Raw genomic sequence first — 112,574 nt, 5'->3', positions numbered from 1 at the left:
ACCACGCCACCGCGAGGCGGGTCGCGAAGAGCACGGCGGCGGTCGCCTTGAACGACGTGGCGCCGGGCAGGGCCGCGTCGGCCGGGACGAACACACCGTCCAGCTCGATGTGGGCCTGCCAGATCGCGCGCAGCGCCATCTTGCCCTCGATCGTGGTGCCGGTGTACCCGGGGGCGTCCTGGGGCACGATGAAGCCGTGCACCTGGCCGTGGCGCTCGCCCGCGTCCGGGTCGTCGAGCCGGGCCCAGACCACGGTGATGTCGCCGCAGGAGCCGAACCCGATCCACTTCTTCTCGCCGTCGATCACGTAGCCCTCGACGCCGTCGCGCACGGTGCGCCGCGCCGTCGTCTCCAGCGACACGGAGTCCGAGCCGTGGGTGGGCTCGGTGAGGGCGAACGCGCCGAGGATCTCTCCGCGCGCCATGGGCTCGGCGTACCGCTCGACCTGCTCGGGCGAGCCGTGCATGACGATGGAGCGCAGGGCGAGGCCACCCTGGACGCCGCAGATCGTGGCGACGGAGCCGTCGCCGCGGGACATCTCCATGCTGGCCAGGCCCGCGCCCATGAGGGTGACCTCCGGGCGGCCGGGGACGTCGACGCCGTCGCGCAGGAAGTCGCGCTCGGCGAGCTTCTTGACGAGGTCGAAGGGGACCTCGGCCCGCTCCCAGTAGCCGTCGATGACCGGCAGCACCTCGTCCTGGACGAACTTCCGCACGGCGAGCTGACGCTCGCGCTCCGCCGGCGTGATGTCGGCGAACGCGGCCGCGTAGTCGACGTCGAGCGGCTGGGAGACGTCGTAGTCGGGTGCGGTGACGCCGGGCTGGGCTGGGCGGCTCATGCGGGTCTCACTTTCCACGGGGGCGACCGCGCCGCCGCAGAGGCTGGTTGACGACGGCGTCGGTCTCCCCCCATCATGCGTCGCGACTGAGTCTCAGTCAAGCGATACGCGGTATCAGCCGGTAACGACGTGACTCGTCGGCACTCCGCGTTCTACGCGGCAGTCCGGACTGCCGCGTAGAACACGGAGTGCCGCGCAGATCTGGATCCGACGGTGCCGGGCTTCTGGCACGATGTGCCCCGTGCCCGACGATGCGGACCGCCGCCACCCCGCCACGACCCGCGACCGCGGCGGCAGCCTCCTGCAGTCCCCCTGGCTGCTGGCGCTCGCCTTCGTCGTCGTGCACGCCCGGCTGGTGCACGAGGCGATCAACTGGCAGTACACGATCTACGGCGACGTCACCCTGTACGAGTGGTGGGCGCGCCACGGGATCGACACCGGGCAGTGGCCCGTCCTGGACTACGCCTGGGTCTACCCCGCCGGTGCGCTGGCCCCCGTGGTCGCGCCGTCCCTCGTCACCGACGACCTGCTCGGGTACGAGATCCTCTGGACGGCCATGATCGTGGCGCTCAACGCCGCCGCCGTCGTCCTGCTCGTGCGCTCCACGCCCCGCGGGACCCTCGGTGCCTGGTGGTGGCTGCTCTTCCTGCTGGGGCTCGGCCCGATCTTCCTCGGCCGGCTCGACGGCGTCGTCGCGCCGATGATCCTCGCCGCCCTGGTCCTGGCCCGACGGCACCCACGCATCGCCACCGCCGTCGCCACCGCCGGCGCCTGGATCAAGATCGCACCGGGCGCCGTCGTCGTCGCGATCGCCGCCACCCGCCGCAGCTGGCGTGACCTGTCGCGTGCCGTCGTCGTCCCCGGGGCGATCGTCTCCGCCGTCGTCGTCGGGCTGGCGCTGGCCGGTGGTGCCGGGACCCGGGCACTGAGCGTGTTCGGCGAGCAGGGCGCCCGCACGTTGCAGGCCGAGTCCGTGGCCGGGAGCTGGTTCTCCGTGGCCCGGTGGTGGGACCCGGGCGTCGCCATCGACTACAACAACGAGATCTTCACCTACGAGTTCCAGGGTGACGCCGCCCGGACCGTCGCCGACGCGCTCGACTGGCTGCTGCCGCTGGTGGTGGTCGCCCTGGCGGTGCTCACGCTGTGGGCCGCCCGCCGACACCCGGAGCGCGCGTACGAGATCCTGCTGCTCTCGGCCGCCGCCCAGCTCGTGGCCCTCATCGTGTTCAACAAGGTGGGCTCGCCGCAGTTCGTCGCGTGGATCGGGCCGCCCGTCGCGGTCGCCCTGGCGACCCTCCCGGCCGGGCGGGCACTGCGGGCCTGGTGGCCGCCCGCGCTGGGCATCGTGCTCGTCGCGTACGGCACCTACCTCGTCTACCCCGTGGCCTACGGCCCCTTCCTGGAGGGCGCCACCTGGATGATCGTCGTCGAGGCGCTGCGCAACCTCGCCCTCGTGGTGCTCATGGCGGGTGCGGTGTGGCGGGTCGCGCGCCTGGGTGCCGCCCGCATCGCGTAGTTCCGCCCCAACGTTCGCCCGGCGTTCGGCCCCCCGACCCCGACACGTCGCCCGGCGCACCCCCGCCCGTCACCCGGGGCCGCGACAGTTCGAGTCGTGAGGGTAGCGATCGTCGCAGAGTCCTTCCTCCCGCAGGTCAACGGGGTCACGAACTCCGTGCTGCGGGTCCTCGAACACCTCCAGCGGTGCGGGCACGAGGCCCTGGTCCTCGCCCCCGACTCCGACGACGGTGACGTCCCGCCGTTCGTGCACGGCGCACCCGTCGTCGAGGTCCCCTCGGTGGGGCTGCCGGGCTATGCCGACGTGCGGCTCGTCGTCGGGCAGCGTGCCCGCATCGAGCGCACGCTCGCGGCGTTCGGGCCCGACGTCGTGCACCTCGCCTCGCCGTTCACCCTCGGCTGGCGCGGCATGCAGGCCGCCGAGGCCCTCGGGATCCCCACCGTCGCGGTCTACCAGACCGAGGTCCCGAGCTACGCCGCGCGGTACGGCATGCGCCACCTGGAGCCGCTGCTGTGGCGGCGGGTGCGCAACCTGCACGAGCGCGCCACCGTCACGCTCGCGCCGTCCACCCCCACCATCGACCACCTGCGCGCCCGCGGGGTGCCGCGCCTGCACCGGTGGGGCCGCGGGGTGGACACCGTGCAGTTCCGGCCCGGGGCCCGCGACGACGCCTGGCGCCGCGCGGTGGGCGCGGGCCGGCCGCTGCTCGTCGGGTACGTGGGGCGGCTCGCCGCGGAGAAGCAGGTCGAGGCGCTGCAGGTGCTGTCCGGGCGCGACGACGTCCGGCTCGTGATCGTCGGCGCAGGCCCCGAGCGCGCCCTGCTGGAGCACCTGATGCCGGACGCGCACTTCACCGGGCTGCTGCGCGGCGAGGAGCTGGCGCGCGCGATGGCGAGCCTCGACGTGTTCGTCCACCCCGGCGAGCTGGAGACGTTCGGCCAGACGCTGCAGGAGGCGAACGCCTCCGGGGTGCCCGTCGTCGCGCCCGCCGCGGGCGGGCCCCTCGACGTGGTCGCGCACTCGCACACCGGCTGGCTGTACCCGCCGGGCGACCACGCGGCGATGCGCTCGCACGTCGACGACCTGCTCGGCGACGACCGCAAGCGCCGCGCCTTCGGGGCCGCCGCGCGGGAGAGAGCGCTCGGCCGCACGTGGGCCAAGGTCTGTCACGAGCTGATGGAGCACTACGAGGCCGCGGTCACCGTCGCAGCGGAGGTGTGAACCCGTGCGGATCGTCCACGTCGCCAACGCCTACGCGCCGCGGTCGGGCGGGATCCGCACCGCGATGCACGCGCTGGCCCGCGAGTACCTGGCCCGCGGCCACGAGCCGGTGCTCGTCGTCCCGGGCCCGACGGCGGCCGATCGGTGGGAGGGCGAGGTGCGGGTGGTGCAGGTCGCGGCACCCCGTGTCCCCGGGGTGGCGGGCTACCGGGCGGTGGTGCGGCCCGACGCGGTGCGCTCCGTGCTGGACGCGCTGGCCCCGGACCGGCTCGAGGTCTCCGACCGCGCCACCCTCACCGGCGTCGGCCTGTGGGCGCGCGAGGCCGAGGTGCCGTCGCTGCTGATGCTGCACGAACGCCTCGACGGCGTGCTCTCGGCCTTCTGGCCGGGGGCGGGTAGCGGCGCGAGCCCCGGCGCCGTGGGGCGACGGCTCGCCCCGGTGGTGGCCGACCGCTGGAACCTCGCGACGCTCGGACGGTTCGACCGGCTCGTGGCCACCACGGCGTACGCCGCCGGCGAGGTGGAGCGCCTGGCCCCGCGGCCCGGCGGCGCGCTGCCTCGCGGGATGCCCGACGGCGGCACGCGGCCCGGGCGGGCACGCTCCGGCGCGCTGCCCCCGCTGCACCAGGTGCCGCTCGGCGTCGACCTCGACCGGTTCACGCCCGACCGGCTCGACCCAGAGCTGCGGCGGCGGATCGCTCCGCGCGGTGAGGCGATCGTGCTGGTGATGAGCCGGCTCTCCCGCGAGAAGCGGGTCGACCTGGCCGTCGAGGCGGTGGGACGGCTCGTCGCCGACGGCGTGCCGGTGCGGCTGGTCGTGGCGGGCAGCGGGCCGCGGTTCACGGCGCTGCGGGCGCGCGCCGAGCAGCTCGGCATCGACCACCGGTTCCTCGGGTTCGTGCCGGACCGCGACCAGGTGGCGGCGCTGCTGGCGAGCGCCGACGTCGTCGTCGCCCCCGGGCCGATCGAGACGTTCGGGCTCGCGGCCCTCGAGGCGCTGGCGTCGGGGACGCCAGTGGTGTGCTCGGCGACCAGCGCGCTGCCCGAGGTGGTGGGGGCGGCCGGGGCGAGCGCGGACCCGGACCCCGCGGCGCTGGCCGTCGCGGTGCGCGAGGTGCTCGCCCGACCGGTCGCGGCACGGCGGGCAGCAGTGCGGGCGCGGGCCGAGCTGTTCCCGTGGTCGGCCACGGGCGAGGCGATGCTGGCGCTGCACGGCGCCCAGCCGGTCCTGGCCGGTGCGCGGTGAGCGGCGGTCCGGCCGTCGTCGCGCTCGGCGACTCCATCACAGCGGGGGTCGGTGACGCCGTCGGGCCCGACGCCGCGCACGGCCCCGGCTGGGCGGCGCACCTGGCCCTGCTCGCGGAGACCGCGCGGTTCGAGAACCTGGCCAGCAACGGCGCTCGCACGCAGACCGTCATCGACGAGCAGCTCGACCGGGCGCTGGCCGCGCAGGCCGACCTCGCCACGCTCGTGATCGGTGGCAACGACGCGCTGCGCAGCGACTTCTCCCCCGCCGACGTGGCCCGCCGGCTCACCACCTGCGTCGGCGCGCTGCGCGGGCGGGGCACCGCCGTCGTCCTCGCGACCCTGCCGCCCATCGGGCTGTTCGAGCTGTGCGGCGGCCGGGTCCGGTCCGTCATGCGGGCGCGGATCGACGCCGTCAACGCGGCAGTCCGGTCGGTGGCCGCGCGGCACGCGGGCGGGACGGGGACCACGCCCGGCGTCGTGGTGTTCGACATCGCCGAGGCCGTGCGCCCCCTCGGGCTCGGCGCCTGGTACGTCGACCGCGTGCACCCCTCCCCGCTGGGCCACCGGCACCTGGCGGTGACCGCGGGCCGCGCCGTGCGGCTCTCGGTCCCGGAGCTCGCGCGCCTGCCGGCTCCGCCACCCCCGCCGCCGGCGTGGGAACGGGCGGCGTGGCTGACGCTCGCAGGCGTGCCGTGGGCGCTGCGCCGCGGCCGGGACTTCCTGCCCGGGCTGGTGCGCGCCGTCGTCGACGACGTGCGCGGCGGCGGGCTCGGGGCGCTCGACGTGGACCTGGAGCTGTCGGACCTCGGGTCCTGCAGGCTGGGCTCTCGCGGGCTGGTCGGGCCGGACGGGGCCGACGTCGACTCGCTCGCCCGGGCGACGTAGCGGCGGGGCCGGCGCGCACCGAACAACAGCAAAGAGGATTACGGTCAAGCCGTCTACTGTTGTCCGCACGCCACCTGCGCGCTCGTGCGGGGTGGCCTCATGCGAGGGCTCGAGTGCTTCCTGCGCGGCGCAAGGCACGCACGCTCGGCGAGGTGTACCGGCGCTTCGGCGAGGTCGATGCCGCCGAGACCTCGCCGCTGTCCGCGCGGGTCGCCGTCGCGCTGAGCGAGTCCCCCGAGGCCCTGCGTGCTGTCGAGGAAGCACCGGCGCGCAAGCGTCACCCGGCGTTGATCCTCGCGGTGCTGCACGACCTCGCCCTGGCCGGTCGGGCGCCGGCGCTCGCCGCGGCCCATGCCGCTGGGGACGGTGACGCTGCGGCGGCGGCCGCGGTCGAGACGCTCCGGCAGCGTCCCGACGCGGTCGGGGAGATCGCTGCCTGCCGGCGGCTCCTGACCGACGAGACCGGACGAGGCGCCGTCCTGTCTCCGGCCGTCAGCGAGGCAGCACGGCGGATCGGTGCCCGGTCGGTGGGGCTGATCGACGTGGGCCGACCGGCCGGGTTCAACCTCCAGGTGGACCGCGTGGGCATCACGTACAGCAACGGGCAGTCGTGGGGTGATCCGATGTCGCCCGTGCAGCTCTCGCCGTCGATCGTGGGTGACCGGTCCGTCCCGACGCGGGCGATGCCCGACGTCGTCACCCGGGTCCTCGTCGATCCCGACGCTCTCGATGTCACCGACCACGACGACGCCCGCTGGTTGCGCGCGTGCCTGCCGCCCGACCAGATGAAGCGCGCCGAGCAGCTCGACGCGGAGATCGAGCTGGCGTCGTCGGCCCCGCCGGTGCTGCTGCGTGACGACCTGGTGGGCGTGCTGCCGGAGGCGATCGCGAGCGTGCCGTCGAAGGCTCTGCCCGTCGTCACGACGACGTGGGCGCTGTCGCGGCTCTCCCCAGAGAAGCGGCTGCGCTTCGTGCAGCGCCTCACCGACGCGGCGGCCGACCGGACGGTGGCGTGGGTGTCCGCGGAGGGGGTGGGCGTCGCGCCGACTGTCCCGACGCTCGGTGATCGCCCCGCCTCCGGCCACAGCATCGTCGGACTGACAGTGATCGACCCGTCGGGGCGGCGCTCCGAAGCGGTGGGGCGCTGCTGGTCGCGGGGTCGGATGCTGGCGTGGCTGGCAGGGTCGTGACCCGTGAGATATCTGGGTCGCCCTCAAGAATCCGACACACTGCGGAGGGAGCCGCGAACCGTGAACTTTGGCGCGTCGGGTGGGAGACCACTCCCGGACGGCGACGTCATCTACCGGACATCGCCCGCGCTGCGCCGTGGCTCGGTGGCCACCACTTCCTGATGACGCAGCTGTGGGTTCCGTAGTCTGACATCCGGCGGATCGAGGCCACGTCCAGGGTGGTACTCATCCGCGAGGATGGCCGGGCATGGTCGTGCTGGGCGGTGCAGCGGGCGAACATCACCAGGATGCTCGGCAGGACGTCGCGCGTCGACCGTGTCGTCGCCGAGCTCGAAAGCCGGCGCCCCGCGAGGAAACCTGACCCGGACCCGCACGGCCGGCGAGCACGCCGAACGATCGTGCGTCTGGCCCGCTGGGAGTGGACCGTCGTGTGCGCGTTCCTGGCGACGTTGGCCATCGCCGCTACCGGATAGGCATCAGCCACGCAGCACCACCACCCAAATATGACAAAGGCCCGAACCCACGTTTCGTGGGTTCGGGCCTCGCCGATGTCCTGAGACATCACCTTGGTAGCGGGGGCAGGATTTGAACCTGCGACCTCTGGGTTATGAGCCCAGCGAGCTACCGAACTGCTCCACCCCGCGGCGAAGTATGAACACTACGGCATCCGGGAGGTGGGTCGCGACCAGCCGTCCGACGGAGTACGTCGTGGACGGGAGTCGCCCGCTGTTCGCGGACCGATGAGTTCGGTGACGGCCTGCGGTCTGGAGGTCGACAGGTGTCGAAACAACCCGGAGGACTCCCATGCCGAACCCGAGCACCGACCTCGACCGCACGTTCACCGCACCGATCGGCGTCGACGTCAAAGGAGAGATCTGGCCCTGCGTCGAGCTCACCGGCGCCACCGAGCTGCTGGGGACGGGCCGGTCGGTCCGGGTCGACGCCACGGTGGACGACGTGCCCGTCGAGAACGTCGGCCTCATGCCGACCGGACGCGGCGAGCTGATGCTGTCCCTCAACGCGAAGCTGCGCAAGCGGCTCGGCAAGGACGTCGGCGACACCGTCGCGGTGCACCTGACCCGCCGACTGAGCTGAGCGGTCCGGACTACCCGGTCGCCGCCTCGCCAGGCGGAACCACGCGGTAGCGCAGGCAGGTCCGCACACCGACCTCCCCGACGCGCGCGGTGCCGGTGACGTGGCTAGCGTCGTCGGCGTCGACCCACGAGGAGGACACGATGACGATGAACGGCAAGGTCGCGCTGGTCACGGGTGCAGGTTCAGGCATCGGGCGCGCCACGGCGGTGCGGCTCGCACGCGAGGGCGCCACGGTGGTCCCGCTCGGGCACCGCCAGGAGAGCGCCGACGACGTCGCCGAGGAGATCCGGCGCCACGGCGGTACGGCGCTGCCGGTGGCGGCGAACGTCGAGGACGCCGCCATGGTGCGCGACGTGATCGACCGGATCGAGCAGGAGCTCGGCCGGCTCGACGTGGTCGTCGCGAACGCCGGCATCAACGGTGTCTGGGCCCCGCTGGAGGAGCTGGAGCCCGAGGAGTGGGCGACCACGATCGACACCAACCTCACCGGCACGTTCCACACCGTGCGGTACGGGGTGCCGCTGCTCGTACGGCAAGGCGGCGCCGTCGTCGTGGTCTCGTCGATCAACGGCACCCGCACGTTCAGCAACTCCGGCGCGTCGGCCTACGCGACGAGCAAGGCGGGCCAGGTAGCGTTCGCGCGCATGGCCGCCGTCGAGCTCGGACCCCGCGGCGTGCGGGTCAACTCCGTGTGCCCCGGGGCGATCGACACCGAGATCGACGACAACACCGAGCAGCGGAACACCGAGGACCTCGGTGTCCAGGCCGAGTACCCGGAGGGGCAGATCCCCGTGACAGGTCAGGAGCCGGGCGAGGCTGCGCAGGTCGCGGACGCCATCGCCTTCCTCGTGTCCGCCGCGGCGAGCCACGTGACCGGCACCGAGGTGTTCGTCGACGGAGGCCAGTCGCTCATCGCATGACGACGTACCGGCACGCTGACCCGTCGAGCAAGTTCAACGACTCGCGGCGGGGGGGCTCACGAGGCGTCGGGAAGTGACGAACCTCGGTAAGACGATGCACCTGCGCGAGTTTCGAGGAGATCAACGCGCAGAGGAACGCTAGCGGTGGCGCTGATCTCCGCTACCGCCTGGAGCCATCCCAGCTCCTCGAACATCTCCGCCGTGACGGGTGGGTGCCTCCGAGACGGACCTGGCGGCAGGCTTGACCGTGTTCGGACAACATGGTTTCTACTGCCGCCATGCACACAACGTCCGGCATGACAGCCTTGCGCGTCCGTCCTCGGGTCTGGCTGGGCCTCGCTGTCTTCGTGACCTACCTGGCAGTCTTCTACGCCATCTGGATAGTCAACGGCATCGACTATGCCCGCGTCGGGGAGAGCGAAGAGACGCTGCTGGGGTGGTACGTGGCACCTCTCAGCGGTGGCCTCGTCGTGATCCTGGTCGGCCTCTCGGTCTTCGGGTGGTGGCGGCCGTCTCTGCGCGACACGAAGCGGCTCCCGAGAAGTGGCGCCGTCGTCCCGGTGATCATGGCCGTGGTCGCGATCCTCAACCTGGTGTTCGGTGAGTTCTCCAGGGTGACGATGACGATGTGGATCCTCCTCGTGATCGGCAGCATCTTGGTGGGGTTCAACGAGGAGGTCGTCGCGCGCGGTCAGCTCTTCGTCGCGCTGCGCAGTCGGTTTGGCGAGGTGGGTGTCTGGTTCCTCTCCACAGCCCTGTTCTCGCTGCTGCACCTGCCCAACTTCTTCTTCGGCATCGGATCGCTCGCGTTCCTCCAGGTCGTCATCCAATTCGGACTCGGATCCGTGTACTACCTGGCGTTCCGCTCGACGGGGTCACTGGTCCCCGCCATGCTCCTTCACGGCCTGTGGGACTTCTCGACGTTCTCGTCGAGCCTCCCCTACGCCGGACTCACCGCCCCGTTTCTCGGGATCGCAGGCGTCGTCGTGGCCGTCGTCCTTTTGGTGAAGGAACGACGGCGGGACGCGGACGCGAGGAGTCAGCCGATCCGCTGAACAGCGCTCAGGCACGCACGGCGCGGCCAAGCTCGTCGTGCCGGAACACCTCGGGCCAGGAGATCCTCAGAGGTGTTCGTCGACGGAGGCCAGTCGCTCATCGCCTGACGACGGCACGCCCCCAGTCAGGCTTCTCGAACGATCCCGAAAGGGTCGTCGTCGAACTCCTCGTCGTCGCCGCCGTCGTCGTGGAGGACGAACTCGAACGCGGCTCGCACGGGCGTCAGTCCGTCCGCCGCCTCCAGCGCCTCGGGTCCGCCGCGGTGAGCTACCTCGGACGCCGCGGCGACGAGCGACTCGACGCGGAGCTCGGCGTCCTCCCGCTCCTGGTCGGGCCACGCTTCGAGATAGGCCACTCGTCCCGCCTCGATGAGTGCGTCCTCGTCCGTGACCTGGAAGTCCCAGCGCCCGACCATCGTCATCACCGGGGTGCTGGGGCGCTCCGGCTCCTCGTCGTCGTCCAGATCGTCGTCCTCCTCCGTCGAGACGAGGGCGAGCGGGAACGAGCCGCACCACTCGAACTCCGCGTCGTTGAATGCCGGCAGCAGCGCTCTCGAGGGTCGTCGTGGAGTCCAAGTGTGTCCGGTCGTGGCGTGCGCGGAAGCGTAGCGGGCAAACGGAGGGCCCACGCAATGGGCAACGACGAGGAATCCCGCGTCAGCAGGAACGTGCGAACGAGGCCCGTCGCGTCGGCGCGGGGCCGGCGTCAGCCGACCAGGCTCGGGTCTTCGTCGTCGAGCATGAGCCACTGGGGCCAGTACCCGTAGACGGCGACCAGGGCCGCCACGAGGTGGAGTACGAACAATGCGGCGACGGCACACAGCACGCCCATGCGCCATCCTGATCGCCGCACAGGCGTCAGGAGCGCAACGATCGGGCCCACGATCGGCAGGCCCGGGACGAACGCTGCCGGCAGCAGCATGAAGCAGAGGATCCCGATGAACCAGGCGTTCACCTGTCGGGTGCTCGCCCGGAAGTTCCCCGAGTCTGCAGCGATCGTCATGTGCTCCTCGATCAGGTCCTGCGCGGCGACGACCGCCGCGGCCAGATGCTCGGTGGTCGCTGCGGGGCCGGGCTGTGAGGCAATGCAGGTCAGGTGAGGCAGAACTCGTTGCCCTCGACGTCCTGCATCACGATGCAGGACTCGTTCTGCTCGTCGGCGTACAGGGTGTACGCATGTGTCGCGCCCTGTGCTTCCAGTCGTGCGCGCTCGGCCTCCAGCACAGCCAGCCGCTCCTCACCCTTGAGCCCGGTGCCGACCCGACTGTCGAGGTGGACCCGGTTCTTGACGACCTTGCTCTCGGGCACACGCTGGAAGTACAGCCGCGGGCCCGCGCCCGAGGGGTCGACGCAGGCGCACCAGGAGTCCTGTTCCTCGGGCGGCAGGGTGCGCCGATAGTCCTCCCAGGTGGCGAACTCCCCCGACGGTGAGGGAATGACATATCCCAGGGCTTCGCACCAGAACCGGGCGACACGCTCGGGTTGGATGCAGTCGAAAGTCACCTGGAAACGCTTCACCGCTGGCATGCGAAGAGATCGTAGCGGCAAACCGACGCCGCGGCCCGTATCGGTGCAAACCTAAGGACGCGACCACCGATGACCTCGCAGCCGAGGTGGCTGCCGATACGGTTCAGCCCAGCCCGGCCCCGGACGAGTATCTTCCTGCGGGAACTGTCTTGGACGGGCTGAAGCTGCTTCCACTACCAGAGCGCACGACTCCGAGTGGTGTGCTGGCCTTCGTCAAGCTCGAGGAGCCTGATGGCGGTGTCGGATGGTCGGTGCGCGTCACCGAGGCATGAGTGACGAGGAGAACCTCGGGCTGCTCGCCGGCTACGCCGAGCGCTTGAAACAGGCGGATGCTGCGTCCTGGGACGGCTCCGACCCGACGTGACCTGACCGCGGCAGTTCGCCGACACCGAGTGCAGCGGAGCCGTGCGCTTGATACCTGCGGGGAGAGTCCTCTCGCCACCCAGCGAACTACGGCAAGCCTCCGGTGACCAGGGAACGACGAAGGGCCCCACATCCGCATGATCCTGCGGTTGGAGCCCTTCGGGTGGCGGTAGCGGTGGGCTTTGCTGGAGCCTTCGGACACGGCCGCCTCTGAGACCATGAAACCCCATCTGACCTGGGCTTTCATGACGGGGCTGGTCGGACGGTGTTGCACGCGATCAGCCGAACCTCCACCGCAAAACGGAGGGAATCTGGTGACCTCACGCAAGGAGCTGGTCGCAGCTGTCGACTATCACCGTCGGCGTCGCCCTCGACTGACTCGATCGGAGACGATCAGATTGCTTGCGAGCGACCAGACGACTGCTCCCCAGACCAGGTACGCGATCGCCCCGAGCGGCAGAAGGCCGGCAGCGTACAACCCCGTCTTGAGACCGAGGTACTCCAGGTCGTGGCCCGACCCCGAGACCGCGCCGATCGCCGCGCCGACAGCGAGCCCCGCGAGGCCGAGAACGAACCCGAGCACCAGCCAAACGACCATCAGCACGAAAGCACCGAGGAGAACGAGGTTGCCGTGGCTCAGGTGACTGAACCGATCGAGGAACCACCCGAAGCCCTTGCGCTCGTTCCAGGCAGCGAACTCGGCCGGGTAGTCCAGCAGAAGTCGAAGAACCCACCACCGGCGTCTCGGAGGGCGCGGCTCGACTGCATCCGACCGAGAGGGCTCCGACATGCCGGCGAGAGTACCGTGCACCGCTTGCGCGAGGCCGACCGGCTGGGACACACCGAGGCGCTGTGCCGATAGCGGAGCACTGGAGGTCGGCGGAGGTCCGGGTCAAGGGTGGCCGAAGGCCATCGCGCAGCGACGCCGCAGGCGCCCTTGACGCGGGCCGGAGCCGGCCGGATGCTCGGCTGTCGGTACGGGGCCGGCACGCGAGAGAGCAGCGCCACCCGACGACGGCGCCACCTACTTCCGAGCTGATCAGTACTCACGACGTGCGTACAGTGGACGTACTCAGCCAGATCGAGGAGTCATCATGCCTACGGCCAACGCGCGGTCCGAGCGTCTGAACATGCGCCTGTCGCCCGATGCCCTCGCGACCATCCGCGAGGCCGCTGCGGCGCAGCAGCAGGACGTGTCCGCGTTCGTGCTCGGGGCTGCGATGGAGCACGCCCGCGAGGTCCTGCTTCGCGACCGGGTCCTCCAGCTCACCCCGCGCGAGCTCGACCAGGTCGACAGCGCACTCGACGCCGAGCCTCGCGTGGTCCCGGAGCTCGCCGCACTGATCGCTGCGGTCCGACGGGACACGCCGCAGCACGGCACGCAGGAGCTGACCTCGCACTGAGCGCTCAGCCCGAGCACGCACAGAGGGCGGCCCCGGAACTGATCCGGGGCCGCCCTTCGTCGTCTCGGGACGGGATGTCGGGTGGGGTGCGCCCAGCGAGCGGAGCGAGCGAAGCGCGGGGCCCCGCCCGCCATGCCGGCCAGCGCGGCGGAGCCGCGCCTTGAGCCAGTAGGGAAAGTCCTCACCATCCGGGTTGGGTAACAGACCTAGAAGCGGATCACTATGTTGCTCCAGCACTTCATGCGAACTATAATCCGCCAACAGTGGATACCGATCTAAACGCCGACCGAGGGACACATTAAATGCAGGCACCTAACCAACTCATACTCGCAGATCTACGGGAGAAGTATGAGCAAAGAGCGGCAGCACCCGCATTCGAGAGACTATATGGTGACCGAGACCATGGACACATGTTTGCAGTTCTCCACAGGGCACTCAATCAGCACTTCGAAGCCATCAATGGTCGTGCGCGTACCACAAAACACTACTGGGCTGACCACAGTCGGGAACTTCTGAACTTAATAGAAGAAATTAACCAAGATTTGCACGATCTCAAGCGCGCCGGCGACGACATCGATTTTGATCCCAGGTATGAACAAGCCCTCGAGAGATGTGAACCATGGCTTACCCCAAGCGGTGGAAGCACGGTGCCCGACGATTTCGAGTCTATTGAAATCGTCAAATACGAGCCCGTCTTCGCCAAACGGGACGGGTCCGTCTCTCTGACCAAGAGCGAATGGAAGCCGGATCTGAAACTCGTTGGCGAGGGATCCTATGCGAACGTATTCTCATATATCGATCCCGACTATGATACCAAGTTTGCATTGAAGCGCGCCAAACGCGGTATCGACCAGCGTGACCTCATCAGGTTTCGCCAAGAGTTTGAGGTCCTGAAGCGACTGAGCTTTCCGTACATCGTCGAAGTATACAAGTATGGCGAAGAGCGAGACGAATACCGTCTCGAATACTGTGACGATACGCTTCGAAGCTACATACGAAGGAAGAACTCAGAACTGAAGTTCTCTTCCAGGCGCCGCATAGCGCTTCAGTTTCTCTACGGCTTGAACTATCTACATTCGCAGAATGTGCTTCATCGCGATATCAGCCTTCAGAACATTATGCTTAAGGTCTACGACAGCGGCGCCGTGATCGTCAAACTCTCGGACTTTGGGCTGGTCAAAGAGGGCTCGTCAACATACACTCGATCCGGCACCGAAGTGCGCGGGACTATAGTTGACCCTGCACTGGACAGCTTCAAGGATTACTCGGTAGCAAACGAAATATACTCAATAGGATGGGTTCTTGCGTTCATATTCTCAGGTAGAGAATCACTTACGCCGAGAGCCGACAAGGTCGGTGAAGTTGTCGCTAGATGCACTGATCCCCACCCCGAAGATCGATTCTCGACGGTACTTGAAATTATAGCCTGCGTGGAGAACATGAGCGTCTCCGGGGCTCTATCGCCCACGACCGACTAGCAGTCACCTTCGATCTGCTCGTGAACGGTGCATGCAGACGAGTCCAATCCATGGCAACAGGTCCGGGCCAGGTACGCTAAACTTCCAAATGGCCACAGCGACAGCGCAGAGATTTACCCATACTCTCCACCCACTGACCGCAACTGGAGCACCGAACCTTCTCCAGCAGCACAAGAACCGCCAAACCAAAATTCTCGGCATCCGACCAAGCAGCTCCAGTCGCCCACGAGTTGTAGTGCGCTCCAACCATATTCCGCAGGTGTCGCCACGTATCGACTTCCCTAACAGTTTCATGCAGAGCAGTCTTAGACAACGCCTTACGGACACCTGGCCACAGGTCCTCTAAAGTGTATCGATCGCCTCTCCGTCGCTGGACACTAATAGCAAGCGTCCAACTAAGCGTGTCTGCGATCTGTTCAAGCACCCGACCTGCGACTCCACAGACCGTGGCAGCATCGCCGCCAGTAAGCGCGTTCTCTAGTTCGGTAGCAATATTCGGATCGACTGCGTCGTATGACACCTTTGGCAACGCGCCAAATGACCACCCGCGAATTTCTACGTGTTTAACCATGTGACCAGATAGCTGGAAGATCGAGTGCAACTGTTCTCGCCACAGGCGGTCGTGTACCGTTACAATCAGTTGCCAATCCGAGAACTCTTCAAGAACCAGTTGCATTAGCCGTACCCGGATGCCAGCGTCGACCGACTGGAGTACATCGTCGAGGATCAGCACCTTCGCCTGTCCGTGGGCGCCCGCTGCTCGTGCCACGGCGAGAAAATACAGAAGCGCAATGAGGTCCTGGTAGCCCTCACTGAGCATACGTTGGGGCGGGCCCTGCAGGTCTCGGCTTACCCTTACTTCAATCTCCAGGCTCATTGGCCCCAGCCTGCCCGCCTCGGCAACGACTTCCTCGACGTGGCCTGCACCTGTGACTGTGCGAAATGAAAGTGTCAGCCAGTCGCTCACATTGCCCAGAATCTCATGAGTCCGCCGTGCTCGTTGCGTTGCCCTGTTAGAAAGCTGGCTCACTTGGCGGTGACGGCGTTTGGCGGCGTCTAGAGCTTCGAGGGACTCGACTAGTTCATTAGCGGGTTCTTGAAGCTTTCGCGGAAGGTTCGCGTGGCCACGATGACGCGGAGCCAGGCCTCTATAGACGTCGTTGTTCAGCATAAGTCGGACTTGACCCATATCGTGTGGGGGTTCGACTTCAACGAGAGCCGCCACCACAGTTGCGGCCCTGCGTACTCGGGTTTTGGCCGCGATTACGACGTCGGCGGATTCACTTTCATGCTCTGAAATCGTAGCGGGTCGACCATCCTCGCCTGGGAAATGGTGGTTCATGAAGATGGCGCCTCGGCGCTCCGGTGCCGCGTCAAGGAAACTCAGGATGTCGGCACGCTTTAGAGACATCGGAGAGTGGCTGAACTCTGGGCGGTTCTGCGCGGCGGTGATGTCCAAGCCGCCTTCCTCGTTGCGCAGGGCATTTCGGCTCACTGTCGTGCCGTCGGTTAATGCAACCTCCACTGAACAGCTTTCACGACTCGAAGCCGCGTTGATGAGCCAGGGCCTGGATCTAGCGTCGAATTTTGCAGACCGTCCCACGCTGCCCTGGCATGCCCACTCCACCGCATCGACGGCACTCGATTTGCCGGTGCCGTTCTCCCCGTAGATGATCGTTGATACAGGCCCCTGTTTGGGCTTAACAAAAGACATCTCGAGGCTCCCTGTCACGCCTCGAAAGTCGGTCAGTTTCACCCGTTCCACCCGAGTTTCGGAGTTTCCCGGTGATCGCGTCTTCGACATCGCGCCCTCCTGGCTTCCAACGTACCAAATTTGAACTCGGTCGACGCACTATTTTGTTACCCGCAGCCGCTCCTGCACTTTCGTGCGCTATCAGCAACTTGCGACACCGCCAAGCCATTCCGTCAATTCGTGTAGCTAGTTTCGCCCGAATGGTGAGCTGCCACTGTCGCTTCAAGACTGGTGGCGACTGCGTGTCGCAGATTGTCAAGAATCCACCTTGGATCCCTGCGCGCTGATCGGGGATTCAACGGGCACTCCCGGCACTAGTCGGCCCGTGTAGCCCATATCAACAAGTCGAGTGTACGCTTCAGTTGTTTCTCCATCGACTGCCTGAGGTTGCGCGTACCCCGAATTGGCATATATCCAGATTCGCTGAGTGTCGCCCACCAACATTTCAATCACTCGGCGGCGATCGCCTATGGTGGCGATATATCCTTCGAGCGACTGTTCTCGTGACGACGAAATTGCGTCCAGTTCTGGCCAGAGCTTGCGGACAGTCGCGTATGCACGGCGCTGCTGGTACGGCCGGCTGATGATCGTGGCCGAAGAGGGGTGGAGCCCGAGGCCGTCCAGCAGCTCATGCGTGAACGCGAAGTTCTCGCCCGTATTGCTGGCCCGCGTTTCGGTCATGATCGCGTCAGCGGGTACGCCGAGCTCCTGAGCGCGCTCGGCGTAGTGCACAGCCTCCCCGCGGGGGAAGACGTCGACCGTCGTCGGCGCGTTCGCCCCGGTGAAGACGATCAGCGGGAAGCGACCCTCGTGCCACAGGGCGGCCGCGTGTTCCGCGACACCGATGTCGTGGCTCCCGAGCCCGATGGCGATGTCGGTGTTCCTGGGCTCGTGGTGCAACTGGTGGTAGTCCCAGAGGATCTGGGCGTCGTCCATCACGCTCATGGGGTCTCCGTTCGTCAGTCGGGCATGTCGAAGGTGTAGGTCCACGCGAACCGTGAAGCAGCGTGCACGCCCTCGGCGTACTCGACCACTCTGCCTTCCTTCGTCCGCGTGGTGCGTTGCAGCACCATGACCGGCTCGCCGCCGGGCAGTTCGAGCATCGCGGCCTCGTCAGGCCTCGGCATCCGGGCCGTCAGCGTCTCGGTGATCTGGTCAGGCTCCAGCCCCTGCAGCGTGAGCACGGCGAATCCGCCTCCACGCCCGGCCGGTCCCGGCGTCGCGTCGACCAGAGGCGTGCCGTCGACGTCCTCCACCCGGTAGTAGCTCATCAGCGTGTGCGTGGGCGTCCCGTCGTGGCGCACGGTTCTCGCGCGGGCGTACACCTCAGCATCGGGCTCGATGCTCAGTGCCTTCGCGACGTGGCTCGGAGCGGGGACGCGCTCGACCGTCTGGGTCTGGTCCGCCGGCTCCCATGACTGCCCGTTGGCCTCACGATCGGCAGCGAACGCGACCCGGTCGCCGTACTTCCAGTTGCTCTTGGCGTACCGCTCGATGCCGAGCCGGCGCATCGGTGGGCGTGACCGCACGACCGTCCCGCGACGTCGGACAGGTGTGACGAGGCCTTCGGACTCGAGCAGCGCGACAGCATTGCGCACCGTCTTGATGTTGACCCCGTACTCAGCGGCCAGGTCGGCTTGCTTCGGCAGCGTCGTGTCCGGCGGGTAGTCACCGCGCTGGATGCCGTCACGCAGGACTGCCGCCAGCTCCTTGTAGCCGTGCGTCATGGCCCACCTCCTCTTCGGTTAACGGTAGCGGTATGCGGCCACCTGATCGATGTGAGGGCATTAGGGGTGGTTCTATCTTCGCTGAAGTGCTACGTTTTGGTTAGAACCACCTCTATCCAGGAGGGGTCAGTCCGGTCGAACCGGGCAGACAGCGAAGGAGCTAGGACATGGCACTGAAGCAGCGCTTCCAGATCGAGCACACCACGGCGTTCCCGAAGGGCGCGTTCCTGCGCGGGGAGGTCGAGCCCGTGGCGGACTTCAACGCGGCAGCCGGCCCCGACGGTTCCCGCCCGCAGCAGCTCGACAAGGAGACCGGTCTGCCGATGTGGCAGTGCGTGGTCATCGACGGCGACGAGGACGCCGGCCGCAAGGACATCGGCGTCACGGTGAAGTTCGTCGCCAAGCACCAGCCGGTCCCGCCGGAGAACAAGTCCGGCCTTCCGTGGACGCCCGTGGAGTTCGTCGGCCTGCTGGCCCTGCCGTACGTCGACGACAACGGCATGCGCCCGCGCATCGCCATGTCGTTCCGCGCGTCGGAGATGGTGACTCCCGGTCAGACGGGCCAGGGCGCCAAGACCACCGCGAAGGCCGCGGCGTGATCATCGCTCGTGCGTGGCAGGCGGTCCGCCGGGTGTTCTCAGCCCTGTGGCTGGCACTGCGGTGGACCGCCCGCGGGTTGTGGTGGCTCACCGCGTCGGTGTTCTTCTACGGCGTGGTGAGCCTCATGGGACACGACCTCCTGAGCGTCGTGATCCTCTTCTCCGTCCCGGCGTGGAACCTCACCCGAGCATTCTGGGCCGTGTTCAGCCCGATGACGTACGAGCCACTGCTCGGTGGTCCGCTGCGCCGGTTCGCCTGGCGTCGCCACGTCCGCCGCAACTGGCTCGACCTCGCCATCGCCTGCGGCCTGGCCAGCGCCGTCGTGCGGGACCGTCGGGTCGTTCCCCGGCTGGTGCGAGTCCGTGCACGGGGCAACACGCTGCGGATCCGGGTGCGGGCTCGCGCCGGGCAGACGCTCGACGACCTCCGCAAGGCCGTCCCCGCGATCGAGACGGCGTTGGAGGCCGAAAGCACGACCAGTCAGCGGGTGCGGCCCCGCGTGCTCGACATCATGCTGACGATGGCCGACCTGCTCGACCAGCCGCTCTACGCGAGCATTCCCCAGGTTGTCGACCCGCAGGGCGTGGACCTCGGCCGGAACCAGGATGGGTCGCGGTGGCGGCTCACGCTGCGGGGGCGGCAAACGCTCGTGGTCGGCTGTTCCGGGTCCGGCAAGGGCTCGGTGTTCTGGGGCATCGCCGGCAACCTCGCCCCGGCAGTGGAGGCGCGACTCGTCCGGCTGTGGGGCATCGATCTCAAGGGAGGGATCGAGATCGGCATGGGTGACGGCGTCTTCCACCGGGTCGCCACCGACGAGTACCAGGCCGTCGAGGCCCTGCGCGACCTGCTCGCCGTCGTCGACCACCGCCAGCGGCAGATGTATGGCCGCACGCGAGACTTCGAGCCCACACCGGGCGACCCGGTGCACGTGCTGATGATCAACGAGCTCGCGGTGCTGACGGCCTACGCCTCCAAGAAGGTCCAGAGCGAGGCGTCGGACCTGCTGCGGCGCATCCTCACCCAGGGGCGTGCGCTCGGCGTGGTCGTGGCCGCGTTCGTGCAGGATCCCCGCAAGGAGACGGTGGGCATGCGTGGGCTGTTCACGCAGACGGTTGCGCTGCGGCTGCGGTCGGCGTCCGAGACGACGATGGTGCTCGGCGAGGGGATGGCCGATGTCGCGCCGGCCCACCAGATCAGCCCGGCCCACCCGGGCACCGGGTACGTGGTGGCGGACGACGGTCACGTGCAGCGGGTGCGGGCGGACTTCTGGGAGGACACCTTCATCCGGATGGTGGTCGACACCTACCCGGCGCCCGACCGGTACCAGCCCGAGCTGGCACCACCGCAGGTGGACGAGGCTCCGACCTCTGCCCCGGCAGACGACGAGAACGTGGCTCCGGTCGAGGTCTCGTCCGGTGCGGCGTCCGCCAACACTGGAGCTGCACGGCCTGCGGGGAACGAACCCGCGCCGCGCCCGCGGAAGCCGCGCAAGCCCCGCGCTGCTCGCCAGCCCGCCGCGTCGGGGGCTCGCGGTGAGTGACGTGCACGCCGTCACGGGACGGTTCCCGGGGTTCGGGCAGGATGCGCCGCTCGACCTCGGGGACCTCTCCCCCGCCACCGTCGCCGGCATCACCGCCCGGCTGCGTGACCGCACCGTCGGTGCCTTCTCCGATGCCGCGGCTCGCGTGGGGTTCTGCTCCCACCCGGTCCGGCTCAAGGGCTCGTCGACCACCATCGACGCCGCCACGGGCGAGGTCCTGGCCGAGTTCAGCTCCGCCGACGCTCCGCTCGGCGTCCTCTACCGGGCGTGCGGCAACCGGCGGGAGTCCGTCTGCCCGGCGTGCTCCCGGGTCTACGCCCGCGACACCTTCGAGATGATCCGCGCCGGGCTCCTGGGCGGCAAGACCGTCCCGGCCGAGATCGCGGACAACCCGCTCGTCTTCGCGACGCTGACCGCGCCGTCGTTCGGGCACGTGCACGGCACCCGCTCCAAGAACGGCGGTGCCGGGCGCTGCCGTCCTCATGGCCGAGGTACCTGCCCGCACGGCGTCCCGCGGTCCTGCACCGCGCAGCACTCCGAGCACGACCTGGCCGTCGGCGGACCGCTGTGCGACGCCTGCTACGACTGGAAGTCCGCCGTCGTGTGGCAGTGGCACGCCCCCGAGCTGTGGCGGCGGTTCACCATCGCGATGCGCCGCCAGGTCACCGAGGCCATGGGCGTGCGCGAGTCGGCGCTGCGGGACATCGCCTCGGTGCAGTTCGCCAAGGTCGCCGAGTATCAGGTGCGCGGGCTCGTGCACTTCCACGCACTCATCCGCCTCGACGGACCTGACGGCCCGGGCTCGCCGGCTCCGCTCCCCGGCGCGATGCTCGCCGAGGCAGTCCGGGACGCTGCGCGGGCGGTCTCGGTCACGGCCCCTCCGGTCGACGGTGCGGACGTCCCGCGCGTGCTGCGCTTCGGTCAGCAGCTCGACGTGCGGTGCGTGCGCTCTGGCGTGCCGGAGAACGACGAGGGCTCGGACGACCTGCGCCCCGAACAGGTGGCCGGCTACCTGGCGAAGTACTCGACGAAGGGCACCGGCACCGACCCGTCGGCCCCGCGACCGCACCACCGTCGTCTCATCCGCACCTGCCGATGGCTCGCCGAGCGCGCCCGCACCGCGTGCCGCGGCCTCGCCGGCCCGGACCCCGAGGACGACGACGGCTGCGACTGCGGGCAGTGCGGCGACGGCCCGTACCGCCTCCTGGCGAAGTGGGCCCACATGCTTGGCTTCCGCGGCCACTTCTCGAGCAAGTCACGCCGCTACTCGATCCCGCTGGGACGCCTGCGCCGGGCTCGGATGCGGTTCCAGCGGCTCAAGGCCGACGCCGACCGCGACGGCACGCCGATGGACGTCGCCGACCTCGAGAACCGGCTGCTGGCCGACGAGGAAGAGACCACGCTCGTCGTCGGCTCGTGGACCTACCAGGGCACCGGCTGGACCAACCCCGGCGACAAGGCCCTGGCCGACGCCGCGGCCGCGCGTGCCCGCGAGTACGCGCAGTGGAAGGCGCACGAGCGCATGAGTAGAGCGAGCCGCTAGGCCGCCCTAGATGCCAGCGACCACACGACGACCATCGCCATCGTCGCCATGGAGACCATCCGAACCGGGTGCCACCGGCGCAGCGCCAAGACGACGAACTGCGCCGCGAAGATCCCGAAGAAGACCAGGAGCGTCACGGCGCTCAGCACCAACGGACCTCCCGCGGGAGCTACCAGCCGCTCGCCGAGATGCGTCAGCCAGTCCGACGCGAAGAAGAACGTGACGACGGCCTGCGCCAGGAAGGCGACGCCCATCATCGCGTTCCTGGCGGGGCCGGGGCCGGGCGGGTCGGACGATCTCGCCGGTGGCGCGCTCGGCTCGTCGGTTCGGGGGGCCGCGTCCATGCGTTCGTCTCCTGGGTCGGTAGCGAGCCTCACCCTACCGACGGCATCGCAGCACGTCACAGAACAGATCAGCAGCCACACCACAACGATGTAGGAGGAACCACGATGAGCAACCAGATCGCACCGACCACCACCCGCCGTCGGCGCCTGATGACGCCGGACGAGCTGGCCGAATACCTGGGGGTGACCCTGCACTGCGTGTACGCGTGGTCGAGCCGGGGCGGCGGGCCGAAGGTGCTGCGGGTGGGCGCCCGGCTGCGCTACCGTCCCGAGGACGTCGAGGCCTGGCTGGACCGGGTCACCGACAGCCGCGTGGTGGGCTGAGCCGTGGCGCGCAAGCCGATCGAGCCGGGGCGTTGGGGGAACATCAGCCGGACCGAGATCGCACCGGGCTCCTGGCCGGCCACGAGGTCGTTGCGACCCGGATGCGCGCCGACGTCAGCCAGGCCAAGCCCGCGACCGAAGCCCTCGCCGCCAGCGACCAGAAGACGAGGGCCCCAAAGCCCGCCGCACCCGCGGCCGCGCCGCCACGGTCCAGCGCGCCGGACTCGACCGCTAGCGCTCTGGCTTTTACTCTTTGCCCGGCGCCTCTGGTGGGCTGCCTCGCCACACTATGGCCTGGTTCAGAAGTGCTGGTCACGAGCGCTGGCGGAGCCAGAGGGTGAGGTCCGCCCGGGCGGCGACCACAGGCGGCGCTGGCCCCTAGTGTGCGATCGCGCGGCGCGCTGCGGAGCAAACTCGCAGGCCAGAGCGTCACGGTGTGTTGACCGAAGCAACCAATCGATGCCACCCTGGGCGAGTCCGAGGCCTTGGGTCATCCCCCGGGCCTTCCTCCAATGAAGGAGATCGAGTAGATGCTTGGAACGACCACTCGACAGGTAAGGGTGCCCGTAGTGGCAACGGTGATCGCTGCGCTCGGCCTGGTCGCACCCACCTCGGCATCGGCAACCGCCGCCGACGCCGCGGATGTCGTGCAAGAGGTCGAGCACAGCGTCGCTGTGCACATGACCGACGTGGCGATGGACGCCGTTGCTGCGGGCGATGTGATCGTTCACGCGCCAGCCGTGGACCTTGAAGAGTCGAAGGCAGCGGTGCTCGCGCTCTCGGGCGACGATGAGACTTTTACGTCAGTCTCCGTTCCGGTTGGCGGCGAGCACAGCCTTACCAGCAACGTGACGATTGTCTTCGACGAGGACGAAAACGTCGTGCAGTACTCGGAGAGCCTCCTCGAGCGAAACGGCTCGGACAACTTCCGTATCACGGCGTACACGGACGGCGAGCTGACCAAGAGCCAGGATACGGACATCCCGTTCGTGCCCGACAGTGAACTGATGAAGGATCTGCACTTTTCGGGACCCATCTCGGCTCTTGATTCGACGTCTGCGTCGACTCTCGCCACGAGCAAGAGCACCTCTGCATGCCTTTCCGCCACGCTGGGGATCACGGGTACGCTCGGCATCGCCATCGCGCTGGCCTGCGGTGGTTCGTGCGCCGGGGGGGCCGTTCCGATCTGCGCGGCTTGCATCGGCGCCTACGCAGTAGTTCATGGGGCCGGGATCACAGCAGTTGCAGCCTGCTTCTGATCCAGACCGATCCGCGACATGAATCCGCAGCGCTCCCACCTTCCGTTCCTGGTTTGGCTCCTTGGGTTGACCCTAACGGGATCGGCACTAATCCTTTTGGTGCCCACACTGTTCGAGCCCCATGACTCGGGAATTACGTGGTTCGTGGTGATAATTGGCACCTTATGTGCAGTGTTTGCCGTGGGTATAATTGTCAAGCGTCCAGGGCGCCGGGCTACACAAGATAAGTGAGGCACAGTGGCCTTGGCGCGCTAATTCCCACTTGATCAGCACTAGTGGGTTGTGGAGCGTAGCGATCTGACTCACAGACAGCGAAGGGGCCGGCATCCGCGGATGTCGGCCCCTTCGCTCACAAGACAGCATTACCGTGGGAGCACGATTCCGCGGGCAGTCCAATCGTCCACGTTGAGGTGCTCGTTGCTGCCGCGCTCGTTCGAGATGTGGAAGCAGGTCTCGGGGTCGTCATCTATGAATGGTTCGAGCCAGTCTTCGATGATGGTGAGATCAGCGATCTGCCATCGCTTGCGCACCATCTAGGCGACCTTCTCGGATGCGTTCATGAGGCTGGTGCCGCCGTTGTCGGTGACGATGACCACGGCGGCGCCGTTGGTCAGGTGCCACGCTTCGCAGCGGTAGCGCTGGGGGTTTACGAACGCGAGGCTCAGGTACTCGACGCTGAGGAGTTCGGGGCGGCGACCGAGCGGAGCGTGGGACGGGTCGACGATCGTGGTCTCGGCGCCGTGGTCATGCTGCTCCTTCGAGGTGGGTTTCGCGGACGTCGGGGAACATCCCCTCAGGTGGTTCGACGTAGGGCAGCGGCTCGCCGGCCTTGTTCTGGTTGGTGTCGCCCTCGGCGTCCGCGAACGGTTCCGCGACGCCGTCACGGTGCGCAAGGCCGTCCGTGCGCGGGAGGACCGCCCGCCCCGGACCCGCGGGCGCCGGAACATCACGCTGCTGCCGCAGATCGTCGACACCATACTCGGCACCGGCCTGCGGATCGGTGAGTGCCTGGCGCTGCGGGAGGCTGACCTCGACCTGGACGCCGACGTCCCGACGCTCACCGTCGCCGGGACCGTCGTGCGGGTCGAGGGCCGGCTGATGCGGCAGACCAAGCCGAAGTCGGACTCCTCGCGGCGGACGATCACGTTGCCGGCGTTCGTCGTCGCGGCGATCACCGAGTCGCTGGACCTCGGCCTCGACGGCGGACCGGACGGCCTGGTGTTCCCCTCGACGCGGGGCACACCGCGCTCCCCCAGCCGGATCCGCGACCAGCTCCGCGAGGCTCAGGTCGGCAGCGACGTCATGGGTCACCCCGCACGACTTCCGGCGAACCGTGGCCACCCAGGTCGCGAACAGCACCACCATCGCCAACGCGACCGCTCTGCTCGGTCACGCCGACGAGGGCACCACCGTGCGGCACTACGTGAAGCGAACCCACGTGGCGCCGGACCTCCGCGTCGTCATCGATCAGCTCGTCGAGCAAGCGGCGACCGTCGTCGACACTGGCAGGAATCGCGGCAACTAGAGCGGTTCTCCACGATGGCCGGGACCACAGCGGGCCCGCGCTCGCTCACGCAGGCCGGCAGCCACGCGTTCGTCGGTGCGAAACGCGTCGAGGAGTGAGCGCTGCCAACGAAGTTCGTCCTGGACGACATCGTGGGCAGTGTCGACACCAAGCGACGCGAACAGGTGGTCGTCCCCAACTCTGGGGATGCGTTCATAGGCGTCGTCACGCAGGCGATCGGCGCCCCACGCGGCGGCCTCGTGTGATCCACGAAGGGCCTCGATCGCGTGGAGAAGGGCGGCCAGCTCGTCGCGCTCGTCGATGTCTGGGCGGTCGCTCAGGCTCTCGGAGAGAGTGGACAGCGTGGAGCGATCACCATCGAGCGAGTCCCAGATCGCGCCTAGGTATCCCTGGCCTACGCCATCTGGTGCCTGACAGATCGCCAAGCGGCTCTCCACGCAGAGGAGGATGAAGATCGCCTGGGTCTCGAGCGGCAGGGTTTCTCGCACCGCCTCGAGCGCACGCCATGGCTCGAGCGGGTCATCGGCCAGCTCCATGAGGGAAAGGTATCCGCATGCAGTCCGCGACCTCCACGGGAGCGAACGCCACGTCCATCGGCCGGTCCCGAACGGGGCGTCGACGGAATTCGGTGAGTTTCCGGTGACCGGGGAACGACGAAGGGCCCCACATCCGCAGAATCTCGCGGGTGGGGCCCTTCGGGTGGCGGTAGCGGTGGGATTTGAACCCACGGTGGCTATGAACCACACAGCATTTCGAGTGCTGCACCTTCGGCCGCTCGGACACGCTACCTCGCCGGACGAACCGGCCCACCGAGGATACCGAACCTGCCCGGATCCACGAAATCCACAGCCCTGCGACGTCGGTCACCACCAGCACCGGAGGTGCGGCTCGGCGAGCGCCCACGCCCACCCGAGCCCCCCGGATGCGACTCGCATTGAACCGCGCGCACAGTGGCCTCGTCGTACTAGGTGTGGCCGGCCTGCGCGCCGACGACTCGGCGCACGGCCACTCGACGCACGGCCATCCGATCAAGGAGGATCTGACATGTCCACGAACACCAGCTTCCGCGTCCGCTGTGCAGCGGCGGTCGCGGCGCTCGGCATCGCCGGTGCCGTCCTGGCCACGCCGGCGACGGCGGCACCGAACTCGTTCCCGCTCAACGTCGGCCAGGAGACCACCGGGTCGAACACCGGCGCGAGCGGCAAGTTCAGCTACACGATCGACGGCGGCGAGCTGTGCTACACGCTCTCCGCCCGGAACCTCTCGGTCGACGCCGTCGCGGCGCACGTCCACGTCGCCCCGCGCCACGTCGACGGGCCGATCGTGATCCCGCTCAGCGTGGGGGCGGGCACGTCGTTCACCGTCTCCGACTGCGTTCCGGCGGATGCCGACGTGCTCGCCGACCTGGACGCCAACCCGCGCTCCTACTACGTCAACGTGCACACCCCGACGTTCCCGGGCGGTGAGATCCGGGGCCAGTTCACGCACTGACCTTCCCCCGCCGTCGTGAGGCCCCCGGTCGCCCGGTCCGCACCCCGCGGGGACGAACCGAGCGCCGGAGGACGGCCTCGCGGACCGCACACCATCGGAGCGGCTCAGACGCAGGGCACCCCTGCGTCCCAGGCACCGGTGACCGACGTCCCGGGCACCTCGCCGCGGGTCCACCACATCGCGGTGTGGTTCACCCCGGCCCGTGACACCACGTCGCCGGCCACATAGATCGCCGACGGGTCAAAACCCTCCCCGCACGTCTCGGCCACCACGGGGTTGTCCCCGTGCACACCGATCTCGCGCCACGGGCCGCGCTTGGCGCCGGCGGCACCCGGCTCCTGGTTCCGCGTCCACCACTTCGCCGCGTACTCGACTCCGTTGTGGGACACGATGTCACCCACGGTGTACACGCCCGAGGCGTACCAGGGCGCCGCCCCGTCACCGACGACCAACGGCCCCGGGGCAGCCGCCCGGAACGTGTCGGCCAGCGCGCCGCCGAGCTCGTTGCGATAGTCCCCGGCGATGTCCCAGAAGTAGGCGCCGCCGAACCCGTTCTCGGCGAGCCACTCGGCCTTGGCGGTCACCGACCGCGGGGTGTCGAGGCTCCACCACTGGTCGCCGTCCCAGCGGTAGGCGGCCACGGCGTCGGCGTCGTAGTACTCGGTGCCGACGGTGCGCAAGGCGGAGTAGTTCGCGACGCCGATCGCACCACCGGCCGGCGATCCGGGTGTGGGGTCCTCCACGCCGGACCAGCCCTGGCCGTAGGCGGCGAGTCCGAGCACGATCTGTTCGTCGCGGTAGCCGGCGGCCCGGTAGGCGCCGAGCAGTCCGTCGGCCGCGAGACCCCAGTTGGCGTCCTGGTCCGGCGCGTCCGGCCAGGAGTAGGGGTGCAGGTTGCCCTGGTGCCCGGTCCGGTCCGCCACCCAGGTGCCGTGGTAGTCGTAGCCCTGGATGTTGAGGAAGTCGACGACGGCGGCGAGCCGCGGGTCCACCCAGCCTCCCTGCGTGCGCGGTGCCCAGCCGGCCGGCGCGAACCCGGTCAGCAGGTAGTCCTCGCCGTCGGCGGCAGAGCGCTCGTCGAGCTTCTCGCGGAACAGCTCCATGAGGGCGAGGAAGTTCTCCTGGTCCACCTCGGGGTGCGGGGTGGGGTGCTCGCCGGTGGCCGCCGGCCACTCCCAGTCGACGTCGAACCCGTCGAAGATCCCCGCCGCGACACCGTCGCCGCCCTGGTCCCCGGACACCGGCAGGTTGCCGTCGAGATAGATGTCGAGGCACGAGTCGACAAGCCGTTCGCGGCTCTGCGCCGTGAGCGCCGCCTCGGAGAAGTTGTCCGACCAGGTCCAGCCGCCCAGCGAGACCATGATCTTCAGGTCCGGGTAGACCTCCTTGAGCTTGCGGAGCTGGTTGAAGTTCCCGGCGAGCGCCTGACCCTCGACGTCGGCCACGCCGTCGACGGCGTCCTTCGCCCCGACGAGCCGCAGGTAGTCGTTCTCGGGGTCGCCCTCGGGCTGGCCGGGGTCGACACCGTCGGCGGGGACGACGTCGTCGCTGATGTCGCACACGAGGTCGGTGGTGACGTTGCCGAACGCGTACGTGAGGTGCGTGAGGTCGGCGGCGGCCCCGGTCCTCACCAGGTCGGCCACCTCGTAGTTGTGAGCGTCGCCGGAGGCCCAGGCCGGGAAGTAGCCGAGGGTCGTGTAGCCGTTGACGCCGTCGGCGTCGTGGGTGGAGCTCGCGTCGGGGGCCGCCGGGGCGGGCTTGGCGGCCACGGCGGGGGCAGCCGCCAGACCAACGGTGGCGGCCGCGGCGACCAGGGCGAGCGGGACGTGCGTGCTGCGGGACGTGCGCTGTCTCATCGGGAGCCTCACTGCTTCCTCCGGGCGCCGAGCACCCGGGACAGGGTTTGTTCGGTCCCCTTCATATTAGCGGTGTGCGGTCGGCAGCACCAGAGGGTGTGGAACCTGTGTGGACTCCCTGCCGAACCGCCCCCGACCCGGCGCGACGGAGCACGCATCGATAGCGTCGAAGAGGCTCGTAAGAATCCACCGACCCCCCGGCACACCCCCGCCGGCCAAGGAGGATCTGTTGACTTCGCCACTACCCCACCACCACGCTGCGGACGCTCTCGCCCTCGGCGACAGCACGCTGACCGGCAGGTACCACGTCGATCTCCTGACGCACGAGTGGTGGTGGTCCGACGAGACCTTCCGCATCCACGGCTTCGAACCTGGCGAGGTCGTTCCCACCACCGCGATGGTCCTCGCGCACAGGCACCCGGAAGATCGCGACCGGGTCCAGCACGTCCTCGACGACGCCCGCCGCACGGGCGATCCCTTCGCCACGGTGCACCGCATCATCGACGCCCACGGCGTGAACCACGTGGTCTCGATCGTCGGCGAGGGCCGGCGGGACGAGCACGGCGAGACGGTCGAGCTCGTCGGCTACGTCCTCGACCTGACGTCGAGCATCCAGCGACTCGCCTCCAAGGAGGCCGATATCGAGATCCGCGCCGCAGCCCACGGCCGACGCCACATCGAGCAGGCCAAGGCGGTGGTCGGCCTCGCGCTCGAGCTGGATGACGACGTGGCGTTCGACGTGCTGCGCCGCCGCTCCAACGACACCAACGTCCCGGTGCGGCTGCTCTCGAAGCGCCTCGTGCAGCACGTGCACGCCACCGCCACCGACGGGCGGCCGCTCGAGGCCGCCCGCGTGCTGGCCTTCCTCAAGGCCCCGAGCCAGGCCGACTGACCTCACGAACGGACTCCCCGCAGGGCAGGGCAGGCCAGGCCGTCGTGCGGGGCGTTCGTGCGCCTCAGCGGTCGGGCGACGCCTCGGAGATGTCTGCGAGCACCGACTCAGGGTCACGTTCGACAGCCAGGTCGCCGAGGGAGACGACGCCCACCACGACGCTCCCGTCGACCACCGGTGCCCTGCGCACCGCCGCGTCCCGCATCACCTGGACCGCGACCTCGACAGAGTCCCCCGGCCCCACTGCGACGAGGCGGTCGCTCATGACGTCGGACAGGGTGGAGTCTGGGCCGAGGCCTTCGGCGATGCCTCGGACCACGATGTCCCGGTCGGTGACGATGCCGACCAGCCGCATGTCGGACTGGACCACGAGGGCACCTACGTCCTGCGACGCCATCGTCCGCGCTGCGGAGAGCAGCGTGTCTGAGACGTCGGCGATGCTGGGCCGGGGAGTCATGCAGTCGGCCACGGTGCGGGAAGCCATGCCGACCTCCTTCCACGAAGGGCGACGGCGGGCTGCTTCACCGGCAACCTCACCATGCTCCTCGGCACGGCACCTCGCACGTGAGTGCCACGCTCAGGTCCCCACGCTGTCGGTGAGATCGACCCCCGTGGTCGCCCGGGCGCAGTGGCTGCAGCAGAAGGTCTCGTCGTCGACGTCGACTCCGTGCCCCAGCACCATGCAGCCGCAGTGGGCGCACCGCGGCGCCATCGCGTGCGAGGCGCACTCGAACGAGTCGTAGACCCCGCTCGCACCATCCGCCTTGGTGATCGTGAATGTCTGTGCGTAGTCGTTGCCGCACATGTCGCAGGTTGCCATCTTGCCCTCCGTCTTTCGAGCGGATCGGCCCGTGGCTGGACCAGTCTGGCGGGGCCGGTCCGGACGTCGGGAGCGGCAGCCCCGCACTTCCACGCTAGGACGGACCAGCGCTGCAGGCCAGCCGTCGTCGGGCGCGGGGGCCTGACGCCGAGGTAGCGCTCCACCTCCCCAGGTAGCGCAAGGTCCGGTGGGGTAGCGCAGTGCGCTACCCCACCGGACCTTGCGCTACCTCGGACCGTTCAGGCGCACGGTTGGACCGAGGACCAGGCGGACCAGACGTCCGCACCGGGCTCCTGGCCACGGGTCCACCACATCGCGAGGTGGTTGACGCCGTCGTGCTCCACCAGTTCACCGCCGTCGTAGGCGGTGGTGGCGTCCCACGGCTCGGCGCACGCGGCGACCGGCGGGGCTGCCTCCGCCGGGCCGATCTCCATCCAGGGACCCGAGGCCGCCACGGACGACTTGCCCCGCGTCGTCGAGGCACCCGGCTCCTGGCCGCGCGTCCACCACTGCGCCTCGAAGACGACACCGTGGTGCTGCACCAGGTCACCCTGCACGTACACGCCAGTCGCGTACCACGGGTTCGGCCCCGGCTCGCCCTGCTCGCCCGCGACGGGCGGCAGCAGCTCGATGACCGTCGGCTCCGGGTTCGCCGTCAGGCGGGCGCCGGTGTCCGACGGCGCCACGTCCGTCAGCTCGTACAGGCCGTGCATCTCGATCGACCCGTCCTCGGCGATCTCGGGGCGCAGGTTCTCGCTGTCCCGCGTGACGAACCAGTCCGGCCCCACGGAGGCCGGGCGCCCGTCCGAGGCGTCCTGCGCCGTGCCGTCGAAGTAGTTCGACGCGTCCGTCAGCATCGACGTGTCGGACTGCTTGAGCCCGAGCGCGTCCGACCCGGCGTTCCAGGACAGCACCCCGCCGGCCTCGTAGGCGCTGGTGGCGGCGTTCGTCTCCAGGCGGACGCCGCGGGCGTTGTCGACCGTGGTCACGTCCGCCAGCCGGACGTCCGGGCCGGAGTTCGACGAGACGCCGACACCGGCGTTGCCGTACGCGACGGAGTTGCGCAGCAGGTGGTCACCCGGCATGGACTCGCCGCCGAGCTTGAACCCGTTCCCCTCCCCGATGTCCGTCGGGTCGCTCTCGAGCCAGCCGTTGTCGAACGCGACCGAGTCCTCGATGACCACGGTGCCGATCGACCCGGTGGTCGACTTGGCGAACAGGTCCCAGCCGTCGTCGATGTTGTGGTGGGCGATGTTGTACCGGAACACGTTGCCCTCGCCGACGGTGAGCTTGGCCGCGAACCCGTCGGCGTCGTTCTTCGCGTCGTCTGCGTTGTTGTGCGACACCGAGGAGACCACCAGGTTGTGCGTCGGCCACATCGACGGCGGCTCGGCCTCCGATCCGGAGATCTGGATACCGGTGTCGCGGTTGTGGTGCGCCTCGACGCGCTCGACCACGTTGTGGTGACCCTGGACGAGCATCGGCTTCTGCTTGTCGCGGGAGCCAGTGACCTCGACGTCGTACACGTGCCACCAGTCGCCGCGCAGGATGATCCCGCCGCCTCGCGAGTCGTTCAGGTCGAGGACCGCACGCTCCCCGGGTGCGGACATGAGCGTGATGGGCGCGTCCGGCGTGCCGTTGCGGCCCCGCTGAGCGACGATCGCCGACGTCGGCCGGTAGGTGCCGCCCGCCAGCACGATCTGCTGCCCCGCCTGGGCGAACGCCACGGCCGTGTGGATGTCCAGCGGGCTGGCCTCGGTCCCGTCCCCGTCCGGCGTGCCGTGCGGGGCGACGCGGATCGACTGGCCGGGCTCGCCGTAGGAGGCGACGGTGACGGTGACCGCCGTCTCGACCGGGTCGGTGGACTCCAGCTCCTCCCGCTCGCGCAGGTGCGGCTGGTCGTCACCGGGGACGGCGCGCGCGGTGAACTCGTTGACCCCGGGCTCCAGGGCCACGGTGCCGAGCTGCTGCTCACCGGGCTCGAGCTCCAGCCCGTCGACGACGACCTCACCGGCCGCGTCGAGGATCTGCCCGGTGCCGAAGAAGTTCGTCACCAGCGGGATGTCGAGCTCGTGCTCGGGCGTCGTGGACGTGACGTCGACGGACAGCGTGGTCGGCACGTAGCGCGTGGGCGGCTCCTGTGCCGCCTCGTCGTCGTCCGGGTGGATCGTCGTGAGCTGCCAGTCGGTGACGGTCACGGCGATCTTGCGGGCCACGGCCATGCCGACGTAGTACTCGTCGCCGTTCTGCTGCAGCAGCATCTCGGGGTCGTAGTGGATGACCTCGACGTCGTCCTCGCCGTCGCGGTGCCAGGTGGCGTGGAAGCCGGTGTTCGACTTGCGCAGGCTCAGCTCGTAGACGTCGCCGGTCTCGAACTTCGCCGCCGTACCGGCCTCGCTGCGGAACTGCGGGTCGAACTCGACCGAGTCGTCCTGGTGGCGCGTGCCGGCGGAGTTGTCGTCCGTCGCGCCGGTGTAGCCGTGCACCCACCGGGCGCCCGGCGTGCCGTTCGCGAAGTTCGGCGCGGTCCCGTAGCGGGTCACCAGGGCTCCGGCCGAATTGAAGTACCGGTGGGGCGAGGACTCGGGGACCAGGTCGTCGATCGCCATCACGCCGAACCCGGACTGGTTGTCCTTCGCCGAGGCGTCGTCCACGTGGAAGGTGGCGGTCAGCGTGAAGTTCTCCGTGGCGGGGTCGATCTTCGTGAAGAAGTACTGGAACCCGTCCTCGGAGGTCGCGAGCTTGGTGGAGCTGGCCCGAGCGTCGAAGGTGATCGTGCCGTCGCCGTTGTCCGCCACCGAGCCGCCGGAGCCGGCGTTGGACCCGACGTCGGCGGCCTGCCAGCGCTCGACCGAGCCCGCCACGGTCACCTCGAAGGGCGCACCAGCGGCTTCGTCCGTCCCACGTTGCGCGGCCACCCGCACCTGGTAGGTCTCGCCGACCGTCAGGCCGGTGACGTCCGCGCTGGTGCCCGTGACGCCGTCGACGGCGGTGGTGAAGTCGGTGCCGTCGGCGCTGGTCTGCACGGCGTAGGTCTCGGCCTCGGCCACGGCGGACCAGTCGACCGTGACGGTTCCGAGCCCGGCCGAGACGGCGGTGGTCAGGGCACCGGTGACCTCGGGGCCCACGAGGGGCAGCGAGAACGCACCGGTCCCCACGCGGTCCGAGACGAGCTCGTCGCTCTCCCCGGAACGGGTCAGTCGCACCTCGACCTCGTAGTCGCCGGAGGCCGGCGGCGTCAGCGCGATCGTGCCGGCCTCGCCGGGTGCGGTGGAGAACGCGCGGTCGACGAGCTCGCCGGCGGTGTCGTAGAGCAGGGCGTGGGCGACGTCCCCGCCGTCGGTCCCGACCAGACCGCTGTAGGCCACCGCGAGCCGGGACGGGTCGCCCGCAGCGAGTGCGACGCCGTCGACCACGGGTGCGGCGACGTCGGCCCACGGTGCGCGCTCGACGTCGTCGTCCGCGCCGAGCTGGGCGTAGTAGACGTTCACGCCGGAGGCCGGGGAGGCGATCCAGTAGGTGCCGGCGGCGGGGACCTCGAGGATCTCGGTGGCGATCGGTACGCTGCCGTCGTCGGCCAGCGCGGGGACGCTGTCGACCTCGGTCCACGAGGCGTCGTAGAGGGCGAGCGTGCGGTCGGCGGAGCCGCTGCCGCTGCGCGCGTGGACGAGCACCTCGGTGGGCTCGTCCACGGTGATCGCCAGCGACCGCTGCTCGGCGTCGCCCGCACCGTTGAGCTTGAGCCGCTGGGTGTACTCGTCGCCGCGGTCGGAGGTGCGCGCGTGCGCGTCGACCGTCACGGCCTTGGCCGTGGTGGCGTGGAGGGTGAAGTCGCCGACGACGACGTCGCTCGTGTAGTCGCCGGTGCTCAGCGTGCTCGCGTCCAGCGCTGTCCCCGGGCCGGCGGCGACCGCCGCGACCGAGGCGGTGACGGTCAGCGCCGCGGCCGTGAGAGCGGCCAGCGACGTGCGGACCCTGGTGCCTGTCGGTGTCATGAATCTCCTCGTCGAGATGCGCACCGCTCGGCATCGAGCGTGCGGGAAACCGGTTTCTCGTACGGTAATCGCATTCCCGCCTCGCGGTCAAGCGGCTGCCCGCCGTCCGCGGTGCCGCGGTCGGTAGTTCGTGTCGGGATCGGTAGTCGGAACTACCGATCCCGAGACGAACTACCGACCCCTCACCACGCAGCGCGAGGCGCCACCACCGCGCCGCCGTCGTACGCTCGAACAGTGCAACCCGCCGCCCGGCCGCTGGCCCCCACGTACCAAGAACGCCGGTGGGAGCTGCCACCGGACGCGGTGATCCACCACGGCACCGTCGACGACGCCGCCCGCGCCCTCGAGGGCCGCACCCTGACCGTCCTCACCGGCGCCGGCATCTCCACCGACTCCGGCATCCCGGACTACCGCAGCCCCGACTCGCCGCCACGCAACCCGATGACGTTCCAACAGTTCGTGGGCGACGACGCGTTCCGCCGGCACTACTGGGCCCGTAACCACGTCGGCTGGCAGCACGTGCGCCGCACGCACCCCAACGCCGGCCACCGCGTGCTCGCCGAGCTGGAGCAGCGCGGCATCGTGCGCGGTGTCATCACCCAGAACGTCGACCTGCTGCACGAGGACGCCGGCTCGCGCACCGTCATCGACCTGCACGGACGCTACGACAGCGTGATCTGCCTGCAGTGCGGCCGCACCATCTCCCGCGCCCACCTGGCCGAGCGCCTCGACGCCCTCAACCCGGGATTCGTCGAGTCCGTGCTCGACGGCGGCACCACCGTCGCGGACATCGAGGTCGCCCCGGACGCGGACGCGGTCATCGCCAAGACCTCGCACTTCCGCCCGGCGGACTGCGAGTTCTGCGGGGGCGTGCTCAAACCGGAGATCGTCTACTTCGGCGAGAACGTGCCGCGAGACCGTGTCGCCGAGGCCTACGAGCTGGTCGACTCCGCCGACGCCCTGTTGGTCGCAGGCACGAGCCTGACCGTGATGAGCGGCCTGCGGTTCGTGCGCCGGGCCGCCAAGGCCGAGCAGCCGATCGTCGTCGTCAACCGCGGCGAGACCCGCGGCGACCCGCTCGCCACCGTCAAGGTCGACGCCGGCGTGACCGAAACCCTCGTCACCCTGGGTGAGATGCTCTGAGGCGTGCCCGCACCGTCCTCACCGCGCACGGACATCCAGGGTCTGCGCGCCGTCGCCGTCGCCGCCGTCCTCGGCTTCCACCTGTGGCCCGCCTCGGTCACCGGCGGCTACGTCGGGGTGGACGTGTTCTTCGTGGTGTCCGGGTTCCTCATCACCAGCCACCTGCTGCGCCGCCCGATCCGTGGCGGCCGCGACCTGCTCGGCTTCTGGGCCCGGCGGGTGCGCCGGCTCGTCCCGGCCGCGAGCCTCGTGCTGATGGCCACCCTCGTCGCGGCGGCCGTCTGGCTGCCCACCACCTCGCTGGTGCAGGTCGGCCGCGAGGTCGTCGCCTCCGCGCTCTACGTGGAGAACTGGGCGCTCGCGAGGTCCGAGACGGACTACCTGGCCGCTGATGAGCTGCACTCCCCCGTGCAGCACTACTGGTCGCTGTCCATCGAGGAGCAGTTCTACGTGGTCTGGCCGCTGCTGCTCGCTGCGGTCGCCTGGGCCGGCCTGCGCGCGCGGCGGCGCCACGACTCCGAGCGCACGACGGCGGCACTGGCGGTCGCGCTGACCGGTGCGGTCGTGGTCGCCTCGCTCGGCTGGTCGGTGTGGATGACGCGGGCCGAGCCGGCCGCCGCCTACTTCGTGTCCACCACCCGGTTCTGGGAGCTCGGGCTCGGCGGGCTGCTGGCCGCCGTCCTGGCGTTCCGCGCCGCGCGGACCGCGCCGGCGACCGCGCTCGTCGGGGTGGCATCCGGTGCAGCGGCGCCCCGTGGTGGAGCACCCCGTGGCGCAGCACCCGATGGCCCCGGTCCCGCGGGGCAGGTCGGCGCCGAGCCCGGTGCCCCGCGGACGCTGACCGGGCTGCGGGTCGCCGCCGCCTGGTCCGGGCTGGTCATGATCGCCGTCGCCGTGCTGACCTTCGACGCCAGCACCGCGTTCCCGGGGTACACCGCGCTGCTGCCGACCGTCGGCGCGCTGCTGGTCATCACCGCCGACGCCGACCGGCTGGGCGGCGGGCCCGGTGCTGCCCTGCGGTGGCGGCCCGTCCAGTGGCTGGGTGACACCTCCTACTCGGTGTACCTGTGGCACTGGCCGCTGATCGTCATCGCCCCGTTCGCCCTGAGCCGCGACCTCGGCACCGCCGACCTCCTGGCGATCCTCGCCGCGACCCTGCTCCTGTCCTGGTTCTCCCAGCGGTACGTCGAAGACCGCCTGCGGTTCCATCCCCGACTCACCCGCCGCCTCGGGGCGACGTTCACGCTGCTCGGGCTGTGCGTCGTGGTCGTCGCAGGTGCCGCCGTCGGCGTCTGGGTGTCGGCGAGCGCCGCCGAGCGGGACGCCCTGGCCGAGGCGCGCGCCGCCGTCGTGCAGGCCGAGCCGTGCTTCGGTGCCGAGGTGGTGCGTGACGCGTCCTGCGAGGACCCCGGGCCGCTGCTCGGGCCGACGGCGGCCGCGCAGGACAAGCCCGTCGTCTACGCCGACGGCTGCTGGAACGACTCCCCGTTCACCACCCGCAACACCTGCACCTACGGCGGCGACGGGGCCGAGGGGCCGACGGCGCGGATCGCGCTGGTGGGCAACTCGCACGCCGGGCACTGGGTCCCGGCGCTCGAGGACGCGATCGCGACGGAGGGCTGGCAGCTCGACACCTACCTGCAGTCGGTCTGCTACACCGTGGACGCGCCGATCGACCTCCCGGGCGCGGGCGTCACGGAGGCGTGCCGCGCCACGAACCGGTGGGCGGTGGACAGCGTCGTGACGGGCGGGTACGACCTGGCGGTGCTCTCCGACCGCACGCACCAGCCGCTGGCCGGCGTCGCCGAGGAGGACCAGGAGGCCGCCGCACAGGACGCCTACCGCGAGACCCTCGCGGCGTTCACCGATGCCGGGATCCCGGTGCTCGTGCTGCGCGACACCCCGGCGATGCCGCGCAACGTGCCCGAGTGCCTCGTGCAGTTCGCCTATGCGCCGGAGACCTGCGGCGCTCCGCCGGAGACCGCGCTCGAGCCGGACCCGCTCGCGAGGGCCGCGAGCGCCGACACCACCGGGCTGGTCTCCGTGGCCAGCGTGGACCACCTCATGTGCGACGAGGTCTGCCACCCGGTGATCGGCGGCGTGACGGCGTACTTCGACCACGGGCACCTGACGGCGACGTTCGCCCGCACCCTGGCGCCCGAGGTGACAGGCGCTGTCCGCGCGGCGCTCGGCGACGCGCCGTAGGCTGCCGACATGCTGGACGCCGTGGTGGTCGGGTCGGGTCCGAACGGGCTCACCGCAGCCGTCACCCTCGCCCGGGCCGGGCTCGAGGTGACGGTGCTGGAGGCGCAGCCGACCGTGGGCGGAGGGTCGCGCACGCTCGACCTCGGCCTGGCGGACGGGATCGTGCACGACGTCTGCTCCGCGGTGCACCCGATGGCGTGGGCCTCGCCCGTGCTGCGCGCGTTCGACCTGCCGGCGCACGGCGTCGAGCTGCTGACACCCGAGGTGTCGTACGCCCAGCCGCTGCCGGGCGGTCGCGCCGGCATCGCGTACCAGGACATCGAGCGCACGGCCGAGCGGCTCGGGGCCGACGGCGCGGCGTGGCGGTCGCTGCTCGGCCCCTTCGCCGAGCACTGGCAGGCGGTGGTCGCAGCCGGCCTGGGCGACAAGCGGTCGCTGCCGGTCAGCCTGTCCGACGGTGGTGGTCTGGTCGCGGCCGCCCGCTTCGGGCTCGCGGTGGCCGAGCAGGGCACGGGCCTGTGGGGGCGGCGGTTCCGTACCGAGGAGGCGGCGGCGCTGCTGACCGGGGTCGCCGCGCACGCCATCGCCCCGCTGCCGTCGCTCGGGGCGGCCGGCACGGCGCTGCTGCTGGGGATGCTCGCGCACGCCACGCCGTCGTCCACCGGCGGTGCCGGGGGCGTGGGCGGGCGCCCCGGGCTCGCGGGGGGCTGGCCGATCCCGCGCGGCGGCTCGGGCGCGATCACGGCGGCGCTGCAGAGGGAGCTCGAGGCTCACGGCGGCACCGTCGTCACCGATCACCCGGTGCGGTCCCGCGCCGACCTGCCGCACGCGGCGACCTACGTGTTCGACACGTCGCCGAGCACCGTGCTGGACGTGATCGGCGACGACGTCCCACCGTCACGGCAACGCGGCCTGACCGGGCTCGGGCGTGGTGACGCCGCCGCGAAGGTCGATCTCGTGCTGTCCGGACCGGTGCCGTGGACGGAGCCGGAGGTCGGGCGGGCGGGCACCGTGCACGTGGGCGGCACACGCGCCGAGATGGCCCGTGCCGAGGCAGCGGTCGCGGCGGGAGACCACGCGGAGAGGCCGATGTGCCTGGTCAGCGACCCGACCGTCGTCGACCCCTCCCGAGCGGCCGGTGGCCTGCGGCCGCTGTGGGCGTACGCGCACGTCCCTGCCGGGTCCACCCGCGACGTCACGGACGACGTGCTGGACCAGGTCGAACGCTTCGCGCCGGGGGTGCGCGACGTCGTCGTCACCTCGCGGTGCGTCCCGGCCGCGCAGCTGGCCGAGCACAACCCCAACCTGACCGACGGCGACATCGCGGGCGGCCGGGTCACCCTGTGGCGGATGATCGCCCGGCCGACCGCCCACCCGAACCCGTACCGCCAGGCCGGCGGCGTCTACCTCTGCTCGGCGTCGGTGCCGCCCGGGCCCGGCGTGCACGGGATGGGCGGCTGGTACGCCGCCCGGCACGCGCTGCGCGAGGTCTACGACCTGCACATCGCGCCGCTCTGACCCCGGTTCGAAGCTCACGGCACGAGGTAGGCCACGTCCCCGTTCGAGCTCCGGATCTCGACCGTCCGCGCGGCGGAGGGGTCGGTCGGTCCCTCGATCGTCTCGCGGCCGTTCGACGTGCCGATCGTCAACGCCACCGGTTCGCCGTCACCGATCACCGTCACCCTGCCGTTCGACGACCGTGCCTCGACATCACCGCCGGCGCCGGAGACCTCCACCGTGCCGTTGCTCGTCCGGGCGACGACGCCGCCGCCGACGTCGGAGACCTCGACGCCACCATTGCTCGACCGCGCCGAGACCCGCCCCTCGACGCGGGCGATCTCCAGCTCGCCGTTCGCCGTCTGTGCGTCCACACCACCGGCGACGTCGTTCAGCAGGATGTCGCCGTTGCTCGACCGGGCGACGAGGTCACCCCCGATCACACCAGCGCTCACCTGCCCGTTCGACGACCGCAGCTCGGTGTCGGCGTCGAGCCCGGACGCCGAGACGTCCCCGTTGCCCGTCCGCGCCACCACCGCGGTCTGTGGTGGGACGACGGCGCGCAGCTCGCCGGAGCACACCCAGGAGAACCACGCCCATGACGGGCAGCGGTGCGTCAGCACCAGGCGGCCGCCGGTCTCCTCGACGGAGTACCGCGGGGCGACCAGGCCACGGCGGGCGACGGCGTCCACCTCGATGCCCGTGATGGCGTCGTCGGCCCGGACGTCGATGTCGCCGTCGGCCACGAGCTCCAGGCCCGCCGCGCCGTCGTAGTCCTCCCGCGTGGTGCTCGTCGAGGACAGGCCCCAGTCGACCAGGTGCAGCGCCCCCCATGCGACGAGCAGGGCGGCGAGCACGAGACCGCCCGTGAGCAGCACGCGCCCGGCAGGGCTGCGCTGCGGGTCGGCCGGGGGTCCGGGCGCGTACGGTGCCGGCGCGGTGCCGGTGGGCGGGGTGGTCATCTCAGGTCTCCGTTCAGGTCCAGCCAGCGCAGCACCGCCATGACGCGACGGTGCGCGTCCGCGTCGGGCGGCAGGCCCAGCTTGGTGAGGATGTTGGTCACGTGCTTCTCCACGGCGGCGGGTCCGACGACGAGCCGGTCCGCGATCGCGGCGTTGGAACGCCCCTCGGCCATGAGGGCGAGCACCTCGCGCTCGCGCGGGGTGAGGTCGGCGAGGTCGTGGCGCGAGCGGGCGAGCACCTGCGAGACGACCTCCGGGTCGAGGACGGCGCCGCCGCCCGCCACCCGGTCGACGGCGTCGAGGAACTCGTCGACGTCCGCCACCCGGTCCTTGAGCACGTAGCCCAGGCCGCGGGTGCCGCGGGCGAACAGCTCGGCGGCATAGCGCTGCTCCACGTACTGCGAGAGCACCAGCACCGGCAGTCCCGGGTGCAGGCTGCGCAGGTGCACGGCGGCCCGCAGCCCCTCGTCGGTGTGCGACGGCGGCATGCGCACGTCGGTGACGAGCAGGTCCGGCAGCGTCGCGCCCGCGGTCGTCAGGGCGGCGACCATCTCCAACGCGGTGCGGTGGCCGGTCACGTCGTGCCCCTCGGCCCGGAGCAACCGGGTGAGGCCGTCGAGCAGGAGGACGGAGTCCTCGGCGATCACGATGCGCACGGGAGCTCCACGGTCAGTCGGGTGCCGGCGTCGGCCGGGCTGGTCAGGTCGAAGGTGCCGTCGAGCGCGGCGACGCGGCCCCGCAGGCCCGCGAGCCCACCGCCCGGAGCGGCCTCGGCTCCGCCGTGACCGTCGTCGGTCACCTCGACCCGCAGGACGGCCCCGGTCTCGGTTCCGGTTCCCACAGGCACGACGGCGGCACGAACGGTCGCGCGGGTCGCCACGGCGTGCTTGGCGACGTTCGTCAGCGCCTCTGCGACGACGAAGTAGGCGGCGGCCTGCGCCGTCGTCCCCGCCGCGTCGAGGCCGGACGCCTCGACGCGGACCGGGACGGGGCTGCGGGCCGCAAGCGCCGAGAGCGCGGCGTCGAGGCCACGGTCGGACAGCACGGCCGGGTGGATGCCTCGCACGAGGTCACGCAGCTCGGCGAGGGTCTCCTTGACCTCGCCGTGCGCGTGCTCGAGGGCGAGGGTCGCGGCGGCCGGGTCGTTCTCGGCGGCTCGACGGGCGGTGCCCATCGCGACGCCGAGGGCGACGAGGCGCTGCTGGGCGCCGTCGTGCAGGTCGCGTTCGATGCGGCGGCGCTCGGCGTCCGCGGCTTCCAGGGCGGCGGCGCGGGTCTCGGTGAGGACGTCGGCCCGCTGCGCCGCCGCCGCCGCGGCCGACTCGGCGACACGCGCCTCGGACTCGGCGGCGCGCTGGGCGGCCCACGCCTCCGCTGCGGCGGACGGCCCGAGCAGCGCACGGGCGAGGCGCACCACGGTCAGGGTGCCGGCCTGGGCGCAGAACGCGGCGAACCAGAGGGCGAGGACCGCGACGAGGACGACGAGAGCGGCAGTCGCGGCGGAAGCCGTCCAGGTGCGCCCGTCGGTCATCAGGAGCCGGGCGGTCAGGGCGCCGCCGCCGACGGCCCCCGCGACCAGCGCGACGACAAGCGCCAGGTAGAGACTCTGCAGGAGCAGGCTGAGCAGGGCGTAGGCCGTCACCCGCCAGCCGGCGGGATCGGTGGTCGCCGCCCACAGCCGGGCACCGCGGCGCCCGCCGGCGGGCCGCCGTCGTTCCGGCGCCGGCACGCGGACGCCGGTCTGCGCGGCGACGCGAGCGCGCTCGACGCCGCCGAACGCCCGTGCCAGGGCGAGCATCGGTGGCAGCAGGACGAGCCCGAGGCCGAGCGCGGGGACGAGCGCGGCCGCCGTGACGACGCCGATCACGGCGAGGAGGCCCGCCGTCAGCGACCAGATCCAGCCGACGGCGAGCTGGGCGACGCCGCGGTACGTCGCTGCCGAGACGGGGGCGCGGACGAACCCGGGGTGCGTCGTGAGCGCTGGTGCGACCCGGGTCGCCGCGGGCTCGGTGCTGGTCATGGCACCGACACTACGAGGGTGGGCCACGGCGCGGAATGCGGCCGACCCACGCCCCACGGGTAGGGCTACCCCACGCCCCCGACGTGGTGCGCTCGGCAGTTCGCGCTCGGCTCGGCAGCTTGAGCGACCGATCCGAGCGGAATGTGCCGAGCGGAGGGCGCCGGTCAGCGGCGGGGGCCGGTCAGCGGCGGGGCTGGAAGAACCGGCGTAGGACGGCGGCGCACTCGTCGGCCCGCACGCCGGCGACCACCTCGACGGCGTGCAGCGCGCGCTGGTCGCGGACCATGTCCCACACCGAGCCCGTCGCACCGGCCTTCGGGTCCCAGGCGCCGAGCACGAGCCGGTCGACGCGCGCCGCGACGAGCGCTCCGGCACACATCACGCACGGCTCCAGCGTCACCACCAGGGTGCAGCCGTCCAGCCGCCAGCCTCTCCGGGCGGCCGCCGCCGCACGGAGGGCGAGCACCTCGGCGTGCGCGGTGGGGTCGCCCGACTCCTCGCGGCGGTTGCGACCGGTGCCGAGCACCCGCCCGTCCGGACCGACGACGACGGCGCCGACGGGGACGTCGTCCGTCGCGATGGCCTGGGCCGCCTCGACCAGGGCCGCACCCATGAGGTCGTCCCAGGCCGCACGGCGCGCCCCGAGCGTGCTCGGCGGGAAGACGTCGTCGTCCGGCTCGGGTCGGTCCACCGAGGGCTGCTCCACACGCCCAGGCTACCGACCAGAGCGAACGCCCGGTTGCCTCGGACAATTCACCCGCGACCGACCTTCCGCCCGAGACGGACAGGATGCTCTAATAGCACGCATCCCCGTTTACTACCCGCCGGGTGTTTCCGCACTCGCACCCACCTGTGAAGGGATCACACAGCCGTGAAGAGAATCCTCGCGAGCGTCGCCACTGCCGCGCTCGCACTCGGAGGGCTCGTCGCCACCGCGATGCCTGCCTCCGCCCACACGCCGAACGTCCATTCCACCTGTGACAGTCTCTCGCTGAACCTCACGCAGTACGTCAAGGGCCACCGGGGCGACAAGAACACCGTCACCGTCTCCGTCGACGGCAAGAAGGTGCTTCGCCAGGACTTCGACCGGTCGTTCACGACGACCGTCAAGCTCGACGGGACCGGGCACGACTGGGTCGTCGAGATCGACGCGTGGGACGGCGAGAAGGGCAAGCAGTTCGACGAGATCCGGAAGGGCACCACCGAGCCGTGCGCCGCCGCCCCGGCGCTCGAGACCGGCCTCTACCTGTACGAGAAGAAGAACCCTGAGCAGGACGCCTCGTGGGACAACTCGGGCCCCCAGACGTTCGTCACGTCCCGCCCGGGCGGCGAGTACTTGACCGAGCTGCCCGTCGAGGAGCTGCCCACGGATGTCTGTGGACCCGCGTGGGGGGTTCAGCAGGACGTCGTCCGGCTCGCCGACGACTTCGCCTGGCCCGAAACCATCGAACCGCCCGTCACCAAGCTCTCCAAGTGGCTCGTGAAGGCGAAGCACCAGAACCTGAGCGACCTCGTCACCGTCCCCGACTGTCACGAGAACGTGCCGACCCCGGTCGAGCTGCCGGCTCCCACACCCGTCGAGGTGTGCGACGCCGAGCCCTCCGTGACTCTCCCCGAGAGCACTGTCGCGGAGTACGCCGAGCAGTGGGACGCCTCCCGCACCCAGGTGACGGTCATCGCCACCCCGGTCGATGGCGAGCAGTTCCCCGAGGGCACGCAGACCGAGTGGACCTTCACCTTCGGCGACCTCGTGTGCGACACCGACCTGCCGGTCGTCAGCCCGTCGGTTCCCGCAATCACTGACCTGTGCGGCACCGAGAACGACCTGATCGAGCTTCCCGCCGACACGGACGAGGTCACCTACGAGTCGACGACCGAGGGCTTCCTCGCCCACGCAGCCGAGGGCTTCACGCTCGGCGACCTGCCCGCCGAGTACACGTCGGTCGACGCCACCACGGCGCTCTACACCGTCACCGAGACGACCCTCACCGACGAGGCCTGCGAGCTCGTCCCCGGTGACATCGGCGCCGTCTGCGACGCCAGCTCGCCGTACCTCGTCTACGGCGTCTCGCTGCCGGAGAGCTCCGAGGTCGAGGGTGACAACCCGCTGACGATCACGTTCCTCAACCCGGACGGTGCGGACCACGTCACCACCGGCCTGCCGCTCGAGGGTCGTCTGCTGTGGCCGGGCGCCTCGGACGAGGAACCGCTGCAGTGGCCGGGCTGGGAGCAGCTCGAGGACGGCACGTACGCCGAGACGGACGGCAACTTCGCGTGGACCCGCGACGGCGTCCAGGTCCTGTTCGAGGTGAACCCGGACTACTCGACGGTCGTGAACTACCCGCCGGCGTCGGAGGACTGCGTCGACGCGCCGAGCAACGTCCGCGGCCCTGCCGCCCAGACCGTCGTGGACGTGCCCGAGGACGGCTCCGGCGCGGACGACGGCGCCTCCGGTGAGGACGAGCTCGCCCTCACCGGCGCGACCGTGGGCATCGCCGCTGCGGTGGCCCTCCTGCTGGTCGCCGGTGGCGTGACGCTGTTCGTGGTGCGTCGCCGCCTCCAGCACAGCTGACCTGCTGAGATCGAAGGGCCCGACCGGTTCGCACCGGTCGGGCCCTTCGGCGTCCTCGCACACGACCACCCCGGTACGGTGTGTCCATGCGCCTGCACGTCACCGACCACCCGCTGGTCGCCCACAAGCTCAGCGTCCTGCGGGACGAGTCGACGCCGTCGCCCATCTTCCGGCTGCTGGTCGACGAGCTGGTCACCCTGCTCGCCTACGAGGCCACCCGGCACGTGCGGACCGAGCCCCGGGAGGTCAGGACCCCGGTGACGACCACGACGGGCGTCGCGCTGAGCGACCCGAGCCCGATCGTCATCCCGATCCTGCGCGCAGGCCTCGGCATGCTCGACGGCATGACGCGACTGCTCCCGACTGCGGAGGTGGGGTTCCTCGGCCTGCAGCGCGACGAGGAGACGTTCGAGGCCGTCACGTACGCCAACCGGCTGCCCGACGACCTCACCGACCGTCAGGTGTTCCTGCTCGACCCGATGCTGGCCACCGGCGCCACCCTGGTCGCCGCGATCGACTACGTGCTCGAGCGGGGTGCCCGCGACGTCACCGCGGTCTGCCTGCTCGCCGCGCCGGAAGGGCTGCAGGTGGTCCAGGAGGCCGTCGGCGACCGCGTCGACGTGCAGATCGTCGTCGCCGCCGTCGACGAGCGGCTCAACGAGAAGAAGTACATCGTGCCAGGGCTCGGTGACGCGGGAGACCGCCTCTACGGCATCGTCTGAGCAGCCGTCAGCGGTACTCGCAGAGGCCGATCTCCTTCCACTGCTCCCACTGGCCCATCCACACGCCGACCCACTCCTCGGCGTCGTACCACGACGTGCCGCTCTTGCCGCGCTCGCCACCCTTGCCGTGCTCGCCCTGGGGGGGCGACCCGTCCCAGCCGAGGTAGCGCTGGGCCTTGCCGTTCCACGACCGCACGTCACCGTCCGAGTACTTCTCGCCCCACGCCACCCGCGCGCCGCACCAGCCGGCCTCGGCGGCGGTGAACGTCTCGACCTCGAGCTGCGTCGACCAGCCCCGGGAGGACACCGCCCAGGTGGCACCGTGCCGCCCGTCGACGCGCCGGGCCTCGACCGTGCGGGTCTTGCCCGCCGGCACGGTGACCTTCTCCTCCACACCGTGCGGTCCGACGACGTGGAACGACGTCTTCACGGTGGACCGGGTGTTGTCGAGCACCACGCCGACCTGCCGCCACGACGTCGCGTAGTCGCCGTACCGGTCCATCTCGACGGGACCTTCGTCGAGTCGAGCCTGCGGGTCGCGCACGACGCAGCGGACCGCGTCATGGTCGGCGGCTCGCTCGACCGTGAACGACTGCCCCTCGACGGTGCGCCCGAGGCGAACGGTCACGGTCCCCGAGCTCGTGCGCCACGATCCGGTGTCGACCACGAACCGGACGGAGCCCCGCGCGGCGAGCTGCCGCTGATCGACCGCGTCCCCCCGGCGCAGCAGGGTCGCCGTCCAGGACCGGCGGTCGTCGCCGGCGACGTCCACGACGATCTGCGCGGTGCCGGCGTCGCACTGGGTCGCAGCACTCACCTGGACGCTGGCCGGCCAGGAGGGTGCCTCGGCACAGCTCGCGAAGCCGAGATCGAGGTTCGCGAGCCGGAGGCCGTCGGCCGACACCGAGCCGGACTCCGTGCCCCAGGCCACCCGGAGCTTGAGAGAGCCCTTCTGCCCGGCGGCGACCCGCGAGTCCTGGCTGCTGCCTCCTGCCTGCGCGGTGAAGACCACGGGCAGGGTCGAGCGCGAGTTGTCGACGGGGATGGTGAACGTGCGCCACGAGGTCTCGCTCGCGGCGTCGTACGTGCACGCCCCCGCGGTCTCTGCCCGGCCGGCACGCGGAGCGATCTTCGCCGCCTCGTAGCCCACGGTCGGTGCGGTCGCCGGCACGACGCCGGTGGCCGGTTGGTCACCGTCGAAGTCGGTGACCCACCGGTACAGCAGGAACGTGGCGGCCCCCGCCCCCAGCTCGGTGCTGTCCGTCGTGCGGCCGAGGGTGACCGTCTCGCCCGCACCGAGCCGCACGGCATCGGTCTTGCCCCCGGCAGCGGCCATCGAGGCCTGCATCGGTTCGCTCGTGCGGTTGGTGATCGTGCCCTCGATCCGGATCTTCCCGCCGTCGTTGCGGACGGTCGAGGAGGTCCGCACGTCCCAGCTCGGGTCGTAGCACTCGGCGGAGCCGTGCGACCCCGCGGCGACGGTCCGGCTGTAGGTCGCGCCACCGACGACGGTCGACAGCGTCCACGTTCCCTCGCCGGCGGGGACGCGCAGCCCGTCGGGCGCGGTCAGTGTCGTGGCGTCGCCGGGTGCCAGCGAGGTGGACGTCGAGACGCGCGTCCCGGCCGCCTCCAACGTCACGTCCACGGTGCGGCCGGTGAGGTTCGTGTAGGTGCCGACGACGACGGCGTCCGCCTTGGTCAGGCCGCCCGTCGCACGGCACGACGCCTCGATCGACACCGTCCCGGCGTAGGCACCTTCCCACGCCCGCGGCGCGGAGACGGCCGTGACCGAACGGACCGTGGGACCGCCGTCGGGCAGGGTGGGGGCGACCCTGACCTCGTAGGTGCCTTGCGCCGTCGCGCCGTCCGCGACCACCGTGGCGCGGCCCGTCACCGACTCGCCCGGCGCGAGCGCTCCGCCTGTGCAGCGCCATACCGCTGCGCCGTCGTCGGCCGGCCGTTCACGGGCCTCGCACGCGAGGTCTCCCCCGATCCCCTGCGGCACGAGGCCGGCGGGGACGCGGACGTTCGTCGTCCACCCTGCGGCGACCGGCTCGTCGCCGCTGTTCTGCACCGTGAAAGGGACCTCGGCGAGCCCGGGGTTGGCGACGGCCACGGTGCTGTCCGTCCGCGCGGTGAGCTCGGGTCCGTAGTACTCGACCTGCATCGGCGTGAGCGCGATGTTCCGGGGGTCCACACCGTCGGCCCAGGTCTGCGCCGTGACCGTGTACGCACCGCCGTCACGGACGACGAGCGGGACGGTGACGGTCCGTGTCTCGCCCGGCCCGACCGTGCCGAGCGCGCACAGAGCCTCCTGCGGCGCCGCCGTCGGGGTGCAGGGGAGCGTCTGCGTCGTGTGCACGACGCCGGCGGCGGTCCCTGAGGGCGACGACGTCGGTGCCAGTCGAACCCCGGCCGGGAGCGAGAGGAGCACGTGAGAGCCGATCGCCGCGGTCTCGCCAGAGTTCGCGACCCGGAGGTCCAGGTGCTCGATGACGCGCGGCTGCAGATCGGCGTCCGGCTCGGCGATCTCGACGACCATCTCGGCCGGTGCCGGCCCGAGGTCCTCCGGCAGCAGATCGGCGTCGGTCAGGAAAGGTGGCAGGTCACCGGGCCCTGCCGGGTCCTCGTCCGGCGGTCCAGCCTCCTCGGGCTCCGCCTCGCTCGGCCACGGTTCGCCCTCGACGCTGTGCGACGGCGGGTCGACGACCGAGGGCAGGTCGTTCGTCCCCATGGCTCCCAGGACGGTGACGACACCGACGGTCGCCACCGCGACCGCACCGGCGGAGGCAGCCACGGTCGCCCCGGAGACGCCGGCCGTGGTCGCCGCGACGGCGGTCGTCGTCGCACCGACCGTCGCCGTGGCGGTCGCGCCGGCCGTCGCCGTGGCACCGGCCGTCGCACCGACACCGACACCGCCGGCGGACCCGACGGCTCCGACCGATCCCGCACCGACCGCTCCAGCACCGACCGCCCCGCCGGTGACGAGGCCGACCGGCAACGCACCCAGGACGGCCATCCCCGCCAGGCCGACGATCAGCGGTGCGACGACGGCCCGCATCCCGTGCGCGACGTCGCTGAGCTCGAGCACCAGGGTCCGGCAGTCGCCGCACACCTCGAGGTGGGCGTCGACCTGGGCGATCTCGCGCCGGGAGAGGCATTCTCGGACGTAGCCACCGAGCAGGGCGTTGACCGTCCGGCACGAGCCGGCGGGGTCGGTGGAGAGGTGCTCCTGCAGGTAGCCGACGCGCAGGCCCTCGCGCGCGCGGTACGCGAGGGCGGACACCCCGTTGGGCGTCAGGCCGAGGATGGGCGCGACCTGGGCAGGCGTGAGCTGTTCGATCTCGGTGTACCAGAGGACGGCCTGCCACCGTTCGGGCAGCCGCTGGTAGGCGCGTGCGACCACGGTGTTCTCGAACCCGGCGAGGGCGGGGTCCTCGGGCGAGGACGACGGGCCGAGCGCCGACTCGAAGGTCTCCTCGTCCGCCGTCGGGCGCATGCGGCGCGCTCGGCGGGACAGGTCGGCCGCGAGACGTCGCACGACGGTGAACAGGTAGGCGCGGAAGTGCGTGTCGGGCCCATCGCCCTTCTGCAGCACCCCGAGCACACGCTGGAACGCCTCGGAGACGACGTCGTCCGCGTCGCTGGCGGCCGAGACGTACTGGCGGGCGAGGGCCTTGGCCGCCGAAGCGTGCCGCTCGAACAGGGCTCCGTAGGCGTCGAGGCTGCCGCTGCGCACCTCGAGGATCAGCTCGCCATCGCTGGGAGCCGTTCCGTCCGATCCCACGTAGACGTCGGTCACGTCGCCAATCCGCTTCTTCGTTGCGCCCCCGTGCGCGCCCGCACCCGGTCGGGCACGAACGGCGCTACTCTACGCCCGTTCCGCCGACGGCGCGGCTCGCGGCGGTGAGGGAATCCTGCTGGGCTGCGATTCACCCGCGCCGGTTTGCCGGAACTGCGTCATGATGAAGCCCTATGGAAGTCCCACCATCATGATCCTGCCCTTGCCCCCCGGTGGCGCACCAGCCACCGACACCCGTGAGCGCTGGCGCGCCGCCAGCCTGACGGAAGTATGGCTTCGTCCTGGCGACTGGTACCACCCTGCGGTGGATGCTCTCGTGGAGGCACTCGAGGCCGGCCGCTCTCCTGAGATGGCGGCCCACCGACTGGGCACGGCACGCAGCGCCGCTGGCATCGGCCTGGACGAGACGCTCGACGACGTCGGCTGCCTCTACCGGTCCGTCGGCGCCCCCCTCGACGTGGACGCCGTCCGCGGTGCCGCGCAGGGGTGGGTGCTGGTGCGGGAACGGGAGCCTGGACCGTCCGGCCTCCGCGACCCCGCCACCGGGCTCCCCACCGCTGACTATCTGGGCGAACGGTTGCGCGAGACCTACGGCTTCGCGCAGCGCGCGGACCGCGACGTCCCCGATTCGCACTGCCTGGTGATCCTCGACGTGGCGGTGGACGAGCTGGGCGCCTGGCAGCGGATGGCGCGCGCCGCATCGGTCGGCCGCACGCTGGACCAGGTCTTCGGGAGCGGGCATCCGATGGCGTCGTTGAGCGACGGCGTGTTCGCCGTGCTCTGCGAGCGCGGGCCGGAGACGGCTCGCCTGGCGCAGTCGGTGCGCAAGATCGTGGAGCGCAACGCGGAGGTCCTGGGCGTCGCCGAGAGCATGCGTCGCCCGGTGCGTGTGTGGGTGGAAGGGTTGCCGGACTCCCACCAGGCTGCCCTGGAGCTGCTGCGCCAGCTGCACCGCTGAGCCACGGAGGTCGCCAGAGCCCACCAGCGAAGCACAAAGGCCTCGGACGCCGCCGTCCGAGGCCTTTGTCGTGGATCGTCTGTCACTCGGTGGTGAAGGTGAGGCAGTCGGCGTGGTGGGGTTCCTGCGGTCCGGCACCGACGCGGATCGCGCTGGCCGCGCACTCCAGGTCCTCGTTGTGGACGCAGTCCGTGCGCTGGCACGCACCGACGTGCGCGACGACCTTGTCGAGCCCGCCCTTGGTGCTGAGCGGGATGAACGTGGCGCAGGACGCGTCCCCGGGCACCCCGGCGATGGTCACGGCACCCGCGTGGCAGTCGTGGTCGTGGTTGTAGCTGCAGCCGTCCACGGTACAGCTGGTGACCTCGGGCATCTCCATCAGGGTGGTCATGATCCGCTCCTCGTGTCAGGTCTCGTCGCCGATATCTCTCGATCATAGGCGCGATTTCGATTCCTGCACAGGAAGGTGCGACATTCCCATTCGAGTAAGGAAAGCCTTACCAGAGAACAATTCATTAACGAAAGAATGTCGTTCCGGAAATTAGCCGACGGGCGGGTCGCCCGGCGAGGGCGTCAGTCACGGTGCGGCGGCGGGCGCCACAGCACCATCGCCCCGCCCTGCTCGCGCCTGGCCTCGACGTACAGCTCGGTGCGCCGCACCCGCTGCCCGCGGGGCACCGCCACGACGTCACCGCGGGTGCCCGCCGCGAAGACGCGGCCGTCCGCCCGCTCCCGCTCGGCCAGCAGGCTCGCCAGCTCGTGCAGCCGGTGCTCGAGGACGGAGACGTGCTGCTCGAGATCGAGGATCCGCTTGACCCCGGCGAGGTTGATCCCCTCGTCCTGCGCCAGGTGCTGCACCTCGAGCAGCCGGGCGACGTCACGGCGGGAGTACCGCCGTCCGCGACCACGGGTGCGCCGTGGCACGACGAGCCCGAGGCGGTCGTACTGCCGCAGGGTCTGCGGGTGCATATCGGTCAGCTGCGCGGCCTGCGAGACCGTGAGCACGGGTGCGTCGTCGGTGACCACGTCGCCCTCCTTCGCTCCTCGACCGAGTCCGGTGTGTCCGACCCTACTGCGTGGCCTTGGCCGCCAGCTCGGCCCGCACGTCCTCGCCGTCGGCCTCCGCCGCGAAGTCCTCCAGCGCCTTCTTGGCTGCCCGGCTCAGCTTCTGCGGCACCACCACCTGGACGGTGACGAGCAGGTCGCCGGTACGCTTCGCCGTCGCGACGCCGCGCCCCTTGACCCGCAGCACCCGGCCCGACGGCGTCCCGGCGGGCACCTTGAGCCGCACCTTCTCCCCGGAGAGGGTCGGCACCTCGACCGTGGTGCCGAGCGTCGCCTCCGCAAACGTGACCGGCAGGGTCATGCGCAGGTTCGCGCCGTCGATCGAGAACACCGGGTGTTCGCTGACGTGCACAGCGATGAGCAGGTCGCCCGCCGGGCCGCCGGCGGCGCCGGGTCGCCCCTTGCCGCGCAGGCGGATCTTCTGCCCGTCGTGCACACCGGCCGGGATGCGTGCCGTGATCTTCCTGCCGTCGACGGTCAGCTCGACCGTGGTGCCCTCCACCGCCGCACGGAACGGCAGCGTGGCGCGCGTCTCGACGTCGGGCCCCTTGCGCTGCTGCGGTCCGCCGAACCCGGCAGGCCGGCCGCCACCCATGCCGCCGCCGAACATCGAACCGAGGATGTCCTCGAACCCGGCGCCACCGGTCTGGTACTGCGGCCCGGCTCCCGGGCGCGCGCCGGAGTGCCCGCTGCCGAACATCGAGCTGAAGACGTCCTCGAACCCGCCGGACGCACCGCCCGGGCCCGCGGCGAAGCGCGCGCCGCCGCCCGCCATCGACCGGACCGCGTCGTACTGCTGGCGCTGCTCGGTGTCGGACAGCACGGAGTACGCCTCGCCGATCTCCTTGAAACGGGCCTCGGCCGCGGCGTTGCCCGGGTTCTGGTCCGGGTGGTACTGACGGGCCAGCTTGCGGTACGCCTTCTTGATGGTCGCCTGATCGGCGTCCTTGGGAACGCCGAGCGCGGCGTAGAAGTCCTTCTCGATCCAGTCCTGACCGGTCACGGCGTCCCTTCTCCTTCCCTGCTTCGGCGTTGTGGGCGCGATTTCTGGCCCGTTCTGTCCACTTTAGGCGGGTACCAGATCCCAGAAATCGCGCCCACAACCATCACTCGGGGCCGACGACGCCCACGCGGGCGGCGCGGACCACCCTCTCACCGATGCGGTAGCCCGGCTCGACCACCAGGTTGACCGTGGTGGCCTCGGCCTCGGCGTCCGTGTTGTGCATGAGCGCCTCGTGCACGGTGGGGTCGAACTCCTCCCCCACCCGGCCGAACCGCTCGATGCCGAACTTCGCCAGCGACGCGTCGAGCTTCTCCGCGATGGCCGCCATCGGGCCGGACAGCTCGGCGTGCTGCTTGGCACGCTCGATGTCGTCCAGCACCGGCAGGAGCGCCGCGAGCACGTCCTGCGTGCCCTGCGTCCGCGCAGCCTCCTGGTCGCGCAGCGCCCGGTTGCGGTAGTTGGTGAAGCTCGCGCGCTCACGCTGGAGCGCGTCCAGGTTCTCCGCCGCCTGGGCCTTGGCCTGCAGCAGCTCGGAGTCCTCGACCGCCTCGCCGGAGGGCTCGAAGTCGAGCGCCTCGAGCGGGTCGCTCGTCCCGCCGTCGGCAGCTCCGCCGGCCTCGCCCGTGCCCTCCGAGGTGCCCGACGGCGATGCCTCCGGACGCTTCTGGCCCGAGGTCGGGTCGACCTTGCGCTTGTCCGTGAACTGGAAGGGGGTGTCCCCCGAGCCGCCGTCCTCCGGCTGCTCGGGGGTGCCCTGCGTCTCGTCGGACGTCACTTGGCGTCCTTCTTCTCGTCCTCGTCGTCCACGATCTCGGCGTCGACGACGTCCTCGTCGGAGTTCTCCGACTCCGGCGCGGTGCCGTCGGCCGGCGCGCCCTCGGCGCCGGCACCGGCGCCCGCGGCCTGCTCGGCCGAGTACAGCGCCTCACCGATCTTCTGGGAGGAAGCGCCCAGCTTCTCGTAGGCCGTCTTGACGGCGTCGGCGTCCTCGCCCTCCAGGGCGGTCTTGACGCCGGCGATGTCCGCCTCGACCTCGGAGACGACGTCGGCGGGGAGCTTGTCGCGGTTGTCCGCGACCTGCTTCTCCATCGAGTAGGCGAAGGACTCCGCCTGGTTGCGCGTCTCGGCCTCCTCGCGACGCTTCTTGTCCTCCTCGGCGTGCTCCTCGGCCTCCTTGACCATCCGGTCGATGTCCTCCTGCGGGAGGGCCGACCCACCGGTGATCTTCATCGACTGCTCGGTGCCCGTGCCGCGGTCCGAGGCGGACACGTGGACGATGCCGTTCGCGTCGATGTCGAAGGTGACCTCGATCTGCGGGACCCCGCGCGGGGCCGGCGCGATGCCGGTCAGCTCGAAGGTGCCCAGCGGCTTGTTGTCGCGGGTGAACTCGCGCTCGCCCTGGAAGACCTGGATCGCCACCGACGGCTGGTTGTCCTCGGCCGTGGAGAAGATCTCGCTGCGCTTGGTCGGGATGGCCGTGTTGCGCTCGATGAGCTTGGTCATCACACCGCCCTTGGTCTCGATGCCGAGGGACAGCGGGGTGACGTCGATGAGCAGGATGTCCTTGCGCTCACCGCCGATGACACCGGCCTGCAGGGCGGCGCCGACGGCGACGACCTCGTCCGGGTTGACGCCCTTGTTGGGCTCCTTGCCACCGGTGAGCTCGCGCACGACGTCGGCCACGGCCGGCATGCGGGTGGAACCACCGACGAGCACCACGTGGTCGATCTCCGAGATGGAGACGCCCGTGTCGCGGATGACCGCGTGGAACGGCTCCTTGGTGCGGTCGAGGAGGTCCTGCGTCATCTGCTGGAACTGCGCGCGGGTCAGCTTCTCGTCCAGGTGGACGGGGCCGTTCTCGCTCATCGACAGGTACTGCATCGAGATGTTGGTGCTCGTCGCGGAGGAGAGCTCCTTCTTGGCCTGCTCGGCCGCCTCGCGCAGTCGCTGCAGGGCGATCTTGTCCTTGGACAGGTCGACGCCCGCGGAGTTCTTCACCTGCTTGATGAGGTGCTCGACGATGCGCTGGTCCCAGTCGTCACCACCGAGACGGTTGTCACCGGAGGTGGCGCGGACCTGGATGGTGGAGAACTCGTCCTCGTCCTTGCCCACCTCGAGCAGGGAGACGTCGAACGTGCCGCCACCGAGGTCGAAGACGAGGATGAGCTCGTCCTCCTTGCCGCGGTCGAGGCCGTAGGCGAGTGCCGCGGCGGTGGGCTCGTTGACGATGCGCTGGACGTTGAGGCCGGCGATCTGGCCGGCGTCCTTCGTGGCCTGGCGCTCGGCGTCGTTGAAGTACGCGGGGACGGTGATGACCGCGTCGGTGACGGGCTCGCCGAGGTACTCCTCGGCGTCACGCTTCAGCTTGCCCAGGATGCGGGCGCTGATCTCCTGCGCGCTGTACTTCTTGTCGTCGATCTCCTGCGACCAGTCGGTGCCCATGTGGCGCTTGACCGAGCTGATGGTGCGGTCGACGTTGGTGACGGCCTGCCGCTTGGCGACCTCACCGACGAGGACCTCGCCGTTCTTGGAGAAGGCGACGACGGACGGGGTGGTGCGGGCACCCTCGGCGTTCGCGATGACGGTGGGCTCGCCGCCCTCCAGGACGGCGACCACCGAGTTGGTGGTACCGAGGTCGATGCCAACTGCACGAGCCATGGTGGTTGCTCTCCTTCGTGACGGGGGATTGAGTCGTCTGCACTCAACTTAGGACGCGGCGAGGCAGGTGTCCAACTCGGGCCGTCAAAGTTGAGTCTGCATGGCTCAACCTTGTGCGGGTGGGTGATATTCCCGCAGGCGGGGCGCTCTGTTCGCTGTGAGCGAACTGTGTCACCGGCACGGAACCGTGGGGCACCTGACGGAGTCAGGCGCCCCAGCCGCGGTCAAGTCCCCGGTAGTGGTGTAGCGCTCGGCGATCCTGGTGATATCAGGCGCTGAGTTCGAGGACGAGGACGGTGTCCACCTCCTCTTCAGGCTCGGTGACCGGGGTGAGGCGGAAGCAAGGGCGAGGACCTCGAGGCCGGGGTAGCGGCGCCTTCGGCCCATTCGTCGGTCTGCTCGGCCAGCACGGCCCCGACCAGTCGGACGATCGCGGCCCGGCGACTGCAGACGCGGCGCTGCACAAGAATGGCGGGCATGGACCCGATAGCCGATGCCACCTCCCTCGTCGCTGACCGATACCCGGAGGCTCGTTGGGCACTCCTGACCGGCAGCGTGCTCTATCCGGGATCCCGGACGGCGGGGTCGGACCTGGACATCGTCGTCTGCGTGCCCGACGAATCCGTGGGGCACCGCGACTCGGTGCGCTGGCAGGACTGGCCGGTCGAACTGTTCGTGAACACTGAGGCAGGCCACCGCTGGTTCATCGCGCAGGAGACGACACGCAGGAAGCCGACGCTGGCGCGGATGATCGCGACCGGCCTACCGGTCGCGGGCCCCGTCGGTGCGGCCGACGGGTTGCAGCGGGAATGCCGCGCATCGGTGGACGCGGGCCCCGGCCCGGCTTCGGCGTCGGACCTGGAGGATGCGCGCTATGGCGTGACGGACCTGTTGGACGACCTCGCGCACGCGCGCGACAGCGGCGAGGCGGAGGTGGTGCGGGCGGTGCTGTGGGAGCGGGTCGGACACCTTGCCCTGGCAGCCGCCGGACAGTGGGACGGGGGCGGCAAGTGGCTGTTGCGCGAGCTGCGCGCCTGGGATCCCGGGTTCGCGGACCGGTGGCTCGCCGCGCGGCAGGACCACCGGGCGCTAGAGGCAGTGACACGGGCAACGCTGGACGCCGCGGGAGGACCGATGTTCGAGGGGTACCGGCGTCAGGCACCAGTCGTGGCCGAACTCCCGGCAACCTCAGCTGCGGCGGCGGAGACAAGCGGCTCCGATATCCAAACACCCATCCGCTCGACGCAGTAAGTCTCGGCCAAGAGAAGCCGCACGTGGCCGAGAAATTCTTAGACCCGGCGGGTCTCCGAAGTCGACGGCTCACACTCGACCCGGCCTGGTGAGAACACCTCGCTCGTCGACGGCGAACGTCGGGGGAGAAATTCATGTCCCGACCGTTGCTCCTCGCATAGGGTCCGGAGATGGAACGATCCACACTCATGCGCCTGGCGCACTCCGAGCACCCGATCGCGTCGCCGCTGAGCGATGCCCGCGTCGAAGGCCTGCTCGACCGGACGACGGGCGGCCGACGGAGCGTCCTCGACCTCGGGTGCGGTGACGGCACGTGGCTGCTGCGGGCGCTGGGCCGGGAACCCGGTGTCACCGCGGTGGGGGTGGACGCGTCCGACGTCGGGTTCGAGGAGACGCTGGCCAAGGCTGCTGCCGCGGGCGTGGCGGACCGGCTGACGCTGGTTCAGGGCGACGTCCGGGAGTACGTGAGCGAGACGCCGTTCGACGCGGTGCTCAGCGTGGGCGCGGCGTACGCGTTCGGGGGCCTCGGACCCACGCTCGAGGCCGCGCGCGGCCACCTCGCCGCCGACGGTCTGCTACTGCTCGGTGACTGTTTCTGGCCTGCGCCTCCGACAGCGGCCGTCCTCGACGGCCTCGGTGGCCTCTCGGCGGACGAGTACCTCGACCTGCGCGGCACCGTCGACCTCGTGACGCGGCACGGGTGGGCGACGGTGCACGGGCACGTCAGCACTCAGGAGGAGTGGGACGACTACGAGTGGGCGTGGACGGGGGCACCCGCTCGCTGGGCGGTCGAGAACCCGGACCACCCTGAGGCGCGTGAGGTGCTCTCCGAGGTCGAGAAGCACCGCAACGGCTGGCTCCAGGGGTACCGTGGCGGTCTCGGGTTCGTCACGCTGGTTCTGCACCCGGGCCGGGCGACCGTCATGAGTCCTTGAAGATTCGTCTCCCTGTAGCGTTGAAATCCGAGGTCCGACGCGCCCAGACCGAGAGGTGTTTTCACCAGGCCGGATGAGGTGATCGGCGCGACGGCAGTCCTTTGGCTCGGACCGCATGAAGGTCGTCAACGGTAGCTACGGCGCCAAGTCCTACACGGACAAACGCTGGGTGCTCTCCGACGTCGAACAGCGACTGCACAGCACACCCCAGCGCAACGCTCAAAGCGTCCCCGACGGCCACGTCGAGCACCTCAGACGAGCTCGCCACCTCGCTGACGAACAACCGCCCCAAGGGCGAGCTCAGCACCCGGCCATCCCTCACCGCCCGCACTCCCCTCCTGATCGCTGCACGTGCGAACCGGAACAACTGCCGCTGAGAAACGGCAAGTTCGCGGGGCCATTCAGGACCCCTGATCCTGCCCGGGTGGCCGGCTCGTACTACACCCGTAGATCGTGACCCTGACCTGCAGTGATGCGTCGATGATGGTGCGCGGTGCGGGCTCGGGCCTGGTGTCGTCGTCGCCAGTGAGACCAGGCGAGGACATGGACCGCCGACTCCTCGGTCTCCCGGACGGGTCGAGGCTCGGAGCCGGGAACGGCGTGAGGATCCCGGCCTCTTTCTGAGGTGCTGCAGTGGGGCGTTGCCAGCCCCCGCTCAGGCCCCCGCTCCCGTCAGCACCGGAGCCGAGACCAGCTCGCTCGGCACAGCGACCGGCTGACGAGATCCCCTCGTCGCCGCACGCGAGGCCGCAGCCGGCTTGACGGTCTCGACGGCCTCCTCAGCAGCGTGGACGTCACGTCGAGAGCTGACCAGCAGCACCATCACTTGCGCCGACTGCACGGCCAGCAGCACTCGTTGCGGCACACCACGCCATTCTCCGCCCGAGAGGAACCCGGGCCAGAACGTGTTCACCGTCGTGACCGCGAACGTCAGGAGGCTCAGTGCCGCGATCCACCCGAGCATGCGGCGCACGCCGATGGGCACATCCGTCCCACGCGAGCGATGGATGCACAGCAAGGCGACCACGATCAGCGCGATGAACGCCGCGCCCGCCGAGTATCGGTGAATCTGCGCGCCGATCGTCAGACCCGTCTGCGGCGTACCCGTGCGGAACACCGCGGTCGCCATCAACATCAGCGGGGTCACCGCCAGGATCCAGCGGATCGGCTCCTGTCGAGGCAGACCGACGCCTCGCCCCGCGAGGATCGCACAGGCGACGGCCAGACCCATCGCACCCGTCGGGAACAGGACGTTGCCGGGAAACCTGAGCGCATACGTCGACACGGTCCCGGTCAGGGGGTGGACGGTGTCCGACATCGTCACGTGGATCACCACGAAGCTCAGCACGCTCAGCACGATCGCGGTACCGGCCACGACTCCCGCTGCAGGAGAGTGGAACATGGTCTTCTTCATGACTCGGAAAGCTACGTATTCCCAGGTCAGATGCCATCAAGCCCTAGAGCGGTCCTGTCTCTCACACCCAGGGGTGAGACACCGCCGCGAAGATCGGTCCGTGGGGTGAGGACACCGAGAACTGGCACGGCATAGCGTGGCCCGATGCAGTCCGAGGCGACGCGGCGGCGTCCGATACGCCGCGTCATGAGCTACCTGATCAGCACCGGGCCCGTCGGCGACGGCTCGTGGCGCTGGAGCCTGCCCACCGTGCTCGCGTTCATCGGCCCCGGGTCGGTGCCGCTCGCCCTGCTGATGCTTCCCCTCCAAGCCACGACGCTGTCCAGCAGCAGCCTGGCCGACTGGGGCGGCATCGCGGCGGTCCTGTCGAGCGCCGCGATCGTGCTGGCTCGCTTCCGACCGCTCGGGGCGTGGGGGCTGGCGATGGCGACCTTCGCGATCGCCGTCGTCGGCCCGGCCCAGGTTTGGAACGGCGTGTGGCCCGTGACTCCGCCCCTGCTGTTCACGCTCCTGGTCGTGCAGTTCGCGGTCGCCCGCGACAAGCGGGTCGGGGTGTCGATCGCCACGTGGTTCGCCACGATCGTCGCGGGCATCTGCGCCTACTGGATGTTCGAGATCGGCGTGGTGAACATCCGCGTGGTCGACGGCTACTACCCACCCGGCTTCAATCCCGCTGCGGACAGCGTGGCGCTGACGACGACGTACACCGCATTCGCTCTCCTCCTCGGACTGCTCGTGCGCCTGAGGCGTCAGAGTCGTGCCCGCGTGGCCCAGGAGGAAGAGGTCGCCGCGGCCGAGCGCACCCGCCGCCACATCCTCGAGGAGCGGGCTCGCATCGCCCGCGAGCTGCACGACGTCGTCGCCCACCACATGTCGGTGATCTCCATCCAGGCTTCGACCGCCGAGTACCGGCTCAACGGTCTGGAGGAGTCGACGCGCGAGGAGTTCCGCTCGATCGGCGAACAAGCCCGCGAGTCGCTCATCGAGATGCGCCGCCTCCTGGCGGTGCTCCGCGCCGAGGACGAGAGCGGGGAACGTGCCCCGCAGCCGGGGCCCGAGCAGCTCGAGCTGCTCGCAGAGTCTGCCCAGCGCGCCGGAGTTCCGGTCACGCTCACCGTGTCGGGACTCCCCGACGCCCTCCCCTATGCGGTGGCGCTGACCGTCTACCGTGTCACGCAGGAGGCGCTCAGCAACGTGATCCGCCATGCTCCGGGGAGTCGCACCGAGGTCGAGGTCCGCGCCGACGATGCTGAGGTCGTCGTGACGGTGACGAATGCCGCGCCCACCGATGGCACCAGCTCGCCGGAACCGCATTCGGCCGGGTTCGGCCTCGTAGGGATGCGCGAGCGGGTGACCTTCCTGGACGGGACCCTGGAGACCGGGCCCACCCCTGAGGGCGGCTTCTCGGTCCGAGCACGGCTACCCATCGAGGCGAGCGAGAGCACAGCATGACGATCCGATTGATGATCGCCGACGATCAGGCGATGGTCAGGGCAGGGTTCGCCGCACTGCTCAACGCGCAGAGCGACATCGAGGTGGTCGCCGACGCCGAGGACGGTGAAGCGGCCGTGGCTGCGGCCCGGCTCCACCACCCCGACCTGGTGCTCATGGATGTCCGGATGCCTCGGATGGACGGGCTCGAAGCGGCGCGGCGCATCCTGGCGACGTCCGACGGAGCCCATCTGACCCGCATCCTCATGCTCACGACGTTCGACGTCGACGACTACGTGTACGAGGCGCTCAGGTTGGGCGCCAGCGGGTTCCTGCTGAAAGATGCCCCGCCCGAGGACCTCATCACCGCCGTCCGTGTCGTGGCGTCTGGCGAGGCGCTGCTCGCGCCGTCGGTGACACGACGGCTCATCGAGGAGTTCTTCGCGCGCCCGACCGAACCCGTGCGCACGTCCATGCTGGAGTCGTTGACCGCACGCGAGACCGAGGTGCTGCGGCTCGTCGCCCGCGGCATGTCCAACACGGACATCGCCGCGCACCTCGTCGTCTCGGTGCAGACCGTGAAGACGCACGTCGGCAAGATCTTCGCCAAGCTAGGCCTGCGAGACCGCGCTCAGGCCGTCATCTGCGCCTATGAGTCGGGCCTCGTCACCGCGGGCGACCCCCGCTGATCACCCTCGAGGAAGCAACAGGCGACTCGCCCTGCCCCTTGACAAGACCTCACTCCATCACGCCTTGCTCACACCAGCTCGACACCGTCGGCCTGCGGCCCCCGGTCGCTCTGACGCACCTTGAAGCGGACCCGGTCGCCCTCCTCCAGGACCTCGGAGCCCCGCACGACCGACACGTGCACGAATAGGTCCTCGCCCCCGGAATCCGGGGTGATGAAGCCGAACCCCCGGTCCGCGTCGTAGCGCGCGACGGTGCCCTCACCTCCGCGCACTGGGCCGCCGGACGCCGCGGGACGGCCCGACCGGCCACGGTCCGCGCCACCGCGCGCACCGGAGCCACGCACGAGCCGCACGTTGCGGGCGTTCGGCCCCTTGTCGCCGGCGACGACGTCGTACGTCACGCGAGCACCCTCGGAGAGCTCGGTCAGGCCACCGGTCAGCGCCTTGACGTGGACGAAGACGTCCTCACCGCCCGTCTCGGGAGCGATGAACCCGAAGCCCTTGGTGCCGTCGTACCAGGTCACGGTGCCGTCCGCGCCATCTGAGGGCGCAGCATGCCGCGCGGCCTCCGCCGCGAGCGGCAGCAGGTGGTCCGCCTGCGGCCCCTTCTCCCCCTCGACGACGAGGAACGCCACCCGCTGCCCCTCCAAGATCACACCGCCCCCGACGATGGCCGAGCTGTGCACGAAGATCTCGCCGCGACCGCCGTCGGGCGTGACGAACCCGTACCCCTTGGCCGGCTCGTACCAGCTGACGGTGCCGAGCACGCCCGCGGGCGCGTCGGCGGCCAGGTCGCCCGTGACCCGGACCCGTCGCGCCTGCGGGCCACGGTCACCCTCGCCCACCTCGAACTCGACGGCCTGCCCCTCGCGGAGCACCTTCGGCCCGTCGTCTCCGACGATCTCGGACGCATGCACGAACAGGTCCTCGGCGTCGTTCCCGAGGTCGATGAAGCCGAACCCTCGGTCGGTGTCGAACCATCGGACTGTTCCCTGGGGCACTGTGAACTCCTTGTCTCGGAAAAAGCTGCTGCCCCCCAGTGTCCCTGACAGAAGCGCACACGGATCACTCGCACCGGGCTGCCACGGAGCCACCGTCCGCTACGTTGCGCGAATGAGAACGCAGCGACCGACGTCGATCGTCCGAACCTCCGTGACGACCGCCGGCGTCGCAGCGGTCGTCACGTTCGTCTTCCTCCTGCAGCCCTGGCGGACCTGCCCCGACGACGACGCGCCCGCGGGCTGCCCCGCGCTCCCCCAGGACGCCGCGGTCGTGATGGTGGCTGGCACCGTCGTCATGGTCGCTCTCGTCGTGGCGGTCGTCGCGGCTGTACGGTCCGGCACCACGCCGTCGCCGCCGGCGTCGACGGCGCCCGAGCCGACCGCGCCCCGACCTCGGCGACGCCTGGTCATCCTGGTCGCTCTCGTCGGGCTGTGCGCCGCGGTATACGGCTGGGGATTCTTGGGCGGCTACTGGCCGCCCTGACCGTGCGTCGGCCCGCGCGGGCTACCCGAGCAGGGCGCCGCTCAGTTCCAGACGAGCGTCAGCACGCGGTGCCCGTCCGGCACGGCCGGCACGTCGCAGAACTCGTCCCGGTCGTAGGAGAGGCCTTCCCACACGGGCTCCGACTGCAGCTCCTCCACGCCGACGCGGACGTCCACGACGTCGTCCGGCAGCGCGGTGCAGATCGCCACCGACTCCGCCACGACGTCGTCGTAGTCGTCCTCGAACATCTCCTCGTGCAGCTGGACCCGCACCCATGCCACGGCGTCGTCCACCTCGAGGGCTCTCAGGCGCGCGGCGATCTCGGCAAGGTCGGGCCGCCCGTAGCCGTACTGGTTCGGCGCGATGGAGTCCTCGACGTCGTTGCCGTCGAAGAACTCGGCGAGGGTCAGCATCGGGATCCGGTCGCCGCCGTCGGCGGCACGCCCCAGGACCTCATCGCGGGTGATCACGGGGACGATGCTAGGGCGCCGCACGCCATTCGGCTCGCCAGGCCGCGACGGCGCGCGTGACCGGGACTGGTGGCGACGGGCCGCAGGTGACATGTTGAGGGCGACGCCTCGGCGCCGGCCAGCTGCGGAAGGAAGAGATGAGCACCGTCCTGTTCTGGCCCCTTGCTGATACAGCCCTGGCAGGAACCCTGATGCGCATTTGACATGATGCCTAGTGCAGTTTTAGCAGGCAACCTGACGCACCACCAGCACGGTCGGCCGACGACGGTCCTGACCTCGCCTCGCACGCTGGCGCCCCCCTCCACGCCCGACAGATCCGGTGACGACTGCCGCCGTCGTCCGCCCCGACCTGCCGAGCCGTCGTAGGGGTGACACGGTGGTGGCATCTCGCTCATGCGCCATGGTGCAGAGCAGCTTCGCCGCCCGTGCGGACCGGCGGTCTCGGAGGGAGGTGGTCGCCCGATGACAGGGCAGGACCTCTCGTTGCTCGCAGCGATCCTCGCGGTGGCGGCCGGCGTCGGCCTGCTCGCGAACCGTCTGCGGCAGCCGTTGATCGTCGCGTTCATCGGTGTCGGGATCCTGGTCGGGCCGGTCGGTACCGGGTGGGCCAGCGACATCGAGGAGATCGAGCTGCTGGGGCACCTCGGCATCACGATCCTGCTGTTCCTGGTCGGCCTGCGGCTCGACCTCCACCTCATCCGCACGACCGGTCCGGTCGCGCTCGCCACCGGTCTGGGCCAGGTCGCGTTCACGGCCGCGATCGGCTACGGCATCGCTCTGGCCCTCGGCATGGACCATGTCACGGCCCTCTACGTCGCGGTGGCCCTGACGTTCTCCTCGACGATCATCATCGTCAAGCTGCTGTCGGACAAGCGGGAGATCGACGAGCTGCACGGGCGCATCGCCGTCGGCTTCCTCATCGTGCAGGACCTCGTCGTGGTCCTGGTCATGATCGCCCTGACCGCCTTCGGGCAGGAGACCAGCGACAACGTCGCACTCGACGTCACCCTCGTGATCGGCAAGGGTGTCGCGCTGCTCGCCGGGGTCGCCCTGGCCATGCGCTACGTCATCCCCCGACTGCTCCACCACGTGGCTCGCTCCCAGGAGCTGCTCGTGCTCTTCGCGGTCGCCTGGGCGGTCTCCATCGCCGCGACGAGCGCCTGGCTCGGGTTCAGCACGGAGGTCGGCGCGTTCCTCGCCGGGATGTCGCTGGCGTCGACACCGTTCCGCGAGGCCATCGGCGCGAGGCTCGTCAGCCTGCGCGACTTCCTCCTGCTGTTCTTCTTCCTGGCGCTCGGCGCGCAGCTGGAGTTCGCCGACGCCTCCCGCCAGCTCAGCGAGGCCGCCGTGCTGTCGGCGTTCGTCCTCGTCGGGAACCCGCTGATCGTGCTGGTCATCATGGGGCTGATGGGGTACCCCGTGCGGGTGTCCTTCAAGGCCGGGCTCACGGTCGCCCAGATCAGTGAGTTCTCGCTCATCCTCGCCGCGCTCGGGCTCAGCCTGGGCCACATCACGTCCTTCACGGTCAGCCTCATCACCGTCGTCGGACTGATCACCATCGGCGCCTCGACCTACATGATCCTGTACTCCCAGCCCTTGTTCGAGAAGCTCAGCCCGTTCCTGGGCGTCTTCCAGCGTCGCACCGCCCACCAGCACACGATTCCCGACGACGCACCCGAGGCCGACATCCTGGTCTACGGCCTCGGCCGGCTCGGCGGTCAGCTCGTGGACCGGCTCACCGCAGCGGGCCGGTCCGTCGTCGCGGTCGACTTCGACCCCGACATCGTCAACGCGTGGAACGGTCGCGGCGTCACGGCGCTCTTCGGCAGCGCCGAGGACATCGACTTCCTGGAGTCGCTCCCGCTCGCCCAGGCACGCTGGGTGGTGTGCACGGTCCCGTCGGCCGACGTCAACCTCACCCTGCTGCATGCCCTGCGCCACCACGGATACCCCGGGTGCATCGCCCTGACCGCCATCTCGGCTCGCGACGCGCAGCGCCTGGAGGAGACCGATGCCGACGTCGTGATCGAGCCGTACTCCGCGGCGACCGCAGCGGTGCTCGACCACATCGCCGACCATCTCGGGGAGAACGAGGACGGGGAATCGGGCCTGGCATGAAGGTCAGCCGGCCGGCGTGGCCGCGGCCCTGATCTAGCCTGGGCGGGTGGAAGAACTGTTCGCTCGCGACGATCTCGACCATCTGCACGAGTGGGGACGAGCGAACGACTCCGACGAGACCCGGGCACTGCTGCTCGCGGAGTTCGCACGGCTGCGGAACTACGGCAACGCCACCGAGTGGAACCGCCTGGTGCGCGTGTGCGAGGCGCTCGCCCTCCTCGGGTGGGGTGCGGAGACCGCCGTCGAGGCGATCGCAGATCGCTGGATCAACGGGTCGATGTACACGTCTCTGAAGCGGGCGGACTTCTCCCTGGCCGACGGAGGTGAACGCGGTTGGGTCGTGCGCGGGGGGATGCTCGTGCTCGACGGCGCGACGCCGACCACGACCGGAGCCCGTGAACGACTCGACACCCAGCGGGTGATGCTGCCGAAGAACCCGCTGCGCCTGACGCGCTTCGGCCACGTCCAGCGCGAAGCTGTGCCTTTCGCCGCGGAGGCCGAGCGGCTGCGCGGGCTGCTCGATCAGCGGCTCGCCCGCGACTACGGGGCAGGCTTCGGCTATGCCGGCATCCGTCTGGCCTGGAGCTTCCCGGACGGAGGGCCAGGCCTCGCCAAGGAGTACTTCCACGCTCCGGCGGACGTGATCGCGCGCGACGGGGTCCGCAGCTTTGTCAGGCCTCGGCTGGACGTCGGCCGGATGTCGCGCCGCAAGGGCGAGACCATGCTGACCGTCACGAGACACTACACAGCGGCCGAAGCACCCGTGCCCTTGCCTGAACAGTGCGCGGGCCTCGCCGACGACCTGCGCACGATCGTCGCCGCCATCGGGACGAAGCTGCTCCGCAAGGCACCCGGCTACCGCGTGGATGCCCTGCGAGCAGATCTTGATGCCAGCCTCACGTTCTGGATGGGCGCTCCGTCCGGCACGGACGGCGTGTCGCACAGCTCGTCGTATCCGTCCGCGAACACGAGGTCGTTGCTGTCGAAGAACTAGGCGATGGTCAGCAGCGGGGATCCGTCGCTACCGATTGCTAGCGTGCCGCCATGGCTCTGTACCTCGTCAGGCACGGTCGGCCCAGCATCGTCCCCGGCACGCCGGCACCTGCCTGGCAGCTCGATCCGAAGCATGAGGACGCCGTCGCCGAGCTTGCCTCACGCGCGCCCTGGTCAGACGACGCCGTCTGGTTCACCTCGCCAGAGCCCAAAGCCGCGCGCACGGCGTACCTGTTGGCGGGACGGGAGGTCGACGTCGTCGACGACCTGCGCGAGCACGACCGAGGCGTGGGCGCCTGGGTCGACGACTTCCAGAACGCGATGGCCGAGGCATTCGCCCGACCGGACTCGGCAGTCCGCGACGGCTGGGAGGCGCTGGAGGAGACCCGCCGACGAGTGGTCAAGGCGGCCCGAGAGCTCCTGGTCGCGAGCCCTGGGAAGGATGTGGTGCTGGTCGGTCACGGAACTGCCTGGACCCTGCTCGCGGCCGAGCTCACCGGTACCGAGCCCGACCTTGAGCGCTGGCGAACCCTCGCCATGCCCGACGTGATCACCGTGCATGCCCAGGGCCTACCGCGTGCTGCGGACCATCCAACACTCTGACCATGTGGCGGCGATCGCCACCAACCGTCAGTTCGGCTTCGCCGACGAGGCCCGAGGCGTCTGGCCGACTCCGCGGGACATCCGCGGGGTTCCCGGTGAGAGCAGCTCGTGCACGAGTTCCACGACGAGCTCGGCCCTGCCGACGAACGGGGAGTGTCCCGTCGGCCATTCGCGCACCGAGGTGCAGCGTCCGGCCATCATCCGCTGCAGACCCGGATCGATCGCCTGGTCGTTGGCACAGACGACGTAGGTCGACGGCACGTGCTTCCAGGCGTGATGCTCGGGAGTTCCTCGCCCGCAACCAGGAGCCTGCACGCGCAAGAGACCGATCGCCCAGCGGGCGAGGGGCTCGGGACAGTCACCATAGAGGACGCCCGCCGCCTGATCGGGATCCAGGCTCGTCGCGCCGTCGGGTCCAGGCCTGATCGCTCCCCGGAGCTTCGCGGACGCCCCACCCAGGCCCGCGGCACTCTCGCCGACGTCCAGGACGAAGGCCGCCAGGTAGACCAGGTGTCCTGCTCCACGCACCCCGGTGATCACCGAGCCGCCGTAGGAGTGGCCCACCACGAGCGGAGGGCACTCCAGCGCGTCGACGGCCGCCTGGACTGCCGCCGTGTCGGCGAGCAGCGAACGCCGATGGAGCTCAGGCAGGACGACCTCGACTCCTGCGGCACGCAGGCGTTCTGCCACCACCGCGAAGTGCTCAGGGCAGTGGTACAGACCGTGAACGAGAACCACAGCGGTCAGCTGGCACACCTCCTCCTGTTGACTCGGAGGATGCGCACGCTCAGCGCACGCGGGCGATCGCGAACCCGTCCCAGCCCTTCGAGCCGACCGTCTGCAGCGCCGTCGCCTCCAGCCGCGGATCGGTGCCGAGGGCGTGGAGGAACGCTCGCACGCCCTGGACGTTCGGGTCCTCGCTGGCCGGGTCGACGGCGCCGCCGCGACGCACCACGTTGTCCCCGACGATCACGCTGCCGGCGCGGACCAACCGCAGCGTCAGCTCAAGGTAGGCGGGCATGTTCGCCTTGTCGGCGTCGATGAACACGAGGTCGTACGCCTCGGTGCCGGCGTCGACGAGTCCGGCGAGCACGTCGAGCGCCGGGCCGACCTCGACGTCGACCCGCTCGGCGAGGCCCGCGCGTCCCAGGTTCTGCCGCGCGACGTCCGCGTGCCGCGGGTCGAGCTCGACGGTCGTCACGCGCCCCTCGGGCCCGACGGCTCGCGCGAGCCAGATGGTGCTGTACCCGGCGAGCGTCCCCAGCTCGAGGACACGTCGCGCGCCGACCATCTGCGCCACGAGCGCGAGGAACGCGCCCTGGTTCGGTGCGACCTCGATGGGCGGCAGCCCGTGCTCGCGCCCCAGCTCGCGGGCGGCGACGAGCGCGTCGTCCTCCTCCACGAGCTCGCCCACCAGGTAGGAGTCGACGTCGTGCCACGGCTGGTCAGTTCCCATGCCCCGATCCTGGCATACCGGCCCGGTCGTGACACGGGCACCGGTCACTGCCCGAGGAAGGCCTTCGCGAACGCTCGCTCGGCATCGCTGAGCAGGTCCCTGCCGAACACGGCCGCCACCGTGGTTCCCCAGAAGTACCGGGACACGTAGGAGTACACGTCGGTGGGACCAGGTCCCATGTCGCGCCAGCGACCGCGCAGCTCGGGCACACCGCGGACGTCGACGAACATCGGGGCGATGCTCGGGCCGTGCGTCGGGGGGTACGGCCCGGGAACGTGGGGGACGTACTGCAGGGCGGTGAACGTCGGCGGGACGCCCTGCGCGGAGCGCAGGACGTCGTCGAAGGACGCCTGTACCGCTCTGATCGCCTCGGCCAGGTTCGCCGCCGCCTTCGGTTCGAGCTCGACGCGGTCGCCGTAGGCGACCCAGCCCTCCGGCTTGCGTGTCGAGGCGACGTGCAGCCCGGTCCTGTTCTCCTCGCCGTGCATGGCACGAGACAGCAGACCACCGATCGTCTGCCGGGAGAGGGCGCTCTCACCGGTCCACGCCGTGTCGTTGAGCAGGCGCCGCGGTGTGCGGATGTGGCCCGAGGCGAAGAGGTCCGTGAGGTAGTGGTCGGCGAACGCGTTCATGGCGATCGCGCGGTTGAGGTCGTGCGGCGCCATCGCGCAGGCGGCCGCGTGACCGGCCAGGTAGGCCTTCTCTGCGTCCTTGCCGAAGTGGTCCATGTTCGCGATGGCCAGGCGGATGAACCGTCCCGGCTTGCGCCAGAGCCCGTACGCCCCTTCGCTCGCCGGGGCTCCGCCGGTCACCTCGTTCCAGGCGTAGCTGAGCGAGTCACCGAGGTCGGCGAACGCCTTCTCCGGACTGGCCGGGTGAGCCACGACGACGGCTTCCCACTCCTCCTCCATCAATCGCAGGATCGCGTGCAGCTCGCCGCGGTCCGCGGTCCACAGGGTGTTGAACGCCTCGTCGAAGAGCCGTTCCCGGTCGCTGGTGGTGCTGCCGTCGCTGATGGGCTTCTCGCCCGGGACGCCGTAGAAGTCGCCACCCAGCGCCACCACCTGGCCGTAAGTGAGCATCTCCGACTGCCCACCCGGGCCGCCCGGGTCGAGCCGGACCATGACCACCCCGTCGCGGGTGGGGACCGACACCCCGGGCTGATGGAGCCTGACGTGGTCGCCGGCGTACCGGTGTTCCGATGCCTCCATGAGGATCACCTCTCTGTTCGGGCCGTTACTACCGAGGGAGGGCGCCGCCGCGTCCGTGTGACATCGGCGATCGGGTGAAAGATGCCCGAGGCGAACGTTGCCTCGTGCGCGGCCACCTCCGAGCGCAACGCGTAAGTCTGTGCTTACATATATCCATGGACATCTTCGAGGCGATCGGCACCCCGCACCGCCGCCGCATCGTCGAGCTGGTCGCCGCCGGTGAACGCACCGCCGGCGAGATCGCCGCGCACTTCGACATCTCCCGCCCCGGCGTCTCCCAGCACCTGAGCACCCTGGTCGCAGCCGGCGTGCTCACCGTCCGCAAGGCCGGCCGCGAGCGCCGCTACACCCTGCACGCCGAGGCCCTCGCCGAGGCGGGCTCCTGGCTCGAGGCCCAGCAGTCCCGATGGAACGACGCGCTCGACCGGCTCGAGCGCGAGATCGCAGCCGACGAGGAAGGTTGACCATGACCACCCTGAACGACGCCCGAGGCACCCTGGGCCTGGACCCGTCCGGTGCCGCTCAGATCCAGTTCGTCCGCCGCCTGCCCGTGCCCCCGGCGCGTGCCTGGGCATGGCTCACCGAGCCCGAGCTCCTGCAGCGCTGGTTGCCGGGGTGCCGGATCGAGCCCCGCGTGGGCGGCACCGCCGTCTTCGACTTCGGCGAGGAGGGCACCGCCACCGGCGAGGTGACCGCCGTCGCGGAACCCCACCACCTGACGCACACCTGGGTCTGGGACGGCGTGCCGGACTCGCTCGTGCGCTGGGGCCTCGAGGCCGACGACGGCGGCACGCGCCTGACGCTGACGCACACCGACGTGGCCGCGGGGCCGGCGCCGGAGTTCGCGGTCGGCTGGCACGTCATGCTCGACGCCCTCGTGCTGGCTGCCGACGGCGCGGACGACGCCGTGGAGGCCGCGTGGTCGCGGATCGAGGCCGTGGCACCCCTCTACGCCGATTGACGACTCCGCTCCGGTAGGTTCTTGCGCCATGAGACCTGCTGCCGTCCCTGCTGTCGGACGAGACCGATCGACGCTCGAACGCTGGGGCCGCAGCGCCTGGGCCTTCGTCGGGCTGGCGCTCGCCGCCGTCGCCGTCTACTACGGCACCTCGATGATCTCGGGCCTGGTGATCCCGCTGATCGTCGCGCTCGTCGTCGGCGCGCTCTTCGCCCCGCTGTGCTTCCGGCTGGCCCGCTGGATGCCCCGACCGCTCGCCGCGATCGTCGTGCTGCTGGCCCTCCTGCTGGTCGCCGTCGGGACCATCGGCATGGCCGTGAGCGGCGTCGTGCAGCAGGCCACCGAGATCGGCCGGCAGCTCACCGAAGGGTTCGCCGCGCTGCAGGCCTGGGCGGCCGACCTCGGGGTCGACCTCCCGGAGTTCGGTGGCGGTGCCGACGACGGCCTCCCCGAGTGGGGCACCATGCTGCTCTCGGGCTTCACGGCGCAGCTCGGCAACGTGTTCTCCGGCACGGCTGCCCTGGCCATGGGGACGTTCGTCGGGATCTTCCTGCTCTACTTCGTGCTGGCGGACTGGGACCAGCTGACCCGCTGGACCGCACGCAACCTCGGTGTCGCCGAGGACATCGGCGCCGGGATCATCGGCGACGGCACGTGGGCGATGCGCCGGTACTTCCTGGCCCTGACCGTCTCGAGCATCGTCGTGTCGATCCTCGTGGGCGTCGCCGCCTGGCTCCTCGACCTGCCGCTGGCCTTCACCATCGCCGTGATCACGTTCATCACCTCCTACGTGCCGTTCCTCGGCGCGATCGTCTCCGGCGCCTTCGCCGTGCTCATCGCGCTCGGGTCCGGCGGGTTCGTCCCGGCCCTGGTGATGCTGGCCGTCATCCTCATCGCCCAGAACGCGGTGCAGACCATCATCCAGACCTTCATGACGCAGGGCGCCCTCAAGCTGCACCCCATCGTCATCCTGGGTTCCACGATCGCCGGCGGTGCGCTGTTCGGGCTGCTGGGCGCGGCGCTGTCCACCCCGGTGGTGGCGATCCTCATCAAGATCTCCGAGAGGTTCCGCGCGCTCGAACGTGCGGCAGCCACGCCGGTCGACGGCGGCATCCCGCCCGCCGAGGGCGCCGCGCCGGCCGCGCCGTAGGATCGTCCGATGCTCTCCTCGTCGCGTCGCGCCGTCGCACGCCTCTTCTGGCGCCTCAGCCGATGGACCTTGCGCAGCGAGCCCGTGCCGCAGCGTGCGGGGATCCTCATCGGTGCACCGCACACGTCCAACTGGGACTTCGTGCTGATGATCGCCATCTCGTGGCGGCTCGACATGGACATCCGCTGGCTGGGCAAGCACACCCTGTTCAGCGGCTGGAAAGGCCCGGTCATGCGGGCGCTCGGTGGCATCCCCGTCGACCGCCGCGACCCGTCGCGCGTCGTGCTCGACGTCCTGGAGCACGTGGCCCGCGGCGAGGTGTTCCACCTGGTCGTCACCCCGGAGGGGACCCGCTCGGGCGACGGCTGGAAGTCCGGCTTCTACCGCATCGCAAGCGAGGCCGGCCTGCCGGTCACCCTCGGCTACGTGGACCGCACCACGATGACCACGGGCCTCGGACCCACCCTGGAGCTCACCGGCGACGTCGGGGCGGACATGGACCGCGTCCGCGCCTTCTACGCCGACAAGGCGGGGTTCAACCCGAAGCTGCGCACGGAACCGCGGTTGCGCTCGGAGCCCGACGGCGTGTGACGCCCGGCCGGGGCCAGACCGCACAGGTCCTCGCGGGGCTCCGCGGGCACGAGGCCGGACGACAGTGGCCACTGGTCCTGGAACGCGACGGCGAGGTCGTCGGCCGGGTCAACGTCAACGACATCGTCGGCGGCGTCTTCCAGAACGGACACCTCGGCTACTGGATCGACGGCGCGTTGGCGGGCCGCGGGATCATGACGGCGGCCGTGCGCGCCACCGTCGACCTCGCCCGTTCCGACCTCGGGCTGCACCGCCTGCAGGCGGCGACGCTCGTCCACAACACGGCGTCCCAGCGGGTGCTCGAACGTGCCGGGTTCGAGAAGATCGGCATGGCCCCGCAGTACCTGCGCATCGCGGGCGAGTGGCGGGACCACCTGCTGTTCCAGCGCATCCTGCACGGACGCGACAACCGGGAGACGAAAGATCCCGCCTGACCGCCCCAGGGGACGGGCGGCCAGGCGGGAACCCTGGTGCGCGGCCGTCAGCGCTGCTCGTGCGCCACGACCATCGGGCAGGTCACGTCCCGCCCGAGCCGGTCGGCCACCGAACGCAGGATGCGACCGGCGATCGGCGTGTGCCGGCGTCCGCCCACCACCACCAGGTCGTGGCGACCAAGCCGCGAGGTCAGGACGTCGACGCTGGAACCGTGCTCTACCTCGACCGACCACTGCACGGTGGGGTACTTCTCCTCCCAGCGCCGCATCTCGTCGTGCAGGCTCGCCAACGCCTCGTCCTGGTACTGGTGGACCCACGCTCCCGCCGCCGCGTACGGCCCCGCGATGAAGTCCTGCTTCAGCGCGTGGACCGCCACCAGCGGAGCGCCGGCAAGCCGGGCCTCGTCGAAGGCGCGGTCGAGCACCCGTCCCAGGTGGTCGTCGAAGTCGACGGCGGCGACGACCCGCCACACGGGTCCGACGGCGTCGGCCGGAGAGACGGACTGCAGCGCCACGGGGTCGATCGGCACCACGGCGACCGGCCCGCGAGCCATCGCCGAGAGCGCCGTGGACACCGAGCCCAGCACGAGCCGGTCCAGCGCGTGCAACCCCCGCTTCCCGACGACCACCAGGTCGCTCGCGGCAGAACGGTCGACCAGCACCCCGGCCGGGGCGCCCTCGACGACCTCGACGTCGACGTCGTCGGCGTCCGGCACCGCGCCGGGCCGCTGGACGCGTGCGTCAGCCAGGTGACGCAACGCCTTGTCGACCACGTCCTGCGCCTCCGCCCGGAGGGCCTCGGGCCCGAGCCCGTACCCGTCGACCAGGGGCACCGTGGTGACCTCATAGGCGCTCAGCAACGTCAGGGACGTACGACGGCGCACCGCCTCGGCCGCCGCCCAGTCCAGAGCCTGGCCGCCGGCCGACGATCCGTCGATCCCGACGACCACCCCGTACCGCTTGGTGTTCATGGCATCCTCCTTCGCTTGAACACCAGTACGCCACGGCGGACACCGGCCCCGGCAGGGGCGCTCGCCCCTTGCCGAGAGGCCGAAGGTCCCGGGCCGGACAGCACCGACGCCGCTACCGTTGCCCCATGACCGACGACGCGGACGTCCTGCTCGAGGCCGTGCTGTCCGTCGGCCGTGGTCTGGAGCTCGAGGGCACGCTGTACCGGGTCGTGCAGGCGGCCGCCGACATCGCCGACGCGCGGTACGCCGCCCTCGGCATCCTGGGTGAGGACGGGCAGATCGCCCAGTTCCTCACCGTCGGGCTCAGCGAGGACGAGATCCGCGCCATCGGCCCGTACCCTCGCGGGCGTGGACTCCTGGGCGAGCTGATCCGGCACCCCGCCCCGCTGCGGCTCCCCGACATGGCCGCGGACCACCGGTCGGTCGGGTTCCCCGCCCACCATCCGCCGATGCGGACCTTCCTCGGCGTCCCCCTGCAGGTGCGCGGCAACCCGTTCGGCAACCTCTACCTCACGGACAAGCGAGGGGGCGGGGAGTTCACCGCGGACGACCAACGACTCATCGAGGCGCTCGCCTCCGCCGCGAGCGTCGCCGTCGAGAACGCCCGGCTCTACGACGAGGCCACCCTGCGGGAGCGGTGGGCGCACGGCAACGACGAGATCTCCCGCCGGGTGCTCGCGGGAGACACTCCGGAGTCGGTGCTCGACGCCGTGGCCCGCGAGGCCGTGCAGGTCGCGGCGGCGGACGTCGCGGTGCTGGCGACCGTCGACGACGACGCTCCGGACCACCTGCGGGTGCGCTCCGCCCACGGCCCCGGCACCGACGGCCTGGTAGGCACCCGGCTCCCGCTGCAGGGCACGTTCGCGGCGGAGGCCTACACCGCCGGCCAGGCCGTCGTGACCCGTGACGCCGCGTCGGACCACCGCCAGACGCTCTCCTTCAACCCGCCGAGCGTCGTCGGGCCTCTCGCCGCGATGCCGCTCGGCGGGCCCGGCCGGACGGCCGGCGTCCTGACCGTCGGACGGCGGGCGGGCACACCGCCGTTCCCCCGGGTCGTCGTCGACGCGCTGGCGGCGTTCGCCTCGCAGGCCGCCGTGGCGCTCGAGCTCGCCGAACGACGGCGCGACGCCGAGCGGCTCGCGGTCGTCCGCGACCGCGACCGCATCGCCCGCGACCTGCACGACCTGGCGATCCAACGGCTGTACGCCACCGGACTGTCGCTGGAAGGGGTCGGCCGGCGGATGCAGGAGCGGCCCGAGGCGAAGGGTGACGCCGAGCGTGTCGAACGCGCGGTCGGTGACCTCGACGAGACGATCAGCCTGATCCGCACCACCATCCGGGGGCTGCAGCCGTCCACCGGTGCGGTCCGCCGGGTCGGTCTGCGCGCCCGGCTCGTCGCCGAGGTCGACGCCGCGTCACGCACCCTGGGCTTCACCCCCGCCCTGCACATGGCAGGGGCTGTGGACACCCTGGTGCCGCCGGCCACGGCGGACCACCTCGTGGCGGTGCTGCGCGAGGCGCTGTCGAACGTCGCGCGGCACGCCGAGGCGCGACGCGTCGGGGTGGAGCTCGTCGCCGGGGACGACGTCGTCCTCACGGTCGCCGACGACGGTCGCGGCATCCCGGCCGACGCCGCACGGAGCGGTCTGGCCAACCTCGAGCGCCGAGCCGCGGACCTCGGCGGGACGTTCACCGTCGAACGAGACCAGCCGGGCACCGCACTGCACTGGCGCGTCCCGCTGAACCTGTAGGGACGCCGTCGGCGGCTGCGCTCAGTGTCCCTGCTCGAGCCGGGTGGAGAGCACGGCCGCCTGCACACGGCGCTCCAGGCCCAGCTTCGCCAGCACGTTGGACACGTAGTTCTTGACGGTCTTCTCGGCGAGGTACAGCTCGGCGCCGATCTGCCGGTTCGTCATCCCCTGGCCGATGAGCGCCAGGACGCGCCGTTCCTGATCGGTCAGCTCCGCCAACGGATCGACGTCCGGCTGGTCCTGGGCGCGCATGCGCTCCATGACCAGGCGGGACGCCCGCGGGTCGAGCGTCGACCCGCCGGCCGCAACGGTACGGATCGCCGACAGGAGGTCGCTGCCACGCACCTGCTTGAGGACGTAGCCTGCAGCACCCGCGAGGATCGCGTCGAACAGCGCCTCGTCGTCGTCGAACGAGGTGAGCATGAGGCACGCGACGTCGGTGCTCGACCGCAGCTCGCGGCAGACGCTGACGCCGTCGCCGTCGGGAAGCCGGACGTCCAGCACCGCGACGTCCGGCCGGAGGGCCGGCACCCGGGCCAGCGCCTCGGCAGCCGAACCCGCCTCACCGACGACCTCGAGGTCGGGTTCGGCCTCGAGGAGGTCGGCGACACCACGGCGGACCACCTCGTGGTCGTCCACGAGGAAGACCCGCACGGTCTGTTCGCTCATGGCGACCACGCTACGCACTCAGCGCAGGATCGGGTAGCGCTGCACCGGGCGGGAACGATGTCGTCACCCCTGCTCGTGCGCGACGATGACGGGGCACTCGACGTCCCGGCCGAGCCGGTCGGCGTCCGACCGCAGGATCCGCCCGACGATCGGGCTGTGCCGCCGACCGCCGACGACGACGAGGTCGTGCCGGCCGAGCCGCTGGGTGAGAACGTCGGTGACCGACCCGTGCGCCATCTCGATGGTCCACTCCACCGTCGGGTACTTCTGCGTCCACCGGTTCAGCTCGTCCTCGAGACGAGCCGTCGCCTCACCCTGGTGCTGGTGCACCCACGCCGTCTCCATCGCGTACGGACCCGCGATGAACTCCGAGGGGAGGGCGTGCACGAGCAGCAGCGGGGCACCCGCGTGCTGGGCCTCGTCGAAGGCGAGCTCGAGCACGCGGTCCAGGTGGTCGTCGAAGTCGACGGCAGCCACGACCCGCCACACCGGCCCGACGAGGTCTCCGGGGCAGGCCGAGCTCTCGGCCACGGGATCGAACGGCACGACTGCCACCGGCCCTCTCGCCCTCGCCGACACGGCCGCGGAGACGGACCCCAGGACGATGCGGTCGAGAGCGTGCAGTCCACGCCGTCCGACGACGACGAGACCGCTCGTGCCGGAGAGATCGACGAGCGCTCCGGCCGCCGACCCGCGGATCGTCTCCCAGCTGATGTCGTCGACGGCCGGCACCAGGCCGGCGCACTCCGTGCGGGCCCTCGCCAGCCGTTCGGCCGCCCGACCGACGACTTCCGTGGCCTCGTCCCGCATCACCTTGGGCCCGACCCCATAGCCCGCCTGACCCGGGACGGTCGTGAGGTCGTAGGCGTTCAGCACGGTCAGCGTGGTCCCCCGGCGGACTGCCTCGGCCGCCGCCCAGTCGAGCGCCTGGTCGCTGGCCGTCGAACCGTCCACACCGACGACCACTCCGTGGTGCCTGGTCATGTCAGCCTCCTTCGATCCTGCGTGTCATGGGGTCACGCCGACGACCTCGAGGCCAGGATCGGCCTCGAGGAGGTCAGCGGCACGGCGGACGATCCAGCGACGCGCTCAGCGCAGGATCGGGTAGCGCTGCACCAGGTCGGTCGCCGCCCAGCGACGGCCGAGCCCGAGCGTGTCCCCGGCCGCCACGGCGGCGAGACCGATGAGGAGCACGGCCTCGATGAGGTGGTCGTCCAGGAACGGGTTGACCTCGATCGGCAGGGCGGCCATCCACATCATGACCAGCAGGACGACACCCGAGACGGCGGCGATCCGCATCCCGATGCCCAGCGCGAAGGCCAGGCCGATGCCGAGCAGGCCGAGCATGAACAACCAGTCGATGACGGCGACCCCGGCCAGTCCGCCGAAGAACCCGGCGAACGGACCCTCGACGTTGCTGAGGAAGCCCTCGGTCGGCGAGCCCCCTGCGATCCAGGCCCTCTCGGCCGGCGTCCCCAGCCCGAGCCCGAACGTCTTGTCCGCGAAGGCCCACAGGAACTGGAAGGCGATGAGCAGCCGGAGCACCGCGAACGTGGTCGCCGCGACGGGCGACAGCCCGGTGCGCTCCGGAGTGGTGGGCATGGTCGGGTTGCCCCGGACGGCGGCAGTCATGGCGTCCTCCTACGACCGGGCGGCCCGGCCCTCGCTGCCCGGGCCTCTCCCGGGCGACGAGACCAGCATCGCCGTCGGGCATGGTGCGACGGGAGGGTGCAACGGCCCTGGTCCGGGGGTACGTCGACCCTGCCGTGGGGACCGAAGGTCCCGATCAGGACAGGCACGTAAGTCCCGACCGGCCGGGGACACTACGTGGTGTGAGCACCCCATCCCCCGGTGTCCCCGCACCGGCCGGCGCGGACGGCGACCCCGCCGCGCGCCTCGCCACGCTGTGGGACGCGCACGCCGTCCGCGTCCAGGCCTACCTGCTGCGCCACAGCGACCCGGACACCGCCCAGGACCTGCTGTCCGAGACGTTCCTTGTCGCCTGGCGGCGGCTGGCCGACGTCCCCGACGACGCCCTGCCGTGGCTGCTCGTCGTGGCCCGCAACCTCCGGCGCAACGCCGAGCGTTCCCAGTCCCGGCGCCGTCGTCTCGACACCGAGCTGGCCCACCTCGAGAACGCGGCGCCGCCCACGGCCGGGTCGCCCGAGTCGTTCGCCACCGAACGCGACGTGCTGCTGCGCGGTCTGGCCGCGCTCACCGAGCGAGAGCGAGAGGCCATCCTCCTGGTCGCCTGGGACGGGCTCGCGCCCGCCCGGGCCGCCGACGTCGCCGGGTGCACGACGGCGGCCTTCCACGTCCGTCTGCACCGGGCCCGACGGCGGTTGGCCTCGTTCGTCGACGACGACACCCCCACCCTGCGTGCTGTCGCCAGCACCACCTCACCCACCCGGAGGTCGGCATGAGCGCCCACGACATGAACGACCGGCTGGCCCGACTCGCCCCGACGTCGTCGCCGGACCCCGTGGGTCTCGAGGCGGCGCGCGCCGCGGTGTTCGACGCCGCCCGGTCCCACGGTCCGTCCGACGCTCCGACCCAGCTCCACACCCGGCGGGGCCGCGCGCACGGTGATGCCCACGTCGTCGACCTCGACGACGACTCGCTCGACGACGTCGTGCCGCTCGACGTGGCCCGCCGGCGGCGGAAGCACCGATCCTCGGTGGCCGCCGTAGCGGCCGGCGGTGTCGTGGTGGCGGCTGCCGCGGTGGTGCTCTCCCCGGTGGGGCCGGGGATCCTCCCGGCCTCGCCCGAGCGGAGCTGCGCGGACCGACTGACGGCGTCGATCAACCTGCCCGCCGACAGTACTTTCGAGCTGTCCTGGCACACGGTCGCACAGGAGTCCTGGCCCGACACCGATCTGGCGTTGCTCGTGAGCGACAACAGCGATCTCGCCGGCTACTGCACCGAGACGCGGGCGGGGGACAGCTCGACGAGGTCCAGCAGGACCTGGTCCGTGCCGGACGTCGACCTCGCTGACGACCAGGTGCTCCCGCGAGGAATCACGACCGAGGTGAAGTCCGTCGCCTGGGGGGTCGCGGGACCTGAGGTCTCTGCCGTCGACGTGCTGATCGAGTGGACCGACGACTCGCGCGACTCCGGGATGGTCGGCGAGGCACGGATGACCGACGACGGCTACTGGTCCTTCTTCTTCTCCCGGCGCGACCACGAGACCGGGCAGGTCGTCCCGCCCGACGCTGACATCACGCTCATGTGGCGGCTGGCGGACGGCACCGAGCGGTCGATGTCGCTCGACGAGGCCTGGCCGGGCGTCGACGCCACCACCCCGCTGGCCGAGGCGCGCCGCCAGGTGTGCCGGTCCGGCCTGCAGCCGGTGCTCGAGGAGGTCCGCGACGGGATCGGTGTGACGCTCCTCGCGGACGGGGCCGCCAGAACGGTGCTGTGCATGCAGGACGCAGGTCCGCCGTACGCCCAGCGGTTCAGCAGCAGCGGGACGAGCTCTGTCGAGACTCCTGCCGCCCAGGAGGCCATCGCGGTAGCCGGTGGAGGGTCAGGAACCGCTGGCGCGCTCTTCGGCCGCGCCGGCGAGGACGTCGCGCGGGTCGAGGTCCAAACCTCCGGCGCCCGGTTCCAGGCCGAGGTCGTCGACGGCTACTGGGTGGTGTGGGACACCGACCTGGGCACCGTTGACGACCTCGGCCCGTGGCAGGACGCCACGCTCCGCTGGTACCTCACCGACGGCTCGCTGGGCGGTGAGGGCACCGTCTTCGAGTAGACCCCTCAGCCGCCGACCGGCGTCTTCGCTCCGTCCGCGCCGTCGTCGGACGCGTCCTCCGCCTCGTCGGCGTCCTGCGGCGCCGCACCTGGCGCCGGGATGACCGCCACCACCTGCGGCTCCGTGAGCACGGTCCCCCGGCGACGGCGACGCCGGACCAGCAGCACCGGAACGAGCACGAGGAGCGCGAGCAGGACCAGCCCGCCGACGACGACGCCGAGCCCCACCCACAGTGCCCGGTCCGCCTGCTCGGTCGTCTCGTCCGCGAGCGCCGAGGCCTGGTCGAGGTCGCCGGCGGTGAGGGCGTCCCGCGCCTCGGCCGCGGTGGCCTCGACGTCGAGCAGCGACTCGCCCAGCTCGGTGATCGGGTCGCGCTCGGCGGCGACGGCGTCGGAGACCTCGCTGACCTGCTCCATCGTGGTAGCGGCCTGAGGTAGGAGCGTCGCGAGCTCCTCGTACTCCGCGTCGGACTCGGCGTCCTCGTAGGCGGCGCGCACTGCCTCGGGAACCTCGAGCCCGGTGGCCTCGGCGGTCTGCTGTACGGCGAGCGCGTCCGGCGCGACGGGCTCGAGGACGGCGACCGCGTCGGCAGCCTCGTCGAACTCCCAGTCGGTCATGGCTCGCCGCAGCCCGAGCGGCACCTGCCATGCGCCGTCGGCCTCGTCGAGGCTCGCGTAGTCCGTGCGGGCGTCGGTGCGCTCGTCGAGGAGCCCGGCCCGAGAACGGTCCACGACCCACTTCTCGTAGACCTCGGTGCCGTCCACGCCGCCCCGTTCGGCGACCAGGTCGAGGAACCGCTGCCAGTCCACCCGACCGGAGTTGGTGCGGGCGCTGCCGGGCTGCTCGTAGGCACCCTCACCGGCGTAGGCGGCTGAGACCACGGCGGTGAACTGCTCGTCGTCGAGGTCACCGAGCATCTGTTGCACGGCGGCGTAGGAGGCCGCGTAGGCGTAGGTCTCGATGTCGTGGTCACGCTCGGTCTCGGACCAGTCGAGCAGCGGCAGGGCGCCCTTCGCCTTGCGCCTCGGGACCTCGCGGGGCTCGCCCTCGCCGTCGACGGCGTCGATCACGCGGTACGCGGTGGTCTCGGTCAGACCTTCGTAGAGCCAGCGGCCCTCGAACCGCTCGTCGTCGAACCAGGCGTGGCCGAGCTCGTGGAAGAGCGTCGCCTCGTCGAGCTCCTCGCCCAGGACGATCTCGTTCCCGGCGGCGTCGAACCAGGCGTAGCCGAGCACCTGCGGGGAGACGTCCTCACGGATGGTCTCGATGCGGCCCGGCCACGGGGCGTCGAGGAGCGACTCCAGGACAGGCAGGCCGACGGTGACCCGGTCGGCGGCGAACTCCAGCCAGGTGTCGTCGCCGGGAAAGCCCTGCAGCGTCAGGGTGGCGTCACCGACGGTGACCTCTCGTTCATCAGCCTTGGCCGCGTCACGCACGGAGACGACGGACCAGACTCCCCAGTCCTTGCTGTACTCGTCGAGGGTGTAGACGCTCTTCTTGCCCTGCTGATCGCGCGTGAAGTCGGCGGTGGCGTCGAACTTCATGGACTTCGGCACCACGACCTCGACGCTGACCTTGCCGGGGTCACCGGTGGCCTGGGCGGCGAACGTGCCGTACCCGGGACCGACGCGGGTCCATCGGTCGGAGCGGATCGGCGCGCCGGCGATCTCGTAGGTCCACACGATGGTGCGGCTCCGCCCGTAGCGCAGCGGCGAGAACGTCGCGGTGGCCCACTGGACGTTCGGCTCGTCGGACTCCGACGCCAGACGCACGGTCAGCGACGACCCACCGCTCGTGGCCCGGACGTTCTTCGCGCTGGCCGGCACGGCGACGCTGTAGGAGTTCCAGTAGTAGTAGGTGTTGCCGCGGTCCGGCGTCACGTTGGTGATGGTCGTCGTGACCTTCGCCGTGACCGAGCCCTTCGCCTTGACCACGTACCGGGCGTGCGTCTCCTCGGTGATCCCGTTGGCGGCGTCCGCCGGGGTCACCCCCGCCGGCGCGACGACCAGCCCGCCGAGCCCGAGCGCGAGCGCGACCAACCCGGTCGCCGCGCTGCGGAGCAGGCGCCCCGGGGATGCCGTTCGGGTCCGGTCCGCGCGCGCCACGTCTGCTCCGTCATGTTGTTCGTCCGACGGCCTGGCGGTCGTCGCAGGTGATGGTAGCGGGACTGGTTGACCGGTCGGTATCCCAGAAGTCGGGTCGCGCGCCTTGACACCAGATGGTTACCGGGTAACCATCTGTACTTACTCAGTAACCCCTGGAGGTACCCGTGTCCGTCCGGCAGGGAATCCTGGCGCTGCTCAGCGAGCGGCCCATGCACGGCTATCAGCTCCGGCAGGAGTTCGAGTCCCGCACCGGTGGCACCTGGCCACTCAACATCGGCCAGGCGTACACCACGCTGCAGCGCCTCGCGCGCGACGGCCTGGTCGAGCCGGTACCCGCCGACGACGCCGAGGCACCGGAGCGCTTCCGGCTCACCGCCCCCGGACGCGCCGAGGCCGACGGCTGGTGGACCAGGCCGGTCCCCCGGACAGCACCCACGCGCGACGAGCTCGCGATCAAGCTCGCGCTCGCCGTCACGGTGCCCGGCGTGGACCTCACCGCCGTCGTCCAGCAGCAGCGCACCGAGACGCTCCGCGCCCTGCGCGACTACACCCGGCTCAAGCGGGATGCCGCGAGCGAGCCCGACGGACTGGCGTGGTCCCTCGTCCTCGAGTCGCTGATCTTCGCCGCCGAGGCCGAGGCACGTTGGCTCGACCACGTCGAGTCCACGGTCACCCGCGCCGCCACCCAGCGCGCCGCCACCACGAGCGCCGTGCCCGACGGCGGCACTCCCGCCCGGCCCGAACCTGCCCCGAGCGAAGCACCGGACGCCGGCACCGCCGTCGGGCACGACGGGAGCGCGCGATGAACGCCCCCGCGATGCTGCGGATGCACGGCGTGACCCGCACGCACGGCGAGGGCCCCACCCGCGTCGAGGCCCTGTGCGGCATCGACCTCGAGGTGCGCATGGGCGAGCTCGTCGCCGTCATGGGCCCGTCCGGGTCGGGCAAGTCCACGCTGCTCAACCTCGCCGGCGGGCTCGACACGCCGTCGTCGGGCACCGTCACGCTGGGCCGCGACGACGTCGGCGCCCTCGACGCCACGAGCCGCGCACGCCTGCGCCGACGGCATGCCGGCTACGTGTTCCAGGACCTCAACCTGGTGCCCGCCCTGACCGCGCTGGAGAACGTCATGCTCCCCCTCGAGCTCGACGGGCAGCCCACCCGGCGTGCGAGGGCCGAGGGCACCGCGGCACTGGCCGCCGTCGAGCTCGACCACCTGGCCGACCGCTTTCCTCACGAGATGTCCGGCGGCCAGACCCAACGCGTCGCGATCGCGCGTGCGCTGGTCGGCCCCCGACGCCTCGTGCTGGCCGACGAACCCACCGGCGCCCTGGACTCGGTGACCGGCGACGCAGTGCTGCACGTCCTGCGCCAGCGCGTCGACGCCGGCGCCGCCGGACTGCTCGTCACGCACGACGCCCGACACGCCGCCTGGGCAGACCGCATCGTGTTCCTGCGCGACGGGCGCCTCGTCGACTCGACCGGCACGGCAGCCGGACCAGACTCGCTGCTCGATCGCGCGGTCCGTGCATGAGCGCCGGACTCTCCCGCCTGCTCGGCCGCTGGCGCGTCGCGCTGCGCTACGGACGGCGCGACGCTCGTCGCAACAAGGGGCGGACGACGTTGGTCGCGTCGATGGTGGCGCTCACCGTCGGCGCCGGAGTCTTCCTCGCCAGCGCGATCTATGCCCAGGCGGACACCCCTGAGCGGCGGGTCGAGCAAGCGCTCGGACCCCGACTGCAGGCCTCGATCACCGCTGCGGCCGGCCCGGTGCTGCAGGACCCGCGGGGCAACGCCGCGCCGGCGGGCGACGACGGCCTGGGCACGGAACCCGAGCCCGTGCCCCTGACGGAGTTCGAGGACACGGTCTCGCGCTCGCTGCCAGCCGACGACACCCGGCTGCTCAGCCTCCGGCACGGTGTCCGCCTCCACCACGGCGGCAGGGTCCGCGACATCGAGGTCATGCAGAGCGATCTCGAGGTCCCCGAGCTGGCCGCCGCGCTCCCCCTCGCGGCCGGCACCCTGCCCGATGACGGCGAGATCGCCCTCGATGCCGACGTCGCGGCCGAGCTGGGGCTCACCGTGGGCGACAGCGTCGACGTCGAGCACCCGTCCGCCGACGGTGCATCGCGCGAGACCGCCACCGTGACCGTCGCCGGGCTGATCCGCGACACCCCGTTCTGGTACGGCGAGGCAATCGTGCCGGCAGACGGCCTGCTGTCGGCGCCGGAGACCTCTGTGGCCAACGGCCCGCTCGTACCGCAGGTCACGTGGTTCGTCGCCGGGGGACAGCCCGTGACCTGGCACGATGTCCTCGAGCTCAACGACGTCGGCGCCGTCGTGACCAGTCGTGACGTCCTGCTCGACCCACCGTCGACGGACGCCGTGCCGTACTACGACGTCTACGCCGAGGCCGTGGCCGCCGACAGGACCGACCTGGTCCGGTCCTGGTCCGCCGTCGGCGCCGTCGCCGCCGTCGCGCTGCTCGAGGCCGTGCTGCTCATCGGTCCCGCGTTCGCCGTCGGGACGCGACGCTCGGCCCGCTCACTAGCGCTGATCGCCGCCTCCGGCGGGTCGCGGCGCACGCTACGCGCCGTCGTGCTCAGCACCGGGGTGGTGGTCGGCCTGGGCGGTTCCCTGCTCGGGGCCGCCCTCGGGCTCGCCGGGGTGCTGGTCCTCGCCGCCACCACGACAGGCAGCCTCGCCGGTGTCGTCGTGCCCTGGTGGATCGTCGCCGCCATGATCGCCGTCGGCACGCTCATCGCCACCATGGCCGCCTGGCTGCCAGCCCGGGGAGCAGCGAAGACCGACATGGTCGCCGTACTCGGCGGACGCCGCACCGAGGCCGCCGCCCGCCGGTGGCCCGCCGCCGTCGGTACCGCGCTGGGCGCCGTCGCGTTCGGCGGCGCGCTCGTGGCCGGTATCGCCGCGATGCCGCTCCTGGTGGCGGCCGGTGTGGTGGTCGGCGAGATCGGTCTCGTGCTCGCCTGCGGCGGCATCGTCGCACTGCTCGGGCGCCTTGCTCGGCATCTGCCCCTGACGTGGCGCTTCGCGCTGCGGGACGCCGCCCGCCATCGGGGACGAACCGCACCTGCCCTCGCCGCAGTCCTCGTCGCCGTCGCCGGGGCGTCGGGCGGGTTGGTGTACTCCACGGCGATGTCGCACTTCGACGAGCGATCCCAGGCCCTGACGGCGGCGCCCGGCGCACTCGTCGTCGCCGCCTCGCAGGGCGATGCCGACCCGACGCTCGCCCCTGCGGACGCCGACCGGGTCGCGGACCTGATGCGGGACGTCGTCGGCCCGGACACCGAGATCCTCGAGATCTCCGTGCTGCGCTCGGGCGAACCTGGCATCGACCTGTCCGTCTGGCCCGAGAGCCCGCCCGACCACCATATCGGCGGAATCACCCACGGAGGTGGCGCCGTACCCGGACCCGTGGTCGACGGCGGCGCCCTGGCCGAGCTGCTCGGCCTGCCCGACCCGGCCGCCGCGCGTGCGGCACTGGCCGACGGCAGGGCAGTGGTGCAGGCCGGCGAGGTCGGGGACGACGGCACCGCGCACCTGATGCTGCACCGGTGGGACACCGAGGCGGGGCAGGAACTCACCGGCGACACCCTTGAGGTGCCGGCGATCGGCCTCGGCGACCCGCTCGGCCCGTCCAACACCAACTACCCGGTGCTGCCGCCGTCGTTGGTGGCCGAGCTCGGGGCGACCACCGCCGTCGGCGGCTTGATCGCCATGCCGGGCGAACCCCTCTCCCGGACCGATCGGGACACCTTGCAGGCCGAGCTCGACGCGGCATTCCCCGGGGCGGAGATCGGATGGTGCTCGGTGTGCGCGGAAGTGGCCACCGGGGTCGAGGAGTACGGCACGCCGCAGTGGATCACATCACTGGCGATCATCGTGAGCACCGGCCTCCTGGCCCTCGCCGCCGCCTGGATCGCCGCTGCGCTCGCCGCGACCGAGGCGCGACCGGACCTCGCGACGCTCGCCGCCGTGGGGGCACCACCGCGGCTGCGCAAGCGGATCGTGGCGGCGCAGGCCGGCACGGTCGCGGCCATCGGCTCGGTGCTGGGCGCCTTGTCCGGTATCGCGCTCGGTGCCGCGTTCGTCCTGCTCAGACGGCACGAGCAGGGAACGTCCGACATCCGGTGGACCGTCGAGGTGCCCTGGGCCACCCTCGGTGCGACCGTCGTCGGGCTCGTCGTCGTCGCCGTCGTCGTCGCCTGGCTGGTGACACGGTCCCGGGAGGTGATCACCCGCCGGCTGGCGACGTAGACGGTCCCCCTCGGCTCGCGCACCGCTTCCCCGTGCGGTAGACCGGAGGCACAAGACACCGGGGGGTCGTCATGTATTCCGAGGCCGGATCCACAACCATCGCGCTGCTCACGGCGTGCACCGACCCGGATCTCGGGATCCGGTCGCGGGTCGTCCAGGAGCTTCTCGACGAGGCCAGCCGCGATCCACAGCTGGCCCGCCAGGTCATGACCACGATGCTCACCGCGTCCGTCATGTCGCTGCGCGCCTACACCGAGGCCGCGGAACGGGATCCCTCCGAGGTCCTGCAGGCGCTCGGGCTGTCCTGGTCCGCCCGGACCCTCGGGGTCTGAGGCTCAGACGCACCCCACCGCACGGTGCCCTCTCTGCGCTGGCCGCCTGAGCCACGAGCGGGCTGGCCACGAAAGCACCACCTGGGCGTTACTTTCGTCACTCCAGGTGCGGGACATCGCGAAGAAACCGCCGACGAAGTCGAGATCACTGTGCCAAGACGTCGCCAGACTCGTCGCCGCACAGATCTGCGCATCCATGTCATGACCCTCGAACCGCAGGACGTCAGGCTCATCGACGGCATGCCTACGACCACCCCGGAGCGCACGATCGCGGACCTGGTGCGCTCCGGCCACGACCTGAGTCACGTCGCCGGCGTCTTCGGCGACGCCGTCCGCACCGGTCAGACGACGACCGAGCGCACGCGCCAGGGCCTGCTGCGGGTACTCGGCGAGAGTCGCACCCAGACTGCCTGGCCGACGATTCTGCGCACCGCCGAACTCGACCCCACCAGCATTGTCGAGCACCTGAGACGCTGGGCGAACAGCCCCGCACAGGGCGAGACCGCTGACCCTAGCGCGTGGCTGCCACTGCTCACAGATGCCGGGACGGACTCGTCGACGGACTCTCCTGCCGGCACATCTGGTCAGGATGAGAGCGCGGCGAGCGCATGAGCCCCCGGTCAGCAGGACAGGTGTGGCGCTCGGTCAGCGACCGTGCCCGAGTCATGAGCAAGCAGACCGGACGGCCGAAGGACGCCTTGGTCCGCGAGTACGCCTTCGACCGTCTGCTGGCGCGAGTGTTCGCCGACGAAGACGAGCGGTGGGTACTCAAAGGAGGGGGCGCGCTGCTGCGGCGGGTCGGCGATGCGCGCTACACGGTCGACGTGGACCTGTTGCGTCGAGGTGTCACGCCCGATCAGGCGGTCGAGGACCTGCGGTCGGCACTGGAGAGGGATGTCGGTGACCCCTTCACGTTCCAGGTGACCAGGACTGTCGAAGTCGGCTCCGAGCTCCAGCCGAAGGTACGCACAATGCGCGTACAAGTGGAGATGTACGCCGGCACGAAGCCGTTCCCGTTCCACATCGATCTGGTCACGGGGTCGCTCATGACTGCCGACCCAGAAGCCGGCGCCAAGATCCCCGACATCGTTGTGCCGTAATACACGCCGTCGACCGTACTCCTGTATCCGATCGTCGACCATGTCGCCGACAAGGTGTGCGCCACCGAGACCTCCTACGGCGGATATCCATCCGGCCGAGTGCACGATCTGGTCGACATCGTGGTGATCGCTCGCAGCCACGTGCTCGATCTCGGCGCGCTGCGAGCTGCGAGCTGCGATCACAGCGGAGCGAGGACACCGCGGCCTTCCCGAGCGCCGCGAGTTCAACCCACCGGCCGAGTGGGCGACCCGCTACGGCAGGTCGGCCGCGCAGACGGGCTATTGCCGCGCATGGACTCCCGTCTCCGACCAGTGACAGCGACCGCTCGGACGACGAATCAGCCGCAAGTGCGCGCCTGACGCGCCCCGGCCCTCAGTGCAGACGGTTCGACACGGACTCCGCGTCGCGCATGACCCGCAGCATGTTCCGGCTCGTGAGCTGGCCGAGGTCCGCGTCCGACCATCCCCGCTCTGCTAGCGCCTCCAGCAGGGCGGGGTACCCCGAGACGTCGGCGAGCTCCGGGGCGAACCCGTCCGCGCCGTCGTAGTCCCCGCCGAGTCCTACGTGCTCGACGCCCGCCACCTCCCGGACGTGCTCGACGTGCTCGACGACGTCGGTCAGCCGGGACGGTGGCGCCGGGTTCTCCTGGCGCCACCGGGCGAGGAAGGCGCTGAACGTCGGGTAGTCGTTGACCCGGACGCCCTCGGCCTCAGCCACGTCCTCGGCGGCGGCCTTCCACTGTGCGACCTCCGGCGTCACGAAGTGCGGGACGAACGTGACCATGCAGACGCCGCCGTTGTCCGCCAGGCGGACCAGGACGTCGTCGGGCACGTTGCGGGGGACGTCGCAGACGGCGCGGGCACTGGAGTGGGAGAAGATGACGGGTGCCTGGCTGACCTCGAGGGCGGCGTGCATGGTGCCGTCGGCGACGTGGGAGAGGTCGACGAGCATGCCGAGACTGTTCATCTCGCGCACCACCTCGCGGCCGAAGCCGTTCAGCCCCCCGTGCTCGCTCGGGAGGTCCGTGGCGGAGTCCGCCCACGAGGTGTTGTCGTTGTGCGTGAGCGTCATGTACGACACGCCCAGTGCGCTGAACATGCGGAGCACGCCGAGGGACCCGTCGATGGAGTGACCTCCCTCGGCACCCAGCAGGCTGGCGATCCGGCCGTGCGCCCAGGCCTCCTCGACGTCGGCGACGCTCACCGCGAGCTGGAGCTGGTCGGTGTTGCGGGCGACCATCCGGTGCACGGCGTCGATCTGCTCCAGCGTCGCCACGACGGCCTCGGCACCGGGCAGCGTGGAGGGCACGTAGACCGACCAGTACTGGGCGCCCACGCCCCCCGCGCGCAGCCGCGGGATGTCGGTCTGGGTGCGGCCCCTGGTGGAGCCGGAGATGTCGAGCCGGTCCCAGTCGTAGGCGACCTGCTCACGGGCTGCCCACGCCAGGTCGTTGTGCCCGTCCCAGACGGGCTGGTCGGCCAGGATGTCCCGGACTCGTTCGCTCACCATGCTCGCGACCCTAGCCCGCGAACCTCCGGACCGGCGCCCGCAGGTCGTGGACCCGACCGGCGGGGACCGTCCTCAGAACCGTAGACCGTGCTTCTGCAGGAGCGGCTCCGTCGCCGCGAAGTCGACCTCCGCGCCGTACTGCTCCGCCAGAGCCGGGAGCGCCTCGGGCACTTGCTCGAACTCTGGGTCGGCGAGTCGTCGGAAGAGCTGCTCGATGCCCCCGGGCACGATGATCTCGAGCACGCGCAGCTCGTCCTCGCCAGCGTTCCAGAACGTGTGCCACCGCCCGCGTGGCTTGAGCACGAGGTCGCCGGGCGACGCGGTCACCTCGGCTCCGTCCTCGATCACGCCGAGGGTGCCCGCAAGGACGAAGCTGTACTCGTCCTCGCGATGGTGGCGGTGCAGGGGCGCGGCGAGCACCCGGGGGTCGAGCACGTGCTCGACCAGCGCGACGCGGCCGCCCGAGCCGGCACTCTCGAGCAAGTAGCGGTCGACGTTGCCTGCGCTGCCCGTCCTGTCGCCGGAGCCCGCGCGCACGACCCGCGGTCCGGAGGTTCCCGTGCTCATGCCAGCAACGCTAGACCGACGGCGCGAGCCATGGAATACCACGAAAGTGGCATGTCGCCTGCGACCACAGCGCCTAGCATGGGCACATGGACGCGGCCGTGGCCAGCCGTGCCACCGCCAAGATCGCGGAGCTCGCCGTCGCGAGCGACGACCTCGCGAGATTCTGGCGCGCCTGCGGAGACGTGCTTGCCGACACGGTGCCGCACTTCCGCTCGCCGTGCTGGTTCACGCTGGACCCGGCATCCCTGATCATGACGAGCCACTTCCAGAGCGGGCTCACGGAGTTTCCCCCCGAGTGGGCCGCCCAGGAGTACGCCGACGACGGCGACGTGCATCACCTCGCCGACGTCGCGCGGTCGCGGTCAGGCATCTCGACGCTGCACGAGGCGACCGGTGGGCGTCCCGAGACGAGCGCTCGCTGGCACTCGAACATGGTCTACGGCGGAGATCAGGAGCTGATGGCCGCGCTCCGCGCCCGGGACGGCAGGGCCTGGGGGGTGATGAGTCTCTACCGCGAGCCGGACCGCCCGGCCTTCGCACCCGACGAGCTGCGCTTCGTCCGGACGGTCGCGCCGATGCTGGCCGACGGCGCCCGGCGCGGCCTCCTGATGGGCGAGGCCCGTGACCCGGAGGGTCCGGGTGCACCAGGACTCGTCGTGCTGGACGACCGCTGGTGCGTCGAGTCGAGCTCGCCCGAGGCAGACCGCTGGTTGCTCGACCTCCCGGACGGGCGGTGGGCTGCCGGCCGTCTGCCCACCGCAGTGCTGGCGGTCGCGGGGAGGGCGGCGTCGATCACCGAGACGCCTGGCACGGCCGACCGTCGAGAGGTAGCTGTCGCGCGAGTGCTCACGCGATCCGGGACGTGGGTCGTGCTGCACGGCGTCCCCCTCGCGGCGCAAGGCGGACGTCGGGTCGCCGTGATCGTGGAGCCCGCTCGTCCTGAGCGGATCGCACCACTCCTGATGGCTGCGTACCAGCTCACCCGACGCGAGCAGGAGCTGACCCGTCTCGTGCTCACGGGGTGCTCGACGGCGGAGATAGCGGCTGCCCTGGTCATCTCACCGCACACGGTGCAGCAGCACCTCAAGAGCGTGTTCGACAAGACCGGGGTGCGCAGCCGCCGCGAGCTCGTGAGCTCGGTCTTCCTCGCGCACTACGAGCCTCGGCTGCGCGACAACGAGCGCCGGACGGGCGAGCAGCGGCCGATGCGCGGCGGACCGATGCCCGGCACCGGCCGCTCGTAGCGGCGGCCGGTGCTACCTGCTGCGCCCGCGCAGCCGGTCGATCTCTCGCCGCTCCCGCTTGGTCGGCCGACCGGTGCCACGGTCGCGCAGCCCGACGGCGGCCCGTTCCTCCCGCGTGGGTACCGGGGGGCTCTGGTCCTCGTACGCCTTGACCGCGAGCGGCGCCCCGACGCGCTTGGGGAGCAGCTCACGGACGACGACGATGCGCTCGCGCAGCGGGTCGCGCCACGTGATGCGGTCGCCGACCGCCACCGACGTCGCCGGCTTGGCGACCGTGCCGTTGACCCGTACCCGCCCGGCGCGCAGCGTGGACGCGGCGACCGACCGGCTCTTGAAGAGCCGCACCGCCCACAGCCAGATATCGACCCGCATCCGTCTACTTTCCCACAGCGCTACCTGGCCGGGCGGAGCGCTACCTCGCGACGGCGGTGGTGGCGAGACGGGGGTCGGCCGCCGTCACGGTGTGCACCTCCCCCGTCAGCGTGAGCGTCACCCGTGGCGTCGCGGTGCCCGGCACGTCCCGGTGGACGGCAGCCTTCTGGTTGGTGATCGCGCCACCCGTGGCCTGGTCGAGGTCCTCGCGCCCCGCACCGTCCGTCGCCGCGGCGTGCGAGCCGACCCACACCTCGACGTCGCCCGGCTCGACGACCCGCTCGAGCTGCCGGTCGGTGAACGCGAAGCGTGCAGCCGGCACAGAGAACGCGACGACGACCGACTCCCCCGGCTCGAGCTCGACACGCTCGTAGGCCAGCAGCTGCGCCACCGGCCGTGGCAGCGAGCCGACGACGTCGCGCCCGTAGAGCTGCACGACGTCGGCACCCGCCACGTCCCCGGTGTTCGTCACCCGCACGGACGTGGTGAACGACCCGTGCGTGGGCGTCGAGGCGTCGACCGTCAGCTCGGAGTACCCGAACCGGGTGTACGACAGGCCGAACCCGAACGGGCGCACCGGCGTCGAGTCGGTCGACGTGACGTCGCTCGCCCCTCCGAGGATCGGGTGCAGGTACGTGTACGGCTGCGCACCGGCCGACCGCGGCAGCGAGACGGGCAGCCGACCGGAGGGGACGACCCCACCGGCGAGCACGCCGGCGATGGCGGTACCGCCCTCCTCGCCGGGGAAGAACGCCTGGAGCACGGCCGCCGGCCGGTCGTCGCGGTCGAGCGCCCAGTCGATCGCGTAGGGCCGGCCCGAGACCACGACCATCACCACGGGCGTGCCCGTGGCCACGAGGGCCTCGACGAGCTGACGCTGCGTGCCGGGCAGGTCGAGCGACTCGACGTCGTTGCCCTCGCCGACGGTGCCCCGGCCGAACAGCCCGGCCTGGTCGCCGACCACGACGACCGCGACGTCCGAGGACCGCACCGCCGCGACCGCCTCGCCGAACCCGGAGGTGTCGGAGCCCTCGACCTCGCAGCCGCGGGCGTGCACGAGCGTCGGCTGGGGCACGCCCGCGTCGGCGAACGCGCCGCCGAGCGCCTCGAAGACGGTCGGGATCTCGAAGCCCAGCGGATGCTCCGGGTGGTGGGCGAGCACATGGTTGGCGAACGAGTAGCAGCCCATCAGGGCGTCGGCGCGGTGGGCGTTGGGGCCGACGACGGCGACCCGCGCCGGCGCCTGCTGCCATCCCCGCAGCGGGAGCACGCCGTCGTCGTTGGACAGCAGCACGACGGACTCCTCCGCCAGCCGCCGGGCCACGGCCCGGTGCCGCGGCGAGTCGAGCTCGACGGTGCTCGGCGGCTCTCCCGCGAACGCGTCGGGGTCGAGCAGCCCGAGCTCCTCCTTCTGGGCCAGCGCGCGCAGCACCGCCCGGTCGACGAGCGCCTCGTCGACGCGCCCGTCACGGACCGCCTCGGCGAGCGGGGCGAGGTAGGCGTCCCCGCTCGGCAGCTCGATGTCGACACCCGCGGCGAGCGCCTGCCCGGCAGCGCCTCCACGATCGGCAGCCACGGCATGCATGACCTGCAGGAACGCGACCCCGAAGTAGTCGGCGACGACCACGCCGTCGAACCCCCACCGCTCCCGCAGCACCTCGGTCAGGTAGCTGCTCGCCGCGTGGTTCGGCACGCCGTCGATGTCGTTGTAGGACGCCATGACGGAGCGAGCGCCGCCGTCGCGCACGGCCATCTCGAAGGGCGGCAGGTACGTGTCGGCGATCTCGCGCGGCCCGGCGGAGACGGGTGCGTGGTTGCGTCCCGCCCGGGACCCCGAGTAGCCCACGAAGTGCTTGAGGGTGGCGTGCACCCCGGCGCCCTGCAGGCCCCGCACGTAGGCGGTACCCACGGTGCCCACCACGTAGGGGTCCTCGGCGATGCACTCGTCGACCCGGCCCCAGCGGGGGTCCTGCACCACGTCGAGCACCGGCGCCAGCCCCTGGTGGATACCGAGGGCGCGCATCGACCGGCCGATCTCGGCCCCCATCTCCTCGACGAGGGCCGGGTCGAACGACGCACCCCAGGCGAGCGGGGTCGGGAAGGTCGCCGCCTGCCACGCGGCGAGCCCGGTCAGGCACTCCTCGTGCACCAGCGCGGGGATCCCCAGCCTGGTCGAGCCCTGGAGGCGACGCTGCTCGTCCCACAGCCAGCGCGCCCGTTCCACCGGCTCCACCGGGCGAGTGCCGTACACCCGCGTGTAGTGGCCGATCCCGTGCCGGGTGACCTCGCCGAGCCGGTCGGACCCGACCTGGCCGGAGGCCATCTCTCCCTGCATGGGTGCCACGACCTCGCCGCCCTGGTCGAGCCAGTACCCGACGAGCTGGGCGAGCTTCTCCTCCAGGGTCATCTCCGCGTGGAGCGCGGCGACACGGTCGGAGACCTGGCCGGAGACGTGCGGCAGCTGGGTCGCGGCCTCGGTCGACATGCGTTCCTCTCTCTGCGCGGTCATCCCTTCACCGCGCCCTGCAGACCGTTGACGATGCGCTTCTGCATCGCCAGGAAGAACACGAGCGCCGGGATCATGGCGAGCGTGGTGAAGGCGAACACACCTGCGGTGTCGGACGAGTGCTCGGACGAGAAGTCCGCGACACCCAGCGGCAGCGTGCGCATGTCGCCACGCAGCAGCAGCAGCGGCAGCAGATAGGCGTTCCAGGAGCCGACGAAGGCGAGTACGCCGACGGTGACCATGCCCGGGCCGGAGAGCGGCAGCAGGATCCGCCAGAAGAACCCGACACGGCTGGTCCCGTCGAGCTGTGACGCCTCCTCGAGCTCCTTGGGCAGGGCCATGAGGAACGGGCGCAGGATGACCACGGTGATCGGCAGGGCGAAGGCGGCCTGTGGCAGCGCGATACCCCACCAGGTGTTCCCCAGACCCAGGTTCTGGGTGATGAGGATGAACAGCGGGATCACGGCGACGGTGGCCGGGAAGAGCAGCCCGGCGACGAAGACCATGAAGAGCCACTCGCGGCCCTTGAAGGTGTACCGCGCCAGCGGATAGGCGGCCATCACCCCGAAGACCACGACGATCGCGGTCGTCACGACGGCGATGACCACCGAGTTGAGCGTGAACCGCCAGAAGGCGTCGTCGGTCAGGACGCCGACGTAGTTGCTGAAGATCCAGGGGTTCGGCAGGGCCGCGGGAGCGTCCGCGAGCTGGAAGTTGCTGCGGAATCCGCCGAGCGCGCCGTAGACCACCGGTCCGAGCGTCGCGACGAGGACGACGAACGCCACGGCGTAGACCGCCGGGCTCCCGCCCTGGAACTTGCCTGCGCTGCCACGACGGCGCTTGACCGGCAGGCTCCCGGTCTCGGGCGGACGGGTCGTGGATACCATCATGAACCCCCCTTGGTGTCACGGCGCATGACCAGCCGTTGGTAGAGCACCGCCATGGTGAGGGCGATGACGAAGAGGATCACGGACGCGGCTCCGGCGATACCGAAGTTGGCGCGGTTCGTCCCCTCGTTGACGAGGAAGATCGCCATGGTGCTGGTGGCGTTGGCCGGGCCTCCACGCGTGAGGATCCAGACCATGTCGAAGAGCTGCAGCGACCCGATCATGGACAGGAACGCCCAGGTCCGGATGGTGGGGCCGAGCAGCGGGATGGTGATCTTGCGCTGCACCTGCCACCAGGAGGCACCGTCGAGCTGGGCAGCCTCGTAGAGCTCGTCCGGGACGCCTTGCAGCCCGGCGAGGAAGAGGATCACGGCCAGGCCGATGTACTTCCACGTCAGGATGACGACGACGGTCCACAGCGCCAGGTCCATGTCGCCGAGCCAGCCCTGTGGCGGCGGATCGATACCGACCGACTGCAGGACCGTGTCGATCACGCCGTACTGCGGCTGCAGCAGCTGGAACCAGATGACGCCGGCCACCACCTCAGCCAGGACGTACGGCATGAAGATGACCGTTCGCATCAGCCCCTGACCCCACATCTTGCGGTTCAGGAGCAGGGCGATCGCTAGGCCGAGCGGCAGCTGGATCGCGATCGACGACGCGATGATGATCAGGTTGTTGACCAGCGAGCCGATGAACACGTCGTTGCTCAGGACCCGGACGTAGTTCTGGAGCCCGACGAAGTCGACGAGCGGACCGATGCCGTTCCACCGGAACATCGACATCTGGACGGCCGTGACGACCGGCCAGGCGACGAAGAGGAAGAGCAGGGCGAGGGCCGGGGTCACGAAGAACGCGATCTCCAGGCGCTTGCGAAGGTTCGAGTGCGCCGTCCGCCCCCCAGCCGACTGCCCGGCTGCCGGGCGACCCGTTCGGGTCGCGCCGGCAGCCGGGCCGGAGGAGGTGGCAGGCGGTGCGGCCGTCGTCGAGACGGTCGAGTCGTCTGCCATCTTGCTCACTGCGCCGCAGCGTCTTCGATCGCGTCGACGACGTCCTGCGGGCCCGCCTGCTCGGCGAACATCAGCGCGATCGCGTCGTTCATGGCACCACCGACGGACTGTCCGAGGCGGGTGTCGAGGTAGAGCTGGGTGTTGCCACCGCTGTCACGGACCGGGATGAGCTGCGCGAGCGTCTCGTTGGTGAGCGAGTCGGTCGCGGCCGGGTTGGTCGGCAGGCCCATGTCGAGCTCGGCGAAGCCGATCTGGACCTCGTCGGAGAGCAGGTACTCGGCGAAGTCGACCGCGACGTCGGGCGCCTGGGCGGACACCGACCAGGCGTCGCCGCCACCCATCTGGTCGTTCGGGTCGCCGGCCTGACCGTCGAAGGTCGGATAGGCGAACCAGCCGAGGAAGTCCGGGACCTCGCCGTCCTCGCGCAGGCCACCGACGACACCGGGCTCCCAGTGGCCGGCCAGCTCCATGGCGACCCGCTCGGTGGCGAGCAGACCGGAGGCCGATGTCGGACCGGACTGCGCCACGGTTCCCAGGAAGCCCGGGTTGAACGGCTCGGTCTCGATCAGGTCCTCGAGCTGCTCGCCCGCGGCGATGAAGCAGTCGTCGGAGTAGTCGCCCGAGTCGATGGCGGCCTCGACGGTGTCGAAGGTGCACTCGCGCACGACGTTGTAGTACCAGTAGTGGGCGGCAGGCCAACCGTCACCGGCCCCGACCGAGATCGGGTCGATCCCGGCGTCCTTGAGCTGGTCGACATACCCGTTGAACTCGTCGATCGTCGGGTTCGGCGACACGTCGGTGATGCCGGCCTCGGCGAACAGGTCGGTGTTGTACCAGAAGCCCACCAGACCCATGGAGAACGGCAGGGCGTAGACGCGGTCCTCGACCGAGTACTGGCCGGCGAAGGCCGAGATCGTGTCGATGGTCTCTGCCGCGTCCTCGGTCAGGTCGCGGACGAGGCCACCTTCGACCTCGACCAGGAGCTCACCGCCACCACGGCTCATGTAGACGTCCGGGATGCCGCTGCCGGACTGGAAGGCGGCCTGGAGCCGCGTCGTCATGTCTTCGTGCTGCTGGGCGGACACCTCGATGGTCACGCCCGGGTTGGCGGCCTCGAAGTCCGCGGCCACCTGGTCGTAGTACTCCTTGCCCTCACCGGTGTTCGAGTTGTGCCACCACTGCAGGGTGACGTCTCCGCCCTCGGACGTGGTGGTCTCGTCGGTGTCCGTGTCCTGGTCGGCCGTCCCTTGGCCGGCACAGGCCGTGGCCAGCAGGGCGACGGTCGCGCCGAGCGCGACCGCGGTCGCGCCTCGCATCTTCCTCGTCATCGTGGAACCCCTTGGTCGTCGTCGACAGTGGTACTTCGGTGCTGCGAGTGGCCGTCGATGGTGCTCCCGTGCTGCGGCCAGCCGCCCGCGCCCCACTTTTGCAGCGGCGCATCGGATTCGTCAATCGTTTTCGATAACGGTTTCGACACGGGGCGCCCCTGTTCGTCGCGATCCGCCGTTGCCGGATACTGTCGTCCTGTGAGCACCGCCGCCGAACCGCCCCCCGCGGGAACCCCGTCCGGACCCATCGTGGGTCGCGTGACGATCTCCGACGTCGCGCGGATCGCGGGCGTCTCCGTGGCCACCGTCTCCAAGGTCGTCAACAACCGCTACGGCGTCGCGCCGGCGACGGCGGAGCGGGTCCTCGGCGTCGTCGCCGACCTCGGCTACGAGTCCTCGCTGGTCGCCCGCAGCCTGCGCCGCCAGTCGACCAACGTCGTCGGCGTCCTGGTGGCGGAGTTCGAGCCGTACTCCACCGAGCTGCTCAAGGGCATCTCGGCCGGCGTCGACGGCACCGGCTACGAGCTCCTCGCCTACTCCGGAGGAACCGACGGCGGAGCCCTCGGAGGCTGGGAGCGCCGTTCGCTCTCCCGGCTCGCCGGCACCCTCATCGACGCCGCGATCGTCGTCACCCCGACCATGGTCCTGTCCGAGGCCAACGGCATCCCGGTGGTCGCCATCGACCCGCACACCGGGCCCGAGGGCACGCACACCGTCGACTCCGACAACACCACCGGCGCGCGCGAAGCCGTGGAGCACCTGCTCTCGCTCGGCCACCGGCGCATCGCCCACCTGGGCGGACGCCCCGACCTGGAGTCCGCCCGGCTGCGTGAGCTCGGATACCGCCAGGCCCTCGAGGCCGCAGGGATCACGGTCGACCAGTCGCTGATCCGGGTCGGCGGGTACCGCCCCAGCACCGCGGACACCCCGGCACGCGAGCTGCTCGCACCGACGCGCGGCGAGCGACCCACCGCAGTCTTCGCCGCCAACGACCAGTCGGCCATCCACGTGATCGAGGTCGCGACGGACCTCGGGCTGCGCGTCCCTGAGGACCTGTCCGTCGTGGGCTTCGACAACGTCCCCGAGTCGATGACCACCTCGCCCGCCCTCACCACCGTGGCACAGCCGCTGCACCAGATGGGCACCGAGGCGCTGCGCATGGTGCTCGACCTCCTCGAGGGGTCGCCCCGCGAGCAGCACCTGCGCCTGCCGACGTCGCTCGTCGTGCGTGGCAGCACCGGGCCCGCACCCGCCTGAGCAACCACTGGCGGCCGCACGCCCCACCGCGCACCATGGGGCCATGAGCACCGGCACCCCGGCGTGGCGGATCGTCGCGGCGCCGCACCCCACCAGCCTCCACGACCCGACGGCCTGGGCCTACCACGGCATCGCCGAGCTCGAACGCGCCGCCGGGCTCGCCGACCTCGGCCACGCCGACGCCGCGTGGACCGCCGCGGCCGTCCACGCCGACGTGCGCCACCAGGACCACGTCAGGACGGTCCGGCTCGTGGCCGTCGCGCCCGACGGCGGCACTCCCGGTGACGTCGTCGGAGCCGCGACGCTGTGGGGCGACCTCGACGACAACCGCACCTGGGCCGACGTGACCGTCATGGTCCATCCCCGGCACCGGCGCCGTGGGATCGGGACCGCGCTCGCCGACCGCATCGAGGCCGAGGCGGCCGACGACGGGCGCCGCACGGTGCTCACCGAGGTCGCGTTCGGCGAGCCCGCGCCGGGCGACCGGCTGCTCACGCCGCCCACGGACACCGGCCACGCCCCGGCGGACCATCCCGGGGTCGCGTTCGCGCTCGCCCGCGGCTACCGGCTGGAGCAGGTCGAGCGCCGGTCGGTGCTCTCCGTCCCCGTCGAGCCCGCTCGGCTCGAACGCCTCGCCGCCGACGCTCTGGAGCACGCACCGGGCTACCGGCTGCACACGTGGCACGACGAGATCCCTGCCACCTGGCTGGCCGGGTTCGCTGCCCTCGAGACCCGCATGTCCACCGACGTGCCCAGCGGCGAGATGGACTGGGCCGAGGAGGTCTGGGACACGGGTCGCGTCCGCGACCTCGTCGCCCGGCATCACGAAAGTGGCGACGGGTTCGTCGTGACCGCCGCCGAGCACGTCGCCACCGGCGAGCTCGCCGCCATGACGATGCTGCTGTTCCCCACCGACGACGGCGAGTCCGCCGACCAGGAGGACACGATCGTGCTGCAGGCCCACCGCGGCCACCGGCTCGGCATGCTGGTCAAGGCCGTCAACCTGCAGGCCCTGGCCCGGCGGCGGCCGTCCACCCGCCGTGTCCACACGGGCAACGCCGCGGAGAACGCCCACATGCTCGCCATCAACGAGGCGCTCGGGTTCCGTGCCGAGGGCGGCTCGGCGACGCTCCGGCTCACGCAGGCCGGGCGTTGAGCCACCGTTCCACGGTGTCGAGGCGGCGCGAGGTCTGCCGCGGCCAGTCCGCCTCCTGGACCCGGTGCGGTCCGGTCGCCAGGGACAGCAGGACCCCGGCGGTGCGGGCGAAGAGCTCGTCCGGGTCGACCACGCCCGCGAACCCCTGCGCATACTCCAGGGCCAGGGAGTGCAGGCGCTCGGTGTCCCACCCCCGCAGCAACGAGAGCGTCTCGATGTGCGCGACGAGGCAGGCCAGGTCGTCCGCCCGCCGGCCCGGGCCCGCGGAGTCGACGTCGAGCAGGCCCGTGATGCGCCCGTCCCCACCGAGCATGATCTGCGACTCGTACAGGTCACCGTGGGTCGGCTCCTTGGGCGCCTGACCCGCGATCCGGCCGGCGACGACGGCGGCGAGCTGCGCCGCGCGGCCGGCCTCCGCAGGCAGCGCGGCCCCGATGACCGAGGCGTAGTGGGCCGCGTTCTCGCTCCAGGACGACCGGTGCGGAAGGTCCGTCACGCCGTCGGGCAGCTGCTCCAGGAGGTCGACGACGTCGCCCGCCGCGGGGACCAGGCCACCGTCACGCACCGCGTGCCGCATCGACTCCCCCGGGAGCGGCGCGATGACGAGCAGCCCGTCGGCGTTGCGGCCCAGCGGCTTCGGCACGGGCAGCCCGGCACCGGCGAGCAACGCGTGCCGGGCGTAGAGCTCGTCGCCCTTCTCGGGACGCACGACCTTGAGGAAGACCCGGGCGCCCGGGGTGCTCGCCTCGATGACCGCCCGGCGGGTGGGCCGGTAGGCGCGCACCCGCAAGGTCACCGGTCCGCGCGCGACCTCCGGCACACCCAGGTCGCCGAGCAGCGTGCCGACCGCCTCGGCATCGTAGGCGGTGGCCAGGGCGGGCAGGCCCGGATCACCCGGGAACCGCCACACGGCGACCTCGTGCTCGCCGTCGTCCAGGGTGAGGACACCGGGCACGTGCTGGTCGCCGGGCCGGCCCAGGGAGGCGCCGAGCGTCTCGGTGCGGACCTGCGGCTCGGCGGCACCCGCCCCACCGACGACCCACCGCACCCGCGCCCGGTACGCGACGGTGGTGGACCGGCCCGGACGGTGGTCGACCTGGCGGACCGCCCAGTCCACGAGCTCCCCACCCGCGGTGGAGACGGCCGTCGCGAGCAGCTCGGTCGCGTCGTCGCCGGTGAGGAGCTCGAGGTTGCTGGTTCCCATCGCCCCATCCTGGCCATGAACGGCCTCCGGCGCGCGGCGACCGCACGCCGGACGACTGCGCGCACCGGTGCGCGCATCACTACCGTAGGGACCATGACGACCTCACCTGTCGATGCCTCCGCCACGTCCGCCTGGGGCGAGCTCCAGCGTCACCACCGCGGGTTCCGCGGGGACCTGCGCGGCTGGTTCGCCACCGACCCGGGCCGCGCCGAGCGCCACAGCCACACTGCCGGCGACCTGTTCGTGGACCTGTCCAAGAACCTCGTCACGGACGAGACGCTCGAGCTGCTGGTCCAGCTCGCGCACGAGGTGAACCTGCCCGAGCGCATCGAGGCGATGTTCACCGGCGAGCACATCAACGTCACCGAGGACCGCGCCGTGCTGCACACCGCGCTGCGCCGCGCGCCCGGCACCCAGCCGCCGCTCGTCGTCGACGGCCAGGACGTCGACGCGGACGTCGCCCGGGAGCTCGACCGACTCAGCGCCTTCGCCGACAATGTCCGCTCCGGCGAGTGGACCGGCGTCACCGGCAAGCCCGTCACCACGATCGTCAACATCGGCATCGGCGGCTCCGACCTCGGCCCGGTCATGGTCTACGAGGCGCTGCGCCCGTACCTCCGCGAGGGCCTGGAGGCACGGTTCGTCTCCAACATCGACCCGACCGACGTCGCCCAGAAGACCGCCGGGCTCGACCCGGAGACGACGCTGTTCATCGTCGCCTCCAAGACCTTCGGCACGCTCGAGACGCTGACCAACGCCCGGCTCGCACGGGCGTGGCTCTGGGAGGCCCTCGCCGCCTCCGGCGCCATCGAGGACACCGACTCCGCGCGGCAGGCCGCCGTCGGGCAGCACTTCGTGGCCGTCTCCACGGCGCTCGACAAGGTCGCCGCGTTCGGCATCGACCCGGCCAACGCCTTCGGGTTCTGGGACTGGGTGGGCGGCCGCTACTCGGTCGACTCCGCGATCGGCCTCTCCCTGGCGATCGCGTTCGGCCCGGAACGGTTCCGTGAGCTCCTCGCCGGCTTCCGCACCATGGACGAGCACTTCCGCAGCACGCCGCTCGAGCAGAACGTCCCCGCGCTGATGGGGCTGCTCAACGTCTGGAACACGAACTTCCTCGACGCGCACACGCACGCCGTGCTGCCGTACGCCCAGCAGCTGCACCGCTTCCCTGCGTACCTGCAGCAGCTCACCATGGAATCCAACGGCAAGTCCGTGCGCTGGGACGGCTCCCCCGTGACCACCCAGACCGGCGAGGTCTTCTGGGGCGAGCCCGGCACCAACGGGCAGCACGCGTTCTACCAGCTCATCCACCAGGGCACCCGCACCATCCCGGCCGACTTCATCGCGTTCGCGACGCCCGCCTACCCGCTCACCGATGCTGACGGTGACGGCAAGGCGGTGCAGCCCGGCGCCGACGTCCACGAGCTGTTCCTCGCGAACTTCTTCGCCCAGACCAAGGCGCTGGCGTTCGGCAAGACGGCGGACGAGGTGCGAGCCGAGGGCACCGACGAGGCCGTGGTCCCGGCCCGTGTGTTCTCCGGCAACCGGCCGACGACGTCGATCATGGCACCCGCCCTGACCCCTTCCGTGCTGGGGCAGCTCGTCGCGCTGTACGAGCACATCACGTTCGTCCAGGGTGTCGTGTGGGGCATCGACTCGTTCGACCAGTGGGGGGTGGAGCTCGGCAAGAAGCTCGCGCTGGAGATCTCCCCGGCCGTCTCGGGCGACGACACCACGCTGGCCGACCAGGACTCCTCGACCCGGGCGCTCATCACGTACTACCGGGAGCAGCGGGCCTGAGAAACGTGGTGGCCCCGGCGAGGGCAGCACCTCAGAGAGCGTCGCGGATCTCGGCGTACGGGCGCTCCCCCGGCGCCGGGGCCGGGCGGTAGACCAGGCGGACGACGCCGGTGGGGAGCGCCTCGCTGGACACGAGCGCGAAGTGCTGCGCGCCGTCGTCGTCCGCGAAGAGGCGCTGCCGGCCTCCGCCGCCCGTGGCCGGGTGCAGGAGCAGGCGGAGCTCGTCGAGGAGGCCGGCGGCCATGAGCTGACGCAGCACGTCGATCGATCCCGCCACCAGCACCTTGCCGACACCGGGGTCCGCGCGCAGCGCGCGGACCGCAGCGACGACGTCGGGCGTCCGCTCGACGTTGCGCCACCCGAGGTCCTGGTCGCCCCGGGTCGCGACGAGCTTGCGCAGGTCGCCCAGCTCGGCAGCGAACGCGGCGTCCTCCCCACCCGCCGCCTCCCGCTCCGGCCAGGCGCCCGCGAAGCTGTCGTAGGTCACGCGGCCGAGCAGCAGCACGTCGGTGCCCGCGTAGTCCTCGGCGACCGCGGCACCCACCCGGTCGTCGAAGTACGGGAAGTGCCAGACCTCGTCCGGCTCGACGACGCCGTCGAGCGCGACGAACAGGGTGGAGACGACGGTGGCCATGGTTCCTCCTCGGGTGGGACCGAACTCTCTCACCCGTCCGACCCGCCCGCCGGGCAGGAATCATCGGTGCCGGCCTGGTGCCGCTCAGTAAGGTCTGGACCATGCCTCCACTCGATCCGCGGGCGATCCTTGCCGGGCGGCCGACGGCCCGTCCGTCGATCGGCACGATCATCACGATCGCCGTGTCCTCGTTGTGCCTGGTCGTCGCCCTGACGATCATGCTGCACGACGGCGCCACGGGCGTCCCGACGGCCGTGGTGCTCGCGCTCGTCCCGCTGCCCCTGCTGCTGGCGGGCATCCTCGCGCTGGACCGCCTGGAGCCCGAGCCGCCGGACGCGCTCGTCGCTGCCTTCGGCTGGGGCGCGGGAGTGGCCGTGCTGCTGGCGATGCTGCTCAACACGGCCGGGCTGGACCTGGTGTGGGCTCCCATGCTCGGCGCCGAGCTCGGCATGTACGCCATGGCGGCGATCACCGCCCCGGTGGTCGAGGAGATCCTCAAGGGCGCCGTGCTGGTGGGCCTGCTGTGGTTCCGCCGCAACGAGCTCAACGGTCCCACCGACGGCATCATCTACGGGTCGATGGTGGCGCTCGGCTTCGCCGTCGTGGAGAACATCAGCTACTACGCCTTCGCCCCGCCCGGGACCCTCGCACTGACCTTCACGGTGCGGGGCATCGTCTCCCCGCTGCTGCACCCCCTGTGCACGTCGCTGACGGGGATCGGGGTCGCCGCGGCCGCCCTGCGCGCTCCCGGACGGAGCAGGACCGTCCCGGTGCTCGCCGGGCTCGCCGGAGCGATGGCGCTGCACTCGGTGTGGAACGCGTCGTCCGCGCTCGGGCTCGCCGGCCTCGGCGCGGCCTACCTGGTCGGGGTGGGGGTGCTCGTCGCCCTGGGGGTCGTGCTGCACCGCGACCGCAAGCGGATCGTCGGCCTCATCCGGACCCACCTGCCGCAGTACCAGGAGACCGGCGTCGTCACGCCGCCGGACATCTGGATGCTGTCGTCGCTGCACCGCCGCCAGCGTGCCCGCGAGCACGTCCGGGCCACGCGCGGGCGCGGACCTGCCAGGGCGTTGGCGGACTACCAGCAGGCCGCGACGGAGCTCGCGATGCTGCACCGGCGTCGCGCCCTCGGCCTCGTGCCGGACGCCGCGTTCGTGGCCCGCCGTGACCCGTTGCTGCTGCTCATGCACCATGCGCGGGCGGCCTTCGCCTAGCGGTCGGCACACCCAGCGTGCACGGCCGCCTCCCAACCCCCTGTCGTCACGCTCCACCGACCCCGGCTACAGGTAGACCGACATCCGCCAGCACGGCATCGATCACCTCCGGAGCGGCAGCACAGTTGGTGCCGAAGCGCGCGTTCACCTCGAGCACCACGGGCCGGCCGGCCGCGTCGCGCCGGACGTCCAGGTCGACCGGCCCTGTCAGCCCGAGCGCGACGACGGCGCGGCTCGCCACGTCGGCGACGTCGTCGGCACGCACCCGCCGCACACCGGTGGCGTTGCCGACACGACCTTCCGCGAGCGCCGTCTTCTCAAGCACCACGGTGACGTGCGCGCGAGCATCGCCCGGTGCTCGGTAGACCATCGACGCGTACTCGACACCCGGTGCGAACGCCTGGACGACGGATCCCGGCGGGACCTGGCCCCACGAGCCGGTCCACGCGTCGTCGACCACCTCACCCCGCGCCCGCCCCGCGAGACCCGCGGCTTGGTCACGACGGCGCCGCCGAGGGCGCGCATCGCGGTGTGGGCGTCGTCGAACTCCTCCGGCACACCGAACGCGGGGACGGGCACCCCCGCCTCCTGGAGCGCCCGGGCGGTGCGGAGCTTGTCGTGCGCGAGCCCGACCGCTCGCTCGGGCCCGACGACCGTATGGGCGGGATTGAGCAGCGCGACGGACGCCGACAGCACGGGCAGCTCCTCGCTCACCGTGGGAACCACCAGGTGGATCCGCCCGAGGTCGACCAGCCGCTGCAGCACCTCGACCAACCCGGGGTCCGACGCGTACGGCACCCGGACGACCCCGGGGTGGGCGCCCGCGTCGACGGCGGTCACCTGGTGACCGCGTGCACGCAGCTCGCGAACCAGTGCGGCGCCCGCCGGGCCACCCGCCCCGGTGACCAGCACCCGGGTCATCACAGGTCTCCCCACCCCGTGCCGAGCAGACGCACCGGCTCGTGCGCTGCTGCGACCTGTGCGCCACGAGGCGTGCGGAACACGAGGAGCAGGACGACGAGGTGGGACATCATTTGATCCTGGTGGGTGCGGGCGCACGGAGGCGCGCGAGGGGAGGGATGCGGCGAACCCGCGTCTGCCAGGTGCCGGCGGGGCGGGCCCGAACGGTCGAGCGAAGGAGCTCGGGTAGCGAGGGAGTCGTCAGGTGCGCGAGGTGGGGCCTCGACGGCGGGCCACCAGCAGGACGATCACCGCGAGGAGGGTCGACGCGCCGAGACCCACCACGATCGTGGTGACGACCTCGCTGGTGTCGGGTGTCGCTGCACTCCCGGCGGGATCACCATCGACCGCGCCGTCGGCCCGGTCGATGACGCTGGTCGACGAGTCGGGAGCCGACGCGTCTGTCACGGTGACGACGTCCCACGCCGACGCTTGCTGTGCCGGGGTGCCGCAGGCTGCGGCGCCCGTCAAGGTACCCAGGATCGCCAGGAGCAGAACCGTCCTGGCGACCGACCGGCGATGATGCATGTGTCCTCCACGTCTTGGAGGCGGGCCCGACGACCCGCCACCTCATCAGACGCAGACCGCGAGCGACAGTGACGCGGAGGAGCGGGTGAAACCTGTCACAAGATGTGATCTCACCCTCACGGCGGCGGCACGAAGAACGCCAGCAGCCTGTACGCCAAGCTCGGCGCCTCCGGCCGAGCAGAGGCGGTCTCCCGTGCCGAGCACCTGGGCCTGGTCGCTCCGGGACCTCGCCCTCGGCCCCGCTGACCCAGCCCTGCCCGCTCAGGCGTGCACGACGGCGCAGCCCCGCCGGTCCAGCACCACGCCCACCTTCTCGTCGACCTGGGGCACGGGGCCGTCGGCGACAGCGACGAGCCGCTCCTCGCCCGCGCCGAGGTCGACGTCCACCGTGACCTCCGTGCGTCCGCGCCGGAACGTCGCGGCGACGACGACGGCGCGCCACCTCTGGTCGCCGCCGTCGCCGTCGGCCGACACCCCCGGCACCACCTGCAGGCCGGCGGGGCCGATCGCCAGCAGCTCCCCGCCGTCCGGCACGAACGTCTGGTAGCCCAGGAACGCGGCGACCTCGCGCGTGGCGGGCGCCTGCCACAGCTCCTCGGGCGGCGCGACCTGGATCAGCCGACCCGCGGACATCACGGCGACCCGGTCGGCGACCGTGAAGGCCTCGTCGTGGTCATGGGTGACGAACACCGCCGTGGTCCGGGTCGCGTGCAGCACGGCGCGGATCTCCACGGCCAGCCGCTCGCGCAGGCCCCGGTCCAGGGCGGAGAGCGGCTCGTCGAGGAGCAGCAGCCGGGGCCGCGGGGCGAGGGCACGCGCGAGCGCGACCCGCTGCTTCTCACCACCCGACAGCTCGGCGACCGAGCGGGTCGCGAACCCGTCCAGCCCGACGAGCGACAGGAGCTCGGCCACCCGTGCAGCGCGCTCGGCCCGTGGCCGGTCAGCCAGCCCGTAGCCCACGTTGCCGGCGACGTCACGGTGGGGGAAGAGCTGCCCCTCCTGGAACAGCAGCCCGAACCCGCGCCGGTGCACCGGCACGCCGGCCAGGTCGGCCCCGTCGAACGTCACGGTGCCGCCCGCCACGGGCTCCAGGCCCGCTACCGCCCGCAGTAGGGAGGACTTGCCGCACCCGCTGGGCCCCAGCAGCGCGAGCACCTCGCCGGCCGCGACGTCGAGCGAGACGCCGTCGACCGCCGTCGTGCCCGCATGCCCGCGCCGCTGCCCGTAGCGGACGACGACGTCACGCACCTCGAGACCGTCGGAGCCAGTCATCAGAACTCCCCTCCACCGGTGTCGCCGCGCATCCGCTCGGCCACCATCATGACGGTCGCGGTGAGCACGGCGAGCACCACCGACGCCGCGAGCGCCATCCCGTAGTTCTCCGCCCCCGGCTGCCCGATGAGCCGGAATATCACCACGGGCAGCGTCGCCGCGTCCGGACGGGCGAGGAACGACGTGGCGCCGAACTCCCCGAGCGACACGGCGAACGCGAACCCCACGGCCAGTCCGAGCGAGCGCGCGGCGAGCGCGAGGTCGATGCTCGCCAGCACCCGGCCCGGGCGCGCGCCGAGCACCGCCGCGGCCTCGCGCAGCCGCGGGTCGATCGCCCGCAGCACCGGCAGCATGGTGCGCACCACGAGCGGGATCGCCACGACCGCCTGGGCGATGGGGACCAGGAGGCCGGACGTGCGCAGGTCCACGTCGAACCCGAGCGGCCGGTCGAGGGTGATGAGGAACCCGAAGCCCACCGTCACGGCGGACACCCCGAGCGGGAGCATGAACACCGCGTCCAGACCCCCGACGGCACGGCGCAGGCCGCGCTGGCGGGGACGGCGCGAGACGACCAGCACCACCAGGCCACCGACGACCACGGCGATCACCGTGGCGAGCGTGGCGATCCGCAGGGAGTTCGCGGTCGCCTCCCACACGGTCACGCTCAGGGCGTTGCGCCCGCCCGTGGTGCCCAGCGCGACATAGTTCGCGAGGGACCACGCGCCGTCGGGCCCTCTCAACGAACGCAGGAGGAGCCCCGCGAGAGGGAACGCGATCAGGCCGGCGACGACGACGGCGGTCACCGCCGCGGGCAGCGCGTCCCGCACGGTCCGCAGGTCGAGCGGGTGCGCGCCGGAACGCTCGCCGGTCAGCTGCAGGGCGCGTTCTCGCCGGGTGCGCAGACGGGCGCTGACGAGCAGCGCGGCCACCACGACGACGAGCTGCAGGACGCTGAGCACCGCCGCGGCGCGCAGGTCCAGGAACTGGGTGGTGCGGATCCAGATCTCCGTCTCGATGGTGCCGTAGCGCATGCCGCCGAGCACGAGGACGACGCCGAACGCCGTCGAGCAGAACAGGAAGACGACCGAGGCGGCCGAGGCGATCGCGGGGCCGAGCGCGGGCAGCGTCACGGTGCGGAAGGCACGCCACGGTGTCGCGCCGAGCGCTCGCGCGGCCTGCTCGGCCCGCGGGTCCAGGCGCTCCCACAGCCCACCTACCGTGCGGACCACCACCGAGTAGTTGAAGAAGACCAGCGCGACGACGACCGCTGCGAAGCTCTCCTCCCACCCGAGCCACCCGAGCGGCCCGGACGGCGTGAAGAGGTGACGGAAGGCGACCCCGACGACGACGGTGGGCAGCACGAACGGCACCGTCACCAGTCCGCGGGCGAGTGTACGCCCGGGGAACCGACATCTGTACAGCAGGTAGGCGCCCGGCAGGCCGAGCAGCACGCTCAGGAGCGTGCCGACGGTCGCCTGCGCCAGCGTCTGGCCGATCACCCGCCAGGTCCGCGGCTGGCTCAGGACCTCCGCGAAGCCGGACAGGTCGAGCACGCGCCCGCCGACGCCGTCGTCGGCGAAGAAGCCCTGGACGACCAGCGCGACCACGGGCCAGCCGAAGAAGACGGCGAGGAAGACCAGCGGGACGCCGGCGGCGAGCCCCCAGCCCAGCCACGCCCACCGGGGCCGGCGCCGCAGCGCCGACCCCGTCGCCACGTGGGTCAACCGATGACCGTGGCCGTCCACTGCTGGATCCACTCGTCGCGGTGCTCGGCGATCTCCTGGGCCGGGACCTCGTAGGGGTTCTCGGCGAGCGGGGCGAACTGCTCCCACTCGGCGGGCAGCTCGACCGTCTCGTCGGCCGGGTACATGTACATGTTCTCCGGGATGTCGGCCTGGACCTGCTCCGAGGCCAGGAAGTCGACCAGCGCGCGGGCGCCGTCGGGGTTGTCGGTTCCCGCGAGGACACCGGCGTACTCGACCTGCCGGAAGCAGGTGTCGAGCAGCGCGGCCGTCGTCGACCCGCTGCCGTCCTCGGTGACCGTGAACGCGGGCGACGTCGCGTACGACAGCACGATCGGGCGCTCGCCACCTTCGCCGGCGCCGGAGAAGTCGACGTAGTAGGCGTCCGACCAGCCGTCGGTGACGCGCAGGCCGTTGTCCGCGAGCTCGGCCCAGTAGTCCTGCCACCCGTCCTCGCCGAACGCACTGACCGTGGCGAGCAGGAACGCGAACCCAGGTGAGGACGTCGCGGGGTTGGTGACGACCGTCAGGTCGGCGTAGGCCGGGTCCGTGAGGTCCTCGAGGCCCGCCGGAGGCTCGAGACCGGCGTCCTCGAACCACACGGTGTCCACGTTGAGGCAGACGTCCCCACGGTCGATCGCCGTCAGGCCCTCGAGGCCTTCCTCCGTCTGCGCACCCACCGACGCGTCGAGGTCCGCCGGCGTGTACGGCTCGAAGACACCGGCGTCGGCGGCGCGGGACGCGAACGTGTTGTCCACGCCGTACACGACATCCCCGAGCGGGCTGCCCTGCGTCAGGACGAGCTGGTTGACCAGCGTGCCCGCGTCGCCGGCTGCGACGTGCTCGACGTCCAGGCCGGTCTCGGACTCGAAGGACTCGAGCAGCCCGTCGCTCAGGGCGAACGAGTCGTGGGTGACCAGGGTGACCGTGCCGGACAGCTCGGTCGCGGCCGGCGACTCCGCCGGGACGGGGGTGTCTTCGGCCGTCCCCGGGGCGTCGCTGCTGCTGCAGGCTGCCAGCGCGGGCACCAGCCCGACGAGGGCGAAGGTCGCCAGGGCGCGGCGGGTACGGATGTTCATGCGTGTCCTCCTCAGACGGAGCTGAAGGGGGGCCGTCGCCCGTGTTCACCGGCGACGGGATCGAGAAGCCCGACTTCCTCCACCGGTGCTAGCCGGATCAGGTTCGAGGGTCTGCGGAGATCCGCACTCTCAGCGCTCGGTGGCGCTCCCCTGTCGTTCCCTCCGAGCCTACACACCTGACGCACGCTACGGTGGTGGCGTCCGTCGGGCGGACCGATCGCGACCTCGCCCGGCGCCGCCGTCTGGTACTGGAGGATCCGTGAAGAAGTTCGAGCTCTCTGAGCAGTCCGAGCCCTCGCTGGGCGTCAAGATCGGGACGCTCGCGGCGACGGTCGCCGCGGGATGGGTCGCACAGAAGCTCATCAAGGTGGTGTGGGAGAAGGCCACCGGTCACGACGCCCCGATCGACCTCGACACCGACGACATCCCGCTCGTCCAGGCGATCACGTTCGCGGCTGTCACCGGCGGGGTGGCGGTGCTCGCGCGCCGGCTCGCCCGGCAGGGAGTGACCAAGGCGGTGAACCGCCAGGCGAAGCACGTGTCGGTCGTCTGAGCCGGCGCTCGCCGAGGCTCAGCCGCGGCTGCGCTGCCGGCGCCGGGCGAGCTGCGCCTCGTGGCCGTGTGGCCGCTCAACCATGTGGACCCCGTCGAGTGCCGCCTCGAGACGCTCCTCCGGGCAGCCCTCCGAGACCACCATCGCGGCGACGACCTGCGCCGCCGCCGACTGCACGGGGATCCCGGCCCGGGCCGCGACCTCGCCGAGCCGGTCGCCCGCCTCTGCCTCGGCGACGCCGTGCACCACCATGAGGGCACCCTTGGCCTGCTCGACCGCAGAGGCCGACACCATCGCCCGGCCGACCGCTCGCTGGGACTCGCGGTCGAGAGCCTCTCGAGTGACAGGACTGACGTCCAGCACGTAGCCCACCACGTGGGTGATCGCGCCGTCGTCGTCGTGCTGCGCCTGGCCGGTGACGACGACGGTCCGCGCCTTGCCGTGCGGGTCGACGATGCGGTGCGCGCTGCAGAACGGGCGTCCCCCACGCATGGCCACGATGGCGGTCCGGGAGAGCCGGGCCCGGTCGTCCGGGTGGGTGCGGGACCGCACCACGTCCACGCTCGGTTCGATCTCACCGGGCTCACGGCCGTGCATCCGATAGACCTCGTCGGACCACCAGGTGCGGCCCGAGTCGACCTCGACGCGGTATCGGCCCACGACGAGCTGGACTCCGGCGGCCAGGGCTTCGGCCACCCCGGCCAGGCCGGCGCCGCCGGTGGTGCGGTGCGTCGACGTACCGCTCATGGGATCTCCCTGGGTGTCCGGGCGCGTCGCCCGGTCAGGACTGGTGTGCCGCCCACCGTACTCCCGAGACTCCGAACTGCCACCCGAGAGGCGACCCTTCACCCGGTCGGCGTCTGCTCGGGCACGGCGCCCTGTGCCGGCGCGACCGGCGCGACAAGCCGCTCCCGTCGCAGCGCTTGCACCGAGTACGCGATGGCAGACGCCCAGACGACGACCAGCACCGCGTAGACGGCTCCTTCGCCCAGACCGCCGATCGACACGAGATCGGAGCCGAGCAAGGTCCGCGTGTTGATCAGGACGATGAAGCCACCGACGGCGGAGCCGAGGACACGTGGCGGCACCAGCCGGACGATCCAAGCCGCGATCGGTGCGGCGACGATCCCACCGACGAGCAGGGCGAGCGCCCAGGCCAGGTCGATGCCGGCGGTCCCGAGACCCACCAGGAAACCGAGGCTGGCTGCCACCGCGACGAAGAACTCGCTGGTGTCGATCGATCCGATCACCTTGCGCGGCTCGAGGCGCCCGCTCGCCAGGATCGCCGGGGTCCCGATAGGCCCCCAGCCGCCTCCCCCGGTGGCATCCATGAAGCCGGCCACTAGGCCGAGAGGAGTGAGGAAGCGCCGGCGCAACGGCTGCCCGAGCCTGTCGGTCCGCAGACCACGGAAGGTGAACCGGAGCAGCACGTAGAGCCCCAGCGCGAGGAGCAGCACGGACATCAAGGGGCCGGCGATCTCCGTCGAGAGCCAGGAGAGGAACGTGGCCCCGGCGAACGCGCCCACGGCTCCCGGGACACCGATCCGGGCGACCACCCGCCAGTCGACGTTGCCGAACCGCCAGTGCGCGGCGCCGGACGCGAGCGTGGTCCCGATCTCCGCCAGGTGGACCGTCGCCGACGCGGCCGCCGGGTTGGTGCCGATCATCAGCAGGAGGGTCGTGGACGTGACGCCGTAGGCCATGCCCAGGCTGCCGTCGACGAGCTGGGCGCCGAGCCCCACCAGGGCGAGAAGAACGAGCGTGCGCACGGATACCTCCATCAGATGCGGTCCCAGTCGACCAGAATCCAACATACCCTATCGACATAGTCGGATTAAAGACTGAGCGCTCCACCTCGTCGGAGCAACCTAGGTCAGGGGTTCTCCCACGCCTCCTCGTCGGCGACGAGGAGGCGCACATCCTGCGGAACCGTACCGGCGGCCAGGTCGGCGAGCGTCACCTGCTCCAGCACAGCTCGCACGTTCGCCCGCAGGGCCACCCACACGTGCAGCAACGAGGCCGCCGTCCCGGAATAGTCCAGGTCCGAAGGTCGCTGGTCGCGCACATAGACCAAGGGACCGTCAACGGCACGGACCACGTCGGCGACGGTGACGCCGTCGGCGGGACGCGCAAGAATGTAGCCTCCGCCGGCGCCGCGCCGGCTGGCGACGATCCCGTCACGTCGCAGATCTCGCAGGATCGCCTCGAGGAAGCGGTGCGGCACCTGCTGCGCCGACGCGAGCGCCTCGGCCGACACCGGCGACCCGTCGCCCGCCGCTGCCAGCTCGACCGTCGCACGCACCGCGTAGTCCGCCTTGGCAGAGATCCTCACCCGTACCGCCTCTCCCCGACCTGTGTCCCCGGCTACCGCTCCCATCGTGCCCTACGTCCGCCGTCGAACAGCGAGCCGAGCCCGACCCGTCCGTGCGGCCGCCCCAGTACGTCACCAGGATCGGGCGAACGTGTGCGGCGACGTGCAAATGCAGCCAGGCCCCCCGCACCGTGTGGTGTGGGGGGCCTGGCTGTGAAGGGTGTCCGGCGGCGTCCTACTCTCCCACCCCGTCTCCAGGGCAGTACCATCGGCGCT

General features: G+C 71.2%; 105 protein-coding genes, 2 tRNA genes, 2 pseudogenes and 1 riboswitch (1 of these 110 running past the window's edge). Of the genes and pseudogenes, 54 read left to right on the top strand and 55 right to left on the bottom strand.

From position 1 onward, the window contains the following. Positions 1-838 carry the 5' portion of an acyl-CoA dehydrogenase family protein gene (locus tag PZC42_RS11060; RefSeq protein WP_277211000.1) on the bottom strand. 410 nt of this gene lie to the left of the window's left edge, so only the first 838 of its 1,248 coding nucleotides appear in the window; the start codon lies at positions 836-838; its stop codon lies off the left edge, out of view. Between the two features lie 232 nt (positions 839-1,070). On the opposite strand from PZC42_RS11060, the gene PZC42_RS11055 reads away from it, so the two are divergent. The 6 genes from PZC42_RS11055 (at position 1,071) to PZC42_RS11030 (ending at position 7,371) form a co-directional block, all read left to right on the top strand. Further along, on the top strand, positions 1,071-2,354 hold the full coding sequence (locus tag PZC42_RS11055; protein ID WP_438802951.1) for a glycosyltransferase 87 family protein: 1,284 nt from the start codon (positions 1,071-1,073) through the stop codon (positions 2,352-2,354). Positions 2,355-2,450: 96 nt separating this feature from the next. Further along, entirely contained in the window at positions 2,451-3,575 is a 1,125-nt protein-coding gene (locus tag PZC42_RS22550; protein WP_277210996.1) for a glycosyltransferase family 4 protein, read from the top strand. A 4-nt stretch (positions 3,576-3,579) separates the two neighbouring features. After that, the gene (locus PZC42_RS22545) at positions 3,580-4,821 is read left to right on the top strand and encodes a glycosyltransferase (RefSeq protein WP_277210994.1); all 1,242 of its coding nucleotides are present in this window, start codon (positions 3,580-3,582) and stop codon (positions 4,819-4,821) included. Next, positions 4,818-5,708: an SGNH/GDSL hydrolase family protein gene (locus PZC42_RS11040; RefSeq protein ID WP_277210993.1), complete on the top strand. Its 891-nt coding sequence runs from the start codon at positions 4,818-4,820 to the stop codon at positions 5,706-5,708. Before PZC42_RS22545 ends, PZC42_RS11040 begins: the two co-directional genes overlap by 4 nt. Before the next feature lie 113 nt (positions 5,709-5,821). After that, a complete protein-coding gene (locus tag PZC42_RS11035) occupies positions 5,822-6,898 on the top strand; it encodes a DUF2332 domain-containing protein (protein ID WP_277210991.1) in 1,077 nt (358 codons plus the stop codon). Positions 6,899-7,185: 287 nt separating this feature from the next. Beyond that, the gene (locus PZC42_RS11030; protein ID WP_277210989.1) at positions 7,186-7,371 is read left to right on the top strand and encodes a hypothetical protein; all 186 of its coding nucleotides are present in this window, start codon (positions 7,186-7,188) and stop codon (positions 7,369-7,371) included. A 94-nt stretch (positions 7,372-7,465) separates the two neighbouring features. On the opposite strand, the gene PZC42_RS11025 is transcribed toward PZC42_RS11030, so the two are convergent. Then, a tRNA-Met gene (locus tag PZC42_RS11025) sits at positions 7,466-7,542 on the bottom strand. Positions 7,543-7,702: 160 nt separating this feature from the next. Here PZC42_RS11025 and PZC42_RS11020 point away from each other — a divergent pair. The 3 genes from PZC42_RS11020 to PZC42_RS11010 all read left to right on the top strand — a co-directional run bounded on the left by PZC42_RS11020 (position 7,703) and on the right by PZC42_RS11010 (position 9,968). Continuing rightward, on the top strand, positions 7,703-7,993 hold the full coding sequence (locus PZC42_RS11020; RefSeq protein WP_277210987.1) for a DUF1905 domain-containing protein: 291 nt from the start codon (positions 7,703-7,705) through the stop codon (positions 7,991-7,993). 140 nt (positions 7,994-8,133) lie between these two features. Then, positions 8,134-8,913 (top strand): SDR family oxidoreductase, encoded by a 780-nt coding sequence (locus PZC42_RS11015; RefSeq protein WP_277210985.1) that lies wholly within the window; start codon positions 8,134-8,136, stop codon positions 8,911-8,913. A 296-nt stretch (positions 8,914-9,209) separates the two neighbouring features. After that, positions 9,210-9,968, top strand: coding sequence for a CPBP family intramembrane glutamic endopeptidase (locus PZC42_RS11010; protein ID WP_277210983.1), 759 nt, complete (start codon positions 9,210-9,212; stop codon positions 9,966-9,968). Between the two features lie 125 nt (positions 9,969-10,093). On the opposite strand, the gene PZC42_RS11005 is transcribed toward PZC42_RS11010, so the two are convergent. The 4 genes from PZC42_RS11005 to PZC42_RS10990 all read right to left on the bottom strand — a co-directional run bounded on the left by PZC42_RS11005 (position 10,094) and on the right by PZC42_RS10990 (position 12,648). Then, positions 10,094-10,597 (bottom strand): hypothetical protein, encoded by a 504-nt coding sequence (locus PZC42_RS11005; protein ID WP_277210981.1) that lies wholly within the window; start codon positions 10,595-10,597, stop codon positions 10,094-10,096. A 77-nt stretch (positions 10,598-10,674) separates the two neighbouring features. Then, positions 10,675-10,971 (bottom strand): hypothetical protein, encoded by a 297-nt coding sequence (locus PZC42_RS11000; protein ID WP_277210979.1) that lies wholly within the window; start codon positions 10,969-10,971, stop codon positions 10,675-10,677. An 89-nt stretch (positions 10,972-11,060) separates the two neighbouring features. Next, a complete protein-coding gene (locus PZC42_RS10995) occupies positions 11,061-11,495 on the bottom strand; it encodes a VOC family protein (protein ID WP_277210977.1) in 435 nt (144 codons plus the stop codon). Positions 11,496-12,210: 715 nt separating this feature from the next. After that, positions 12,211-12,648: a hypothetical protein gene (locus PZC42_RS10990; protein WP_277210975.1), complete on the bottom strand. Its 438-nt coding sequence runs from the start codon at positions 12,646-12,648 to the stop codon at positions 12,211-12,213. Positions 12,649-12,952: 304 nt separating this feature from the next. Here PZC42_RS10990 and PZC42_RS10985 point away from each other — a divergent pair, with 304 nt between their 5' ends. Both PZC42_RS10985 and PZC42_RS10980 read left to right on the top strand, forming a co-directional pair. Beyond that, positions 12,953-13,261 (top strand): type II toxin-antitoxin system TacA family antitoxin, encoded by a 309-nt coding sequence (locus tag PZC42_RS10985; RefSeq protein ID WP_277210973.1) that lies wholly within the window; start codon positions 12,953-12,955, stop codon positions 13,259-13,261. A gap of 410 nt (positions 13,262-13,671) precedes the next feature. Then, positions 13,672-14,739 (top strand): protein kinase family protein, encoded by a 1,068-nt coding sequence (locus PZC42_RS10980; protein ID WP_277210971.1) that lies wholly within the window; start codon positions 13,672-13,674, stop codon positions 14,737-14,739. Between the two features lie 76 nt (positions 14,740-14,815). Here the strand turns inward: PZC42_RS10980 and PZC42_RS10975 are convergent, their stop codons facing one another. The 3 genes from PZC42_RS10975 to PZC42_RS10965 form a co-directional block, all read right to left on the bottom strand. Next, positions 14,816-16,543, bottom strand: coding sequence for an AAA family ATPase (locus tag PZC42_RS10975; RefSeq protein WP_277210969.1), 1,728 nt, complete (start codon positions 16,541-16,543; stop codon positions 14,816-14,818). Between the two features lie 204 nt (positions 16,544-16,747). Continuing rightward, complete coding sequence (locus PZC42_RS10970) at positions 16,748-17,437, bottom strand: YdcF family protein (protein ID WP_277210967.1); 690 nt, start codon at positions 17,435-17,437, stop codon at positions 16,748-16,750. A gap of 14 nt (positions 17,438-17,451) precedes the next feature. Beyond that, the gene (locus tag PZC42_RS10965; protein ID WP_277210965.1) at positions 17,452-18,219 is read right to left on the bottom strand and encodes a GntR family transcriptional regulator; all 768 of its coding nucleotides are present in this window, start codon (positions 18,217-18,219) and stop codon (positions 17,452-17,454) included. Positions 18,220-18,386: 167 nt separating this feature from the next. On the opposite strand from PZC42_RS10965, the gene PZC42_RS10960 reads away from it, so the two are divergent. Genes PZC42_RS10960 through PZC42_RS10950 form a run of 3 tightly spaced genes read left to right on the top strand, consistent with a single transcriptional unit; the run spans position 18,387 to position 21,902 of the window. Next, a complete protein-coding gene (locus PZC42_RS10960; RefSeq protein WP_277210962.1) occupies positions 18,387-18,818 on the top strand; it encodes a plasmid replication, integration and excision activator in 432 nt (143 codons plus the stop codon). Next, positions 18,815-20,359 carry an FtsK/SpoIIIE domain-containing protein gene (locus PZC42_RS10955; protein WP_277210960.1) on the top strand — a complete coding sequence of 515 codons (1,545 nt, stop codon included), beginning with the start codon at positions 18,815-18,817 and terminating at the stop codon, positions 20,357-20,359. The genes PZC42_RS10960 and PZC42_RS10955 overlap by 4 nt, the downstream gene beginning before the upstream one ends. Further along, positions 20,352-21,902 (top strand): replication initiator, encoded by a 1,551-nt coding sequence (locus tag PZC42_RS10950; protein WP_277210958.1) that lies wholly within the window; start codon positions 20,352-20,354, stop codon positions 21,900-21,902. The genes PZC42_RS10955 and PZC42_RS10950 overlap by 8 nt, the downstream gene beginning before the upstream one ends. Here PZC42_RS10950 and PZC42_RS10945 read toward each other — a convergent pair. After that, positions 21,899-22,246 carry a hypothetical protein gene (locus tag PZC42_RS10945; protein WP_277210956.1) on the bottom strand — a complete coding sequence of 116 codons (348 nt, stop codon included), beginning with the start codon at positions 22,244-22,246 and terminating at the stop codon, positions 21,899-21,901. The genes PZC42_RS10950 and PZC42_RS10945 overlap by 4 nt on opposite strands. 105 nt (positions 22,247-22,351) lie before the next feature. Here PZC42_RS10945 and PZC42_RS10940 point away from each other — a divergent pair, with 105 nt between their 5' ends. The 4 genes and pseudogenes from PZC42_RS10940 (at position 22,352) to PZC42_RS10925 (ending at position 25,354) form a co-directional block, all read left to right on the top strand. Further along, a complete protein-coding gene (locus PZC42_RS10940) occupies positions 22,352-22,570 on the top strand; it encodes a helix-turn-helix domain-containing protein (protein ID WP_277210954.1) in 219 nt (72 codons plus the stop codon). A gap of 569 nt (positions 22,571-23,139) precedes the next feature. Then, a complete protein-coding gene (locus tag PZC42_RS10935; protein ID WP_277210952.1) occupies positions 23,140-23,829 on the top strand; it encodes a hypothetical protein in 690 nt (229 codons plus the stop codon). Between the two features lie 726 nt (positions 23,830-24,555). After that, positions 24,556-25,071, top strand: a pseudogene (locus PZC42_RS22650) (site-specific integrase); the annotation flags it as partial. A gap of 91 nt (positions 25,072-25,162) precedes the next feature. After that, a complete protein-coding gene (locus PZC42_RS10925) occupies positions 25,163-25,354 on the top strand; it encodes a hypothetical protein (RefSeq protein ID WP_368860270.1) in 192 nt (63 codons plus the stop codon). Here PZC42_RS10925 and PZC42_RS10920 read toward each other — a convergent pair. Both PZC42_RS10920 and PZC42_RS10915 read right to left on the bottom strand, forming a co-directional pair. After that, positions 25,351-25,890, bottom strand: coding sequence for a hypothetical protein (locus PZC42_RS10920; RefSeq protein ID WP_277210947.1), 540 nt, complete (start codon positions 25,888-25,890; stop codon positions 25,351-25,353). The genes PZC42_RS10925 and PZC42_RS10920 overlap by 4 nt on opposite strands. A 164-nt stretch (positions 25,891-26,054) precedes the next feature. Next, positions 26,055-26,143 (bottom strand) — tRNA-Ser (locus PZC42_RS10915). 255 nt (positions 26,144-26,398) lie between these two features. Here PZC42_RS10915 and PZC42_RS10910 point away from each other — a divergent pair. Further along, on the top strand, positions 26,399-26,845 hold the full coding sequence (locus tag PZC42_RS10910; RefSeq protein ID WP_277210945.1) for a CHRD domain-containing protein: 447 nt from the start codon (positions 26,399-26,401) through the stop codon (positions 26,843-26,845). 104 nt (positions 26,846-26,949) lie between these two features. On the opposite strand, the gene PZC42_RS10905 is transcribed toward PZC42_RS10910, so the two are convergent. Further along, on the bottom strand, positions 26,950-28,701 hold the full coding sequence (locus PZC42_RS10905; RefSeq protein WP_277210943.1) for a glycosyl hydrolase family 18 protein: 1,752 nt from the start codon (positions 28,699-28,701) through the stop codon (positions 26,950-26,952). Positions 28,702-28,930: 229 nt separating this feature from the next. On the opposite strand from PZC42_RS10905, the gene PZC42_RS10900 reads away from it, so the two are divergent. Further along, positions 28,931-29,593: a PAS and ANTAR domain-containing protein gene (locus PZC42_RS10900; protein WP_277210941.1), complete on the top strand. Its 663-nt coding sequence runs from the start codon at positions 28,931-28,933 to the stop codon at positions 29,591-29,593. Between the two features lie 64 nt (positions 29,594-29,657). On the opposite strand, the gene PZC42_RS10895 is transcribed toward PZC42_RS10900, so the two are convergent. From PZC42_RS10895 to PZC42_RS10885, 3 genes are all read right to left on the bottom strand, one after another. Next, on the bottom strand, positions 29,658-30,077 hold the full coding sequence (locus PZC42_RS10895) for a CBS domain-containing protein (RefSeq protein WP_277210939.1): 420 nt from the start codon (positions 30,075-30,077) through the stop codon (positions 29,658-29,660). A 93-nt stretch (positions 30,078-30,170) separates the two neighbouring features. Then, complete coding sequence (locus tag PZC42_RS10890; protein WP_277210937.1) at positions 30,171-30,413, bottom strand: metallothionein; 243 nt, start codon at positions 30,411-30,413, stop codon at positions 30,171-30,173. A 239-nt stretch (positions 30,414-30,652) separates the two neighbouring features. Beyond that, a complete protein-coding gene (locus PZC42_RS10885; RefSeq protein WP_277210935.1) occupies positions 30,653-34,408 on the bottom strand; it encodes a right-handed parallel beta-helix repeat-containing protein in 3,756 nt (1,251 codons plus the stop codon). 234 nt (positions 34,409-34,642) lie between these two features. On the opposite strand from PZC42_RS10885, the gene PZC42_RS10880 reads away from it, so the two are divergent. From PZC42_RS10880 to PZC42_RS10870, 3 genes are read left to right on the top strand one after another with little or no spacing between them, the layout of a single operon-like run. Next, a complete protein-coding gene (locus PZC42_RS10880) occupies positions 34,643-35,551 on the top strand; it encodes an NAD-dependent protein deacetylase (RefSeq protein WP_438802950.1) in 909 nt (302 codons plus the stop codon). A 3-nt stretch (positions 35,552-35,554) separates the two neighbouring features. Beyond that, positions 35,555-37,756 carry an acyltransferase family protein gene (locus PZC42_RS22540; RefSeq protein WP_277210932.1) on the top strand — a complete coding sequence of 734 codons (2,202 nt, stop codon included), beginning with the start codon at positions 35,555-35,557 and terminating at the stop codon, positions 37,754-37,756. Positions 37,757-37,765: 9 nt separating this feature from the next. Then, entirely contained in the window at positions 37,766-39,274 is a 1,509-nt protein-coding gene (locus PZC42_RS10870; RefSeq protein ID WP_277210930.1) for a phytoene desaturase family protein, read from the top strand. Positions 39,275-39,288: 14 nt separating this feature from the next. Here PZC42_RS10870 and PZC42_RS10865 read toward each other — a convergent pair whose 3' ends face one another. The 4 genes from PZC42_RS10865 to PZC42_RS10850 all read right to left on the bottom strand — a co-directional run bounded on the left by PZC42_RS10865 (position 39,289) and on the right by PZC42_RS10850 (position 42,848). Further along, the gene (locus PZC42_RS10865) at positions 39,289-40,215 is read right to left on the bottom strand and encodes a DUF4097 family beta strand repeat-containing protein (RefSeq protein WP_277210928.1); all 927 of its coding nucleotides are present in this window, start codon (positions 40,213-40,215) and stop codon (positions 39,289-39,291) included. Then, positions 40,212-40,871, bottom strand: coding sequence for a LuxR C-terminal-related transcriptional regulator (locus PZC42_RS10860; RefSeq protein WP_277210926.1), 660 nt, complete (start codon positions 40,869-40,871; stop codon positions 40,212-40,214). The genes PZC42_RS10865 and PZC42_RS10860 overlap by 4 nt, the downstream gene beginning before the upstream one ends. Further along, positions 40,859-42,235 (bottom strand): sensor histidine kinase, encoded by a 1,377-nt coding sequence (locus PZC42_RS10855; protein WP_277210924.1) that lies wholly within the window; start codon positions 42,233-42,235, stop codon positions 40,859-40,861. Before PZC42_RS10855 ends, PZC42_RS10860 begins: the two co-directional genes overlap by 13 nt. Positions 42,236-42,416: 181 nt before the next feature. Further along, positions 42,417-42,848 carry a nucleoside deaminase gene (locus tag PZC42_RS10850; protein WP_277211372.1) on the bottom strand — a complete coding sequence of 144 codons (432 nt, stop codon included), beginning with the start codon at positions 42,846-42,848 and terminating at the stop codon, positions 42,417-42,419. Between the two features lie 258 nt (positions 42,849-43,106). On the opposite strand from PZC42_RS10850, the gene PZC42_RS10845 reads away from it, so the two are divergent. Together PZC42_RS10845 and upp are read left to right on the top strand one after the other, a co-directional pair. Further along, positions 43,107-44,807 (top strand): hypothetical protein, encoded by a 1,701-nt coding sequence (locus tag PZC42_RS10845; RefSeq protein WP_277210922.1) that lies wholly within the window; start codon positions 43,107-43,109, stop codon positions 44,805-44,807. 86 nt (positions 44,808-44,893) lie between these two features. Further along, complete coding sequence (gene upp / locus PZC42_RS10840; protein ID WP_277210920.1) at positions 44,894-45,529, top strand: uracil phosphoribosyltransferase; 636 nt, start codon at positions 44,894-44,896, stop codon at positions 45,527-45,529. Between the two features lie 7 nt (positions 45,530-45,536). Here upp and PZC42_RS10835 read toward each other — a convergent pair whose 3' ends face one another. Next, complete coding sequence (locus PZC42_RS10835) at positions 45,537-49,331, bottom strand: sigma-70 family RNA polymerase sigma factor (protein WP_277210918.1); 3,795 nt, start codon at positions 49,329-49,331, stop codon at positions 45,537-45,539. Between the two features lie 304 nt (positions 49,332-49,635). Here PZC42_RS10835 and PZC42_RS10830 point away from each other — a divergent pair, with 304 nt between their 5' ends. After that, positions 49,636-50,289, top strand: a complete 654-nt coding sequence (locus PZC42_RS10830) for a hypothetical protein (RefSeq protein ID WP_277210916.1) — start codon at positions 49,636-49,638, stop codon at positions 50,287-50,289. Positions 50,290-50,371: 82 nt separating this feature from the next. Here PZC42_RS10830 and PZC42_RS10825 read toward each other — a convergent pair whose 3' ends face one another. The 6 genes and pseudogenes from PZC42_RS10825 to PZC42_RS10800 form a co-directional block, all read right to left on the bottom strand. Next, positions 50,372-50,680 carry a DUF1540 domain-containing protein gene (locus PZC42_RS10825; RefSeq protein ID WP_277210915.1) on the bottom strand — a complete coding sequence of 103 codons (309 nt, stop codon included), beginning with the start codon at positions 50,678-50,680 and terminating at the stop codon, positions 50,372-50,374. 182 nt (positions 50,681-50,862) lie between these two features. Further along, positions 50,863-51,315 (bottom strand): heat shock protein transcriptional repressor HspR, encoded by a 453-nt coding sequence (locus PZC42_RS10820; protein WP_277210913.1) that lies wholly within the window; start codon positions 51,313-51,315, stop codon positions 50,863-50,865. 43 nt (positions 51,316-51,358) lie between these two features. Then, positions 51,359-52,357, bottom strand: a complete 999-nt coding sequence (locus tag PZC42_RS10815) for a DnaJ C-terminal domain-containing protein (protein WP_277210911.1) — start codon at positions 52,355-52,357, stop codon at positions 51,359-51,361. A 103-nt stretch (positions 52,358-52,460) separates the two neighbouring features. Beyond that, complete coding sequence (gene grpE / locus PZC42_RS22535) at positions 52,461-53,132, bottom strand: nucleotide exchange factor GrpE (protein WP_277210909.1); 672 nt, start codon at positions 53,130-53,132, stop codon at positions 52,461-52,463. Continuing rightward, positions 53,129-55,015 (bottom strand): molecular chaperone DnaK, encoded by a 1,887-nt coding sequence (dnaK, locus tag PZC42_RS10805; protein WP_277210907.1) that lies wholly within the window; start codon positions 55,013-55,015, stop codon positions 53,129-53,131. The genes grpE and dnaK overlap by 4 nt, the downstream gene beginning before the upstream one ends. Positions 55,016-55,283: 268 nt before the next feature. Then, positions 55,284-55,455, bottom strand: a pseudogene (locus tag PZC42_RS10800) (IS256 family transposase); the annotation flags it as partial. Positions 55,456-55,492: 37 nt separating this feature from the next. Here PZC42_RS10800 and PZC42_RS10795 point away from each other — a divergent pair. Both PZC42_RS10795 and PZC42_RS10790 read left to right on the top strand, forming a co-directional pair. Continuing rightward, positions 55,493-56,266, top strand: a complete 774-nt coding sequence (locus PZC42_RS10795; protein WP_277210905.1) for a hypothetical protein — start codon at positions 55,493-55,495, stop codon at positions 56,264-56,266. Positions 56,267-56,436: 170 nt separating this feature from the next. Next, positions 56,437-57,201, top strand: coding sequence for an SAM-dependent methyltransferase (locus tag PZC42_RS10790; protein WP_277210903.1), 765 nt, complete (start codon positions 56,437-56,439; stop codon positions 57,199-57,201). 655 nt (positions 57,202-57,856) lie between these two features. On the opposite strand, the gene PZC42_RS10785 is transcribed toward PZC42_RS10790, so the two are convergent. Next, positions 57,857-58,615 (bottom strand): DUF998 domain-containing protein, encoded by a 759-nt coding sequence (locus PZC42_RS10785; RefSeq protein ID WP_277210901.1) that lies wholly within the window; start codon positions 58,613-58,615, stop codon positions 57,857-57,859. Positions 58,616-58,801: 186 nt separating this feature from the next. On the opposite strand from PZC42_RS10785, the gene PZC42_RS10780 reads away from it, so the two are divergent. Together PZC42_RS10780 and PZC42_RS10775 are read left to right on the top strand one after the other, a co-directional pair. Continuing rightward, complete coding sequence (locus PZC42_RS10780) at positions 58,802-60,067, top strand: sensor histidine kinase (RefSeq protein WP_277210899.1); 1,266 nt, start codon at positions 58,802-58,804, stop codon at positions 60,065-60,067. After that, positions 60,064-60,735 carry a response regulator gene (locus PZC42_RS10775; RefSeq protein ID WP_277210897.1) on the top strand — a complete coding sequence of 224 codons (672 nt, stop codon included), beginning with the start codon at positions 60,064-60,066 and terminating at the stop codon, positions 60,733-60,735. Before PZC42_RS10780 ends, PZC42_RS10775 begins: the two co-directional genes overlap by 4 nt. Before the next feature lie 68 nt (positions 60,736-60,803). Here the strand turns inward: PZC42_RS10775 and PZC42_RS10770 are convergent, their stop codons facing one another. After that, a complete protein-coding gene (locus tag PZC42_RS10770) occupies positions 60,804-61,736 on the bottom strand; it encodes a cold-shock protein (protein ID WP_277210895.1) in 933 nt (310 codons plus the stop codon). A gap of 112 nt (positions 61,737-61,848) precedes the next feature. Here PZC42_RS10770 and PZC42_RS10765 point away from each other — a divergent pair, with 112 nt between their 5' ends. Continuing rightward, positions 61,849-62,220, top strand: a complete 372-nt coding sequence (locus PZC42_RS10765) for a hypothetical protein (RefSeq protein WP_277210893.1) — start codon at positions 61,849-61,851, stop codon at positions 62,218-62,220. A gap of 41 nt (positions 62,221-62,261) precedes the next feature. Here the strand turns inward: PZC42_RS10765 and PZC42_RS10760 are convergent, their stop codons facing one another. After that, a complete protein-coding gene (locus PZC42_RS10760) occupies positions 62,262-62,690 on the bottom strand; it encodes a YfbO family protein (protein ID WP_277210891.1) in 429 nt (142 codons plus the stop codon). A gap of 462 nt (positions 62,691-63,152) precedes the next feature. On the opposite strand from PZC42_RS10760, the gene PZC42_RS10755 reads away from it, so the two are divergent. Genes PZC42_RS10755 through PZC42_RS10745 form a run of 3 tightly spaced genes read left to right on the top strand, consistent with a single transcriptional unit; the run spans position 63,153 to position 66,404 of the window. Continuing rightward, the gene (locus PZC42_RS10755) at positions 63,153-64,808 is read left to right on the top strand and encodes a cation:proton antiporter (RefSeq protein ID WP_277210889.1); all 1,656 of its coding nucleotides are present in this window, start codon (positions 63,153-63,155) and stop codon (positions 64,806-64,808) included. A 46-nt stretch (positions 64,809-64,854) separates the two neighbouring features. After that, a complete protein-coding gene (locus PZC42_RS10750) occupies positions 64,855-65,802 on the top strand; it encodes a hypothetical protein (RefSeq protein ID WP_277210886.1) in 948 nt (315 codons plus the stop codon). 50 nt (positions 65,803-65,852) lie between these two features. Further along, positions 65,853-66,404, top strand: coding sequence for a histidine phosphatase family protein (locus tag PZC42_RS10745; protein WP_277210884.1), 552 nt, complete (start codon positions 65,853-65,855; stop codon positions 66,402-66,404). Positions 66,405-66,431: 27 nt separating this feature from the next. On the opposite strand, the gene PZC42_RS10740 is transcribed toward PZC42_RS10745, so the two are convergent. Genes PZC42_RS10740 through PZC42_RS10730 form a run of 3 tightly spaced genes read right to left on the bottom strand, consistent with a single transcriptional unit; the run spans position 66,432 to position 69,071 of the window. Further along, on the bottom strand, positions 66,432-67,142 hold the full coding sequence (locus tag PZC42_RS10740) for an alpha/beta hydrolase (RefSeq protein ID WP_277210882.1): 711 nt from the start codon (positions 67,140-67,142) through the stop codon (positions 66,432-66,434). 49 nt (positions 67,143-67,191) lie between these two features. After that, positions 67,192-67,860: an O-methyltransferase gene (locus PZC42_RS10735; protein WP_277210880.1), complete on the bottom strand. Its 669-nt coding sequence runs from the start codon at positions 67,858-67,860 to the stop codon at positions 67,192-67,194. A gap of 44 nt (positions 67,861-67,904) precedes the next feature. Continuing rightward, positions 67,905-69,071, bottom strand: coding sequence for a hypothetical protein (locus tag PZC42_RS10730; protein ID WP_277210878.1), 1,167 nt, complete (start codon positions 69,069-69,071; stop codon positions 67,905-67,907). A gap of 155 nt (positions 69,072-69,226) precedes the next feature. Between PZC42_RS10730 and PZC42_RS10725 the strand changes: the two genes are divergently transcribed. The 5 genes from PZC42_RS10725 to PZC42_RS10705 are packed head-to-tail and all read left to right on the top strand — an operon-like array spanning position 69,227 to position 72,204. Then, positions 69,227-69,535 (top strand): ArsR/SmtB family transcription factor, encoded by a 309-nt coding sequence (locus PZC42_RS10725; RefSeq protein WP_277210876.1) that lies wholly within the window; start codon positions 69,227-69,229, stop codon positions 69,533-69,535. 2 nt (positions 69,536-69,537) lie between these two features. Then, positions 69,538-70,032, top strand: a complete 495-nt coding sequence (locus PZC42_RS10720; RefSeq protein WP_277210874.1) for an SRPBCC family protein — start codon at positions 69,538-69,540, stop codon at positions 70,030-70,032. A gap of 28 nt (positions 70,033-70,060) precedes the next feature. Further along, on the top strand, positions 70,061-71,179 hold the full coding sequence (locus tag PZC42_RS10715; protein WP_277210873.1) for an AI-2E family transporter: 1,119 nt from the start codon (positions 70,061-70,063) through the stop codon (positions 71,177-71,179). A 9-nt stretch (positions 71,180-71,188) separates the two neighbouring features. Further along, positions 71,189-71,770 (top strand): 1-acyl-sn-glycerol-3-phosphate acyltransferase, encoded by a 582-nt coding sequence (locus PZC42_RS10710; protein WP_277210871.1) that lies wholly within the window; start codon positions 71,189-71,191, stop codon positions 71,768-71,770. Then, positions 71,767-72,204 carry a GNAT family N-acetyltransferase gene (locus PZC42_RS10705; protein WP_277210869.1) on the top strand — a complete coding sequence of 146 codons (438 nt, stop codon included), beginning with the start codon at positions 71,767-71,769 and terminating at the stop codon, positions 72,202-72,204. The genes PZC42_RS10710 and PZC42_RS10705 overlap by 4 nt, the downstream gene beginning before the upstream one ends. Positions 72,205-72,251: 47 nt before the next feature. Here PZC42_RS10705 and PZC42_RS10700 read toward each other — a convergent pair whose 3' ends face one another. Then, a complete protein-coding gene (locus PZC42_RS10700) occupies positions 72,252-73,175 on the bottom strand; it encodes a universal stress protein (protein WP_277210867.1) in 924 nt (307 codons plus the stop codon). Between the two features lie 125 nt (positions 73,176-73,300). On the opposite strand from PZC42_RS10700, the gene PZC42_RS10695 reads away from it, so the two are divergent. Next, positions 73,301-74,926, top strand: coding sequence for a GAF domain-containing sensor histidine kinase (locus PZC42_RS10695; protein ID WP_277210866.1), 1,626 nt, complete (start codon positions 73,301-73,303; stop codon positions 74,924-74,926). Positions 74,927-74,947: 21 nt separating this feature from the next. Here PZC42_RS10695 and PZC42_RS10690 read toward each other — a convergent pair whose 3' ends face one another. The 3 genes from PZC42_RS10690 to PZC42_RS10680 form a co-directional block, all read right to left on the bottom strand. Further along, positions 74,948-75,595: a response regulator gene (locus PZC42_RS10690; protein WP_277210863.1), complete on the bottom strand. Its 648-nt coding sequence runs from the start codon at positions 75,593-75,595 to the stop codon at positions 74,948-74,950. Positions 75,596-75,658: 63 nt separating this feature from the next. Continuing rightward, positions 75,659-76,579 (bottom strand): universal stress protein, encoded by a 921-nt coding sequence (locus PZC42_RS10685; RefSeq protein ID WP_277210862.1) that lies wholly within the window; start codon positions 76,577-76,579, stop codon positions 75,659-75,661. 105 nt (positions 76,580-76,684) lie between these two features. After that, positions 76,685-77,227, bottom strand: a complete 543-nt coding sequence (locus PZC42_RS10680; RefSeq protein ID WP_277210860.1) for a hypothetical protein — start codon at positions 77,225-77,227, stop codon at positions 76,685-76,687. A gap of 200 nt (positions 77,228-77,427) precedes the next feature. Between PZC42_RS10680 and PZC42_RS10675 the strand changes: the two genes are divergently transcribed. Beyond that, positions 77,428-78,018 (top strand): RNA polymerase sigma factor, encoded by a 591-nt coding sequence (locus PZC42_RS10675; protein ID WP_277210858.1) that lies wholly within the window; start codon positions 77,428-77,430, stop codon positions 78,016-78,018. Next, complete coding sequence (locus PZC42_RS10670) at positions 78,015-79,346, top strand: hypothetical protein (protein ID WP_277210856.1); 1,332 nt, start codon at positions 78,015-78,017, stop codon at positions 79,344-79,346. Before PZC42_RS10675 ends, PZC42_RS10670 begins: the two co-directional genes overlap by 4 nt. Positions 79,347-79,351: 5 nt before the next feature. On the opposite strand, the gene PZC42_RS10665 is transcribed toward PZC42_RS10670, so the two are convergent. Next, positions 79,352-81,451, bottom strand: coding sequence for a gluzincin family metallopeptidase (locus PZC42_RS10665; RefSeq protein ID WP_277210854.1), 2,100 nt, complete (start codon positions 81,449-81,451; stop codon positions 79,352-79,354). Between the two features lie 164 nt (positions 81,452-81,615). Between PZC42_RS10665 and PZC42_RS10660 the strand changes: the two genes are divergently transcribed. The 6 genes from PZC42_RS10660 to PZC42_RS10635 all read left to right on the top strand — a co-directional run bounded on the left by PZC42_RS10660 (position 81,616) and on the right by PZC42_RS10635 (position 87,161). Next, positions 81,616-82,257, top strand: a complete 642-nt coding sequence (locus tag PZC42_RS10660; RefSeq protein WP_277210852.1) for a PadR family transcriptional regulator — start codon at positions 81,616-81,618, stop codon at positions 82,255-82,257. After that, positions 82,254-82,985, top strand: a complete 732-nt coding sequence (locus tag PZC42_RS10655; protein ID WP_277210850.1) for an ABC transporter ATP-binding protein — start codon at positions 82,254-82,256, stop codon at positions 82,983-82,985. The genes PZC42_RS10660 and PZC42_RS10655 overlap by 4 nt, the downstream gene beginning before the upstream one ends. Further along, complete coding sequence (locus tag PZC42_RS10650; RefSeq protein WP_277210848.1) at positions 82,982-85,729, top strand: FtsX-like permease family protein; 2,748 nt, start codon at positions 82,982-82,984, stop codon at positions 85,727-85,729. The genes PZC42_RS10655 and PZC42_RS10650 overlap by 4 nt, the downstream gene beginning before the upstream one ends. Before the next feature lie 71 nt (positions 85,730-85,800). Beyond that, a complete protein-coding gene (locus tag PZC42_RS10645; protein ID WP_277210846.1) occupies positions 85,801-86,061 on the top strand; it encodes a hypothetical protein in 261 nt (86 codons plus the stop codon). 201 nt (positions 86,062-86,262) lie between these two features. Continuing rightward, a complete protein-coding gene (locus tag PZC42_RS10640; RefSeq protein ID WP_277210844.1) occupies positions 86,263-86,673 on the top strand; it encodes a hypothetical protein in 411 nt (136 codons plus the stop codon). Positions 86,674-86,726: 53 nt separating this feature from the next. Then, positions 86,727-87,161 (top strand): nucleotidyl transferase AbiEii/AbiGii toxin family protein, encoded by a 435-nt coding sequence (locus PZC42_RS10635; protein WP_277210842.1) that lies wholly within the window; start codon positions 86,727-86,729, stop codon positions 87,159-87,161. Between the two features lie 373 nt (positions 87,162-87,534). On the opposite strand, the gene PZC42_RS10630 is transcribed toward PZC42_RS10635, so the two are convergent. Both PZC42_RS10630 and PZC42_RS10625 read right to left on the bottom strand, forming a co-directional pair. Next, positions 87,535-88,671 carry a dipeptidase gene (locus PZC42_RS10630; RefSeq protein WP_277210840.1) on the bottom strand — a complete coding sequence of 379 codons (1,137 nt, stop codon included), beginning with the start codon at positions 88,669-88,671 and terminating at the stop codon, positions 87,535-87,537. Between the two features lie 72 nt (positions 88,672-88,743). Continuing rightward, positions 88,744-89,238, bottom strand: coding sequence for a cupin domain-containing protein (locus PZC42_RS10625; protein WP_277210838.1), 495 nt, complete (start codon positions 89,236-89,238; stop codon positions 88,744-88,746). Positions 89,239-89,324: 86 nt separating this feature from the next. Here PZC42_RS10625 and PZC42_RS10620 point away from each other — a divergent pair, with 86 nt between their 5' ends. Further along, positions 89,325-90,482, top strand: a complete 1,158-nt coding sequence (locus PZC42_RS10620; RefSeq protein WP_277210836.1) for a helix-turn-helix transcriptional regulator — start codon at positions 89,325-89,327, stop codon at positions 90,480-90,482. A gap of 12 nt (positions 90,483-90,494) precedes the next feature. Here PZC42_RS10620 and PZC42_RS10615 read toward each other — a convergent pair whose 3' ends face one another. From PZC42_RS10615 to PZC42_RS10595, 5 genes are read right to left on the bottom strand one after another with little or no spacing between them, the layout of a single operon-like run. Further along, positions 90,495-90,854 carry an RNA-binding S4 domain-containing protein gene (locus PZC42_RS10615; protein WP_277210834.1) on the bottom strand — a complete coding sequence of 120 codons (360 nt, stop codon included), beginning with the start codon at positions 90,852-90,854 and terminating at the stop codon, positions 90,495-90,497. 40 nt (positions 90,855-90,894) lie between these two features. After that, the gene (locus PZC42_RS10610) at positions 90,895-93,339 is read right to left on the bottom strand and encodes a beta-xylosidase/alpha-l-arabinosidase (protein ID WP_277211370.1); all 2,445 of its coding nucleotides are present in this window, start codon (positions 93,337-93,339) and stop codon (positions 90,895-90,897) included. 20 nt (positions 93,340-93,359) lie between these two features. Further along, positions 93,360-94,250, bottom strand: a complete 891-nt coding sequence (locus PZC42_RS10605) for a carbohydrate ABC transporter permease (RefSeq protein ID WP_277210832.1) — start codon at positions 94,248-94,250, stop codon at positions 93,360-93,362. Continuing rightward, positions 94,247-95,257, bottom strand: coding sequence for a carbohydrate ABC transporter permease (locus PZC42_RS10600; protein WP_277211368.1), 1,011 nt, complete (start codon positions 95,255-95,257; stop codon positions 94,247-94,249). The genes PZC42_RS10605 and PZC42_RS10600 overlap by 4 nt, the downstream gene beginning before the upstream one ends. Positions 95,258-95,262: 5 nt before the next feature. Continuing rightward, complete coding sequence (locus PZC42_RS10595; RefSeq protein WP_277210830.1) at positions 95,263-96,585, bottom strand: ABC transporter substrate-binding protein; 1,323 nt, start codon at positions 96,583-96,585, stop codon at positions 95,263-95,265. A 198-nt stretch (positions 96,586-96,783) separates the two neighbouring features. Between PZC42_RS10595 and PZC42_RS10590 the strand changes: the two genes are divergently transcribed. Together PZC42_RS10590 and PZC42_RS10585 are read left to right on the top strand one after the other, a co-directional pair. Then, positions 96,784-97,842: a LacI family DNA-binding transcriptional regulator gene (locus PZC42_RS10590; RefSeq protein ID WP_277210828.1), complete on the top strand. Its 1,059-nt coding sequence runs from the start codon at positions 96,784-96,786 to the stop codon at positions 97,840-97,842. A 43-nt stretch (positions 97,843-97,885) separates the two neighbouring features. After that, the gene (locus tag PZC42_RS10585; RefSeq protein WP_277210826.1) at positions 97,886-98,998 is read left to right on the top strand and encodes a GNAT family N-acetyltransferase; all 1,113 of its coding nucleotides are present in this window, start codon (positions 97,886-97,888) and stop codon (positions 98,996-98,998) included. On the opposite strand, the gene PZC42_RS10580 is transcribed toward PZC42_RS10585, so the two are convergent. Continuing rightward, positions 98,979-100,202: a phosphotransferase gene (locus PZC42_RS10580; RefSeq protein ID WP_277210824.1), complete on the bottom strand. Its 1,224-nt coding sequence runs from the start codon at positions 100,200-100,202 to the stop codon at positions 98,979-98,981. The genes PZC42_RS10585 and PZC42_RS10580 overlap by 20 nt on opposite strands. A gap of 93 nt (positions 100,203-100,295) precedes the next feature. Here PZC42_RS10580 and pgi point away from each other — a divergent pair, with 93 nt between their 5' ends. Beyond that, on the top strand, positions 100,296-102,005 hold the full coding sequence (gene pgi / locus PZC42_RS10575; protein WP_277210822.1) for a glucose-6-phosphate isomerase: 1,710 nt from the start codon (positions 100,296-100,298) through the stop codon (positions 102,003-102,005). Between the two features lie 31 nt (positions 102,006-102,036). Here pgi and PZC42_RS10570 read toward each other — a convergent pair whose 3' ends face one another. Beyond that, a complete protein-coding gene (locus tag PZC42_RS10570) occupies positions 102,037-102,639 on the bottom strand; it encodes a dihydrofolate reductase family protein (protein ID WP_277210820.1) in 603 nt (200 codons plus the stop codon). A gap of 101 nt (positions 102,640-102,740) precedes the next feature. Between PZC42_RS10570 and PZC42_RS10565 the strand changes: the two genes are divergently transcribed. Next, positions 102,741-103,853 carry a PrsW family intramembrane metalloprotease gene (locus tag PZC42_RS10565; RefSeq protein ID WP_277210818.1) on the top strand — a complete coding sequence of 371 codons (1,113 nt, stop codon included), beginning with the start codon at positions 102,741-102,743 and terminating at the stop codon, positions 103,851-103,853. Between the two features lie 46 nt (positions 103,854-103,899). Here the strand turns inward: PZC42_RS10565 and PZC42_RS10560 are convergent, their stop codons facing one another. The 5 genes from PZC42_RS10560 to PZC42_RS10540 all read right to left on the bottom strand — a co-directional run bounded on the left by PZC42_RS10560 (position 103,900) and on the right by PZC42_RS10540 (position 109,434). Further along, complete coding sequence (locus PZC42_RS10560) at positions 103,900-104,223, bottom strand: ATP-grasp domain-containing protein (protein ID WP_277211366.1); 324 nt, start codon at positions 104,221-104,223, stop codon at positions 103,900-103,902. Positions 104,224-105,014: 791 nt separating this feature from the next. Beyond that, entirely contained in the window at positions 105,015-105,341 is a 327-nt protein-coding gene (locus PZC42_RS10555) for a hypothetical protein (RefSeq protein WP_277210816.1), read from the bottom strand. Between the two features lie 261 nt (positions 105,342-105,602). After that, positions 105,603-106,613, bottom strand: coding sequence for an ABC transporter ATP-binding protein (locus PZC42_RS10550; RefSeq protein ID WP_277210814.1), 1,011 nt, complete (start codon positions 106,611-106,613; stop codon positions 105,603-105,605). After that, positions 106,613-108,337: an ABC transporter permease gene (locus PZC42_RS10545; protein WP_277210812.1), complete on the bottom strand. Its 1,725-nt coding sequence runs from the start codon at positions 108,335-108,337 to the stop codon at positions 106,613-106,615. Before PZC42_RS10545 ends, PZC42_RS10550 begins: the two co-directional genes overlap by 1 nt. Continuing rightward, positions 108,334-109,434 carry a thiamine ABC transporter substrate-binding protein gene (locus tag PZC42_RS10540; protein ID WP_277210810.1) on the bottom strand — a complete coding sequence of 367 codons (1,101 nt, stop codon included), beginning with the start codon at positions 109,432-109,434 and terminating at the stop codon, positions 108,334-108,336. The genes PZC42_RS10545 and PZC42_RS10540 overlap by 4 nt, the downstream gene beginning before the upstream one ends. Positions 109,435-109,491: 57 nt before the next feature. After that, positions 109,492-109,596, bottom strand: a riboswitch (TPP riboswitch). A 97-nt stretch (positions 109,597-109,693) separates the two neighbouring features. Here PZC42_RS10540 and PZC42_RS10535 point away from each other — a divergent pair. Then, on the top strand, positions 109,694-109,987 hold the full coding sequence (locus tag PZC42_RS10535; protein WP_277210808.1) for a DUF4235 domain-containing protein: 294 nt from the start codon (positions 109,694-109,696) through the stop codon (positions 109,985-109,987). Positions 109,988-110,005: 18 nt separating this feature from the next. Here the strand turns inward: PZC42_RS10535 and PZC42_RS10530 are convergent, their stop codons facing one another. The 3 genes from PZC42_RS10530 to PZC42_RS10520 form a co-directional block, all read right to left on the bottom strand. Continuing rightward, positions 110,006-110,734, bottom strand: a complete 729-nt coding sequence (locus PZC42_RS10530; protein WP_277210806.1) for a PAS domain-containing protein — start codon at positions 110,732-110,734, stop codon at positions 110,006-110,008. A 98-nt stretch (positions 110,735-110,832) separates the two neighbouring features. Next, positions 110,833-111,756: a sulfite exporter TauE/SafE family protein gene (locus tag PZC42_RS10525; RefSeq protein ID WP_277210804.1), complete on the bottom strand. Its 924-nt coding sequence runs from the start codon at positions 111,754-111,756 to the stop codon at positions 110,833-110,835. A 104-nt stretch (positions 111,757-111,860) separates the two neighbouring features. Further along, positions 111,861-112,319: an RrF2 family transcriptional regulator gene (locus PZC42_RS10520; protein WP_277210802.1), complete on the bottom strand. Its 459-nt coding sequence runs from the start codon at positions 112,317-112,319 to the stop codon at positions 111,861-111,863. Between the last annotated feature and the right edge of the window lie 255 nt (positions 112,320-112,574).

Source organism: Isoptericola croceus, assembly GCF_029382255.1.
Lineage (GTDB): Bacteria > Actinomycetota > Actinomycetes > Actinomycetales > Cellulomonadaceae > Isoptericola > Isoptericola croceus.
This window is presented reverse-complemented; position numbering and strand designations above follow the sequence as displayed.

What these genes read in the sequence shown, in the direction of transcription:
- PZC42_RS10670 (WP_277210856.1), top strand. Translation starts at nt 78,015, where the DNA reads ATGAGCGCCCACGACATGAACGACCGGCTGGCCCGACTCGCCCCGACG.
- PZC42_RS10780 (WP_277210899.1), top strand. Translation starts at nt 58,802, where the DNA reads ATGAGCTACCTGATCAGCACCGGGCCCGTCGGCGACGGCTCGTGGCGC.
- PZC42_RS10735 (WP_277210880.1), bottom strand. Translation starts at nt 67,860, where the DNA reads ATGGGAACTGACCAGCCGTGGCACGACGTCGACTCCTACCTGGTGGGC.
- PZC42_RS10715 (WP_277210873.1), top strand. Translation starts at nt 70,061, where the DNA reads ATGAGACCTGCTGCCGTCCCTGCTGTCGGACGAGACCGATCGACGCTC.
- PZC42_RS10635 (WP_277210842.1), top strand. Translation starts at nt 86,727, where the DNA reads ATGAGCAAGCAGACCGGACGGCCGAAGGACGCCTTGGTCCGCGAGTAC.
- PZC42_RS11015 (WP_277210985.1), top strand. Translation starts at nt 8,134, where the DNA reads ATGACGATGAACGGCAAGGTCGCGCTGGTCACGGGTGCAGGTTCAGGC.
- PZC42_RS10710 (WP_277210871.1), top strand. Translation starts at nt 71,189, where the DNA reads ATGCTCTCCTCGTCGCGTCGCGCCGTCGCACGCCTCTTCTGGCGCCTC.
- PZC42_RS10540 (WP_277210810.1), bottom strand. Translation starts at nt 109,434, where the DNA reads ATGAACATCCGTACCCGCCGCGCCCTGGCGACCTTCGCCCTCGTCGGG.
- PZC42_RS10795 (WP_277210905.1), top strand. Translation starts at nt 55,493, where the DNA reads ATGGACCCGATAGCCGATGCCACCTCCCTCGTCGCTGACCGATACCCG.
- PZC42_RS10565 (WP_277210818.1), top strand. Translation starts at nt 102,741, where the DNA reads ATGCCTCCACTCGATCCGCGGGCGATCCTTGCCGGGCGGCCGACGGCC.
- PZC42_RS10920 (WP_277210947.1), bottom strand. Translation starts at nt 25,890, where the DNA reads ATGGAGCTGGCCGATGACCCGCTCGAGCCATGGCGTGCGCTCGAGGCG.
- PZC42_RS10765 (WP_277210893.1), top strand. Translation starts at nt 61,849, where the DNA reads ATGAGAACGCAGCGACCGACGTCGATCGTCCGAACCTCCGTGACGACC.
- PZC42_RS10995 (WP_277210977.1), bottom strand. Translation starts at nt 11,495, where the DNA reads ATGCCAGCGGTGAAGCGTTTCCAGGTGACTTTCGACTGCATCCAACCC.
- PZC42_RS10895 (WP_277210939.1), bottom strand. Translation starts at nt 30,077, where the DNA reads ATGGCTTCCCGCACCGTGGCCGACTGCATGACTCCCCGGCCCAGCATC.
- PZC42_RS10890 (WP_277210937.1), bottom strand. Translation starts at nt 30,413, where the DNA reads ATGGCAACCTGCGACATGTGCGGCAACGACTACGCACAGACATTCACG.
- PZC42_RS10775 (WP_277210897.1), top strand. Translation starts at nt 60,064, where the DNA reads ATGACGATCCGATTGATGATCGCCGACGATCAGGCGATGGTCAGGGCA.
- PZC42_RS10940 (WP_277210954.1), top strand. Translation starts at nt 22,352, where the DNA reads ATGAGCAACCAGATCGCACCGACCACCACCCGCCGTCGGCGCCTGATG.
- PZC42_RS10550 (WP_277210814.1), bottom strand. Translation starts at nt 106,613, where the DNA reads ATGACTGGCTCCGACGGTCTCGAGGTGCGTGACGTCGTCGTCCGCTAC.
- PZC42_RS10990 (WP_277210975.1), bottom strand. Translation starts at nt 12,648, where the DNA reads ATGTCGGAGCCCTCTCGGTCGGATGCAGTCGAGCCGCGCCCTCCGAGA.
- PZC42_RS10655 (WP_277210850.1), top strand. Translation starts at nt 82,254, where the DNA reads ATGAACGCCCCCGCGATGCTGCGGATGCACGGCGTGACCCGCACGCAC.
- PZC42_RS10625 (WP_277210838.1), bottom strand. Translation starts at nt 89,238, where the DNA reads ATGAGCACGGGAACCTCCGGACCGCGGGTCGTGCGCGCGGGCTCCGGC.
- PZC42_RS10965 (WP_277210965.1), bottom strand. Translation starts at nt 18,219, where the DNA reads ATGACGCACGGCTACAAGGAGCTGGCGGCAGTCCTGCGTGACGGCATC.
- PZC42_RS10555 (WP_277210816.1), bottom strand. Translation starts at nt 105,341, where the DNA reads ATGCATCATCGCCGGTCGGTCGCCAGGACGGTTCTGCTCCTGGCGATC.
- PZC42_RS10650 (WP_277210848.1), top strand. Translation starts at nt 82,982, where the DNA reads ATGAGCGCCGGACTCTCCCGCCTGCTCGGCCGCTGGCGCGTCGCGCTG.
- PZC42_RS10790 (WP_277210903.1), top strand. Translation starts at nt 56,437, where the DNA reads ATGGAACGATCCACACTCATGCGCCTGGCGCACTCCGAGCACCCGATC.
- PZC42_RS10685 (WP_277210862.1), bottom strand. Translation starts at nt 76,579, where the DNA reads ATGACCAGGCACCACGGAGTGGTCGTCGGTGTGGACGGTTCGACGGCC.
- PZC42_RS10825 (WP_277210915.1), bottom strand. Translation starts at nt 50,680, where the DNA reads ATGACCACCCTGATGGAGATGCCCGAGGTCACCAGCTGTACCGTGGAC.
- PZC42_RS10975 (WP_277210969.1), bottom strand. Translation starts at nt 16,543, where the DNA reads ATGTCGAAGACGCGATCACCGGGAAACTCCGAAACTCGGGTGGAACGG.
- PZC42_RS10745 (WP_277210884.1), top strand. Translation starts at nt 65,853, where the DNA reads ATGGCTCTGTACCTCGTCAGGCACGGTCGGCCCAGCATCGTCCCCGGC.
- PZC42_RS10580 (WP_277210824.1), bottom strand. Translation starts at nt 100,202, where the DNA reads ATGGGAACCAGCAACCTCGAGCTCCTCACCGGCGACGACGCGACCGAG.
- PZC42_RS11010 (WP_277210983.1), top strand. Translation starts at nt 9,210, where the DNA reads ATGACAGCCTTGCGCGTCCGTCCTCGGGTCTGGCTGGGCCTCGCTGTC.
- PZC42_RS10910 (WP_277210945.1), top strand. Translation starts at nt 26,399, where the DNA reads ATGTCCACGAACACCAGCTTCCGCGTCCGCTGTGCAGCGGCGGTCGCG.
- PZC42_RS10610 (WP_277211370.1), bottom strand. Translation starts at nt 93,339, where the DNA reads ATGTCGACCGAGGCCGCGACCCAGCTGCCGCACGTCTCCGGCCAGGTC.
- PZC42_RS10680 (WP_277210860.1), bottom strand. Translation starts at nt 77,227, where the DNA reads ATGACTGCCGCCGTCCGGGGCAACCCGACCATGCCCACCACTCCGGAG.
- PZC42_RS10755 (WP_277210889.1), top strand. Translation starts at nt 63,153, where the DNA reads ATGACAGGGCAGGACCTCTCGTTGCTCGCAGCGATCCTCGCGGTGGCG.
- PZC42_RS10870 (WP_277210930.1), top strand. Translation starts at nt 37,766, where the DNA reads ATGCTGGACGCCGTGGTGGTCGGGTCGGGTCCGAACGGGCTCACCGCA.
- PZC42_RS10960 (WP_277210962.1), top strand. Translation starts at nt 18,387, where the DNA reads ATGGCACTGAAGCAGCGCTTCCAGATCGAGCACACCACGGCGTTCCCG.
- PZC42_RS10720 (WP_277210874.1), top strand. Translation starts at nt 69,538, where the DNA reads ATGACCACCCTGAACGACGCCCGAGGCACCCTGGGCCTGGACCCGTCC.
- PZC42_RS10850 (WP_277211372.1), bottom strand. Translation starts at nt 42,848, where the DNA reads ATGGGTGCGGCCCTGGTCGAGGCGGCCCAGGCCATCGCGACGGACGAC.
- upp (WP_277210920.1), top strand. Translation starts at nt 44,894, where the DNA reads ATGCGCCTGCACGTCACCGACCACCCGCTGGTCGCCCACAAGCTCAGC.
- PZC42_RS11030 (WP_277210989.1), top strand. Translation starts at nt 7,186, where the DNA reads ATGCTCGGCAGGACGTCGCGCGTCGACCGTGTCGTCGCCGAGCTCGAA.
- PZC42_RS10530 (WP_277210806.1), bottom strand. Translation starts at nt 110,734, where the DNA reads ATGAGCGGTACGTCGACGCACCGCACCACCGGCGGCGCCGGCCTGGCC.
- PZC42_RS10725 (WP_277210876.1), top strand. Translation starts at nt 69,227, where the DNA reads ATGGACATCTTCGAGGCGATCGGCACCCCGCACCGCCGCCGCATCGTC.
- PZC42_RS10980 (WP_277210971.1), top strand. Translation starts at nt 13,672, where the DNA reads ATGTTTGCAGTTCTCCACAGGGCACTCAATCAGCACTTCGAAGCCATC.
- PZC42_RS10570 (WP_277210820.1), bottom strand. Translation starts at nt 102,639, where the DNA reads ATGGCCACCGTCGTCTCCACCCTGTTCGTCGCGCTCGACGGCGTCGTC.
- PZC42_RS10620 (WP_277210836.1), top strand. Translation starts at nt 89,325, where the DNA reads ATGGACGCGGCCGTGGCCAGCCGTGCCACCGCCAAGATCGCGGAGCTC.
- PZC42_RS10885 (WP_277210935.1), bottom strand. Translation starts at nt 34,408, where the DNA reads ATGACACCGACAGGCACCAGGGTCCGCACGTCGCTGGCCGCTCTCACG.
- PZC42_RS10700 (WP_277210867.1), bottom strand. Translation starts at nt 73,175, where the DNA reads ATGAACACCAAGCGGTACGGGGTGGTCGTCGGGATCGACGGATCGTCG.
- PZC42_RS10970 (WP_277210967.1), bottom strand. Translation starts at nt 17,437, where the DNA reads ATGAGCGTGATGGACGACGCCCAGATCCTCTGGGACTACCACCAGTTG.
- PZC42_RS10695 (WP_277210866.1), top strand. Translation starts at nt 73,301, where the DNA reads ATGACCGACGACGCGGACGTCCTGCTCGAGGCCGTGCTGTCCGTCGGC.
- PZC42_RS10785 (WP_277210901.1), bottom strand. Translation starts at nt 58,615, where the DNA reads ATGAAGAAGACCATGTTCCACTCTCCTGCAGCGGGAGTCGTGGCCGGT.
- PZC42_RS10595 (WP_277210830.1), bottom strand. Translation starts at nt 96,585, where the DNA reads ATGACGAGGAAGATGCGAGGCGCGACCGCGGTCGCGCTCGGCGCGACC.
- PZC42_RS10730 (WP_277210878.1), bottom strand. Translation starts at nt 69,071, where the DNA reads ATGGAGGCATCGGAACACCGGTACGCCGGCGACCACGTCAGGCTCCAT.
- PZC42_RS10585 (WP_277210826.1), top strand. Translation starts at nt 97,886, where the DNA reads ATGAGCACCGGCACCCCGGCGTGGCGGATCGTCGCGGCGCCGCACCCC.
- pgi (WP_277210822.1), top strand. Translation starts at nt 100,296, where the DNA reads ATGACGACCTCACCTGTCGATGCCTCCGCCACGTCCGCCTGGGGCGAG.
- PZC42_RS11000 (WP_277210979.1), bottom strand. Translation starts at nt 10,971, where the DNA reads ATGACGATCGCTGCAGACTCGGGGAACTTCCGGGCGAGCACCCGACAG.
- PZC42_RS10690 (WP_277210863.1), bottom strand. Translation starts at nt 75,595, where the DNA reads ATGAGCGAACAGACCGTGCGGGTCTTCCTCGTGGACGACCACGAGGTG.
- PZC42_RS10630 (WP_277210840.1), bottom strand. Translation starts at nt 88,671, where the DNA reads ATGGTGAGCGAACGAGTCCGGGACATCCTGGCCGACCAGCCCGTCTGG.
- PZC42_RS10600 (WP_277211368.1), bottom strand. Translation starts at nt 95,257, where the DNA reads ATGGCAGACGACTCGACCGTCTCGACGACGGCCGCACCGCCTGCCACC.
- PZC42_RS10645 (WP_277210846.1), top strand. Translation starts at nt 85,801, where the DNA reads ATGTATTCCGAGGCCGGATCCACAACCATCGCGCTGCTCACGGCGTGC.
- PZC42_RS11020 (WP_277210987.1), top strand. Translation starts at nt 7,703, where the DNA reads ATGCCGAACCCGAGCACCGACCTCGACCGCACGTTCACCGCACCGATC.
- PZC42_RS10855 (WP_277210924.1), bottom strand. Translation starts at nt 42,235, where the DNA reads ATGACCAGCACCGAGCCCGCGGCGACCCGGGTCGCACCAGCGCTCACG.
- PZC42_RS10640 (WP_277210844.1), top strand. Translation starts at nt 86,263, where the DNA reads ATGACCCTCGAACCGCAGGACGTCAGGCTCATCGACGGCATGCCTACG.
- PZC42_RS10560 (WP_277211366.1), bottom strand. Translation starts at nt 104,223, where the DNA reads ATGGTCTACCGAGCACCGGGCGATGCTCGCGCGCACGTCACCGTGGTG.
- dnaK (WP_277210907.1), bottom strand. Translation starts at nt 55,015, where the DNA reads ATGGCTCGTGCAGTTGGCATCGACCTCGGTACCACCAACTCGGTGGTC.
- PZC42_RS10865 (WP_277210928.1), bottom strand. Translation starts at nt 40,215, where the DNA reads ATGACCACCCCGCCCACCGGCACCGCGCCGGCACCGTACGCGCCCGGA.
- PZC42_RS10985 (WP_277210973.1), top strand. Translation starts at nt 12,953, where the DNA reads ATGCCTACGGCCAACGCGCGGTCCGAGCGTCTGAACATGCGCCTGTCG.
- PZC42_RS10615 (WP_277210834.1), bottom strand. Translation starts at nt 90,854, where the DNA reads ATGCGGGTCGATATCTGGCTGTGGGCGGTGCGGCTCTTCAAGAGCCGG.
- PZC42_RS11055 (WP_438802951.1), top strand. Translation starts at nt 1,071, where the DNA reads ATGTGCCCCGTGCCCGACGATGCGGACCGCCGCCACCCCGCCACGACC.
- PZC42_RS10945 (WP_277210956.1), bottom strand. Translation starts at nt 22,246, where the DNA reads ATGGACGCGGCCCCCCGAACCGACGAGCCGAGCGCGCCACCGGCGAGA.
- PZC42_RS10905 (WP_277210943.1), bottom strand. Translation starts at nt 28,701, where the DNA reads ATGAGACAGCGCACGTCCCGCAGCACGCACGTCCCGCTCGCCCTGGTC.
- PZC42_RS10605 (WP_277210832.1), bottom strand. Translation starts at nt 94,250, where the DNA reads ATGATGGTATCCACGACCCGTCCGCCCGAGACCGGGAGCCTGCCGGTC.